Source organism: Bradyrhizobium lablabi (assembly GCF_018129385.1).
GTDB lineage: Bacteria > Pseudomonadota > Alphaproteobacteria > Rhizobiales > Xanthobacteraceae > Bradyrhizobium > Bradyrhizobium lablabi_C.
Window position 1 is genome coordinate 1 of sequence record NZ_JAFCLN010000011.1, and the last position, 111,723, is coordinate 111,723.

105 protein-coding genes and 1 riboswitch (1 of these 106 only partly in view) are annotated in these 111,723 nt (G+C 63.8%); of the genes, 53 read left to right on the plus strand and 52 right to left on the minus strand.

All coding sequences use genetic code 11. The features are described 5' to 3' along the window. Positions 1-104 precede the first annotated feature (104 nt). Both ubiG and JQ628_RS20335 read right to left on the minus strand, forming a co-directional pair. Positions 105-860 (minus strand): bifunctional 2-polyprenyl-6-hydroxyphenol methylase/3-demethylubiquinol 3-O-methyltransferase UbiG, encoded by a 756-nt coding sequence (gene ubiG / locus JQ628_RS20330; protein WP_212224843.1) that lies wholly within the window; start codon positions 858-860, stop codon positions 105-107. 14 nt (positions 861-874) lie between these two features. Then, positions 875-1,342, minus strand: coding sequence for a PH domain-containing protein (locus JQ628_RS20335; RefSeq protein WP_212224844.1), 468 nt, complete (start codon positions 1,340-1,342; stop codon positions 875-877). A 197-nt stretch (positions 1,343-1,539) separates the two neighbouring features. Between JQ628_RS20335 and JQ628_RS20340 the strand changes: the two genes are divergently transcribed. From JQ628_RS20340 to JQ628_RS20360, 5 genes are all read left to right on the plus strand, one after another. Next, positions 1,540-2,793, plus strand: a complete 1,254-nt coding sequence (locus JQ628_RS20340; protein WP_212224845.1) for an aspartate kinase — start codon at positions 1,540-1,542, stop codon at positions 2,791-2,793. 498 nt (positions 2,794-3,291) lie between these two features. Next, a complete protein-coding gene (gene ptsP, locus JQ628_RS20345) occupies positions 3,292-5,559 on the plus strand; it encodes a phosphoenolpyruvate--protein phosphotransferase (protein ID WP_212224846.1) in 2,268 nt (755 codons plus the stop codon). Between the two features lie 56 nt (positions 5,560-5,615). Then, complete coding sequence (gene prfA, locus JQ628_RS20350) at positions 5,616-6,695, plus strand: peptide chain release factor 1 (RefSeq protein ID WP_212224848.1); 1,080 nt, start codon at positions 5,616-5,618, stop codon at positions 6,693-6,695. A 175-nt stretch (positions 6,696-6,870) separates the two neighbouring features. After that, on the plus strand, positions 6,871-7,755 hold the full coding sequence (prmC, locus tag JQ628_RS20355) for a peptide chain release factor N(5)-glutamine methyltransferase (protein ID WP_212224850.1): 885 nt from the start codon (positions 6,871-6,873) through the stop codon (positions 7,753-7,755). Positions 7,756-8,253: 498 nt separating this feature from the next. Beyond that, complete coding sequence (locus JQ628_RS20360; protein WP_212224852.1) at positions 8,254-9,021, plus strand: DUF4167 domain-containing protein; 768 nt, start codon at positions 8,254-8,256, stop codon at positions 9,019-9,021. Between the two features lie 219 nt (positions 9,022-9,240). Here the strand turns inward: JQ628_RS20360 and JQ628_RS20365 are convergent, their stop codons facing one another. Next, on the minus strand, positions 9,241-10,164 hold the full coding sequence (locus tag JQ628_RS20365) for a peptidylprolyl isomerase (RefSeq protein WP_212224854.1): 924 nt from the start codon (positions 10,162-10,164) through the stop codon (positions 9,241-9,243). Positions 10,165-10,600: 436 nt separating this feature from the next. Here JQ628_RS20365 and secA point away from each other — a divergent pair, with 436 nt between their 5' ends. From secA to JQ628_RS20390, 5 genes are all read left to right on the plus strand, one after another. Beyond that, complete coding sequence (secA, locus tag JQ628_RS20370; protein ID WP_212224856.1) at positions 10,601-13,444, plus strand: preprotein translocase subunit SecA; 2,844 nt, start codon at positions 10,601-10,603, stop codon at positions 13,442-13,444. A gap of 379 nt (positions 13,445-13,823) precedes the next feature. Further along, a complete protein-coding gene (locus tag JQ628_RS20375; protein ID WP_212224857.1) occupies positions 13,824-14,876 on the plus strand; it encodes an efflux RND transporter periplasmic adaptor subunit in 1,053 nt (350 codons plus the stop codon). A 49-nt stretch (positions 14,877-14,925) separates the two neighbouring features. Continuing rightward, the gene (locus tag JQ628_RS20380; protein ID WP_249128196.1) at positions 14,926-15,606 is read left to right on the plus strand and encodes an ABC transporter ATP-binding protein; all 681 of its coding nucleotides are present in this window, start codon (positions 14,926-14,928) and stop codon (positions 15,604-15,606) included. After that, positions 15,603-16,763: an ABC transporter permease gene (locus JQ628_RS20385; RefSeq protein ID WP_212224859.1), complete on the plus strand. Its 1,161-nt coding sequence runs from the start codon at positions 15,603-15,605 to the stop codon at positions 16,761-16,763. Before JQ628_RS20380 ends, JQ628_RS20385 begins: the two co-directional genes overlap by 4 nt. 2 nt (positions 16,764-16,765) lie before the next feature. Beyond that, on the plus strand, positions 16,766-17,956 hold the full coding sequence (locus JQ628_RS20390; protein ID WP_212224860.1) for an ABC transporter permease: 1,191 nt from the start codon (positions 16,766-16,768) through the stop codon (positions 17,954-17,956). Positions 17,957-18,036: 80 nt separating this feature from the next. On the opposite strand, the gene JQ628_RS20395 is transcribed toward JQ628_RS20390, so the two are convergent. From JQ628_RS20395 to JQ628_RS20405, 3 genes are all read right to left on the minus strand, one after another. After that, positions 18,037-19,512 carry a L,D-transpeptidase family protein gene (locus JQ628_RS20395; protein ID WP_212225094.1) on the minus strand — a complete coding sequence of 492 codons (1,476 nt, stop codon included), beginning with the start codon at positions 19,510-19,512 and terminating at the stop codon, positions 18,037-18,039. 264 nt (positions 19,513-19,776) lie between these two features. Further along, on the minus strand, positions 19,777-20,739 hold the full coding sequence (locus JQ628_RS20400; protein WP_212224861.1) for an acetyl-CoA carboxylase carboxyltransferase subunit alpha: 963 nt from the start codon (positions 20,737-20,739) through the stop codon (positions 19,777-19,779). Positions 20,740-20,940: 201 nt separating this feature from the next. Next, on the minus strand, positions 20,941-22,683 hold the full coding sequence (locus tag JQ628_RS20405) for a hypothetical protein (protein WP_212224862.1): 1,743 nt from the start codon (positions 22,681-22,683) through the stop codon (positions 20,941-20,943). A gap of 361 nt (positions 22,684-23,044) precedes the next feature. Here JQ628_RS20405 and JQ628_RS20410 point away from each other — a divergent pair, with 361 nt between their 5' ends. After that, on the plus strand, positions 23,045-23,881 hold the full coding sequence (locus tag JQ628_RS20410; RefSeq protein WP_212224864.1) for a caspase family protein: 837 nt from the start codon (positions 23,045-23,047) through the stop codon (positions 23,879-23,881). 247 nt (positions 23,882-24,128) lie between these two features. Here JQ628_RS20410 and JQ628_RS20415 read toward each other — a convergent pair whose 3' ends face one another. Further along, on the minus strand, positions 24,129-25,001 hold the full coding sequence (locus JQ628_RS20415) for an efflux RND transporter periplasmic adaptor subunit (protein WP_212224866.1): 873 nt from the start codon (positions 24,999-25,001) through the stop codon (positions 24,129-24,131). Between the two features lie 139 nt (positions 25,002-25,140). Here JQ628_RS20415 and JQ628_RS20420 point away from each other — a divergent pair, with 139 nt between their 5' ends. From JQ628_RS20420 to JQ628_RS20440, 5 genes are all read left to right on the plus strand, one after another. After that, positions 25,141-26,685, plus strand: coding sequence for a type I restriction-modification system subunit M (locus JQ628_RS20420; protein ID WP_212224868.1), 1,545 nt, complete (start codon positions 25,141-25,143; stop codon positions 26,683-26,685). Further along, the gene (locus tag JQ628_RS20425) at positions 26,682-27,917 is read left to right on the plus strand and encodes a restriction endonuclease subunit S (RefSeq protein ID WP_212224870.1); all 1,236 of its coding nucleotides are present in this window, start codon (positions 26,682-26,684) and stop codon (positions 27,915-27,917) included. The genes JQ628_RS20420 and JQ628_RS20425 overlap by 4 nt, the downstream gene beginning before the upstream one ends. Positions 27,918-28,001: 84 nt before the next feature. Next, positions 28,002-28,211, plus strand: a complete 210-nt coding sequence (locus tag JQ628_RS20430) for a BrnT family toxin (RefSeq protein WP_212224871.1) — start codon at positions 28,002-28,004, stop codon at positions 28,209-28,211. A gap of 4 nt (positions 28,212-28,215) precedes the next feature. Next, positions 28,216-28,416 (plus strand): hypothetical protein, encoded by a 201-nt coding sequence (locus JQ628_RS20435; RefSeq protein ID WP_212224872.1) that lies wholly within the window; start codon positions 28,216-28,218, stop codon positions 28,414-28,416. A gap of 8 nt (positions 28,417-28,424) precedes the next feature. Continuing rightward, positions 28,425-31,841 (plus strand): DEAD/DEAH box helicase family protein, encoded by a 3,417-nt coding sequence (locus JQ628_RS20440; RefSeq protein ID WP_212224873.1) that lies wholly within the window; start codon positions 28,425-28,427, stop codon positions 31,839-31,841. A 731-nt stretch (positions 31,842-32,572) separates the two neighbouring features. On the opposite strand, the gene JQ628_RS20445 is transcribed toward JQ628_RS20440, so the two are convergent. The 3 genes from JQ628_RS20445 to JQ628_RS20455 all read right to left on the minus strand — a co-directional run bounded on the left by JQ628_RS20445 (position 32,573) and on the right by JQ628_RS20455 (position 37,852). Next, positions 32,573-32,797: a hypothetical protein gene (locus JQ628_RS20445; protein WP_212224874.1), complete on the minus strand. Its 225-nt coding sequence runs from the start codon at positions 32,795-32,797 to the stop codon at positions 32,573-32,575. Positions 32,798-32,993: 196 nt separating this feature from the next. Beyond that, positions 32,994-35,468 (minus strand): adenylate/guanylate cyclase domain-containing protein, encoded by a 2,475-nt coding sequence (locus JQ628_RS20450; protein WP_212224875.1) that lies wholly within the window; start codon positions 35,466-35,468, stop codon positions 32,994-32,996. Between the two features lie 281 nt (positions 35,469-35,749). Further along, entirely contained in the window at positions 35,750-37,852 is a 2,103-nt protein-coding gene (locus JQ628_RS20455) for an AsmA family protein (protein ID WP_212224876.1), read from the minus strand. Between the two features lie 175 nt (positions 37,853-38,027). Here JQ628_RS20455 and JQ628_RS20460 point away from each other — a divergent pair, with 175 nt between their 5' ends. Then, positions 38,028-38,702 carry a Crp/Fnr family transcriptional regulator gene (locus tag JQ628_RS20460; protein WP_212224877.1) on the plus strand — a complete coding sequence of 225 codons (675 nt, stop codon included), beginning with the start codon at positions 38,028-38,030 and terminating at the stop codon, positions 38,700-38,702. Between the two features lie 7 nt (positions 38,703-38,709). Here JQ628_RS20460 and JQ628_RS34965 read toward each other — a convergent pair whose 3' ends face one another. From JQ628_RS34965 to JQ628_RS20485, 6 genes are all read right to left on the minus strand, one after another. After that, positions 38,710-38,928 (minus strand): DUF4926 domain-containing protein, encoded by a 219-nt coding sequence (locus tag JQ628_RS34965; protein ID WP_433996151.1) that lies wholly within the window; start codon positions 38,926-38,928, stop codon positions 38,710-38,712. Next, positions 38,928-39,266 carry a DUF6883 domain-containing protein gene (locus JQ628_RS34970; protein WP_433996152.1) on the minus strand — a complete coding sequence of 113 codons (339 nt, stop codon included), beginning with the start codon at positions 39,264-39,266 and terminating at the stop codon, positions 38,928-38,930. The genes JQ628_RS34965 and JQ628_RS34970 overlap by 1 nt, the downstream gene beginning before the upstream one ends. 21 nt (positions 39,267-39,287) lie before the next feature. After that, positions 39,288-42,452: an efflux RND transporter permease subunit gene (locus tag JQ628_RS20470; protein WP_212224881.1), complete on the minus strand. Its 3,165-nt coding sequence runs from the start codon at positions 42,450-42,452 to the stop codon at positions 39,288-39,290. After that, positions 42,452-43,390: an efflux RND transporter periplasmic adaptor subunit gene (locus JQ628_RS20475; protein WP_212224884.1), complete on the minus strand. Its 939-nt coding sequence runs from the start codon at positions 43,388-43,390 to the stop codon at positions 42,452-42,454. Before JQ628_RS20475 ends, JQ628_RS20470 begins: the two co-directional genes overlap by 1 nt. Positions 43,391-43,527: 137 nt before the next feature. Continuing rightward, the gene (locus JQ628_RS20480) at positions 43,528-44,181 is read right to left on the minus strand and encodes an OmpA family protein (protein ID WP_212224886.1); all 654 of its coding nucleotides are present in this window, start codon (positions 44,179-44,181) and stop codon (positions 43,528-43,530) included. Positions 44,182-44,326: 145 nt separating this feature from the next. Continuing rightward, on the minus strand, positions 44,327-45,787 hold the full coding sequence (locus tag JQ628_RS20485; protein WP_212224888.1) for a caspase family protein: 1,461 nt from the start codon (positions 45,785-45,787) through the stop codon (positions 44,327-44,329). Between the two features lie 383 nt (positions 45,788-46,170). Between JQ628_RS20485 and JQ628_RS20490 the strand changes: the two genes are divergently transcribed. Genes JQ628_RS20490 through JQ628_RS20500 form a run of 3 tightly spaced genes read left to right on the plus strand, consistent with a single transcriptional unit; the run spans position 46,171 to position 48,216 of the window. Continuing rightward, positions 46,171-46,977, plus strand: a complete 807-nt coding sequence (locus tag JQ628_RS20490; RefSeq protein ID WP_212224889.1) for an N-acyl homoserine lactonase family protein — start codon at positions 46,171-46,173, stop codon at positions 46,975-46,977. A gap of 10 nt (positions 46,978-46,987) precedes the next feature. Continuing rightward, the gene (locus JQ628_RS20495; protein WP_212224890.1) at positions 46,988-47,869 is read left to right on the plus strand and encodes an NAD(P)-dependent oxidoreductase; all 882 of its coding nucleotides are present in this window, start codon (positions 46,988-46,990) and stop codon (positions 47,867-47,869) included. A gap of 2 nt (positions 47,870-47,871) precedes the next feature. Then, positions 47,872-48,216, plus strand: a complete 345-nt coding sequence (locus tag JQ628_RS20500; RefSeq protein ID WP_212224891.1) for a RidA family protein — start codon at positions 47,872-47,874, stop codon at positions 48,214-48,216. Between the two features lie 156 nt (positions 48,217-48,372). Here the strand turns inward: JQ628_RS20500 and JQ628_RS20505 are convergent, their stop codons facing one another. Further along, positions 48,373-48,846: a MarR family winged helix-turn-helix transcriptional regulator gene (locus JQ628_RS20505; protein ID WP_433996153.1), complete on the minus strand. Its 474-nt coding sequence runs from the start codon at positions 48,844-48,846 to the stop codon at positions 48,373-48,375. Positions 48,847-48,958: 112 nt separating this feature from the next. Between JQ628_RS20505 and JQ628_RS20510 the strand changes: the two genes are divergently transcribed. The 6 genes from JQ628_RS20510 (at position 48,959) to fahA (ending at position 54,944) form a co-directional block, all read left to right on the plus strand. Next, on the plus strand, positions 48,959-50,644 hold the full coding sequence (locus JQ628_RS20510) for an FAD-dependent oxidoreductase (protein ID WP_349628100.1): 1,686 nt from the start codon (positions 48,959-48,961) through the stop codon (positions 50,642-50,644). Between the two features lie 11 nt (positions 50,645-50,655). Next, positions 50,656-50,892 carry a DUF2783 domain-containing protein gene (locus JQ628_RS20515; RefSeq protein ID WP_212224893.1) on the plus strand — a complete coding sequence of 79 codons (237 nt, stop codon included), beginning with the start codon at positions 50,656-50,658 and terminating at the stop codon, positions 50,890-50,892. Beyond that, positions 50,849-51,112 carry a hypothetical protein gene (locus tag JQ628_RS20520; protein ID WP_212224894.1) on the plus strand — a complete coding sequence of 88 codons (264 nt, stop codon included), beginning with the start codon at positions 50,849-50,851 and terminating at the stop codon, positions 51,110-51,112. Before JQ628_RS20515 ends, JQ628_RS20520 begins: the two co-directional genes overlap by 44 nt. Further along, entirely contained in the window at positions 51,112-52,077 is a 966-nt protein-coding gene (locus JQ628_RS20525) for an MBL fold metallo-hydrolase (protein WP_212224895.1), read from the plus strand. Before JQ628_RS20520 ends, JQ628_RS20525 begins: the two co-directional genes overlap by 1 nt. Before the next feature lie 81 nt (positions 52,078-52,158). Beyond that, entirely contained in the window at positions 52,159-53,505 is a 1,347-nt protein-coding gene (hmgA, locus tag JQ628_RS20530) for a homogentisate 1,2-dioxygenase (protein WP_212224896.1), read from the plus strand. A 167-nt stretch (positions 53,506-53,672) separates the two neighbouring features. Then, positions 53,673-54,944: a fumarylacetoacetase gene (gene fahA, locus JQ628_RS20535; protein ID WP_212224897.1), complete on the plus strand. Its 1,272-nt coding sequence runs from the start codon at positions 53,673-53,675 to the stop codon at positions 54,942-54,944. A 101-nt stretch (positions 54,945-55,045) separates the two neighbouring features. On the opposite strand, the gene JQ628_RS20540 is transcribed toward fahA, so the two are convergent. Both JQ628_RS20540 and JQ628_RS20545 read right to left on the minus strand, forming a co-directional pair. Next, complete coding sequence (locus JQ628_RS20540) at positions 55,046-55,357, minus strand: DUF1272 domain-containing protein (RefSeq protein ID WP_212224898.1); 312 nt, start codon at positions 55,355-55,357, stop codon at positions 55,046-55,048. 192 nt (positions 55,358-55,549) lie between these two features. Beyond that, complete coding sequence (locus JQ628_RS20545) at positions 55,550-56,026, minus strand: Lrp/AsnC family transcriptional regulator (protein WP_212224899.1); 477 nt, start codon at positions 56,024-56,026, stop codon at positions 55,550-55,552. Between the two features lie 121 nt (positions 56,027-56,147). Here JQ628_RS20545 and hppD point away from each other — a divergent pair, with 121 nt between their 5' ends. Further along, on the plus strand, positions 56,148-57,272 hold the full coding sequence (hppD, locus tag JQ628_RS20550) for a 4-hydroxyphenylpyruvate dioxygenase (RefSeq protein WP_212224900.1): 1,125 nt from the start codon (positions 56,148-56,150) through the stop codon (positions 57,270-57,272). Positions 57,273-57,328: 56 nt separating this feature from the next. Here hppD and JQ628_RS20555 read toward each other — a convergent pair whose 3' ends face one another. The 4 genes from JQ628_RS20555 to JQ628_RS20570 all read right to left on the minus strand — a co-directional run bounded on the left by JQ628_RS20555 (position 57,329) and on the right by JQ628_RS20570 (position 62,311). Then, positions 57,329-58,435, minus strand: a complete 1,107-nt coding sequence (locus JQ628_RS20555; protein ID WP_212224902.1) for a CaiB/BaiF CoA transferase family protein — start codon at positions 58,433-58,435, stop codon at positions 57,329-57,331. 148 nt (positions 58,436-58,583) lie between these two features. Next, positions 58,584-59,384: an FAD binding domain-containing protein gene (locus JQ628_RS20560; protein WP_212224904.1), complete on the minus strand. Its 801-nt coding sequence runs from the start codon at positions 59,382-59,384 to the stop codon at positions 58,584-58,586. A gap of 13 nt (positions 59,385-59,397) precedes the next feature. After that, the gene (locus JQ628_RS20565) at positions 59,398-61,737 is read right to left on the minus strand and encodes a xanthine dehydrogenase family protein molybdopterin-binding subunit (protein WP_212224905.1); all 2,340 of its coding nucleotides are present in this window, start codon (positions 61,735-61,737) and stop codon (positions 59,398-59,400) included. Between the two features lie 88 nt (positions 61,738-61,825). Then, a complete protein-coding gene (locus tag JQ628_RS20570) occupies positions 61,826-62,311 on the minus strand; it encodes a (2Fe-2S)-binding protein (RefSeq protein WP_212224906.1) in 486 nt (161 codons plus the stop codon). 376 nt (positions 62,312-62,687) lie between these two features. On the opposite strand from JQ628_RS20570, the gene JQ628_RS20575 reads away from it, so the two are divergent. Beyond that, a complete protein-coding gene (locus tag JQ628_RS20575; RefSeq protein ID WP_212224907.1) occupies positions 62,688-64,721 on the plus strand; it encodes a methyl-accepting chemotaxis protein in 2,034 nt (677 codons plus the stop codon). 393 nt (positions 64,722-65,114) lie between these two features. On the opposite strand, the gene JQ628_RS20580 is transcribed toward JQ628_RS20575, so the two are convergent. The 6 genes from JQ628_RS20580 to uvrC all read right to left on the minus strand — a co-directional run bounded on the left by JQ628_RS20580 (position 65,115) and on the right by uvrC (position 71,129). Continuing rightward, a complete protein-coding gene (locus JQ628_RS20580; protein WP_212224908.1) occupies positions 65,115-66,461 on the minus strand; it encodes an aspartate aminotransferase family protein in 1,347 nt (448 codons plus the stop codon). Between the two features lie 186 nt (positions 66,462-66,647). Next, a complete protein-coding gene (gene prmB / locus JQ628_RS20585; RefSeq protein ID WP_212224909.1) occupies positions 66,648-67,610 on the minus strand; it encodes a 50S ribosomal protein L3 N(5)-glutamine methyltransferase in 963 nt (320 codons plus the stop codon). Then, positions 67,610-68,077 carry a molybdenum cofactor biosynthesis protein MoaE gene (locus tag JQ628_RS20590; RefSeq protein ID WP_212224910.1) on the minus strand — a complete coding sequence of 156 codons (468 nt, stop codon included), beginning with the start codon at positions 68,075-68,077 and terminating at the stop codon, positions 67,610-67,612. Before JQ628_RS20590 ends, prmB begins: the two co-directional genes overlap by 1 nt. A 15-nt stretch (positions 68,078-68,092) precedes the next feature. Beyond that, a complete protein-coding gene (gene moaD / locus JQ628_RS20595) occupies positions 68,093-68,344 on the minus strand; it encodes a molybdopterin converting factor subunit 1 (RefSeq protein WP_212224911.1) in 252 nt (83 codons plus the stop codon). After that, the gene (gene pgsA, locus JQ628_RS20600) at positions 68,341-68,955 is read right to left on the minus strand and encodes a CDP-diacylglycerol--glycerol-3-phosphate 3-phosphatidyltransferase (RefSeq protein ID WP_212224913.1); all 615 of its coding nucleotides are present in this window, start codon (positions 68,953-68,955) and stop codon (positions 68,341-68,343) included. The genes moaD and pgsA overlap by 4 nt, the downstream gene beginning before the upstream one ends. Positions 68,956-69,047: 92 nt before the next feature. Then, on the minus strand, positions 69,048-71,129 hold the full coding sequence (uvrC, locus tag JQ628_RS20605) for an excinuclease ABC subunit UvrC (protein ID WP_212224915.1): 2,082 nt from the start codon (positions 71,127-71,129) through the stop codon (positions 69,048-69,050). A 226-nt stretch (positions 71,130-71,355) separates the two neighbouring features. On the opposite strand from uvrC, the gene JQ628_RS20610 reads away from it, so the two are divergent. Next, positions 71,356-71,991: an outer membrane protein gene (locus JQ628_RS20610; protein ID WP_212224917.1), complete on the plus strand. Its 636-nt coding sequence runs from the start codon at positions 71,356-71,358 to the stop codon at positions 71,989-71,991. Between the two features lie 97 nt (positions 71,992-72,088). Here the strand turns inward: JQ628_RS20610 and JQ628_RS20615 are convergent, their stop codons facing one another. From JQ628_RS20615 to JQ628_RS20630, 4 genes are all read right to left on the minus strand, one after another. Next, positions 72,089-72,304: a cold-shock protein gene (locus JQ628_RS20615; RefSeq protein ID WP_212224919.1), complete on the minus strand. Its 216-nt coding sequence runs from the start codon at positions 72,302-72,304 to the stop codon at positions 72,089-72,091. Between the two features lie 261 nt (positions 72,305-72,565). Beyond that, the gene (locus JQ628_RS20620; RefSeq protein ID WP_212224921.1) at positions 72,566-73,426 is read right to left on the minus strand and encodes a 23S rRNA (adenine(2030)-N(6))-methyltransferase RlmJ; all 861 of its coding nucleotides are present in this window, start codon (positions 73,424-73,426) and stop codon (positions 72,566-72,568) included. A gap of 117 nt (positions 73,427-73,543) precedes the next feature. Then, a complete protein-coding gene (locus JQ628_RS20625; protein ID WP_212224923.1) occupies positions 73,544-74,233 on the minus strand; it encodes a ribonuclease T2 family protein in 690 nt (229 codons plus the stop codon). Positions 74,234-74,335: 102 nt separating this feature from the next. Further along, complete coding sequence (locus JQ628_RS20630) at positions 74,336-74,803, minus strand: hypothetical protein (protein WP_212224925.1); 468 nt, start codon at positions 74,801-74,803, stop codon at positions 74,336-74,338. Between the two features lie 166 nt (positions 74,804-74,969). Between JQ628_RS20630 and JQ628_RS20635 the strand changes: the two genes are divergently transcribed. Together JQ628_RS20635 and JQ628_RS20640 are read left to right on the plus strand one after the other, a co-directional pair. Continuing rightward, complete coding sequence (locus JQ628_RS20635) at positions 74,970-75,263, plus strand: hypothetical protein (protein WP_212224926.1); 294 nt, start codon at positions 74,970-74,972, stop codon at positions 75,261-75,263. 42 nt (positions 75,264-75,305) lie between these two features. After that, positions 75,306-75,848 carry a DUF3617 domain-containing protein gene (locus JQ628_RS20640; RefSeq protein WP_212224927.1) on the plus strand — a complete coding sequence of 181 codons (543 nt, stop codon included), beginning with the start codon at positions 75,306-75,308 and terminating at the stop codon, positions 75,846-75,848. A 273-nt stretch (positions 75,849-76,121) separates the two neighbouring features. Here the strand turns inward: JQ628_RS20640 and JQ628_RS20645 are convergent, their stop codons facing one another. The 3 genes from JQ628_RS20645 to JQ628_RS20655 form a co-directional block, all read right to left on the minus strand. Continuing rightward, complete coding sequence (locus tag JQ628_RS20645) at positions 76,122-77,510, minus strand: ATP-binding protein (RefSeq protein ID WP_212224928.1); 1,389 nt, start codon at positions 77,508-77,510, stop codon at positions 76,122-76,124. Between the two features lie 12 nt (positions 77,511-77,522). Beyond that, positions 77,523-78,269, minus strand: coding sequence for a response regulator transcription factor (locus JQ628_RS20650; RefSeq protein WP_212224929.1), 747 nt, complete (start codon positions 78,267-78,269; stop codon positions 77,523-77,525). A 104-nt stretch (positions 78,270-78,373) separates the two neighbouring features. Beyond that, positions 78,374-78,928, minus strand: a complete 555-nt coding sequence (locus JQ628_RS20655; protein ID WP_212224930.1) for a MarR family winged helix-turn-helix transcriptional regulator — start codon at positions 78,926-78,928, stop codon at positions 78,374-78,376. A gap of 379 nt (positions 78,929-79,307) precedes the next feature. Between JQ628_RS20655 and JQ628_RS20660 the strand changes: the two genes are divergently transcribed. Both JQ628_RS20660 and JQ628_RS20665 read left to right on the plus strand, forming a co-directional pair. Further along, entirely contained in the window at positions 79,308-80,381 is a 1,074-nt protein-coding gene (locus tag JQ628_RS20660; RefSeq protein WP_249128201.1) for a branched-chain amino acid aminotransferase, read from the plus strand. Between the two features lie 453 nt (positions 80,382-80,834). Beyond that, on the plus strand, positions 80,835-81,347 hold the full coding sequence (locus JQ628_RS20665; protein WP_212224932.1) for a DUF2314 domain-containing protein: 513 nt from the start codon (positions 80,835-80,837) through the stop codon (positions 81,345-81,347). 34 nt (positions 81,348-81,381) lie between these two features. Here JQ628_RS20665 and JQ628_RS20670 read toward each other — a convergent pair whose 3' ends face one another. Further along, entirely contained in the window at positions 81,382-81,660 is a 279-nt protein-coding gene (locus tag JQ628_RS20670; RefSeq protein WP_212224933.1) for a HigA family addiction module antitoxin, read from the minus strand. Between the two features lie 10 nt (positions 81,661-81,670). Continuing rightward, positions 81,671-81,949 carry a type II toxin-antitoxin system RelE/ParE family toxin gene (locus tag JQ628_RS20675; RefSeq protein WP_212224934.1) on the minus strand — a complete coding sequence of 93 codons (279 nt, stop codon included), beginning with the start codon at positions 81,947-81,949 and terminating at the stop codon, positions 81,671-81,673. Positions 81,950-82,088: 139 nt separating this feature from the next. Here JQ628_RS20675 and hisS point away from each other — a divergent pair, with 139 nt between their 5' ends. From hisS to JQ628_RS20690, 3 genes are all read left to right on the plus strand, one after another. Then, positions 82,089-83,681 (plus strand): histidine--tRNA ligase, encoded by a 1,593-nt coding sequence (gene hisS, locus JQ628_RS20680; RefSeq protein ID WP_212224935.1) that lies wholly within the window; start codon positions 82,089-82,091, stop codon positions 83,679-83,681. Positions 83,682-83,866: 185 nt separating this feature from the next. Then, positions 83,867-84,070, plus strand: a complete 204-nt coding sequence (locus JQ628_RS20685; protein ID WP_008144861.1) for a tautomerase family protein — start codon at positions 83,867-83,869, stop codon at positions 84,068-84,070. Positions 84,071-84,223: 153 nt separating this feature from the next. Next, the gene (locus JQ628_RS20690; protein ID WP_212224936.1) at positions 84,224-84,619 is read left to right on the plus strand and encodes a thioesterase family protein; all 396 of its coding nucleotides are present in this window, start codon (positions 84,224-84,226) and stop codon (positions 84,617-84,619) included. 209 nt (positions 84,620-84,828) lie between these two features. Here the strand turns inward: JQ628_RS20690 and proC are convergent, their stop codons facing one another. Together proC and JQ628_RS20700 are read right to left on the minus strand one after the other, a co-directional pair. Beyond that, positions 84,829-85,587 (minus strand): pyrroline-5-carboxylate reductase, encoded by a 759-nt coding sequence (proC, locus tag JQ628_RS20695; RefSeq protein WP_249128205.1) that lies wholly within the window; start codon positions 85,585-85,587, stop codon positions 84,829-84,831. 248 nt (positions 85,588-85,835) lie between these two features. Next, on the minus strand, positions 85,836-86,336 hold the full coding sequence (locus JQ628_RS20700) for a YbjN domain-containing protein (RefSeq protein WP_212224940.1): 501 nt from the start codon (positions 86,334-86,336) through the stop codon (positions 85,836-85,838). A 429-nt stretch (positions 86,337-86,765) separates the two neighbouring features. Further along, positions 86,766-86,932: riboswitch (FMN riboswitch) on the plus strand. Between the two features lie 78 nt (positions 86,933-87,010). On the opposite strand from JQ628_RS20700, the gene JQ628_RS20705 reads away from it, so the two are divergent. The 10 genes from JQ628_RS20705 to JQ628_RS20750 all read left to right on the plus strand — a co-directional run bounded on the left by JQ628_RS20705 (position 87,011) and on the right by JQ628_RS20750 (position 97,753). Next, entirely contained in the window at positions 87,011-87,595 is a 585-nt protein-coding gene (locus tag JQ628_RS20705; protein WP_212224943.1) for a 6,7-dimethyl-8-ribityllumazine synthase, read from the plus strand. A gap of 181 nt (positions 87,596-87,776) precedes the next feature. Then, positions 87,777-88,952 (plus strand): MHYT domain-containing protein, encoded by a 1,176-nt coding sequence (locus JQ628_RS20710; protein ID WP_212224945.1) that lies wholly within the window; start codon positions 87,777-87,779, stop codon positions 88,950-88,952. Between the two features lie 382 nt (positions 88,953-89,334). After that, the gene (locus JQ628_RS20715; protein ID WP_212224947.1) at positions 89,335-90,195 is read left to right on the plus strand and encodes an FAD binding domain-containing protein; all 861 of its coding nucleotides are present in this window, start codon (positions 89,335-89,337) and stop codon (positions 90,193-90,195) included. 204 nt (positions 90,196-90,399) lie between these two features. Continuing rightward, entirely contained in the window at positions 90,400-90,900 is a 501-nt protein-coding gene (locus JQ628_RS20720; protein ID WP_212224948.1) for a (2Fe-2S)-binding protein, read from the plus strand. Continuing rightward, on the plus strand, positions 90,897-93,317 hold the full coding sequence (locus JQ628_RS20725; RefSeq protein WP_212224949.1) for an aerobic carbon-monoxide dehydrogenase large subunit: 2,421 nt from the start codon (positions 90,897-90,899) through the stop codon (positions 93,315-93,317). Before JQ628_RS20720 ends, JQ628_RS20725 begins: the two co-directional genes overlap by 4 nt. Positions 93,318-93,424: 107 nt before the next feature. Then, positions 93,425-94,297: an AAA family ATPase gene (locus JQ628_RS20730; RefSeq protein WP_212224950.1), complete on the plus strand. Its 873-nt coding sequence runs from the start codon at positions 93,425-93,427 to the stop codon at positions 94,295-94,297. Next, a complete protein-coding gene (locus tag JQ628_RS20735; RefSeq protein ID WP_212224951.1) occupies positions 94,294-95,502 on the plus strand; it encodes a vWA domain-containing protein in 1,209 nt (402 codons plus the stop codon). Before JQ628_RS20730 ends, JQ628_RS20735 begins: the two co-directional genes overlap by 4 nt. Beyond that, positions 95,502-96,329, plus strand: a complete 828-nt coding sequence (locus JQ628_RS20740; RefSeq protein ID WP_212224952.1) for an XdhC family protein — start codon at positions 95,502-95,504, stop codon at positions 96,327-96,329. Before JQ628_RS20735 ends, JQ628_RS20740 begins: the two co-directional genes overlap by 1 nt. Before the next feature lie 21 nt (positions 96,330-96,350). After that, on the plus strand, positions 96,351-96,806 hold the full coding sequence (locus tag JQ628_RS20745; RefSeq protein WP_212224953.1) for an SRPBCC family protein: 456 nt from the start codon (positions 96,351-96,353) through the stop codon (positions 96,804-96,806). Positions 96,807-96,934: 128 nt separating this feature from the next. Continuing rightward, positions 96,935-97,753, plus strand: coding sequence for an SDR family NAD(P)-dependent oxidoreductase (locus JQ628_RS20750; protein WP_212224955.1), 819 nt, complete (start codon positions 96,935-96,937; stop codon positions 97,751-97,753). 190 nt (positions 97,754-97,943) lie between these two features. Here the strand turns inward: JQ628_RS20750 and JQ628_RS20755 are convergent, their stop codons facing one another. From JQ628_RS20755 to JQ628_RS20790, 8 genes are all read right to left on the minus strand, one after another. Continuing rightward, positions 97,944-98,897, minus strand: a complete 954-nt coding sequence (locus tag JQ628_RS20755) for a ribose-phosphate pyrophosphokinase (protein WP_212224957.1) — start codon at positions 98,895-98,897, stop codon at positions 97,944-97,946. A gap of 168 nt (positions 98,898-99,065) precedes the next feature. Then, the gene (locus JQ628_RS20760) at positions 99,066-99,671 is read right to left on the minus strand and encodes a hypothetical protein (RefSeq protein WP_212224958.1); all 606 of its coding nucleotides are present in this window, start codon (positions 99,669-99,671) and stop codon (positions 99,066-99,068) included. 127 nt (positions 99,672-99,798) lie between these two features. Beyond that, the gene (locus JQ628_RS20765; protein WP_212224959.1) at positions 99,799-100,731 is read right to left on the minus strand and encodes a MerR family transcriptional regulator; all 933 of its coding nucleotides are present in this window, start codon (positions 100,729-100,731) and stop codon (positions 99,799-99,801) included. 276 nt (positions 100,732-101,007) lie between these two features. Further along, complete coding sequence (locus JQ628_RS20770) at positions 101,008-101,166, minus strand: hypothetical protein (protein ID WP_249128184.1); 159 nt, start codon at positions 101,164-101,166, stop codon at positions 101,008-101,010. A 169-nt stretch (positions 101,167-101,335) separates the two neighbouring features. Then, positions 101,336-102,103 carry a peptidoglycan editing factor PgeF gene (gene pgeF / locus JQ628_RS20775; protein ID WP_212224961.1) on the minus strand — a complete coding sequence of 256 codons (768 nt, stop codon included), beginning with the start codon at positions 102,101-102,103 and terminating at the stop codon, positions 101,336-101,338. Further along, entirely contained in the window at positions 102,100-103,164 is a 1,065-nt protein-coding gene (locus JQ628_RS20780; protein WP_249128208.1) for a class I SAM-dependent methyltransferase, read from the minus strand. Before JQ628_RS20780 ends, pgeF begins: the two co-directional genes overlap by 4 nt. Before the next feature lie 59 nt (positions 103,165-103,223). Next, the gene (gene lgt, locus JQ628_RS20785) at positions 103,224-104,066 is read right to left on the minus strand and encodes a prolipoprotein diacylglyceryl transferase (RefSeq protein WP_212224962.1); all 843 of its coding nucleotides are present in this window, start codon (positions 104,064-104,066) and stop codon (positions 103,224-103,226) included. A 12-nt stretch (positions 104,067-104,078) separates the two neighbouring features. After that, positions 104,079-104,810: a dienelactone hydrolase family protein gene (locus JQ628_RS20790; RefSeq protein ID WP_212224963.1), complete on the minus strand. Its 732-nt coding sequence runs from the start codon at positions 104,808-104,810 to the stop codon at positions 104,079-104,081. A gap of 178 nt (positions 104,811-104,988) precedes the next feature. On the opposite strand from JQ628_RS20790, the gene JQ628_RS20795 reads away from it, so the two are divergent. The 4 genes from JQ628_RS20795 to ychF all read left to right on the plus strand — a co-directional run bounded on the left by JQ628_RS20795 (position 104,989) and on the right by ychF (position 108,070). After that, positions 104,989-105,267, plus strand: a complete 279-nt coding sequence (locus JQ628_RS20795; protein ID WP_212224964.1) for an accessory factor UbiK family protein — start codon at positions 104,989-104,991, stop codon at positions 105,265-105,267. A gap of 260 nt (positions 105,268-105,527) precedes the next feature. Then, complete coding sequence (locus JQ628_RS20800) at positions 105,528-106,271, plus strand: 50S ribosomal protein L25/general stress protein Ctc (RefSeq protein WP_212224965.1); 744 nt, start codon at positions 105,528-105,530, stop codon at positions 106,269-106,271. A 26-nt stretch (positions 106,272-106,297) separates the two neighbouring features. After that, positions 106,298-106,909 carry an aminoacyl-tRNA hydrolase gene (pth, locus tag JQ628_RS20805; protein WP_212224966.1) on the plus strand — a complete coding sequence of 204 codons (612 nt, stop codon included), beginning with the start codon at positions 106,298-106,300 and terminating at the stop codon, positions 106,907-106,909. A gap of 63 nt (positions 106,910-106,972) precedes the next feature. Then, positions 106,973-108,070, plus strand: a complete 1,098-nt coding sequence (gene ychF / locus JQ628_RS20810) for a redox-regulated ATPase YchF (protein ID WP_212225097.1) — start codon at positions 106,973-106,975, stop codon at positions 108,068-108,070. 205 nt (positions 108,071-108,275) lie between these two features. On the opposite strand, the gene JQ628_RS20815 is transcribed toward ychF, so the two are convergent. Further along, positions 108,276-108,569: a DUF4282 domain-containing protein gene (locus tag JQ628_RS20815; RefSeq protein ID WP_212224967.1), complete on the minus strand. Its 294-nt coding sequence runs from the start codon at positions 108,567-108,569 to the stop codon at positions 108,276-108,278. 195 nt (positions 108,570-108,764) lie between these two features. On the opposite strand from JQ628_RS20815, the gene JQ628_RS20820 reads away from it, so the two are divergent. The 3 genes from JQ628_RS20820 to JQ628_RS20830 all read left to right on the plus strand — a co-directional run bounded on the left by JQ628_RS20820 (position 108,765) and on the right by JQ628_RS20830 (position 110,050). Beyond that, entirely contained in the window at positions 108,765-109,223 is a 459-nt protein-coding gene (locus tag JQ628_RS20820; protein WP_212224968.1) for a MaoC family dehydratase, read from the plus strand. Continuing rightward, positions 109,223-109,702, plus strand: a complete 480-nt coding sequence (locus tag JQ628_RS20825) for a MaoC family dehydratase (protein WP_212224969.1) — start codon at positions 109,223-109,225, stop codon at positions 109,700-109,702. Before JQ628_RS20820 ends, JQ628_RS20825 begins: the two co-directional genes overlap by 1 nt. A gap of 189 nt (positions 109,703-109,891) precedes the next feature. Then, positions 109,892-110,050, plus strand: a complete 159-nt coding sequence (locus JQ628_RS20830) for a hypothetical protein (protein ID WP_212224971.1) — start codon at positions 109,892-109,894, stop codon at positions 110,048-110,050. 39 nt (positions 110,051-110,089) lie between these two features. Here the strand turns inward: JQ628_RS20830 and JQ628_RS20835 are convergent, their stop codons facing one another. The 3 genes from JQ628_RS20835 to JQ628_RS20845 form a co-directional block, all read right to left on the minus strand. Further along, positions 110,090-110,227, minus strand: a complete 138-nt coding sequence (locus JQ628_RS20835) for a hypothetical protein (RefSeq protein WP_212224973.1) — start codon at positions 110,225-110,227, stop codon at positions 110,090-110,092. Positions 110,228-110,463: 236 nt separating this feature from the next. Continuing rightward, positions 110,464-110,898 carry a hypothetical protein gene (locus JQ628_RS20840; RefSeq protein ID WP_212224975.1) on the minus strand — a complete coding sequence of 145 codons (435 nt, stop codon included), beginning with the start codon at positions 110,896-110,898 and terminating at the stop codon, positions 110,464-110,466. Between the two features lie 220 nt (positions 110,899-111,118). After that, positions 111,119-111,723, minus strand: the 3' portion of a protein-coding gene (locus JQ628_RS20845) for a hypothetical protein (RefSeq protein WP_212224977.1). Its footprint extends 295 nt past the window's final position; the window shows 605 of its 900 coding nt (coding positions 296-900); its start codon lies off the right edge, out of view; the stop codon is at positions 111,119-111,121.

Below are 111,723 nucleotides of genomic sequence, written 5' to 3' on the forward strand. Positions count from 1 at the left end.
CGCCTCAAATGCCTCGGCTACCAAGCTCCCATCCAGGCTCTTGCCAATCCCACGGGACCGAACACGTTCGCAGGGACGACATCCGTTGTGGGGAAGCAGCCCGGCTACATCTCCTCCGCCACCACCATATAGTTCACGTCCATGTCGGACGAGATGCTCCATTTGTCGGCGAACGGGCTGTAGACCACGCCGGCTTCTTCGGTGACCGCGAGCTTGTTGTCGGCAAGGTGACGCGCGAGCTCGTCCGGGGTGACGAACTTGTCCCATTGATGCGTGCCGCGCGGCAGCCAGCGCAGCACATATTCGGCGCCGACGATGGCGAGCGCAAAGCTCTTCCAGTTGCGGTTGATGGTGGAGACCACCATCATGCCGCCGGGCTTGAGCATCGCCGCGCATCGCGCCAGGAACGCGCCGACGTCGGTGACATGCTCGACCACTTCCATCGCCAGCACGATGTCGAAGCGTTCGCGGTGATCCATCTGCTCCACCGTGGTGCAGCGGTAGTCGATCGACAGATGCCCCTTGTCGGCATGCAGTTTTGCCGCCGCGATGTTGCTCTCGGACGGGTCGACGCCGATCACCTGCGCGCCCAGCCGCGTCAGCGGCTCGCACAATAGCCCCGCGCCGCAGCCGATATCGAGCAGCCGCAGGCCGGAAAGGCAATTGAGGCTCTTGGCGTTGCGGGAGAATTTCCGGCAGGCGGTGTCGCGGATATAGGTCAGCCGCAGCGGGTTGATCTTGTGCAGCGGCGCCATCTTGCCGTTGGGGTCCCACCACTCGGCCGACAGCTTTGAGAATTTTGCGACCTCGGCCGGATCGACCGTGCTGCCACTGGCGGAAGGATTTCGTTGCATGGCCATGATTGGCGCGCGTCCTATCGCGCGATGATAGCGTTGCGGAACGCGAGCGGCGAGGCGATGGTCTTGATTTCCTTGTCGCCCTCGCCGATCCCGCGCACCATCACGTCGCCATAATCGAGAAGGCGACCAAGGACAGTCTGGGTGACGTCGACGCTCTCGACTTTGTCGACGTTCATTTCAAAGGTCTTCCTGGAGATGAAACCCTCCTTGTGCACCACGCGTAGCGTCGTCACGTCGGTTTCAGTGGTCCAGCGGTGGAACCAGGCGGTGATGGTCTTGTACAGGGCGAAGGCGGCCACGATGGCCGCCAGCGCCCAGCACAGCATCACGGCGGGGCCCTGCGGGATCAGCCCGGAGAGCACAAACAGCGCGACCGCGACGATCCAGCCCCCGATCGCCGGCAGGAAGAAGATCCAGTGCGCGTTGTTGGAATACAGCACCTTTTCTTCGGGCTGCAGGATATCGTCGATGTAACGCCCCATACCAACTGCCTCAGTTACGTGCCTCGAATACCTGACAAGTCACCCCTGCGCCACACCGTTCCGGCGCGGTCCCAGGCGCACAGGAACCGGCTTGCCCCCGGCCGCATGGCTATGTATACGCGCGTTTCAATGCCTGCGCTTCGGTTTTCGGCGCGGTCATCCCGATTTATCCTCCTTCAGGGAATGCACGCAGCGTCATGAGCCGCCTCGTGATGAAATTCGGCGGCACGTCCGTCGCGAACATCGATCGTATCCGTAACGTCGCGCGCCATGTGAAGCGCGAGGTCGACGCCGGCCATGACGTGGCCGTGGTGGTCTCCGCAATGGCCGGCAAGACCAACGAGCTGGTGGCCTGGAGCAGCGAAGCTTCACCCATGCACGATGCACGCGAATATGACGCGGTAGTGGCCTCCGGCGAGCAGGTCACCTCCGGGCTGCTGGCGATCGTGCTCCAGGGCATGGGCATTCAGGCGCGCTCCTGGCAGGGCTGGCAGATCCCGATCAAGACCTCCGACGCGCATGCCTCGGCGCGCATCCTGGAGATCGACGGCAAGGAGATCATCAGCCGCTTCAAGGATCGCAAGGAAGTCGCCGTCATCGCCGGTTTCCAGGGCATCAATGTGCAGACGGGGCGCATCACCACGCTCGGCCGCGGCGGCTCGGACACCTCGGCGGTGGCGGTTGCGGCCGCCATCCACGCCGACCGCTGCGACATCTACACCGACGTGGATGGCGTCTATACGACAGACCCGCGCGTGGTGCCGAAGGCGCGCCGGCTCGACAAGATCGCGTTCGAGGACATGCTGGAACTGGCCTCCCAGGGCGCCAAGGTCTTGCAGGTGCGCTCGGTGGAACTGGGCATGGTGCACAATGTGCGTGTGTTCGTGCGCTCCAGCTTCGACAAACCCGAGGATATCGACCCGCACGGCACGCCGCCGGGCACGCTGATCTGTAGCGAGGAGGAAATCATGGAAAGCCACGTCGTCACCGGCATCGCCTTCTCCAAGGATGAGGCGCAGATTTCCGTGCGCCAGATCGAGGACAAGCCCGGGGTTGCCGCCGCGATCTTCGGCCCGCTGGCGGACGCCAATATCAACGTCGACATGATCGTCCAGAACGTCTCCGAGGACGGCAAGACCACCGATCTCACCTTCACCGTGCCGGCCGCGGACTACAACCGCGCCAAGGAGACCATCACCGCGTCCAAGAGCAAGATCGGCTATGCGCGGCTCGACAGCGCCACCGACGTTGCGAAGGTGTCAGTAATTGGCAGCGGCATGCGCAGCCATGCCGGCGTCGCGGCCCAGGCGTTCTCGGCGCTGGCCGGGCGCAACATCAACATCCGCGCCATCACCACCTCCGAGATCAAATTCTCGGTGCTGATCGACGCCGCCTACACCGAGCTCGCGGTGCGCACCCTGCACACGCTGTACGGTCTGGATCAGGTCTAGCCCGACTCTGCCTCCAACGTCCGGACCTCATCCTGAGGAGCCGCGCATTGCGCGGCGTCTCGAAGGATGGCCGCAGGCGAGGTAGGGGGCCGTCATGGTTCGAGACGCGCGGCGTTGCCGCGCTCCTCACCATGAGGGTCTGACGTCTTGCGCGGTTCTCGGACCTCATCCTGAGGAGCGGCGCAGGCCGCGTCTCGAAGGATGAAGGCCGCTGACCCCGGAAGCGATCTAGAATGATTTTCTGTTAGCTACCGCAGCATTGGGCTGACAGAGACGTTATTACCTCTGGCAGGCGTTTTGCTTGGCAAAACCAGCCTCGATTGGCTATACGGCCCGATAGGTGCTGCCGCAAACTGTGCCACAGTTTTGGCGATCCGATTCGGCCGGTCTTTGGGGCTTGCGGCGGCGTCGATTGAATAAAATTGTTGGTTTGTCCGAGTAACACGCCGGCGCCGGGCCACCCGGCTGGCTGGCTCTTTGGGGGAGGATCGTTTGCAAATGCGGAGCGCGTCGGGAGGTCCCCGCGTCTTGTTGCGACGGCTCCGCGAAACCATGGCGGAGCAGGTCTCTGCACAGGAGCGCCTCGACAAGATCGTGGTGCTGATCGCCGCCAATATGGTGGCCGAGGTCTGCTCGACCTATGTGCTGCGCGTCGACAACACGCTCGAACTCTACGCCACCGAGGGTCTCAACCGCGACGCTGTCCACCGGACGGTGCTGAGTGCGCATGAGGGCCTGGTCGGCCTCGTCGCGAGCGAAGCAACCCCGCTGAACCTTTCGGACGCGCAAAGCCACCCGGCCTACTCCTACCGCCCGGAGACCGGCGAAGAGATCTACCACTCCTTCCTCGGCGTCCCGATCCTGCGCGCCGGCAACACGCTCGGCGTGCTGGTGGTGCAGAACCGCGCCAAGCGCAACTATGTCGAGGAAGAGGTCGAGGCGCTCCAGACCACCGCCATGGTGCTGGCGGAGATGATCGCCTCCGGCGAATTGTCCGCGCTGGCGCAGCCCGGCGCCGAGCCGGCGGCGCGGCGTTCCCTGCACCAGACCGGCGCGGTCCTGTCCGACGGCATCGCGCTTGGGCACGTGGTGCTGCACGAGCCGCGCGTCGTGATCAAGGATTACATCGCCGAAGACCTGCCGAAGGAAATCAAGCGGCTCGATGCGGCGCTGGCGAAACTGCGTGCCGATCTCGACCGCATGCTGGAGCGCGGCGATTTGGGCGAAGGCGGCGAGCACCGCGAGGTGCTGGAAGCCTACCGCATGTTCGCCAATGACCAGGGCTGGTCGCACAAGCTGCATGAAGCCGTCAGCACCGGCCTGACGGCGGAAGCCGCCGTCGAGCGCGTGCAGTCCGATACCCGCGCGCGCATGCTGCGTTCCACCGATCCCTATTTGCGCGATCGCCTGCACGATCTGGAAGACCTCGGCCACCGCCTGATGCGGCAACTGGTCGGGCGCGACCACGCCCCGACCCGCGAGCAACTGCCCGACAACGCCATCCTGATCGCGCGCGCGATGGGACCGGCGGCGCTGCTCGATTACGACCGCAAGCGGCTGCGCGGCCTCGTGCTGGAAGAGGGCACCGCCAATTCGCACGTCTCGATCGTGGCGCGCGCGCTCGGCATTCCCGCGGTCGGCGAGGTGCCGAACGCGCCCGGCATCGCCGATCCCGGCGATGCCATCATCGTCGACGGCACCTCCGGCTCGATCTATGTACGGCCATCGAGCGAGATTGAATCCGCCTATGCCGAGCGCGTCCGTTTTCGCGCGCGCCGGCAGGCGCAATATTCGGCGCTGCGCGACCTGCCTTGCAAAACCAGGGACGGCCAGCCGGTCGAGCTCTTGATCAACGCCGGCCTTGCCATCGACCTGCCGCATATCGACGACACCGGCTCGGCCGGCATCGGCCTGTTCCGCACCGAGCTGCAATTCATGGTCTCACCGAGCCTGCCACGCTCGAGCGACCAGCTCGCGCTCTACCGTACGGTGCTGGATGCCGCCGGCTCCAAGCCGGTGACGTTCCGCACCCTCGACATTGGCGGCGACAAGGCGCTGCCCTACATGGAAACCGTGGTCGAGGAAAACCCCGCGCTCGGCTGGCGCGCGATCCGGCTTGGGCTGGACCGCCCGGGCCTCTTGCGCGGGCAGATCCGCGCACTGCTGCGCGCCGGTGGCGGCCGCTCGCTGAAGATCATGTTCCCGATGATCTCGGAGGTCTCCGAATTCGACGCCGCCAAGGCCATCGTCGAGCGCGAGCTGACTTATCTGCGCCAGCACGGCCATTCGCTGCCCGAGCGCATCGACATCGGCACCATGGTGGAGGTGCCTGCGCTGCTCTACCAGATGGACGAACTGTTGAAGAAGGTCGATTTCGTCTCGGTCGGCTCGAACGATCTGTTCCAGTTCATGTTCGCGGTCGACCGCGGCAACGCAAAGGTGTCGGAGCGGTTCGACACCATGTCGGCGCCGATCATGCGCGCGCTGCGCGAGATCGTGCAGAAGGCGCAAGCGGCCAAAAAGGGCGTCTCACTGTGCGGCGAGATGGCCTCGAAACCGCTCGGCGCGCTGGCGCTGATCGCGCTCGGCTACCGTTCGCTGTCGCTGTCGGCAACCGCGCACGGCCCGGTCAAGGCGCTGATTCTCGATCTCGACGCGAAAAAGGCCGAGGCCGCCATCATGCCGCTGCTGGATGCGCCCGCCGGCAGCGTGTCGATCCGGCAGAAGCTGACCGAATTCGCGGAAGCCGAGGGCTTGGCGTTGTAGCGGGCCTTTGTCCCGCGCAACCCACCTTTCGTTTCTTCCGCCGATGAGATCGCTCCATGTTACCCGAAGCCAAACTCGATATCCTGCTCGCACACCATGCCTCGCTCGAGAACGAGCTGCTTGGCCAGGTGAATTCCGAACGCTATGTGCAGATCACGCGCGAGCTCGCCGAGCTCAATCCGCTGATCGACGCGGTCAAGGCCTATCGCGCCGCGCAGGCTGAACTCACCGGCGCCGAGCAGCTCATCGCCGATCCCGCAACCGATGCGGAAATGCGCGCCATGGCGGAAGCCGAGCGCGACGATTTGCAGGCCAAGCGCGCCGAGCTCGAGCAAAAGATCCGCATCGCGCTGCTGCCGAAGGATGCGATGGACGACCGCAACGTCATGCTGGAAATCCGCGCCGGCACCGGCGGCGACGAGGCCTCGCTGTTCGCCGGCCACCTGTTCCGGATGTACGAGCGGTTCGCCAGCCTCCAGGGCTGGAAGGTCGAGGTGATCTCGGCCAGCGAAGGCACGGTCGGCGGCTTCAAGGAAATCATCGCCGAAGTTCAGGGCCGCGGCGCTTTTGCAAAGCTGAAATTCGAATCCGGCGTGCACCGCGTGCAGCGCGTGCCCGACACCGAGACCCAAGGGCGTATCCATACCTCGGCGGCGACGGTCGCGGTGCTGCCCGAGGTCGAGGATGTCGATGTCGACATCAAGAACGAGGATCTGAAGATCGAGACCATGCGCGCGCAGGGCGCGGGCGGCCAGCACGTCAACAAGACGGAATCGGCGATCCGCATCACCCACATCCCGACCGGCATCGTCGTGATGATGCAGGACAGCCGCTCGCAGCACAAGAACCGGGCGTCCGCCATGAACATCCTGCGTTCGCGCATCTACGACGCCGAGCGTCAGCGCCAGGACGCCGCACGCTCGGCCGACCGCAAGGAAAAGGTCGGCTCCGGCGACCGCTCTGAGCGCATCCGCACCTACAACTTTCCGCAGGGGCGCGTCACCGACCACCGCATCAACCTGACGCTCTACAAGCTGCCGCAGGTGATCTCGGGCGAAGCGCTCGGCGAACTGATCGACGCGCTGACCACCGAGCACCAGGCCGCGCTGCTCGCCGCACAGGGCGCGGCGGCGTAAGTTTTTCCCGTCGTCCCTGCGAAAGCAGGGACCCCAGCGTGAGCGCATTTGCGCTCATCGCGGCGCCGCGGCCTACCGGTAAGAGGCAGTCGGAGTTGATACCGAGCGTAACAACACAATCCTGTGGTTATGGGTCCCTGCTTTCGCAGGGACGACATCATTATTGTTGCAGCATATGAGTGCTCCTCCGGCAGGCCAATCCATCGACGTCGCGCGCCGCGCGCTCGCGGCGCGCTTCAAATCATCAGGGATCGATTCCGCTGAACTCGACGCTCGCCTCCTGATCGGCGCGGCGCTAAACCTCGACCTCACCGGCATGATCACCGAAGCGGCACGCACGCTGACATCGGAGGAAGCAATCCGCCTCGAAGCATTCGCAAGCCGCCGCCTCGCAGGCGAGCCGGTCGCGCGCATTCTCGGAATGAAAGAATTTTGGGGGCTGCCGTTAAATCTCTCGCCCGCGACGCTGGTGCCGCGGCCCGACACTGAAACGGTGGTCGAACTGGCACTGGAAATGCTGCGCGCCGGCGGCGCGAGCGATCGCCCGCTCCGCATCGCCGATCTCGGTACCGGCACCGGCGCGATCCTGCTGGCGCTGTTGTCCGAATTATCAGGCGCCAGCGGCATCGGCACCGACATCAACGCTGAGGCGCTGCGAACCGCCGCGCACAACGCCGCACGCCTCGGCCTTTCCGGTCGCGCCACTTTCATCCAGTGCGATTACGCCTCGGCGCTGTCGGGCCCGTTCGATCTGATCGTCTCCAACCCGCCCTATATTCGCTCTGCCGACATCGCGGATCTTGCGTCCGAAGTCCGCGACCACGACCCGCATCTCGCGCTCGATGGCGGAACCGACGGGCTCGATGCCTACCGCGCCCTGATCGCGCAAGGAGCGTGTCTTCTGGGCCCTGGCGCCGCTCTGGTTGTGGAGGCCGGGCAGGGCCAGGCGGGCGAGATTGAAGCTTTGATGACGGCCGCCGGGCTAACGCTGGCCGGCCCGCCCAGGGCCGATCTGGCGGGTATCGCCCGGGCCGTCGGAGCCCGCAAAACGCCCCGATAATGTCCGATTGGAACGCAAAAAAACCCCTTGGAATATTCGTCCGGAGAGACTACGTTCCGCCCAAGAAATCGGTGCAGGGGTTGCTGGACCCGCTGACGGAAGCGGGTAGGGCCCAGAAATGGTGAGCCCACCGATTGAACGGTTCCAAAACGCTGGTCTATTCGAGCGCAATCGTTTTGCCGCTCTCGACCGCAACGTGAACGAAAGCCTGAATTGCGCTTGAAGAGTTACGTAACAGAAGCCTTACGCAGCGGATGTCTTGCGCAAGAGAGTACGGCTTGTTTCGGCACGGTGAAATGATTTGATCCGCTGGCGGCGAGCGCTGGCGGTTGGGGAACGCGTCTTTTGTCGAACGCGATGGTCGGCAACTTCGGAATGGATTCGGATGACATCGTGACCCGGTGTGCATGAGCGCGCCGCGTCCGTGCGAGGCCGTACAGGGTGGTCCAAGAGTAACGATCCAAGAGTAACAATTCAGGGCTGGAATAAAGGCAAGACATGAGAAACGGTCAGAACAACAAGCGGATGCGCAACCGCAACAACAATAATAACAACAACAATAACAACCGGCGCGGCCAGAACCCGATGACGCGGGTCTATGAATCGAACGGGCCGGACATCAAGATTCGCGGTACCGCCTCCCACGTCGCCGAGAAATATGTCCAGCTTGCACGCGACGCGCGCTCCTCCGGCGATCCGGTCGCCGCCGAAAACTATTATCAGCACGCCGAGCATTATTTCCGCCTGATCGCCGCGGCCCAGGAGCAATTCCGACAGAACCAGCCGCAGCCGCGCAGCGATGGTCCTGTCGAGATCTCGACCAGCGAGGATGGCGAGGACGATGCGGACAATTTTTCGCATTTCGGCCAGGAGCCGGGCTTCGTGCCGCAACCGCAGCAGCAGCCCTACATGCGCGACAATCAGCGCGACCAGCCGCAGCCCTATCAGCGCGATCAGCAGCAGCCGCGCGAACACCGCGAGCATCGGGGGGATCGTGATCGCGACCGCGACCACCGTCCGCAGCCGCAATATCAGCCGCAGCAACCGCAGCCGCAGCCGGCGATAGCGGACAACGGCGGCGTCGATCGCCTGCCGTCGTTCATCACCGGACCGCAGCCGCAGATCAATGGCGGTCCCAGTGGCTTTGAAGGCGGTGGCGGCGAGCGCTATCCGCGCCGGCGCCGCCGTCCGCACGGCCCGCGTCCCGATAACGCGGCCGCAGCGCCCGCCGCACAGGGCGAGGATTTCAATCCCGGCAACGAATAAGCGAACTCAAGGCACAAAAGAAAACGTCCCGGCTCACCACCGGGACGTTTTTATTTTCGTCATTGCGAGCGAAGCGAAGCAATCCAGCTTTGCCGCACGAAGAAAGCTGGATTGCTTCGTCGCTTGCGCTCCTCGCAATGACGGCAGGTGCCAGACCTCATCCTGAGGAGCACGCGTCAGCGTGCGTCTCGAAGGATGAAGGCTCCCGTCGCGTCCCGCTTACTTTTTCTTCGCATCCGCCGGAGCCGGCTGCTTGGCCGCGTCCGGTTTTGCTGCTGCATCGGGCTTGGCCGCCGCATCCGCGGGCTTGTCCAGCCGCTCGACCTTGGCGGTCTCGCGCAGCTTGGCGACGTAATCGGCCTGCGCCTTGCGGGTCACGTAGGTCTCGATCTGGCCCTTGACCTGATCGAAGCCCGGCGCCTGGCGATTGCGCTTTTCCTCGACCTTGATGATGTGCCAGCCGAATTGCGATTTCACCGGATCGGAAATCTTGCCCGGCTCGAGCGCGAAGGCGACCGCGGAAAATTCCGGCACCATCTGCTCCTTGGTGAAGAAGCCGAGATCGCCGCCGTCGGCTGCTCCCGGATCCTTTGATTTCTTCTTGGCGAGCTCGGCGAAATCGGCGCCCTTCTCGAGCTCGGCCTTCACCGCCTTGGCCTCGTCCTCGGTCTCGACCAGGATGTGCCGGGCGCGCACTTCCTGCTCGCCGGTGATCTGCTTGGCGGCCTCCTCATAGACCTTCTTCATGGCGTCGTCAGTGGTCGCCGCCTTGCCCTCGGTGGCGAGCAGATTGTCCATCAACAGGCGGCTGCGGGTGAAGGCGAGGCGCTTCTTGAAGTCATCGGTGTTCTCGATCTTCTTGTCTTCGGCCGCCTTGGAGACGATCTTGAGGTCGATCAGGAACGACAGCACATTGTCCTTGCGGCTCGCCGGGTCCATCTGCTGTAGACTCGGCGCCAGTTCCTCCTCGGCCAGCGCGACGTCGCTCTGGCGGATCTCCGACCCGTTAACCTTGGCGAGCACCGGATCGTCGACGGCGCGCGCCGGCAAGCCGGCCAGCAGGACCAGGGCGAGGCATCCGGTCGCAGCCGTGGCAAGGCCGAAACGCAGGCCGGTTTTCGTTTCCGGGAACGGGAAGGTCATGCAAAATCCTTATCGAGACGGGAGGTTGTCGGGCGGCGGGACACTCGCCCAATCATGGGGGCTTGGCAACGCGAAAAGTCTGTCAAAATCATGAATTCCCGGTCATGGGCGCTACGTTGACAACCCCCGGGCCCGGCCATATCTCTGGCCCATCGTGTCAATGGCGATAGCGTTTATTTTGCTGGCGTTTTTGGCCGTTGAACCTTGGATTGCCTAATTCCCACTCAATTGGCGGATGACCCACTCCGGGCCTGGCACCGCGATGCGTCACGGTGAGTTGATGGCAATCCGGGCACGATCTGGAAGAGGGGAAACCGGTTTTCCGAATGGTCGTGCTCAAACAAGGATAAAAGAGCATGTTGCGGCTGGCTCCAATCGCAACATGATCTGACAAAATAGCGGCTGCAACGCAGGACCGCAGGAACAGGAATTTCGCATGCTCGGCGCGCTCGCCCGCAAGTTTTTCGGCTCTTCGAACGACCGTCGCGTCAAGGGCTATCAGTCCCGCGTCGACGCCATCAATGCGCTGGAGCCGGAAGTCGCCGCACTCTCGGACGAGGCGCTGAAGGCCCGCACGGAGGAATTCAAGAAGCAGCTCGCCGAGGGCAAGACGCTCGACGACATCTTGGTGCCCGCCTTCGCCACCGTCCGCGAGGCGGCCAAGCGCACGCTCGGCCAGCGCCATTTCGACGTCCAGCTCATCGGCGGCATGGTGCTGCACGAAGGCGACATCGCCGAGATGAAGACCGGCGAAGGCAAGACGCTGGTGGCGACCCTCGCCGTCTATCTGAACGCGCTTGCCGGGCGCGGCGTCCATGTCGTCACCGTCAACGACTACCTCGCTCGCCGCGACGCCGGCTGGATGGGCCAGATCTATTCCTTCCTCGGTCTGACCACCGGCGTGATCGTGCACGGCCTCGACGATGCCGAGCGCAAGGCGGCCTATGGCTGCGACATCACCTACGGCACCAACAACGAATACGGCTTCGACTATCTGCGCGACAACATGAAGTATCGCCTGGAGGACATGGTCCAGCGCGGGCACTACTTCGCCATCGTCGACGAAGTCGACTCGATCCTGATCGACGAGGCGCGCACGCCGCTGATCATCTCCGGCCCGCTCGACGACCGTTCCGAGTTCTACAACACCATCGACACCTTCATGCCGAACCTTCAGAAGGTCACGGACTTCGAGGTCGACGAGAAGCAGCGCACGGTGACGCTGACCGAAGCCGGCATGGAGAAGATCGAGGTGCTGCTGCGCGACGCCGGCCAGCTCAAGGGCGATTCGCTCTACGACGTCGAGAACGTCTCCGTCGTGCACCACATCAACCAGGCGCTGCGCGCGCACTCGCTGTTCACCCGCGACAAGGACTACATCGTCCGCGACGGCGAGGTCGTGATCATCGACGAGTTCACCGGCCGCATGATGCCGGGCCGCCGCTATTCCGAAGGCCTGCACCAGGCGCTGGAGGCCAAGGAGCACGTCCAGGTCCAGCCGGAGAACCAGACGCTCGCCTCCATCACCTTCCAGAACTATTTCCGGATGTACGAAAAACTCGCGGGCATGACCGGCACGGCCGCGACCGAAGCCGACGAATTGTTCGACATCTACCAGCTCGAGGTCGTGGAGATCCCGACCAACCTGCCGGTGGCCCGCCTCGACGAGGACGACGAGGTCTACCGCACCCAGACCGAGAAATATGCCGCGATCCTCGCCGAGATCGAACGCGCCAACAAACGGTTTCAGCCGGTGCTGGTCGGCACCGCCTCGATCGAAAAATCCGAGGTGCTGGCCGAATACCTCAAGAAGCACGGCTACAAGCAGATCGATTTCGGCAACGAAAGCGCGATGGAGAAATTGTACGCCGCCGCGCGCGCCGGAAAACCCTCAAAACTGTTTGCGGTGCTGAATGCGCGCTTCCACGAGCAGGAAGCCTATATCGTGGCGGAAGCGGGCGTGCCCGGCGCGATCACCATCGCGACCAACATGGCCGGCCGCGGCACCGACATCAAGCTCGGCGGCTCGCTCGACATGCGCATCCAGCAGGAGACGGCCGGGATCACCGACGAGGCCGAGAAGGCGAAGAAGATCGAGCAGATCAAGGCCGACATCGAGCGCTTCCGCGAGATCGTGCTGAAGGCGGAAGAGGATTTCGAGATCGAGCCCGCCAAGGGCTCGAAGGCCGCCAAGACCGAGCGGAAGCCCGGCGGCCTCTACATCATCGGCTCCGAGCGGCATGAATCCCGCCGCATCGACAACCAGCTCCGCGGCCGTTCCGGCCGTCAGGGCGACCCCGGCCGCTCAAAGTTCTTCCTGTCGCTGGAAGACGATCTGATGCGGATTTTCGGCTCCGACCGGCTCGATTCCATGTTGCAGCGGCTCGGCCTGAAAGAGGGCGAAGCCATCATCCATCCCTGGATCAACAAGGCGCTGGAAAAGGCGCAGCAGAAGGTCGAGGCCCGCAACTTCGACATCCGCAAGAACCTGCTCAAGTTCGACAACGTCCAGAACGACCAGCGCAAGGTGATCTTCGACCAGCGCGTCGACCTGATGAAGGACGAGAGCGTTCAGGAAACCGTCGCCGACATGCGCCACGCCTTCGTCGACGACGTCGTGACCAAGCACGTGCCGGAGCATGCCTATGCCGAGCAGTGGGACGTCGCCGGCCTGAAGGAAGAGCTCAACCGCGTGCTCGGCATCGACCTGCCGGTCGACGAATGGGCCAAGGAAGAAGGCATCGCCGACGAGGAGTTGCTGGCGCGGATCGAAAAGGCCGTCGATGAGCACATGGCCGCCAAGGTGGCGCAATGGGGCCCCGACGTGATGCGCTACGTCGAGAAGACCATTCTGCTACAGACGCTCGACCATCTCTGGCGCGAGCATCTGGTCATGCTCGACCATCTGCGCCAGGTCATCGGTCTGCGCGGCTACGGCCAGCGCGATCCCTTGCAGGAATACAAGTCGGAAGCCTTCAACCTGTTCGAGACCATGATCGCGCATTTGCGCGAAGCGGTCACCGCGCAGTTGATGCGGGTCGAGATCGTGCCGCCGGAGCAGCCGCCCGAGCCGCTGCCGATGATGGAGGCGCACAAGTTCGATCCGAACACCGGCGAGGACGAATTGGCCTTTGCCAATGTTTCGCTGGCGCCCGCCGACACCAACGGCGCCGCGCGCGACCCGAACAACCCGGCGAGCTGGGGCAAGGTCGGCCGGAACGAGGATTGCCCCTGCGGTAGTGGCAAGAAGTACAAGCACTGCCACGGGAAGTACGCTTAGGCGTTGCTGCGCGGCGCGTGATCTTGCTCTGACGTCATCATCCGCCAACGGGTCGCGCGAATGCGCGCCCGATGACAGGCTCCGGCGGATGATCCAGTACGCCGCAGCGTCTCGGTTATCCCTCGAATTTACGGAATACTGGATGCCCCGCTGGAGCCTGTCATCGGGCGCGCCGAAGGCGAGACCCGGTGGCGGGGCATGACGCGTCGGCCGTCCGCTACCTCTTGACCGAAGCACCACCTGGACGTCATCTGTCGCGCGCATGAGGGTCCTGCGTCAGACGAGCCAATGAGTCGCAAGAGTTGCGACAGGGAACCCATCTTCCCACGCTATCAACTTCGGCGCGAACATACTATGTAGCGGTCGGTGGAGCCGCGCGATGACCAAAGACAAGAGCGAGTTGCTGAGGTCGCTTGCGATTGATCGCAGCCCGGAGAAGGTGAGCCGATCGGGCCGCCGCTGGGGGCTGATCTCGGGAATCGTCGCCGGCTGTGCCGTGGCCGCGTTTGCCGGGTTTGGCGTTGCCGAATTTCGCAAGCAAGAAGCTCCCAGGGAGCCTGCACCGCAGACAGCCGCACAACCGCAGACGCCGCCTCCACAGGCCGCGCAAACCAGTAAAGAGGGTGGCAGTCTCGCGGCCTCGGGATACGTCGTTGCGCGCCGCAAGGCGACGGTAGCGGCCGAGATCACCGGCAAGGTGGTCGAGATATTCATCGACGAGGGCATGACGGTGACGGAGGGGCAGGTCGTCGCGCGGCTCGACAGCGTGCTTGCCGAAAAGGACTATGAACTGGCGCGCTCGCGCGTCGAGACGGCCGATGCTGCGGTGGCCGCCATATCAGCCGATCTTGATGACGCGACCCGGATCATGTCGCGTGTGCAAACACTCTCGCAGAAGAATTTTGCGACGGAGGCCGATCTGACCAAGGCGCAAGCCCGCGTTGGTGTGCTCAGTGCACAATTGCGCCAGGCGCGCTCGCAACTGGAGACCGCCAAGATCGACGCCAAGCGCAGCGGTTCGATGCTCGACAAGCACCAGATCCGGGCGCCGTTTGGCGGCGTCGTCATCGACCGCAGCGCGCAGCCCGGCGAGATGATTTCGCCGATGTCGGTCGGCGGCTTCACGCGCACCGGCATCTGCACCATCGTCGACATGGATTCGATTGAAATCGAGGTCGACGTCAACGAAGCCTTCATCGGCCGGGTCGTCCCCGGCGGCGCCGTGAATGCGATGCTCGATGCCTATCCGGACTGGACCATTCCCGCCTCGGTGATCGCCATCGTTCCGACCGCGAACCGGGAGAAAGCCACCGTGAAGGTGCGTATCCGTTTCGACAAGAAGGACCCGCGCATCCTGCCGGACATGGCGGTAAAGGTGAATTTCCTGCGCGAGGCCAGGGCAAATGGGGCCACCGAGGCCGCCGCAAACTAGCTTCCAGCCAGAATCCCCGGAGGAAACAAGCGTGACAGCCGAACATCCGATGGTTCGCCTTACCGGCGTGAGCAAGCGTTTCACCAAGGGAAAGGAAACGATCTCGATCTTTGACCATCTCGATCTTGCAATTCCTCGTGGCGATTTCGTCGCAGTCATGGGGCCGTCCGGTTCGGGCAAGACGACGCTGCTCAACCTGCTCGGGGGCATCGATCACGTCGACGCGGGCGAGATCGCGGTCGCGGACCATCGCATCGACGGCCTCTCCGAGGGCGAACTTGCGGCCTGGCGCGCCGCCAATATCGGCTTCATCTTCCAGTTCTACAATCTGATGCCGATGCTGACCGCGGCGCAGAACGTGGAATTGCCGCTGCTGCTCACCAGGCTGGGCCGCAAGGAGCGCGCGGCGCGCGTTCACACCGCGCTTTCCGTGGTTGGTCTCGCCGACCGCGTCAAGCACCGCCCGCGCGAAATGTCGGGCGGCCAGCAGCAGCGGGTTGCGATTGCGCGCGCCATCGTCTCGGACCCCAACCTGCTCTTGTGCGACGAGCCGACCGGCGACCTCGACCGTCAATCAGCCGACGAGATTCTTTCGATCCTGCAACTGCTCAATGGCGAGCTCGGCAAAACCATCGTGATGGTTACGCATGACCCGGCGGCAGCCAGTTACGCCAAACGCGTTCTGCACCTCGACAAGGGCAGTTTCGTCGAACGGGAGCTTGCCGCGTGAACGACTTCGATCTGGTGCGGAAAAACCTGTTCCGCCGCAAGCTCCGCGCGATCCTGATGATCGTGTCGATCCTGATCGCTTTCATGATCTTCGGCGTGCTCGCCGGATTTTATCGCGCCTTCACCTTGGGGGAGGATCGCGCCGCCGCTGACAGGATGATCACCGTCAACAAGATCAATTTCACCCAACCGCTGCCGATCGCCTACTACAACCGCGTGCGTGCGGTGGAGGGGGTGCGGCAGGTGACCTTCGCCAACTGGTTCGGCGGCTACTATCAGGACCCGAAGAACATCGTCATGGCGCTCGCGATCGAGCCGAACAGCTATTTCGACGTCTATCGCAGCGAATTCGATGTTCCGCCCGAGCAGCTTCAGGCCTTCACCCGCGATCGCGGCAGCGCACTGGTCGGTGAAAAGCTGGCGCAAAAATGGGGCTGGAAGATCGGCGATCGCATTCCCGTTCAGAGCAACATCTTCAGCCAGAAGAGCGGCGGCCACACCTGGGACCTCTCCATCGCCGGCATCGTCAAGGGCAAAGTCGAGCACGTCGACACCAACTTCCTCTTGTTCCAGTATGCCTATTTCGATGAGACCCGCAGTTTCGGCAAGGACACCATCGGCTGGATGATCCTGCAAACGACTTCGCCCGACAACAACGATCGTGTGGCGAAAGCGATCGACGCGATGTTCGCCAATTCCACCGCCGAGACCTCGACCGACACCGAAAAGGCGTTCGGCAAGGCGTTCATAGCGCAGTTCGGCAATATCGCGCTGATCGTGTTCCTGGTGGTGGGTGCCGCCTTCGTCACCATTCTGATGATCGTCGGTAATACCATGGCGTTGTCGATCCGCGAGCGCACCCGCGAGATCGGTGTGCTGAAAACGCTCGGATTTTCAGGCCCGCGCATCCTGGCTATGGTGCTTGGCGAGTCCGTGCTGCTGGCGCTACTCGGCGGCGTACCGGGACTTGCGATTGCAGCTCTGATCGCCATGGCCCTGCGCGCGAGCCTCACCAACGTCGCGCCGGCTTTTGCGGTATCGCCATCCATAATGCTGCAAGGGTTGGCGCTGATGATCGCGCTTGGACTGATCACCGGGATCATTCCGGCGCTCAACGCCATGCGGCTCAAGATCGCAACCGCGCTCGGACGGGGATAGCAATGCGTTCGCTCTGGCTTCAGGTGGCGGCCGTCACCTCCATCAATCTCAGGAGCATCGCGCAGCGGCGCTGGCTGTCGCTCTCGACGGTGATTGCGATCGCGCTGGTGGTGATCGTGCTGCTGGCGTTTCTGGCGATGGCCAACGGATTCCAGCGCACCATCGCGGGGTCCGGGGCTGACGACATCGCCATCGTGCTCCGCGCCGGCTCGCAGGCCGAAATCAACAGCACGGTGAGTCGCGATCAGGTGCGGCTGGTCGAGGACGGGCCGGGCATCGCCCGCGGCGGCGACGGCAAGCCGCTGATCTCTCCCGAACTCTATCTCGTGGTCGACGGCATCAAGCGCTCCACCGGCACCAAGGCCAACCTGCCGCTGCGCGGGATCGGCGAGCAGGGCGCCGCGTTGCGCAAGGACATCACCATCATCGCGGGCCGCATGTTCAACCGCGGCAGCAACGAGGTCGTGGTCGGCAAGGCCTTGCAGCGGGAGTTCTCAGGGTTCGACGTCGGCAGCATTGTATCGTTCGGCGCGACGCGCTGGACGGTGGTCGGCGTATTCGAGGCCGGCGGCAGCGTGTTCGAGTCGGAGATCTGGGCCGATCTGAACGTGGTGCAGAGCCTGTTCAACCGCAACAACATCGTTCAGACCGTGCGCGCGCGCCTCACCGGTCCGGCGGCACTGAATGAGCTCAAGAGCTATAGCGACAACGATCCGCGGCTGAAGCTCGACGTCAAATCCGAAGCGGGGTATTTCGCCGAACAGGCGTCGCAAACCTCCGATCTCATCCAGAAGCTCGGCTGGCCGCTCGCAATCGCAATGGCGCTCGGTGCGCTCGCCGGCGCGCTCAACACGATGTATTCGTCGGTGGCAGCACGCGCGACCGAGATTGCGACATTGCGGGCCATCGGCTTTGGCGGCTTTCCCGCGTTCGTCGGCACGCTGGCCGAGTCATTGTTGCTCGCCGCCATTGGCGGCCTGCTCGGGGCGGCCGCCACCTGGCTGATCTTCGATGGCGTCTCGGCCTCGACCCTGGGCGGCAACTTCACGCAGGTGGTGTTTGACTTCAGGCTGAGCCCCCGGCTCATCGCCGAAGGCGTTGCGCTCGCGCTGATCGTCGGGCTGATCGGTGGGTTGTTTCCGGCGCTGCGTGCCGCGCGGATGCCGATCGTGGCGGGGCTGTATCCGAACTGAGCTTGGCATACTCCGCGAAGCCCGCTTGGCGGGACAAACGGGTCTGAATCTTCGGTGTAGTTCGGCGGATGGGCGATGAACTACTTCATCGCGCCAAAGCGGCTTTCGAACGAGTTCGACTGCACGATCGGCGCGGAGCCGGCGACCTGGGCGGCTGGCGCCGGAGCGGGCGCGGCGGCGGGAGTATCAGTGACCGAAGGTTTCAGCGCCGGCTTTGCGGCAGCAGCGGCCTGCTTCGTCTCGGTCTGTTTCGGCGCCGCCGCGGTGGCGCGGGCGATCGAGGGCCCCACGGGCTTGCTCTCGGCCTTCGGCTTCGCCGGTGCGGGCGAAGCGCTCGCGGTCGTATCGGAGCCGCCGATGCCGACCTTGCGGGCGAGGCTGGAGAACCATCCTTCCGACTTCTCCTCGCGCGCCGGCGTTGCGGCGGCAACGCGCGTCGCCGGCGCCGAGGTCGAACTCGACACCGCCACGACCGGCTCTTCCTCCGGCGTCAGCCTCGGCATTTTCGGCGGATTGACATGCGAGGGAATCGTGCCCGGCGCCTTCGACAGCGCCAGCAGCGACAGGCCCTGGCCGTCGCCGCCTTCGGACAGGCCGGTGCTGCCGTCCTGCACCTTGGCGGCGAACACCTTGTTCATGCCGCCGTCGATGCCCTGGTTGAGCTTCGCCATCGGCGTGCCGCGCGCAATCAACTTCGCGGTCTCGGCCGCTTCCCGATCCTGCTTCGCGCGCACCGCGTCTGCGATGTCGTCGGGGATCGCGTAGGGCGGGCACTTGGCCGACGCATTGAAGACGGGATCGCGGGTGGCGTTGGGGCTGCGGATCGGATCGAACACGTAGCGCTTCTCGCAGAACTCGACCTTTGGCTCCTGCTTCGTCACCTCGAAATGATCATAGCCTTCCTTGATCATCTTCCAGAACGGCATGTTCGGGTTGTTGCGATGTTTCGCCATGTTGACCGGCGTCATCTTGAACGGGAACGCCTGTAGCTGGAACGAGCGCTGGCCGCCGAAGAAGGATTCGCGACCCAGCGAATAGATCTCCGCGATCTGCTCGTCCGTCATCGCGTAGCAGCCGCGCGAGGAACAGTCGCCATGCACCATCAGCTGCGAGCCGGTGCGGCCCAGCGCCTGGTCGAACGCGTTCGGATAGCCGGTGTTGAACGACAGATAGAACTGCGATTGCGGGTTCATCTGCGCCGGCGTGATCGAGTAGAAACCTTCCGGCGCCTGGCGGTCGCCTTCCTTCACTTTCGGACCGAGGTCGCCCGACCAGCGGCAGATCGGATAGGTCTTCAATAGCGCGAACTGGCCGGAGCGGTTCTGCTTCCACACCTCGAGCTCGGCCTCGGTCTTGAAGATGCGGACCAGGATCGGCGAGTTCAGGTCCATGTCCTTTTCGACCATGGCCTGGATCAGTTTCGGCGGGACCGGCTGGTTGGCCTTGGCGTTGTTGGCAAGGGAAATGTCGTCGGTGTTGCAGCCGGCCAGCAGCGCAGCCCCGGCCGTAAGCACGGCCGCGGTCAGAAGCGCGCGTAGCGGCGAGCGAGAAATCAGCAGCCTTGAGCGAGAAATCAAAGATAGAGCTCCACACCCACCGGGACGAATGAGGCAACCCCAACCATGCCGCATTGCCCTGAAGCCATTGACTAAAACATTACCAATCGGGCTTCTGCGTCGCAACCTGAACGGAGCCGCCCGGGCCGTTCCAAATCAACCATGGTCAACATCAGCTTAAATATCGGCCTCGGGGCCTAATTGCGGCCAAATCCGGGTCAGGGGAACAATTTTGGCCGCGAATAGCGGGGAATTCCCGGCTTTTCAGCCCAGTTTCCGGCCGATATCGAGGAATTTCTGCCGGCGCTGCTTGCGGACCGCATCGGCATCGAGGCCCTGTAGTTCGGCAAACGCCTGCGCGATGGCCTCGCCGGTGGTGGCGATCATGGCGGCGGCATCGCGGTGGGCGCCGCCCGGCGGCTCATGCAGGATGCGGTCGATCACGCCGAATCGCAGCATGTCCTGTGCGGTGATCTTCATGCTGTTGGCGGCTTCCTGCGCCTTGGTGCCGTCGCGCCAGAGGATCGAGGAGGCGGCTTCCGGCGAGATCACGCTGTAGATCGCGTGCTCGAACATCAAGACGCGGTTGGCGGTCGTGATCGCGATCGCGCCGCCCGACATGCCCTCGCCCGTGACGATCGCGACATTTGGAACACCGAGAGAGAGACACGCATCGGTCGAGCGGGCGATCGCCTCGGCCTGCCCGCGCTCCTCTGCGCCGATACCGGGATAGGCGCCGGCGGAATCCACGATCGACAGCACGGGAATGCCGAAGCGGTCGGCCATCTCCATCAGCCGAACGGCCTTGCGATAGCCCTCCGGCCGCGCCATGCCGAAATTGTGCTTGATGCGGGAATCGGTGCTGTCGCCCTTTTCCTGGCCCATCACGCAGATCGGCTCGCCCTGGAAGCGGCCGAACCCGCCCATCAGCGCTTCGTCCTCGCCGAACTTGCGGTCGCCGGCAAACGGCGTGAAGTCGGTGATCAGGCCTTTGATGAAATCGGTGAAATGCGGCCGCTGCGGATGGCGCGCGACCAGCGTCTTCTGCCACGGCGTCAGGTTGGCATAGAGCTCCGCCAGCGCCTGCGCCGATTTCTCCTCGATCTTGGCGACCTCGTCGCCGATGTCGCTGCCGGAAGCCGCGAGCGTGCGCAACTCGTTGATCTTGGCCTCGAGTTCGGCGACGGCCTTTTCGAATTCGAGGTAGATGATCATCGGGTCCGGCATCAAGGCAATATAGGGAGGTCTGCGCTCTCCCGCGAAGCGGATCTGGCCGCATCGGAGAAAGCACTATTCTTCAATGATTTAGCGCGTGGTTCGATCCGCTTCTGCGGACCGTCCGAACCCGCAACCGGTAAGGCGTAGTCGAGGCGAGGTCGAGACTTGCGCTGTTTCGGGGCAGACGGGCGCGAAGTCAAGCCGCCCCTTTCACGAAGAATGGCGCGCGCCCTGCTTCATGGTCCGCCGCGCCAGCGCCAGCGCCATCAGCACGAAGGCCGAGGTGACCTCCGGCCCGCCGACCAGAATGCGGGTCGGGGTCTTCATCTTGTTCCATTCATAGGCCTTGTACGGCCCGTGCCGCCCGCCCTCGCCGAGATTTGTGACGATGCAGGCCAGTGCCGGCGTGAAGGTCGCGGCATCGGCGCCGAGATGGGCGAGCGCCATCAAAGCGAGGGCCGCATCGAACGGGTTCATCTCGTGCGCCATCAGTTCGGTTTGCACATAGGCCAGCACATGGCCGCGGATGATGTCGAAAACCCCGTCCGGATCGATCACGGCTTGCGCTGATAGCGGCAGCGCCAGGAAGGCGGCATAGCAGCGGCCGAAATAGGCGCAGTAAAGCTCCGGCAGGTAATAGATGTGCGAGCGGGGATGGGCGAACGCGCCGCTCTCCACCAGCTTCTTCTGGAACGCGATGATGCGGTGGACGGTGGCGAGCCGCGACGGCGTCTCCAAAATCTTCCAGCGAGACAGGTTGCGGAACGAGACTTCCAGGATATCGAGATTGAGCGTCGGATCGAGGTCGTTGCCGAACGGGCGCTCGCCGGCAAGGCTGTCGATCCAGGTGACGACGCCGCCCTCGTAATCGACGTTATCGTTGAGCGGCACGGTGACGCGAGGTTCGTTGGCGCCTTCGCGTACCTGAAGGCCGCTATAAAAGTCGAGCAGCGGCTGGTCCAGCATCGGATCGCTGGAACCGGCCTGCGTCGCCGCCGAGAACGAGCACGCGGTGGTGTCGCAGTCCGGCACATAGACGCCAAAGCCGAGGTCCTGCTTGATCTGTTGGAAGAAGCGCGAAAAGCGCGGATGCGGCAGCGGCGCCAGCGCGGTGACGACGTTCACCGTGGAACCGTTCAGCGAGGCCACCTCCTCGCGGCTGATGCGCAGGCAAAAATCCACCATGTCGTCGATCGCCCGCCGCGAGGCGCTGCTCTCTTCAGCGGACGCCAGCCCGGTCTCGATGAACGACAGCAGCGCCTCCGTGAAGAACGCATCGTAATAGGCCGAGCGATGCCGGATCTGCATCGGCTGCCACATCGGCTCGGCAATGCCTTTCCATGGCGGGTTGATCAGCGCGCGCGCCGGCGAATGCGCGATGAAGATGCGGGCGAGCGAGAACAGCAGCGTCGAGTTCTTGTAGCCGCGCGAATTCAGCCCGGTCAGCGCCATCAGCATTTCCCGCCCGCCCATATCGGGGTCGCCGAGCAGGTTGAACGCCGCATAGGTCGGGATGAAACCGTTCCTGGAATACGACCGCAGCAGGTGCCTGGCGCAGGTCCGGATCGCGTTCTCGATCTCCGCCATGCCGGGAGCGCGGGCGGGGGCGGTCGCCGCCGGCGGCTGCGGATGGCGCACGCCGATACCCTCCATCAGCTCGGCCACCGGCGCCCCCACCGCCGTCCAGTCCGGATCATTGTCGTCGCGCGCATGCACCAGCGCCGCGCGCAACGCGGCCAGCCGCGTCTCGTCGCGCAGCGCCGGTAGTCCCGTCCGCCGCAGCAGCGGGCGCAGCGCCGGGTTGCCGAGCGCGGTCCGATAGAACTGGCCGAGATGCTGGTCGCCGCCGGAATATTTCAGCAGCAGCGGGTCGCAGACGTCATAGAGCGACGGCCCGTCCTTGTGGGCGGTGAGCGCACGAAACGCCGCGCCGGCAAAATAGTGAAACCCCATGCAGGCTCTTTTCTCGCGCCGGCGCTCTGCCCCAAACTCAAGTCTTTGAAAAATTGCACGATTAAATGCCAAATACCAGATGTGACCCCTGTCACGGAAAAGGCCCGCCGTTTACCTTCTTATGGCAAGCAGGACGGCCGAAGGGGTCAATAAAATTCATCTATCGGAACAATGGCTTAAGCCGGAACGATTGCATCGCCTTGCGGTTAGCCACCGGGCGGGTTAAGGGTTGCTTGGGTGCGCTGCCGCAAATTGAGCGCAATTGAACGGCACCACCCCGGCCAATCCCTCAAACCTAAGCCTTGATGGCGCGACTAAACGTTCGTTCGCGCGCGCCTTTGATGACGACAGGAATGAACCGATGAATGTTAGGCAGCTTGGCATCTCCCGTCGCTCCATCGCGCTGGTCGCCGGCCTTCTGGGCGCGGTGTCGCTGGCGATCGGCGCCCATGCCGCGCTGAACAAGCGCGCGCTGGATGCGGCCAAGGCGATCGGCACCGAGCAGACCGCCGATCTCGGCAAGCCCGCCCGCGTCGCGCTCGTCATCGGCAACGGCAATTATCCCGATGCCGCCGCGCCCCTGGCGCAGCCGATCAACGACGCCCGCGCGCTGACCGGTACGCTCCGTCGCAATGGTTTCGACGTCGAGGTGGTGGAAGACGCCAGCAAGGACGACATGGAACGCGCGATCGCGCGGCTGAAGGGCAAGATCAACAAGGACGCCGTGGTGATGCTGTTCTTCGGTGGCTACGCTGTGGAGGCGGGTCGCGAGAATTTCATGGTTCCGGTCGACGCTCGCATCTGGAAGGAAAAGGACGTCAAGCGCGAAGGCATCTCGGTCGAATCCGTGCTGGAGGAGATCAAGGAGAGCGGCGCCCGCGCCAAGCTGGTCGTGATCGACGCCTCCCGCCGCAACCCCTATGAGCGCCGTTTCCGCTCCTATTCCCACGGTCTCGCCCCGATCGCCGCGCCCGACAACGCCCTGATCCTGACCTCGGCGACGCCCGGCAAGGTGGTCGACGATTCCAAGGGCCAGAACAGCGTGCTGGTCTCCGAGCTCCTGAACAATTTCAGCGCCAAGACCGGCCTCGAGAGCGTCTTCAACAAGACCCGCATCTCGATCACCCGCGCCTCCGACGGCGAGCAGGTCCCGACGGTGAGTTCGACGCTGGTAGAAGAAGTCAGCCTCGGCGGCTGAGCTCCGCGCCTCGTCATGCCCGGGCTTGACCCGGGCATCCATCCTCTTCGCAGGAATCCCTTTTTGTTGATGATGGCCGGGTCAAGCCCGGCCATGACGAGATCGTTTGCAGCTGGTTATTGCTTGCTTGCGACGCTCTCTCTCCTTCTCCCCTTGTGGGAGAAGGTGGCGCGAAGCGCCGGATGAGGGGTTCTCTCCGCGACCACCGCTCCGGGTGAGGGGATCAGCTCTATCGAAAATGCGGACCCTACTTCGCCTCCGCGCTCGCCACCGGCCGCACCGGATCGCCCTCGCGCAGCAGGGCGCCCGCGCGCGCCACCACGGTGTCGCCCTCGACCAGCCCTTCCTTGATCTCGACCTGTCCGGCCGACATCAGCCCGACCTCGACGCGCTTGGTCTCCACCCGCCCGCGGCGGATTACCTGCACCACGGTGCCGGCGCTGCCGTAGAGCACCGCAGTGAGCGGCACCGAGATGTTGCAGCTCTGCCCGGTGCGGATCAGCGCGCGCCCGGACGAGTTCACCAGAAACCGCCGCGCCGGCGTGATGCCGATGATCACCTGGCCGAGCTGGCTGTTCGGCTCGACGGTCGGCGCCACCCGCCGCACGCGCCCGTCGACCTCGCCGGCGCCGGGGATCTTGATCCGCGCCTGCTGGCCGACCTGGAGCCGGCCGAGATCCTTCACCGGCACCATGCCGACGATGTCGAATTCGCTGCGCGCGATGATCGAGAACAGCGCCTCGCCCTTGGCCCCGGCCACCGCCCCGATCGCCGCCGAGGACTGCGAGATCAGCCCCGCCACCGGCGCGGTGACGTTGACGACGCCGCCCTCGGGCGGGGTGAGGCGGGCAAGCTGCTGGCCGGCCGTGACGGTCTCGCCGGCATCGGCCAGGATTTCCGAAACCTTCAGCCCGAACCGCTCCGGCCGCACCGCCGTCTCCTCCCGCGCCAGCACGATGCCGGAGACCTCGACATTGTTGTTGAAGCAGGCCTTTGCAGCCTTCAGCACGGTGACCGCCGGGCCGCGCGCGGGAGGCTCGCCGGCGGGGTCATCCGCGGCGAGGGCGGGGGTGGCGAGGAGGAGGGCGGCGAGAAGCGGACGAAGGGCGAAATGGCGCATGGTGAGGGCGTTTTCCGTTGTCGGAACTACCGATAGCAGAAGGGGGAATGTGGGCAAAGCGGATAAGCCCCTGGGATCGCTTCGCCCTGCCGGCAACTTTTGCTAATCAACCCGCCGGATATCTGCGCCGGGGTAGGAAATGCTGACGGGTGAACTACGCTCCAAGATCGACAACGTCTGGAATGCCTTCTGGGCCGGCGGCATCGCCAATCCACTCGAGGTGATCGAGCAGATCACCTACCTCCTGTTCATGCGCGGGCTGGACGAAGCCCATACCCGCGAGGAGAACCGTGCCAACCGGCTGGGTAAGCCGATGGAGCGGCGCATCTTCCCGACTGGCAAGGACGGTATCGGTAAGGGCGGCGGCCTCGCCTACGAGGACATGCGCTGGTCGCGACTGAAGAACCGCGACCCCAAGACGATGTTCGAGATCGTCTCTGAGCATGTCTTTCCCTTCCTGCGCAACATGGCGGAAAAGGACACTGCGCACGCCACCCACATGAAGGGCGCGCGCTTCACCATACCGACGCCTGCGCTGCTGTCGAAAGTGGTCGATCTGCTCGCGGATATCCCGATGGAGGACCGCGACACCAAGGGCGACCTCTACGAATACATGCTCTCGAAGATCGCGACCGCCGGCCAGAACGGCCAGTTCCGCACCCCACGTCACATCATCGCGCTGATGGTTGAGATGATGGCGCCGAATCCGAAGGACGTGATCTGCGATCCCGCCTGCGGCACCTGCGGCTTCCTGGTCGCGGTCGGCGAATATCTGCGCGAGAATCATCCGAAACTGTTTCACGAGAAGGAAAGCCGTGATCATTTCAACGAGGAGATGTTCCACGGCTTCGACTTCGACGGCACGATGCTGCGCATCGGCTCGATGAACATGACGCTGCACGGCGTCGAGGACCCCGACATCCGCTATAAGGACTCGCTGTCGCAGGAACATGCGGGGGACGAGGGCCGCTATAGCTTGGTGCTTGCCAATCCACCGTTTGCAGGAGCGTTGGACTATGAAACGATCGCTAAGGATTTGCAGGCCATCGTCAAGACCAAGAAGACCGAATTGCTGTTCATGGCGCTGTTTCTGAAGCTGCTGAAGCCCGGCGGGCGAGCGGCGGTGATCGTGCCTGATGGTGTGCTGTTCGGTTCGTCCACTGCACACAAGGCGATCCGTAGGATGTTGGTGGAGGATCACAAGCTCGAAGGCATAGTGAAGTTGCCGTCTGGCGTATTCCGGCCCTATGCTGGCGTTTCCACTGCGATCGTGCTGTTCACCAAGACCAATTCTGGCGGCACGGATCATGTCTGGTTTTACGATTGCCAAGCTGATGGCTTCTCGCTGGACGACAAGCGCAACGCGCTACTGCCGCAGGATGAGAAGATCGGACCGTGCGCGAAGCTCCAAGATGACGAGCACGACAGAAACAATCTTCCCGATATAGCGGCGCGCTGGAAAGAGCGCGACGGTTCGGAGCGCAGCCGTTCGCGTACGGCGCAGAGCTTTTGTGTACCGAAGACGAACATAACCGCGGCCGACTACGACCTCTCGATCAGCCGCTACAAAGAAGTCGTGCACGAGACGGCGGAGCATCGGCCGGCGAAGGAGCTCATCGCGGAACTGAAGGTTCTGGAAAAAGAGATTGCTGATGGGCTCGCGGAGCTGGAGGCGATGCTATGAACGTCAACGCAGCTCCAATGATCAAAGACTGCGTGGAATTTCATCGCACGACTATTGGCGCAATCTGCGATCAGTTTGATGGGGAGGTGCAGACAGGACCTTTTGGAAGTCAGTTGCATGCGTCTGACTACTCTGATGAAGGCATTCCTGTTGTCATGCCGCAGGACATGCTCGATGGAGAGATCTCGTGCGCGAATATTGCGCGTGTCGATGCAAGTCATGCTCGAAGGCTAAGCCAGCACCGACTTCGCGTTGGTGACGTGGTCTTTAGTCGTCGAGGTGACGTGAGCCGATTCGCGGTAGTTACGGAGCAAGAGGAAGGATGGCTCTGCGGAACGGGGAGTATTCGCATTCGTTTGAACTTCCCGAACCTCGATATGGGCTATTTGCGTCACTTTCTAAAGCGCGATGAGGTCGGCAGTTGGCTTCTCTATCACGCTAAAGGCGTGACAATGCCTAATCTCAATACAAGTATTATTCGCGCGATTCCATTTTTTTATCCGCCGCTCAACCAGCAGCGGCGGATCGCGACGATCCTAGATAAAGCGGATAGGCTGCGCCGTAAGGGCAAGCGTGAGCTTGAACTACTCGGCAGCCTTAATCAGGCGACTTTTCTCGATATGTTTGGAGATACGGTAAGGAATACGAAGGGTTGGATAGAGAAGCCGCTAGCAGCTTACGAATCATTTCTCACTAGTGGGTCACGTGGTTGGGCAAAATACTATTCAGCCGCGGGTAAGGCGTTCATTCGAATCCAGAATTTGAGAAATGGCGACCTCTCGACCAATGATATGGTTTTCGTCGATCCTCCACAAAGTGCTGAAGCGGAAAGAACGACTGTGCGTGGAGGAGATGTTTTGATTAGCATTACGGCTGATCTCGGAAGAACTGCTGTGGTTCCGGACACTTTGGACGGCCAAGCTCACATCAATCAACACATCGCCCTTGTACGGGTCACCGGCATAAATCCAATTTACCTGTCAATGTATCTCGCCAGTGCAGGAGGAGAGGTTCAGTTTAGAGCGTTGAATCGACAAGGCGTGAAGGCGGGGTTGAACTTTGACGACATCCGGAGTCTGCGGATCTTGGAGCCTCCCATCCATCTACAAGCGACCTACGCGGCTAGGACGACCCACATCCGAAAGATCATTGATAAGGCAGCTCTAGCGGCAATGAAATTTTCGGCATTGTTTTCCTCCCTTCAATCCCGCGCCTTCTCCGGGCAGCTCTGACCATGCGCTTCGAGTTCGATTGGGACCCGGCCAAGGCGGAGAGCAATCGGCGCAAGCATGGGTCACCTTCGAGGAGGCCATGGGGTGTTCGCCGATGCCCTGGCCCTGTCGCGGCTCGATGAAGAGTCTGGCCAGGGGGAGGAGCGCTGGGTTACCATAGGGCGAATTCCCACGAGCAAAATACTGCTGGTGGTGCATACTTATATCGAGATATCGGCGGACCGGACTGCCATCCGCATCATTGCGGCCCGCCGGCCGACTCGCCGCGAGGTCAGTCATTACGAGGAAGGGTGACCAGATGAGGGATGAATACGACTTCTCGAACGCCGAGCGTGGCAAGTTCTTCCGCGAGGGCGCGCGCCTTGTGCCGCCGGTCCATCTGGAGCCGGAGGTGCTGGACTATCTGGTCGAACGTGCTTCGGCGCGGGGAGTGTCGCTGAGCTCGCTGGTCAACACGCTGCTCAAGAAGGACATCGAACTGATCGACGCCGGTAAATAGCATCGACGATGTCGAACTTCGCCTTCCTCGCCTCCGAATTTCCTGCCGTGCACGAGGCGGCAGTAGAGGCGGAGCGTCAGGCAGCGGTGTCGCCGACCGCGGCGGCGTTCTTTGCGGGAAAGACGGTAGAGGTTGCCGTCAAGTGGGCGTTCCGGAACGACCCCGGTCTCAAGCTCCCCTATCAGGACAATATCGCGGCGCTCCTGCACGAGCCGAGCTTTCGCCGGGTAGCCGGCGAGGCGGTGTTTGCGAAGGCGAAGTATATCAACTCGCTGCGCAACCGGGCTGTCCACGAGGAGCGGCAGATCAAGCCGGGTGACGCGACGGGCGCGGTGAAGGAGCTGTTCCACGTCTGCTTCTGGTTCGCGCGCACCTACGCCCGCAAGGGCAAGCCGGCCGACGGACTTGCTTTCGATCCCGCGGTACTGTCGCGTCGCGACGAGGCGCTCAAGAAAGCGTTCGTCCATATCAAGCAGCAGCAGGAAGCGCTCGACGCCAGGAATGGCGAACTTACGAAGCTGCTTGCCGACAATCAGAACCTTGACGAAGAACTGAAAAAGCTGCGGGCCGAGGTCGCCGCTGCGCGCAAGGCGGCCGAGGCAAAGCCGGACAAGCACGACTACAACGAAGCCGAAACCCGCGACCGCTATATCGACCTGCTGTTGCGCGAGGCCGGCTGGACGCTCGACGGACCCGACGACCTCGAATTTCGCGTCGAGGGCATGCCCAACAACGAGGGCGTCGGTTACGTCGACTATGTGCTGTGGGGCGCCGACGGCAAGCCGCTTGGTCTCGTCGAGGCCAAACGCACGCGCAAGGACGCTCGGGTCGGGCAGCAACAGGCCAAGCTCTATGCCGACCTGTTAGAGGCCCGCTTCGGCCAACGGCCGGTGATCTTCTATTCCAACGGCTACGAGCACTGGATCTGGGACGATACACGCTATCCGCCGCGCCAGATCGGCGGCTTCTACAAGCGCGATGAACTTGAATTGCTGGTGCAGCGCCGCACCGGCCGCAAGCGGCTGGCTGCGGAGGCGATCAGCCGCAAGATCGTCGAGCGGCCCTACCAGCAACGCGCCATCAGGGCGATCGCGCGGCATTTCGAGCAGGATGGCGAGCGCAAGGCGCTGCTGGTGATGGCCACCGGCTCCGGCAAGACGCGCACCGTGATCGCGCTGGTCGATCTTCTGATGCGTGCCAGCTGGGTCAAGCGCGTCCTGTTCCTCGCCGACCGTATTGCCCTAGTCAATCAGGCGGCCGGCGCATTCAAGATGCACCTGCCGGATTCTGCCCCTGTCAACCTCATCACCGAACGCACCAGCGATGGCCGCGTGTTCCTGTCGACCTATCCGACGATGATGAACCTGATCGACGGCAGACAGGAGGGCAGGGTCAAGTTCGGCCCCGGCCATTTCGATCTCATCGTTATTGATGAAGCGCACCGCTCCGTCTACCAGCGCTTTCGCGCCATCTTCGAGTATTTCGATTCCTTCCTCGTCGGCCTGACGGCGACGCCAAAGGACCAGATCGACAAGAACACCTATTCGCTGTTCGATCTGGAGGATGGCGTTCCGACCGACGCCTATTCACTCGATGAAGCGGTTGCCGATGGCTATCTCGTCCCGGCAAAGCCTATCTCGGTTCCGCTAAAGATCGTCCGCGCCGGTCTGCGCTACGACGAACTTACCGACGAAGAAAAAGACCATTGGGATATACTCGAATGGGGCGAGGAGGAGGTCCCCGATAGTATTGAGGCAGCCGAGATCAACAAACGCCTTTTCAACGAGGACACGGTCGATCTCGTGCTTGAGCATCTGATGCAGAATGGCCTCAAGGTTGAGGGCGGTGACCGGATCGGCAAGACCATCATATTCGCCAAGAACCAGGACCACGCCAAATACATCGAGGCGCGCTTCAATGTGGCCTATCCCAATCTGGCCGGTCATTTCGCGCGCGTGATCACCTATGAGACCGGTCCTTACGCCCAGACTCTGATCGACGATTTTTCCAAGAAGAGTTCGGTTCCACACATCGCGATCTCTGTCGACATGCTGGATACCGGCATCGACGTCCCCGAAGTCGTCAACCTCGTCTTCTTCAAGCCGGTTCGCTCGAAGACCAAGTTCTGGCAGATGATGGGCCGCGGCACGCGCCTCTGCCCCGACCTGTTCGGTCCCGGTCAGGACAAGGAATATTTCCGCGTCTTTGACTACTGCCAGAACCTCGAATTCTTTGGCGCAAATCCTGAGATCAAGGAGGCCGGCGCCGCGAAGTCGCTGTCTGAAAGACTCTTCACCGCGCGTCTCGATCTCGTCCGCGCTCTCAGCGAGAAGCACGAAAAGGCGGATGGCTTTGCCGAACAGGGTGGCGGTACGTATCAGGCAAGCCCGGATACGCCGCCAAGCGAAGAAGAGGTCCGTACCAGCGCGTTGAAAACCCTTCAGGATACCGTTGGCGGCATGAATCTCGACAACTTCATCGTCCGCCGCCACCGCCGGTCAGTAGAGAAGTATCGCAAGCCCGAGTCATGGCAGGCCTTGAACGACGAAGCGCGCAAGGAACTGGTCGACGAAGTCGCGCCGCTGCCGTCAGCAAACAACCTCGGTATCGAGGAAGCCAAGCGGTTCGACCTTCTGATGTTCTCGCTCGAACTGGCCCTGCTCAAGGGATCGAAGCGGTTCGACACCCTGAAGAAGCAGCTCATCGAAATCGCCTCCGCACTGGAAGATCAGGTCGGCATTCCCGCCATCGCGCATCAGGCGGCCTTGATCGAGGAAATCCAGACCCAGCAATGGTGGGAAGGCGTCACCGTTCCCTTGTTTGAGCTGGTGCGCCTGCGACTGCGCGACCTCGTGCAGCATATCGAGAAGACCCGAAAGGCCATCGTCTACTCCAACTTCATCGACGAAATCGGCGAAGGCGTCGAGCACGTAATGCCGCAATTCGCCGCCACGGACTTCGCGCGTTTCAAGCAGAAGGCCCGTCATTTTCTCAAAGCACACGAAGACCACATCGTGCTTCACAAGGTTCGGCATGGCCGGCCACTGACTTCATCTGACTTGAACGAGCTCGAAAAGTTGCTGCTGGATGCCGGCGTTGGTGAAGCCGGCGACATTACAAAGGCCAAGGAAACGAGTCAGGGCTTTGGCCGCTTCGTTCGTTCGCTGGTCGGCCTCGACCGCGCCGCGGTGAGCGAGGCCTTCGGTGAATTTCTCGCTGCCGGTACGGCAACCGCGGCCCAAATTGAATTCATCAACATGGTGATCGAGCACCTGACCGACCAAGGTGTGATGGACCCCGAGCTGCTCTATGAGCCGCCGTTTACCGGCGTCGCTCCGACGGGGCCGGAGCATCTGTTCGACGAAGCCAAGGTCGTGCGTCTGGTGGGCAAGATTCGCGAGATCAATGACAGCGCGGTGGCCTGATCAGGCTTGGCGGTATGCAGTGCGGCAAGGTGACCCGTCGGGCAAATCAGTCTGAATCGTGTCAAGTCCTAGATACCAAAATATTCCGCTTGCATGTTTCTGAAAATCAGAAGTATAACTCCCGCACACCATCCCGACGAGGGGCGTTTCGCGATCGTCACGATTTGTAGGGGTGGAATGCGATGGACGCCTTGGCGTGGCGCGGTTTCGTGCCGGACGAAAACGCTGGGGCGTACGACGAAGCCGTGTGGTCCTGACGCCGCTATGCAGGCATCAAGTTCGCGGGAAGCTCATGCTTTTCACGGGCGACAGTGACAACCAAGCGCTCTCACTGGGGAGAGCACGGTATAAGTCGTAAAGCCATTGCGCAGGGGATGTCGGACTGCCTCCGCTTCACCTGTATGCTCGTGTGCATTTTCCTTTGCGCAAGCAAGCACACGAGACCGCGGGTGCAGCGTGCACCCGGCATTCCCTGCGCCCTCACTCTCTCGAGGGTCAAGGTATCGGCCAAAAACCCGGGCGTGTCGCGCCGCGGGATCGCGAGCGGCTGTTTGAAAACTTACACGCGGCGTCATCGCCCGCGCAGGCGGGCGATCCAGTATTCCAGAGACGTCAGTGGTTCATCCGAGAGGCCGCGGTGTACTGGATACCCGCAGGAGCCTGTCATCGGGCTCGCCGCAGGCGAGACCCGGTGGCGGGTATGACGGTCATAGGGTGCGGCAATGACCGAGCTAGTGGCAATACCTTCGCTCCACCCACGCGCCGCTCTCGTTGCGCTCGCGCCGGAAAGTGCAATGGAGCTGGATCTTCGCGTCGATCATCCGCGGCCGCACATCGATCGGCCTCGGCAGGCTCGGCGTGTTGAGGTTGAGATTGTTCATGCCGGCCTGTGCCGCGGAAACGGAGACGAGGGCCGCTACAGCGGCGAGGGCGAGAGAGGCGGTTCTGGCTGACATGGCGGCGCTCCGGGCTGGTCGCGAGCTGACCCCGCTTTGTCGCAGGCTGGAGGAGGCGGGTTCACGCCCTCACTCGTCGCCACCCGCGAAGGCGGGTGGCCCAGTATTCCAGAGGCTTCAGTGATTGAGTCGAGGGGCCGCGGCGTACTGGATACCCGCCTTCGCGGGTATGACGGTCACTGGATGGGATAGAGCGCTACCCCTTCTTCTGCCGCTTCGCCGCAGCAGCCGCGTCCACCACGTTGTCCACCTCCTCGCGCCAGGCGGTGATCTCCGCGGCGAGGATCGGGTGGTTAAAGCCCTTCAAATTCAGATCGTCGATCGGGCGGCCGTCGACCCACGGCTCGACCATGCCATAGACCCTTCGGCTCACCACGATCTGGCCGGCCTTCGCCTCGTCGCACAGGCGCGAGGCGAGGTTGGTGACGCTGCCGATCGCGGCGTATTCCAGCCGCTGCTCGAAGCCGATCTGGCCGAGCGTGGCATAGCCGAGCGCAATGCCGATGCCAAAACCGAGATTGTGGCCTCGATTGCGCCAGCGGTCGCACAGCTTGCCGATGGTGTCGCGCATCTCGACGCTCATCTTCACCGCGCGCTTGACGTGGTCCTCGAACTGGATCGGCGCGTTGAACAGGATCATCACGCCGTCGCCGGCATAGCGGTCGAGCGTGCCCTCGTAGCGGAAGATCAGTTCGCCGAGCGCGGCGTGATATTCGCGCAGCACGTTCATCGCCTCTTCCGGCTCGGTCTGCTCGGTGAAGGCGGTAAAGCCGCGCATGTCGCAGAACACCACGGTGACCTCGCGGCGATGGCTGTCGAGCAGCGACTCCTGCCCATCGGAGGAAGCGATCAGCTGCGCCACCTGCGGGGCGAGGAAGCGCTCGAGCTTGCGGATGCGCTCGATTTCGCCGAGCTGCGTCTCGACGCGGTCCTCCAGCGACTTGTTCCAGTCCTTGAGCTGATCCGTCTGCTCCTGCAATTGTGCCGCCTGCTGCTGCACCGTGGAATGCGCCGCCGCCAGCTCGCGGCTGGTCTGGTTCACCTCGGTGAACAGCCGCGCATTGCGCATCGCCAGCACCGACTGGTGCGCAAAGGTCTTCATCAGCCCGATCAGATTCTGCGAGAACTCGCCGGCATTTTTCCGCAGCACCACCAGCGAGCCGAGCACGCCCTTCTGATCGACCAGCGGCACGACCAGCACGGAAAGATAGCCGGCGGCAATGGTGATATCGCGCAGCGGATTCTCCGCGATCGCAACCACATTGGGGATCGCGATCGGCTCGCCGCGGACGGCGGCATCGCCGAGCACGTTGCCTTCCTCTGCGATCGAGACGTGCTCGCCCTTGGCATCCCTGTCGATGCCGATCGATTCGGTGAGGTTGAAGGTGCGGTGCTCCGCGTCATAGCCGTAGATCAGCACGGCGTCGGCATGGGTGATCTCCAGCGCGCGCGCCGCCACCGTCGGCAGCACGGCGTCGAGATCGAGCGAGGACGACACCGCGCGACCGACCTCTTCCAGCACCTTCAGCTCGTTGATCGACTGCGCCAGATCCCGCGTGCGCTCGTTCACCTTCGCTTCGAGGTCGGCGTAGGTGTTCTGGAGCTGCCCGGCCATGCTGTTGAACTGCGTGGCGAGCTCCTGCAACTCGTCATGGGTGCGCACGTCGATGCGGTGATCGAACTCGCCGTCGCCGAGCCGCCGCGCGCCGGAGGACAGCGCTGTGATCGGGATCAGCATGCGCCGCGCCAGCACGACGCCGGCGAGGATCGCGACCACGAGGCCGAGCGCCATCAACAGCGCGATACGCACGAGCTGGTCGCGGATCGGCGCGAGCGCCTGGGCCGTCGGCTGCTCGAAGAACACGAACCAGCCGAATTTCGGCACCGCGCTCTCGGTCGTCAGCACGTCGTGGCCCGCCGTATCCCTGCCGGACGAGACCGGCGTGCCGCCATGCGCCAGCACCGCGGCGACCTGCGGCAGGCTCGCAAGCTCCTTGCCGATGTCGGGGCCCTTGGTCGAGCTCGCCAGCACCTGCCCGCGCGGATCGACCACATAGGCAAAGGCCGAGCGGCCGACCTGGGCGTCGCTGAGATAATCGGAGAGGAAGCGCAGATCGATCTCGGCGACGGTGACGCCGGCGTTGTAGCCGGAATGCGACAGCGCGATCGAAATATACGGGTGCTGGTCGCGGAAATAGGCCGGCGAAAAACTAGTGCCGCGCGCCAGCGTCTCGGTGAAACGGACGTCGCGGGAGAAGTCGACATTGCTGCCGTAATTGACGGTCAGCCGCGACAGCCGCAGCTGCTCGCGGCCCTGGCCGGAGATGAAGGAGAGCTGGTTGACCGCCGGCACCTGGTTCAGGAGCTGCGAATAGTCCGCGCGGCGCTGGGCCAGCGTGTCGGCGTCATTGCTCTTGGTGGAGCTGGCGCGGGTCACCCAGCTGATCTGGCGCTCCAGCTCGGCCATCGACTGGTCGATGCGCTTGGCGGTCGCCTCGGCCTTCTCGCCCATCGCGTCGGTCAGCGAGGTCTTGGTGCCGGAATAGCCGATCCAGGTCTCGATCGCGCCGTTGACGGCGAGAACGAACACCACGAGGCCCACCAGCGCAAAGACGTATTTGGCGAACAGGCCTCCACGCAGGAACCAGATCTTGCCGCTGCCCTCGTTCATCCAGACCCTCGTGCGCCGCCAATGTTCAGGTCGCGCGCATCCGCAATGATGGTCATGGCCGCCGCCGCAGCGCGGCAGCCGCCTCAGCCGAGTCCGAATTTAGCACAGATTGAAGAGCCGGACCGTCCATCGGACGGCATGGTTAGCCCGGATTCTGGGCAACTCCCCCGTCAAATTCTCCCGTCATGGCCGGGCTTGACCCGGCCATCCACGCCTTATTGGGCGGGGCGGGCAAAGACGTGGATGCCCGGGACAAGCCCGGGCATGACGATGGGAGCGAGTTAACGGTTGAAAAGCTGCCGCAAGACCTCGTTCATCGCGTGGCTGTCCTGCGGCGGGTCGTTCTGGGCAGGAGCGGCCGGCGCCGCCTGCTGGGGCGCAGCCTGCGCGGGAGCGGGTGCGGGAACCGGCTCTTGCGCCGCGTCGCCCGGCGGCATGCTGCGGCCGCGGATTTCGCGGGTGCTGCTGGTCCGGGGCGCGGGCGATTGCGACGGGGCAGGCGAGGGCGAGGTGTTCAGCCCGCCGAGGCCCTGCTGGATCAGGTTGCCGAGCGTCGCACCGAGATCGCCGCCGAGCTGGCCTCCGCCTTGCCCGCCTTGGCCGGGCTGGCCGCCGGCGCCACCACCCTGCGCGCCGCCGAGCAATCCGCTGATCGCGGCACCAAGATTTGCAGCATTGAGCCCGGCGCCGTCCTTGCCGAACAGGCCCTGGCCCATCTGCTTCAGCTTGGCATAGGCCTGATCGGGATTCTCCAGAATGCCGCTCATCTCCGGATAGATCCGCGGCTGCGCCCACGGCCCGTCGACGATCACGGGGATGCCGAAGCCGACCGGGTCATTGGTGCGGCCCTGGCCTTCGGTGGTCAGCACGAGTTTCGGCTCGACCCGAAAGCCCATCTGCTTGGTGCCGAGATCGATCGTGCCGACGCCGGTCATCTTGACCAGCGGGCCGACCAGGTTGAGGTCGTAGGTCGTGGCCTGGCCCTTGTCGATCTTGAATGACACCGAGAGCTGCGAGAGGTCGGTCGCCTGCTCCTTGTTTTCATTCCAGCCCGACTGCGTGCTTGTCGTGAGCGAGCGGATCATCTGCGCGACATTGAGGCCGCGGATGGCGCCGTCCTGGAACACGACGAACGCGGTGCCGCTCGTGCCGGACATGATCGCGCGCTGGCTGTTGCCGGTCGACTTCACGTCGATCTTCGCCTGCATCTTGCCGTCGAGCTTGTCGAAATCGGCAACGCCCTGGAGCAGCGGCAGCGCGCGAACACCGGTCAGGTCGAGCTGTAGTGCGTAGGACGGATTGGCCGCCGACGCATCGATGGTGATGCCGGCGCTGGCCGTGCCTCCGTAAGCGCCGAGGTTTGAGATGCGCGTCTTCAGCACGCCGCTCGCAAGCGTCGCATCGATCGCGGCGGGCGAGAATTTGGCGGTGCCGAAATCGAGCTCGGCGGCAGAGATGCGCGCCTGCGCATCGACATAGTTCAGGCCGTTGACGTCGATCGTCGCGTTGCTCCAGGGCGCCATCGCCGAGCCGCCCTGGTTCACCGGCGCATTCGCGAGCTTCAGCCGCTGGAAATCGAGGTCGAGCTTGACCAGCGGCTTGCTGGCAAGGTCAACCGAGGCCCAGCCGTTGAATGCGCCCTCGCCGAGCAGGCCGGTCAGCCCGTTGATCATCACGACATTGCCGTTGAGCCGCACCTCGGCCTTGCCCGATACCGGCCCCGGGAGCAGGCCGGCGGCGTCGATGTTGAATTCGGTCGGAATGTTCTGCCGCTCCACCGGCGCCGGAGGCGCGGTCGCCTTGATGTCGAACTTGAGCGGATGTTCGCCGGTTCGGGCGCTGCCGGTGATCCTGACCTTGCGATCTGCCGACATGGTGAAGTCCGCGTTCATGCCCTCGATGCGGCTCTCGACACGGTCGCGCAGATTGGAAAACACCATCGTGCCGCCGGTGACGATGACATGCTCGATGTTGAAAGGTTCACTGCCGCCGACGGTTTTGGCGGGCGCCGTCTCGCGCACCCGCTCGCGCTGCAACGGCAGGTTCACGACCGGCCGCACGATCACCAGCTCGGTGATCTGCGGCTTGCCGGACCAGAGGCTTCCCAGCGCGACATCCGCCTCGATGCTGCCCGCAGTCAGGCGGTTGTTGATGTCGCGGTCCTTCGGATCGCTGAGCGTGACGTCCTTCATCGTCACATTGAGCGACGGCCACAGCGCGATCTTGGCCCCGCCGTTGATCGCGAGCTTGTAGCCGGTCTCGCGCTCGACCCGCTCCTGGATGGTGGAGGTCAGGAAGCCGGAGGGGACGCCGACAATCAAGAGCAGCACCGCCACAACGACCAAGGCGGCGACGGCGGCGCCGGCTATTTTGAGCAGCTTCATGTCGACATTCCCGAACGGCGAGCAAGTTTACCCCGCAAAACGCGCGGGGTGGCTCCAAGGGAGCCAAAAATAATCCATGGGGACTGCAAAGTTATGTGACTTATGGCACACTTCCAATGCGGCGAATTATGCGAACGGTCCGGAACTGGACTGGTCAGGGTTGGAAGGCATTGCAATGAGCAAACAGGCCGAATTTGCGGTCATTTTGAAGATGAATCCGATGTTCGCGGACCTGGGCGCCGACGAACTCCAGCGAATCTCGAGCCTCTGCCATACCCAGCAGCTCGGCGTGGGCGAGGTCCTGTTCCAGAAGGGCGATCCCGGGGATGCCCTGTTCGGGGTCCGGCGCGGCCAGATCCGGATCGAAACCGGCGCCTCCGACGGTAGCCGGCTGACGCTGAATTTCATGGGGCCCGGCGATCTGTTCGGCGAAGTCGCCGTGCTCGACAGCCAGAGCCGCACGGCGGATGCCACCGCGGGCGAGCCCAGCGAACTGTTTGTCCTGCGGCGCGAGGATTTCCTCGCCTTCCTCGAGCGCGAGCCCAAGGTCGCGATCAAGATCATCATGCTGCTGTGCCAGCGCATCCGCTGGCAGAGCGAGCGGATGGAGGAATCGATGCTACAGCCGCTGCCGGTGCGCCTTGCGCGGCGGCTGTGCGCGCTGGCGTCGGATTTCGGTTCCGAAGTTCACATCTCGCAGGAGCAGCTCGGCATCTTCGTCGGCGCCGCCCGCGAAAGCGTCAACCGCCAGCTCCAGCTCTGGCGCAAAGACGGCATCCTGGACCTTCAGCGCGGCCGCATCCTGCTCCAGAATATGACCAAGCTGACGGCGGTGGCGAGGAACGAGTAGGGCCAGATCAAGCCGCTTCGGGAACGTAATGCAGAGTCAACAGCTCTGTCCGCCGACACGGTACGAGGGCATAGGCACGGCCTTGTTCGTCGCTGAATTCGACGAGCAGAGTCTCGTTGTCGAGCTGCTCCACCACGGTTCCTACCTGCCCGCGCGCCAGCCGCCGCTCCGGAACGCCGGAAAGCAGCGCGACTACGCTCAACTGCGACGGCTCGCTTTCAGCCATTACAACACCCAACAGGTAACGAAAGTTGGCATCAACTCGCCAACCCGCACGATCCAGATCGTTCTTACCACAGCGGTCCTGTTTTGTCGCGCAATCGTGGCGTCGATGCGCCAGTAGGCGCCCCATTCGTCGGCACCGGTTTGGGAGGCTTCGGCAGATCGTGCCGCCCCCAACAAGGCCCCTTTCAACCAAACGGCATCGCCCCGATTAAGCCCAAGGGCATCGCGAAACACTCTAGCCTTATGGCGCCCGCGAGGGTGAGAAGGATTGAGACAGTAGTCTTCAAGCTTGCGGATATCGACGACAGCTTGCGCCCCATTGGGCAAATACGTCGGCATCCGACATTGGCTCCGGTAACACTACTCCGCCGCGGGCGACAGGCTGCCTGGCACCGGGGGCGAGCCCTTGGCGGGCGGCGGCTCGCTGTGATGTCCATGGCCGGATGCCGGAGGCTCCTCGTCGCCGTGGGAGACGATCAGCCGCTTGGCGAAGCGCCAGATCAGCGCGCCGATATCGTCCATCACCAGGAACATCGCGGGCACGAACACCAGCGACAGGATGGTCGAGAACAACAGGCCGCCGATCACGGCGAGCGCCATCGGCGAGCGGAATTCGCCGCCGGCGCCGAATGCCAGCGCTGACGGCATCATGCCGGCGACCATCGCGATCGTCGTCATCACGATCGGTCGCGCGCGCTTCATGCCGGCATCGATCATCGCCTCCTCGCGCGGCTTGCCGTCGCGGATCGCTTCGATCGCAAACTCCACCAGCATGATGGCGTTCTTGGTAACGATGCCCATCAACATCAGGATGCCGATCCATACCGGGGTGGTGAGCTGCTTGCCGGTGATCAGCAGCGCGCCGACCGCGCCGCCGATTGAGAGCGGCAGCGAGAACAGGATGGTGAGCGGTTGCAGGAACGTGCCGAACAGCAGCACCAGCACGGCATAGACCATCATCAGGCCGGCGGTGATCGCGGTCGCAAAGCCCTCCGACAGCTCGTTGAGGCTTTCGGCGTCACCGGACGGGCTCACCCTCACGCCCTTCGGCAAGCTCTTCATGACCGGCAGGTCGTAGATCATCCTGGTGGCGTCGCCGAGCGCGGCGGTGCCGACGAGGTCGGCCGCCACCGTCGCCTGCCGTTCGCGGTCGTAGCGGTTGATGCTGGTCGGGCCCTGGTCGAGCTGGATGTCGGCGACGACCGACAGCGGCACGCCGCCGCGTTCGCCGCGCTGGCCGAGTGGTACGCGCAACTGTTGTAGCATCGAGAGGTCGCCGCGCGCGGAATCCTCGAGCTGCACGCGGATCGGCACCTGGCGATCGCCGGCGTCGAATTTTGCCAGCGCCGGGCCGACGTCGCCGATGGTGGCGACGCGGATGGTCTGCGACAGGCTCTCGGTGGAGACGCCGAGCCGTGCGGCGAGCTCCGCGCGCGGGCGGATGCGCAGTTCTGGCCGGTCGAGCGAAGTTTCCGAGATCACGTTGGCGATGATCGGAATGCGCTTCATCTGGGTCGCTAGCTCGCTCGCGACGTTACTGACGATGTTGCTGTCGGTGCCGGTGACGACCAGCGAGATCGCGCGCAGGCCGTTTTCGTCGAGGAACCAGAAGCGGATGTCCGGTACGTTCTCCAGCTCCTGGCTGATCGCCAGCTCGAGCTCGCGCTGGGTGATCGTGCGCTCGGTCTTGGGGGTGTAGTTGATGATCAGCGCGGCGCGGCGCACTTCCTGCGTGCCCGGCGGCACCCGGCCGCCGTCGACGAACACGCTCTTGACCTCCGGTCGCTTGCGCAAGCGCGCGACGATCTCTTCCGTGACCTTTTCGGTATAGGCAAGCTGCGAGCCGGGCGGCAGCTCCATCGCCAGCAGCGAGCGCGCGGTGTCCTGCGCCGGCAGGAAGCCTTGCGGCAGCAGGGTAATGCTCCAGATCGAGGCAGCGAAGACACCAAAGCCGATCAGGACGGTGATGTAATGATGCTTCACCGACCATGCCACGATGTGATGATAGGCGTTCAGCACGCGGCCGGGCGGCGGCTCGTCGTGCTTGGTGTCCTTCATGAAATACGCCGCCAGCACCGGCGTGACGAAGCGTGCAGCCAGCAGCGAGAAGAACACCTGCACCGATACGGTGATGCCGAACTGCTTGAAAAACTGCCCGGCAATGCCGGACATGAAACTTGCCGGTGCGAAGATCGCGATGATGGTCAGCGAGATCGCGATCACGGCGAGGCCGATTTCGTCGGCGGCCTCGAGCGCGGCACGATAGGGCGATTTGCCCATCCGCATGTGCCGCACGATGTTCTCGATCTCGACGATGGCGTCGTCGACCAGAATGCCCGTCGACAGCGTGATGGCGAGGAACGAGACGAGGTTGAGCGAGAAGCCGAGCAGGTCCATCACCCAGAACGCCGGGAAGATCGACAGCGGCAGCGAGATGGCGGCGATGATGGTGGCGCGAATGTCGCGCAGGAACAGCAGCACGATGATGACGGCGAGAATGGCGCCTTCGAACAGCGTCGAGATCGCCGCCTCGTAATTGCCCTTGGTGAAGTCGACCGAGGTATCGATCAGCTTCAGATCGACGTCGGGATAGGCGATCTTGAGCGCGTCGATGCGCTTTTGCACGGCAGCGGCCACCACCACGTCGGAAGCGCCCTTGGAGCGCTTGATGCCGAGCGCGACCACAGGCTCGCCGTTGAAGCGCGCGAAAGTGCGGCGGTCGGCAATGGTGTCGGTGACGGTGCCGAGATCGTCGAGCCGCACCTCGCCGCCGGAGAACAGCGGGATCATGGTGCCGGCGAGTTCGTTCAGCGTCTTGGCGCCGGCCAGGGTGCGGATCGCCTGGTCGTTCTTGCCGATTTCGGCCCGGCCGCCGGCGAGGTCGACATTGGTGCCGCGCAGGATCTGGCTGACATTGACGGCGGTGAGACCCGCGGCCTGTAGCCGGTCCGGATCGAGCGAGACCAGAATTTCACGCTCGACACCGCCGATGCGCTCGACCTGGGCGACGTTGCGCACGCCTTGGAGCGCACGCTTGACGACGTCGTCGACGAAATAGGAGAGCTGCTCCGGCGTCTTGCCCGGCGAGATCGCGGCATAGGTGACGATCGGCAGGCCGATCACGTCGACGCGCTGGATCAAAGGCTCGTTGACGTTTTGCGGCAGGTTGGCACGCACGCGCGTGACGGCGTCCTTGACGTCGTTGAGCGCGCGGTCGGTATTGGTCTCCAGCGCGAACTGGATGGTGGTCACCGACAGGCCGTCGGTGATCGACGAGGAGATGTGACGCACGCCCTCGACGCCGGACACGCCGTCTTCGATGGTCTTGGTGACCTGCGCTTCAAGTTCGGCGGGTGCTGCGCCGAACTGCGCTACCGCCACCGAGATGACGGGAATGTCGGCTGACGGCAGCCGCGTGATCGCGAGCTTGGTAAAGCTCACCCAGCCGAGCACCAGCAGGATGATCGAAAAGACGATGGAAGGAAGCGGATTACGGATCGACCATGCCGAGATATTGAGAGCCATCAGCGTACCCGCGTGCGATCGAGTTCTTCGGCGAACATGGTCTTGACCTGGTCACCGTCATGCAGCGAGGTGCCGGCGTCCGCCACGACGATTTCGCCCACGTCGAGGCCTTCAAGGATCTCGGTAGACGTCTCCGACGACAGCCCGACCTTCACCTTGCGCGTCTCGATCGTGTTTCCTTTGACCACCTGAACCGTCAGGCGGTCAATGGCGGTATGGGGAACTGCGACACCGCAGCTGCGCTTGGCGTCGATATTGGCGCGGGCGAACATGCCGACCTTGAGCGAGGGGTTGTTGGTCAGGGCGATCCGGACGTGGCCGAGCTGGCTCTGCCGGTCGATCTGCGGCGATACCAGGCGGACCCGCCCCACCAGATCGGGCGCGTTGTCCCGGCTGATGCGGGCGGTGGCGCCGGGATTGAGTTTCAGCATGTGGACGCTCGGCACTTCGGCGTCGAGCTCGATCTCGTTATTGACCGCGATCCGGAACATCGGTCCGGCCTGCGGCGAGGCCGGCGCGCCGACAATGGTCCTGACCTCGGTGACGAGGCCCGCGGCCGGCGCGCGCAGCGAGATCGGCCCGGTGCGGCCGCCGCCACCTCCTTGGCCCTGTTGGCCCGGCTGCTGCGGCGGCGCGGAGAGCCGCGCCAGTTCCTGGTTGTCGGTGACCATGTCGCCTTCCTTGACGAAGAGATCGGTGACCTTCGATCCTTCCTGGTCGGCGCCCACCACCGCCTCGCGTTTCGGCACCACGAAACCGGTCACGCGAACCATGTCGGAGAAGCAGGCGTTGGCGGTCTTGGCGACGATGACCAGCGCCTGCCCGGTGGTTTCCTTGGGCTCGGGCCGCTTGCGGTGTTCGAACGAATAGTACCCGACGGCCAGAGCGACCACGATTACCGTTCCGATCGCGGGCTTCAAATATTCGGAAAGCTTCATCGCCGGATCAATCCAGATGCAAAGTCGAGAAATGCGGGGACGCTGGCAGGAGTCCCAAAAACAATGCGTCCCGCAGGGTGTGCGGGACGCATTTTAGCCGGAAAACCTCTGGTAATGCCACGCCGTTTACGCCGGCATTACTTGGAGGCGGTAGTAGTCTTGTTTTCCATGTTCACGACCTGCACGCGGCGGTTGATCTCCGCCATCGGCTGGCCCGGATCCTTCAGCTTGCTCTTGCCATACCCGACGGTGACGAGGTCGGTGCCGTTGATGCCGTATTTGTCGACCAGATATTTCTTGATCGACTCGGCGCGGCGCTCGGACAGATTCTGATTATACTCTTCGCCGCCCGCCGCATCGGTGTGGCCGGCGACCACGAAGGTCGAACCCTTCAATTCGGCATTGCTGAGCGCGCGGCCGAGCGCCTGCACCGACGGCAGCGACTTGGTGCTGATGTCGGCCGAGTTGTAGTCGAAATTGATCTCCAGATCGATCTTCGGCTTGTCCTGCACGATGGCGGCGATTTCCTCGCGCTCGGACTTGGACAGCGAGCGGGTGGTGCGGCCGCGGATGGTGGAGACGAATTTGGCCTCGGCCGGGTTGGCCGCGGGCTCGGCCGGCTGGGAGCCGATCGACAGGCCGCGGGTCAGCGGCTTCTTGGCCGGCGACAGCGCTTTGAGGATTTGATCCTCGGTGACGTCGTCGGCGGCAAACGCCGCGCCGATACCGAACGACAGTGCGGCGCCAAGGGCCACCATCGCGGTCACATGTTTCCGAGACATTTTTGTCATTTGCCAGTCCCTCCTGCGCTGCCCGCGCGGTTCCAAATCAAGATACCCAATAGGCCGCCGCATCAATGGCTCGCGGCGCTGATTACCCGCTGGTTAGTCTATGACGCCGGCTGAAGGGTTCGACGCGGCGCCGCCTCAAATTACGTCACTGGACCCCGTAATCGGCGAATTCCTTCACAATGTTCGGGTCCATGGCCTTGGCGTTAGCTATATCAAGATCGCCTTCCGAAATCGAGCCGTTGCGCTTCTTGGCGATCCCTCGTCCATAAAGCGAGGAGGTCAGGCGCGGATTGATTTTCAGGGCGGCGTCGAAATCGGCGATGGCGTTTTTGGTCTGGCCGCTCTTGAGGTTGACGAGGCCACGGCTATCCAGCGCGTCGACGAAATTCGGGCGCAGCCGCAGCGCCTCGTTGCAATCTTTCAGCGCGGCCTGGAGGTCGCCGATCACGGTGCGGGCCCAGCAACGGTTGTTGTAGGCTTCGACATCCTTCGGGTTGAGCCGCAGCGAATTGTTGAAATCCTTGATCGCAAGGTCATAGGCGCCCTTGCTGGCATAGACCTGCCCGCGGCGGTAAAGCGCTGCGGCATCATCGGGATTGTCGACCAGCCGGGCGGTCAGGCTCTTGATGGTGGGATCGTCGGCCAGGTTAACCGGCGTCGGCTTTTCCGGCGGAGGCGGCGACGGCGGAGCCACGGTCTGCTGCACCGGTGGGGGCGGTGGCGGCGGAGGCGGAGCGACGGTCTGCTGCTGGACCGGAGGGGGAGGCGGAGGAGTAACCGTCTGCTGCGGCGGCGGAGGAGGTGGCGGCGGAAGCACCGCTGGCTGTGGCTGCGGTGCCGGCCGCGAGCCGGCGCCGCCCGGGATGAAGGAAAAATCCTCCGCCAGCGACGAGGAAATCCACGGCACCTGCTCGCCGCGCGAGGCGCGGGTGACGCCGACGCGGGTCTTGTTCAGCGTTTCCTCGGCCATCAGGTCCGGGACGCGGATTTCCTTGAGCAATTCGCGCACGAACAGGCTGCGATCGTTGCCGTTGTCCGCGACCACCGACGACAGCGCGGCGGAATACATCACCAGGGTGCCGTTCGGCGCGATCACGGGGGCAAGTCCGGCCGAAAAGCTGCGGAATCGCCGCTCGAAGGGATTGCGCCTTGAGGCATCGATCAGGGCGATCTTGACCCCGGCGCCGCGGCTGTTGATCTCGCCGAGCACGTTCTCGAGGCTGAAGCCGTCGCGGCGCACATCGGATTCGGTCCAGATCTGGGCGTCGACCGGAATCATGTAGCTCTGGCGGCTGGATTGCACGCCGAAGCCGGAGAAGAAGATCAGCGCGACCGAGCCCGGCTTGATCTTGCCGTAGAAGCGCTCGAACGCGCGGCGCATCTGCTCGCCGGTCAGGTTCTCGCCGGTCTCGACACTAAAGCCGTCGCGCTTGAGTTCTTCCGCCACGTCGCGCGCATCGTTGATCGGTTCCCGCAGAGGTGCCTCGGCGTCGGGATATTTTGCGTTGCCGATGACGAGCGCATAGCGGTCGCCCGCGGCATGGCCGGGGATGACAGGCGCGATGGAAAGGACCAGGGTCAGGAGCAATGCAAGGCGGATGTTCATATCAGCGGCAAATCCAGCAAAAATAGCGCCGATCCAGCTTGCGCCGCGGCGACCTTACCCCACGCAAACCCCATTATCAAACCGCTGTCGCACACCGTCAACCGCTCGCCGCATCGCAGTTTATTGCGACAATTGACCGCGACGGGCCGCCGGATCGGAAGGGAATGGAGCCGCCTTCGGTATCGCAGCCGCCAATGGCAAGGCGATGACATTGTCAGTTCCGCGGCCGGCGATGGTTGCGCGCCTCGGCAGCCGACAATGTGATTTGGCCTCACATTAAAGTTCGCTCATGTCGCCATGCGCCGGGGCCGGTTTGACCTTTCCTGAAGACGATGGCTTGTTGCGGCGCTCCGCCATCTCCAATCAATCAAGAAGAGAAACCGATGGGAAACGCCTACGAAATCTATGCGCTGCGTTATGCGACGATGTCGCCGCGCACCCCCCACATGAACTTTCTGGCGCCCGACCCGCATGAGACCGCCGCGCAGGATCTCGACTATTTCGTCTGGCTGGTCCGCGGGCAGGGCCGCGACATCCTGGTCGACACCGGCTTCAACGCCGAAGAAGCCAAGGCGCGTGCGCGAAAACTCACGCTCAATCCGGTGGACGCACTCGAGGCGTTCGGCGTCAAGGCCGAGTCGATCCGGGATGTCGTGGTCACGCATCTGCATTACGACCACGCCGGCAATCTCGACCGCTTCCCCAGCGCGCGCTTCCATTTGCAGGATCGCGAGATGAGCTACGCCACCGGGCGCTGCATGTGCAACGGCATGTTGCGGCATCCGTTTTCGGTCGAGCACGTCACGACCATGGTGCGGCATGTCTATGGCGAGCGCGTCACCTTCCATTCCGGCGAGGGTGAGGTTGCGCCCAGCGTGACAGTCCACCGTGTCGGCGGCCACTCCGATGGTCTTCAGGTGGTGCGGGTCGAGACCGCGCGCGGGCCCGTGGTGCTGGCGTCGGACGCGGCGCATTACTACGCCAACCTGCAAAAGCGCAGTCCGTTTCCGATCGTCTACAATGTCGGCGATATGGCGACCGGCTGGGAAACCGTCGAGCGGCTCGCCGGCCATCCGGACCGCTTCATTCCGGGGCATGATCCGATCGTGAGCGAAATCTATCCGCGCGCCAGCGACAAGGTCGATGCGTATGCGCTGCATCTGGCGCCGTCGCGCTCGTTTGTGAAATAGGTTTCCAGAAATGGCGGACTACAGGACCATCGGCTTCATCGGCCTCGGCGTCATGGGCGAGCCGATCTGCCGCAACCTCGTGAAGAAGAGCGGCAAGCGCGTGCTGGCCTTCGATCTCTCGGCAGAGCCGCTGGCGCGGCTGCGCGACGAGGGCGCCGGGATTGCCGCTTCGGTGGCGGAGGCGATCAAGCAAAGCGAGCTGCTCTTCCTCTGTCTGCCCAGCGCCAAGCATGTGCGCGCCGTGTTCGAGGGTGACGGCATCCTGAAGAACATCCGGACCGGCCAGGTGGTGGTCGATCTCGGCACATCCTCGGTGAGCCAGACGCGCGACTTTGCCAGGCAGTTGCAGGCAAAGGGTGCGGCCTGGGCGGATGCACCGATCGCCCGGACGCGGCAGGCGGCACAGGATGGCACGCTCAGCGTGATGGTTGGCACGACGCCTGAACTTTATGCCGCGATCGAGCCGCTGATCCGCTGCTTTGCCACCGACGTCACCCATTGCGGCGATGTCGGCGCAGGGCAGGTGACAAAGATCCTCAACAACATGGTGCTGTTCGAGACGGTGAATGCGCTGTCGGAAGCGGTGGCGCTCGCAAAGCACAATGGTGTCGATCCAAAACTGCTGCTGGATACGTTATCGAAAGGCTCCGCCGACAGCTTTGCGCTACGCAATCACGGCATGAAGGCGATCGTGCCCGGCGCGTTTCCGGAGCGCGCGTTCTCGACCGAATATGCGCTGAAGGATCTGTCCTACGCGCTGGAGCTTGCCGGCGATGCCGGGATCAGAATTCGCGGCGCGGAGCTCGTCGGCACGATCTTGCAGGAAGCGATAAATGCAGGATCGGGCGATAATTATTTCCCCGTGATCGCGAAGCATATTGGTGGAGGTTAGTCATGATCGAGCGCTTTCCAGGCCTTACGCCGACACGCAGCCGCGCCGTCGTTCACGATGACCTCGTGCTGACCGTGGCGGTGGCGCCCGATCCGGTGACGCCCTCGATGTACGAGCAGAGCGTGAAGACGCTGGCCCGCATCGATGAGAGTCTTGCCCTCTGCGGCTCGGACAAGAGCAAGATCCTTTCGGCGATCGTCTACATCGCCGACATCAAGCAAAAGGGCGAGATGAACCGCGCCTGGGACGAATGGGTGGACAGGAAAAATCCGCCGATGCGGGCCTGCCTCGGCGTCGATCTCGAGCCGCCGCATATCGTGGAGATCGTGGTGACGGCGGTGAAGTGAGTCTCGTCATTCCGGGGCGCGCGGAGCGCGAGCCCGGAATCCATAACCACAGGCCACCGTTGGTTTAAAGGAAAGGCGTCTACGAGTCGTCGCAAAGCCAGCGCTGCGGCGTATGGATTCCGGGCTCGCGCTTCGCGCGCCCCGGAATGACGATTCTCAATACGCTTCCTTCGCGTCCGCTTCCCTGCTGGTCTGCACCAGGTCAAGACTCTTCTCGATCTTGCCGAGCAGCGCAGCAAAATCCTTGCGCTCCTGCGGAGAGAGGCACGACAGGATCTCCTGCTCCCGGCGAAGCAATTGGGGGATCAGTTCCTCGTACAGCGTCTTTCCCTTCGGCGTCATCTGGAGGCGGAATTCGCGGCGGTCGTCGGCGTTCTCCGCGCGCTCGATCAGCTTGCGCTGCATCAGCGAGGTGACGGCGCGGCTGATGGTGGATTTATGGGTGCGCGTGCAGTGCGCGATGTATTGTGCGCTACAGGCGTCCTTGCGAAAGCCCAGCGTCGCCAGCACGCGCCATTCCGGAATGTCGAGCCCATAACGCTCCTGGTATTCGACCGAGAGTGCACTGCTGACCTCGGCTGCCAGCCGGTTCAGGCGGAACGGCACGAATTTGAGCAGATCGAGCCGCAAGCCCTTGCGCGCCGCGCTGTCCTCGCGCGGTTCGACCGGTACTTCGCTGAGCGACGCTTTCGCCAAAATTGCTCCAATTTGAGTTGACGCCGGAGCCCGGACGGGGTTTAAGATAGTTGCAGATGCGACTAATTTACCAGAGTCGCGCGCCCTTGGCCAGAGCAAACGTATCGCGAGCGATTGTATGGCGCAGACCAAAACCCAGTTCGGCTACCGCCGCCATCCCGACCAGGATCGGGCGAGCTCTGATATTGCCGAACATCCGGTCGTGGTGGTCGGCGCCGGTCCGGTGGGGCTGTCGCTCGCGATCGACCTGGCGCAGCGCGGCCACAAGGTGGTGCTGCTGGATGATGCCGACCGGATCGGCGAGGGTTCGCGCGCGATCTGTTTTTCAAAACGCTCGCTGGAATTCTGGGACCGGCTCGGCATCGGCCAGCGCATGGTCGACAAGGGCGTGGTGTGGAGCGTCGGAAAAATCTTTCACGGCGCCTCGCAGCTCTATCAGTTCAACCTGTTGCCGGAGGAGGGTCACAAGCGGCCCGCCTTCATCAACCTCCAGCAATTCTACGCCGAGGCCTATCTGGTCGATCGCGTCGAAGAGCTCGATGCGATCGATCTGCGCTGGCGCAACAAGGTGACGGGGCTCTCGAGGCGCAACGATTATGTCGCGCTGACGGTCGATACGCCCGACGGGCCCTATCAAATGCATGCGCAATATGTCGTCGCCTGCGACGGGGCGCGCTCGTCGCTGCGGCAGATGGTCGGCGCGGACTTTTCCGGCCAGGTGTTCGAGGATCAATTCCTGATCGCCGACGTCAGGATGACGGCGGCGTTTCCGACCGAGCGCTGGTTCTGGTTCGATCCGCCGTTCCATGCCGGGCGCTCGGCGCTGCTGCACAAGCAGCCGGACGACATCTGGCGCATCGATTTGCAGCTCAGTCCGGATGCCGATTCCGTCGCCGAGAAGCGCCCCGAAAATGTCCGGCCGCGGATTGCGCGCATGCTCGGCCATGACAAGTTCGAGTTCGAATGGATCTCGCTCTACAAGTTCCAGTGCCGGCGCATGGAGCGCTTTGTCCACGGCCGCGTGATCTTCGCCGGCGACGCCGCGCATCAGGTCTCGCCGTTCGGCGCGCGCGGCGCCAATTCGGGGCTGGAGGACGCCGAGAACATTTCATGGAAGCTCGACCGCGTGCTGCGCGGCACCTCGCCGGAAGGCCTGCTGGAGAGCTATCACACCGAACGCAGCGCCGCCGCCGACGAGAACATCCGCGAATCTACCCGCTCGACCGATTTCATGGCTCCGGCCACGCGGCAGGAAGCGCGGCTGCGCAAGGCGGTGCTGGCGCTGGCCAAGGAAACCGAATTCGGCAAGCGCATGGTCAATGGCGGGCGGCTGTCGGTGCCGTCGGTCTACGACACGCCGCTGTCGACTGCGGATACCGACGATTGGCGCGGCGGTCCGCGGCCGGGAACTTCGATGCCCGATGCGCCGGTGGCGGATCGCAATGGCAATCCGATGTTCCTGACCGAAGCCTTCATCCGAAAGGGAACGCGCTTCACGTTGCTGACGTTTGGCAATGGTACGGCGGTCGATGCGCCGGAAGGCGTCGGTACGATCCGCGTTGGCGGCGAGGAAGGATTGATCGACGCGGCGGGATTGGCCGGCCAGCGTTACGATGCCGAGACTGGCGCCAGCTATCTGCTGCGGCCCGACGGTTATGTCGCCGCGCGCTTCCGCCAGCCGGCAAGATCCGCGATCGATGCGGCGCTGGCGCGCGCCTGCGGACTCAATTGAGGTTTTTGGCGATGCCGCTCTCGACCAGCTCGAACTTTGCCAAGCCGGACGACGCTTTTCGCGCCATCGTCGAGGCGCATCGCGGCTTGAGTGAAGCCGAGAGCGCCGACCTCGATGCGGCGCTGGTGCTGGTGCTCGCCAACCACATCGGCGATCTCGACGTGCTGCGCGAGGCGATCGTGCTGGCGAAGCGGCGGGTGCTGGATGCCGATCAGCAGCAACAACAGCAACAACAGCAACAACAATAGGGTGATCGTGCCAAAGCCGTCATTGCGAGCGAAGCGAAGCAATCCAGCTTTCTTGCTCGCGAAAGAAAAAGGAAGCTGGATTGCTTCCGCCTTCGCGCGAAAGCGCTTCGGCGGACTTGAGCCCTGCGAAGCTTGCGCAGCAAGCGAAGAAGGGTCGTCGCAAGGGCTCCTCGCAATGACGGGGATGGACCTGGATTTGTCAGACAGGGAATGGAATTGATGGCCAAGAGCGCTGCCAAAGGTTTTGCGTCCACCACCGATCTGGCGGAGAAGAAGATCACCTTCTCCGAGATCGGCACCGATCTCTACGCTTTCACCGCCGAAGGTGACCCCAACACCGCCATCATCGTCGGCGAGGACGGCTGCCTCGTGTTCGACGCGCAGGCAACGCCTGCGATGGCGAACAAGGTGATCGAGCGGGTTCGCGCCGTCACCGACAAGCCGATCAAATATGTCGTGCTGTCGCATTATCACGCGGTGCGCGTGCTCGGGGCTTCCGCCTACAAGGCGCAGGGCATCGTCGCCTCGCAGGAAACCTACCGGCTGATCGAGGAGCGCGGCCAGCAGGACTGGGATTCCGAATACGGCCGCTTTCCGCGCCTGTTCCAGGACGCGCAGAGCATTCCCGGCCTGACCTGGCCGACGCTGACCTTCGAAGGCGAGATGTCGATCTATCTCGGCAAGCGCGAGGTGCGGTTGATGCAGCTCGGCGCGGGGCACACCTCCGGCGACATCGTCGCCTGGGTGCCGGATGCCGAGGTGATGTTTTCCGGCGATCTGATCGAATATCACTCGGCCTGCTATTGCGGCGATGCGCATTTGCGCGAATGGCCGATGACGCTGAATGAAATCCGCGCCTTCAATCCGAAGGCAATCGCGCCCGGCCGTGGCGATGCGCTGAAGGGGCTTTCGACGGCGCGCGATGCGATCGCGATGACGCGCGACTTCGTCACCACGCTCTATGGCGCCGCCGAGTCATCCATCGCCAAGGGACGCACGCTGAAGGAGACGATGGCGGCGACGCGCGAGGTGATGGATCCGAAATTCTCGACCTTCGCCATCTATGAGCACTGCCTGCCGTTCAACGTTTCGCGCGCGTTCGACGAGGCTTCGGGGATCGACGATCCCGTGATCTGGACCGACAAGCGCGACCAGGAAATGTGGGCCGCCCTGCAAGGCGCATGATCCCGAAAAAGCCTGCCCCGCACTTGATGCGGGGTGGGAACCGGTTTTCGGAAAAGATCATGCAAAGAATGGAGGATGACCATGAATATCAATACCTCGCCTGAAACGATCTCCCGCAGCTCGGTGCAGATCACGCCGGGCTACATGTCCGGCTTCCGCAACAGCTTTGAGACCGAGGCGCTGCCGGGCGCGCTGCCGGTCGGGCGCAACTCGCCGCAGCGCTGCGCCTATGGGCTCTACGCCGAGCAGCTTTCCGGCTCGCCCTTCACCGCACCGCGCGGCAGCAACGAGCGCTCCTGGCTCTATCGTATCCGTCCGTCGGTGAAGCATTCCGGCCGTTTCGAAAAGGTCGATGCCGGGCTGTGGCGCACCGCGCCATGCCATGAATACGATTTTCCGATCGCGCAACTGCGCTGGGATCCCGCGCCGATCCCGAAGGAAGACCAGACGTTCCTCGCCGGCGTGCAGACCATGACGACCGCGGGCGATGCCAACACGCAAGCAGGCATGGCCGCGCATGTCTATCTGATCACCAAATCGATGGTCGATCAGAACTTTTACAATGCCGACGGCGAGATGATGTTCGTGGCGCAGCAGGGCAATCTGCGCCTCGTCACGGAGTTCGGCCGCATCGATATCGAGCCCGGCGAGATCGCCGTGATTCCGCGTGGCGTGAAGTTTCGCGTGGAAGTGCCTGGCGGTCCCGCACGCGGCTATATCTGCGAAAACTATGGCGGCGCCTTCACGCTGCCGGAGCGCGGGCCGATCGGCGCCAACTGCCTCGCCAATTCGCGGGATTTCCTGACGCCGGTTGCGGCTTACGAGGACAAGGACACGCCGACCGAACTGTTCGTGAAGTGGGGCGGCTCGCTATTCAAGACGGCGCTGCCGCATTCGCCGATCGACGTCGTCGCCTGGCACGGCAACTACGCGCCCTACAAATACGACCTGCGCACCTTCTCGCCTGTCGGCGCCATCAGCTTCGACCACCCCGATCCCTCGATCTTCACCGTGCTGACCTCGCCCTCGGAGACGCCGGGCACCGCGAACATCGATTTTGTGATCTTCCCGGAGCGCTGGGCAGTCGCGGAAAATACCTTCCGCCCGCCCTGGTATCACATGAACATCATGTCGGAGTTCATGGGGCTGATCTACGGCGTCTATGACGCCAAGCCGCAAGGCTTTACGCCGGGAGGCATCTCCCTGCACAACCAGATGCTGCCGCACGGCCCGGACCGCGAGGCGTTCGACCACGCCAGCAACGGCGAACAGAAGCCGGTAAAGCTGACCGGCACCATGGCCTTCATGTTCGAGACACGCTTTCCGCAGCGCGTGACGAAACACGCGGCAACATCGGCGACGCTCCAGGACGATTACGCCGATTGCTGGAAGGGACTGGAGAAGCGGTTCGATCCGAACCGGCCGTAGCTTCTTCCCCTCTCCCCTTGTGGGAGAGGGTGGACGCGATGCCTTGGCATCGCGGACGGGTGAGGGGTTCTCTCCGCAACGGCGGTGTCTGAGGAGACAACCCCTCATCCGGCGCTTTGCGCCACCTTCTCCCACAAGGGGAGAAGGAAGAAAGGACCAATTCCACAATGCCCCATCCCAACGACCCAAAACTCCGCTCCTTCATCGACGTTGCACCTAGCTCCGACTTCCCGATTCAGAACCTCCCCTACGGCGTGTTCTCCACGAAGGACGGCCTCGCCCCGCGCATCGGCGTTGCCATCGGCGACTACGTGCTCGATCTCTGGCAGCTCGCGCAGGATTGCCGGATCGATGTGGTCGAGCCCGCCGTGTTCGCCGCGTCGGCACTGAACCCCTTCATGGCGCTGGGTCCAAAAGTGTGGTCGCGCACGCGGGCGCGGATCAGCGAACTGTTGCGCCACGACTTTCCGGAGCTGCGCGACAATCCCGGGCTGCGCAAGCGCGCGCTGGTGCCGATGGCGGATGTCACGCTGCACTTGCCGTTCACAGTCGCCGGCTACACCGATTTCTATTCCTCGAAGGAGCACGCCACCAATGTCGGCGTCATGTTCCGCGGCAAGGACAACGCGCTGCAACCGAACTGGCTGCACATGCCGATCGGCTACAACGGCCGCGCTTCGACTGTGGTGGTCAGCGGCACAAAAGTGCGGCGGCCGCGCGGGCAGCTAAAACCGCCGACAGCCGATGTGCCGTCGTTCGGTCCGTGCAAGCGGCTCGATTTCGAGCTCGAAATGGGCGTGGTGGTCGGGCAGTCCTCGCCGATGGGCGAGATGCTGAGCGAAGCGCAGGCCGAAGAGATGATCTTCGGCTTCGTGATCCTCAACGACTGGAGCGCGCGCGATATCCAGCAATGGGAATATGTGCCGCTCGGGCCGTTCCAGGCCAAGGCGTTCGGCACCTCGATCAGCCCGTGGGTGGTGACGCGTGACGCGCTGGAGCCGTTTCGCCTGCATGGGCCGAAGCAGGAGCCGGAACCGCTGGCCTATCTGAAGCAGACAAGGCCGAACAATTTTGACATGGAGCTTGATGTGGCGCTGCGCGCGTCCGGCATGAACGAAGCGCAAAGCATCTGCCGCACCAATTTCAAGTACATGTACTGGTCCTCGGTGCAGCAGCTCGTGCACCACGCCTCCTCAGGCTGCGCCATGAATGTCGGCGATCTCTTGGGGAGTGGCACAATCTCCGGTCCCGAGAAGAATCAGCGCGGCAGCCTGCTGGAGATTAGCTGGAACGGCAGCGAGCCGGTCGAGCTGGCCGCCGGCGTCAAGCGATCGTTCCTCGAAGACGGCGACTCGCTCGTCATGCGCGGCTGGTGCCAAGGTGAGGGCTACCGCGTCGGATTCGGCGAGGTCGAGGGGACGATTCTGGCGGCGGAATGACGTTCTCCACCGTCATTGCGAGCGAAGCGAAGCAATCCAGAGCCGTGGGCGAGACTCTGGATTGCTTCGTCGCTTCGCTCCCCGCAATGACGGGGATAGAGCTAGCGCTCCTCAGGCCGAACATCCCGTAGCCGCGCACAATGCGCGGCGATGTCCTCAAGGCTGTATTTCAAATGCACACGCTTGTCTGACGGCACCTGCTTGGCGCTGCAAACACCCGGCCGCCATTCCTTCGAAGGCCGGATCGGCCGCGGCTGAAAGCCGCCACCGCAATTCGGGCAGACGTTGCCCAGCTTGTTATCGGCGCAATCGGCGCAGAACGTGCACTCGTAGGAACAGATGCGCGCTTCCACCGAATTCGGCGGCAGGTCCTTGTCGCAATATTCGCAGTTCGGCCGAAGTTGCAGCGCCATGGATGTCTCGCGGGTTGAGTGAGGCTGATGATCGCAAATCGAATATTCGAAACGAATGACGAATATCCCTCGATTTCGGACGCCGTCATTCCGGGATGCGCCGTAAGGAGCAGGCCCGGAATCCATAACCACCATCGTGAGTATGGATTCCGGGCTCGCGCTACGCGCGCCGCGGAATGACATCAGTTGTGGCTAGCGCTCCAGCGCTCGCAGCGGCAGTTTCATGCTCTCCTTCAGCCTATCCAGCACGATCGACGAGCGCACATGCGCGACGCTCTGGTGCGGCATCAGCACGTCGTTGACGATCGCGGACAGGCTCTTGAGGTCGCGCAGCATCACCTTGAGCAGATAGTCCGCATCGCCGGTCAGCGAATAGGCCTCCTGGATGTCGTCGACGCGGTTCACCAGCTCGCGGAATTTTTTTGCGTTGTCGGGCGAATGGGTGGCGAGCGTGATGTGGATGAAGGCGATCAGCTCAAAGCCGAGCGCTTCGCCGGCGAGGTCGGCATGATAGCCCGCGATCACCTTCTCCTCCTCCAGCCGCATCCGCCGCCGCGAGCATTGCGAGGCCGACAGGCCGACGAGATCGGCTAGCTGCTGGTTGGTCAGGCGGCCGTCGTCCTGGAGGGCGGCCAGCATTTTGAGGTCGAAGGTGTCTACCTGGATCATGCGTAAATTCGAGCTTTGATGCACGGATTGTGCGTCACCCTAGCAAAACGCAGGCGTATTTGCATGCACTTTGCACACCATCTGACGGAAATTGATCCAAATCAATTTGGGAGATTCCGCCATGGGTCCATTCCCGCATGACGGGCCGCCCGCCACCATCAGCTCCGATAATCCGATGGGAACGGACGGCTTTGAGTTCGTCGAATACGCGCACCCCAATCCGGAAGAGCTGCACGGGCTGCTCAAGCTGATGGGCTTTGCGCCGGTCGCTCGCCACCGCTCGAAAAAGATCACGGTCTACCGCCAGGGCGACGTCAATTATCTCGTCAACGAACAGCCCGGCACTCACGGCACCAACTTTGTCGCGGAGCACGGGCCGTGCGCGCCGTCGATGGCGTTCCGCGTGGTGGATGCGAAGCAGGCCTATGAGCGCGCGATTTCGCTCGGCGCCGAGCCGGCTCGCGTCCCGTCCGCGCAGAAGACGCTCGACGTTCCCGCCATCAAGGGCATCGGCGGCAGCCTCCTGTATTTCGTCGATCGCTATGGCGCAAAGGGCTCGGCCTATGATGCCGAGTTCGAGTGGGTCGGCACAAGGGATCCGCGCCCGGCGGGGGCGGGACTTTTTTATATCGATCACCTCACCCACAACGTTCATCGCGGCCGCATGGATGTGTGGACCGGCTTCTACGCAAAACTGTTCAACTTCCGCCAGATCCGCTTCTTCGACATCGAGGGCCGTGCGTCGGGCCTGTTCTCGCGCGCGCTGACCAGTCCGGACGGCAAGATCAGGATTCCGATCAACGAGGACGCCGGCGATTCCGGCCAGATCGAGGAATATCTCAACATCTATCGCGGCGAGGGCATCCAGCACATCGCCTGCGGCGTGCGCGACATCCATCGCACGATCGAGTCCTTGCGCGAAGCCGGCCTGCCGTTCATGCCGTCACCGCCGGATACCTATTTCGAGAAAATCGATACCCGCCTGCCGAAGCATGGCGAGGACGTCGCGCGCTTGCAGAAGAACGGCATTCTGATCGACGGCGAAGGCGTCGTCGACGGCGGCCAGACAAAGGTGCTGCTACAGATCTTTTCGGCGAATGCGATCGGCCCGATCTTCTTCGAATTCATCCAGCGCAAGGGCGACGACGGATTCGGCGAGGGCAATTTCAAGGCACTGTTCGAATCGATCGAGGAAGATCAGATCAGGCGCGGCGTGCTGAAGGTCGATCACGATCACGCGGCGTAGCTCTCTCTTATCCCGCCCCCTTGTGGGGCGGGATAAGCACCGCGGGTGTCGCTACCTCACCGCTTCCACGCACTCGCAATCGCGCCGAGTTCTGCGACCTCCGGCTCGCGGATCGCTGACGGCGTGCGCGAGAAGCGCGGCGCCGGCGCCGGCTGGGTCACACCGTGGCGCTCCACAAATACCCCGCGCGCGGCCATGTGCGGATGCTTTGGCGCCTCTTTCATGGTCAGGATCGGCGCAAAGCAGATGTCAGTGCCCTCCATGATCTTGCACCAGTCCTCGCGCGTCTTGCTCTTGAACACGTTTGTAAGTTTCTCCTTCAGCGCCGGCCAGGCCTTGCGGTCCATCTGCGCGTCGAAATCGGCATCGGTCAGGCCCGCATGCTGGCGCAGCAGCGCGTAAAACTGCGGCTCGATCGAACCGATCGAGATGAAATTGCCGCAGGAGCATTCATAGACGCCGTAAAAATGCGCGCCGCCGTCGAGGAAATTCTGGTCGCGTCCTTCGCTCCAGCGGCCCATCGCGCTCATGTCGAAGAACATCGACATCAGCGAGGCCGCGCCGTCGCACATCGCGGCATCCACCACCTGTCCCTTGCCGGATTTTTGCGCTTCCAGCAGCGCTGCGAGCACGCCGACCACCAGATAAAGCGCGCCGCCGCCGAAATCGCCGACGAGGTTGAGCGGCGGTACAGGCTTCTCCTTGGTGCCGATCGCGGCCAGCGCGCCTGTTATGGAGATGTAGTTGATGTCGTGACCGGCGGCGTTGGCCAGCGGGCCTTCCTGGCCCCAGCCGGTCATGCGGCCGTAGACCAGTTTTGGGTTGCGTGCCAGCACGACATCAGGACCAAGGCCGAGCCGCTCCATCACGCCGGGGCGAAAACCCTCGATCAGCGCGTCGGCATTCGCAAGCAGGTCCAGCACCTGCGCGGCGGCCGCCTTGTCCTTCAAATCGAGCTCGACGACCTTGCGGCCACGCACGGCCACCGCCTTCAAATTCTTGCCCGCCCCGACGCGGTCGAGCGTGACGACTTCCGCGCCCATATCGGCCAGCATCATGCAGGCGAACGGGCCGGGGCCGATGCCGGCGAATTCGACGATGCGGAAACCCGCGAGCGGGCCGGAGGTGCGGGTTGCAGATTGGGCAGCGGGTTTGTCGAGCACGTCGTTTCCACCGAGTTTTGTTAATTGGCTGATTAAATTGTCTCGCCTCCGGCGACGGGTGGCAAGCGGCATTTCCCGGGAATGCGCCCCAAAAGCAGAACGGCGCGCATCGCCGCGCGCCGTTTGCATGACTTATTGCGTTGAGGCGCTAGCCGGCGGCGGTAACTGCCCGTTGCGCCATTACCTTGATCAGGTTGGCGCGATAGTCCGCGGAACCGTGGATGTCGCTGAGCAGGCCATCGGCAGAAATGCTCACGCCATCGAGCGCGCCCGCCGACCAGTTCGCCTTCAAGGCCGCTTCGATCGCCGGTATCCGCATGACGCCGTTTTGCGATGCGCCAGTAGCGGCGACGCGGACGTCACCCGACGGGGTCTTTGCGACGAACACCCCGGTCAGCGCAAAACGCGAGGCCGGATGCGGAAATTTCGCGTAGCCCGCCTTGGCCTGCACCGGGAACGAGACGGCTGTGATGATCTCGCCATCTTCCAGTGCGGTCGAGAACAAGCCCTTGAAGAATTCGTCCGCGGCAATCGTGCGCTTGTTGGTCTTGACCGTCGCGCCGGTTGCCAGCACGGCTGCGGGATAGTCGGCCGCAGGATCGTTGTTGGCGAGCGAGCCGCCGATGGTGCCGCGATGCCGCACGGCGGGATCGCCGATCAGCGATGCGAGGTAAGCCAGCGCCGGAAGCGCCTTCTTCACGGTGTCGCTCGTCGCCACGTCGTAATGGGTGGTCGCCGCCTTCACCACGATCCCGTCGCCCGACGGCTCGACGCCGATCAGTTCCTTGATCTTGCCGAGATCGATCACGTCGGAGGGCGAAGCAAGGCGCTGCTTCATCACCGGGATCAGCGTGTGGCCGCCGGCGAGATATTTTGCCTCCTTGCCCTTGGAGAACAGCGCGGCGGCTTCGTCGATGGAGGAGGGGCGATGATAAGTGGTCTCGTACATGCTAGCTCTCCTCTCAACCGTGAATGGCATGCCAGACGCGGTCGGGCGTCGCCGGCATTTCCAGCTTGTTGTTGCCGATCGCATCCGTGATGGCGTTGATGACGGCGGCCGAAGCGCCGATCGCGCCGGCCTCGCCGCAGCCCTTGACGCCGAGCGGATTGCCCGGGCACAGCGTCGTGGTGTGCGACACCTTGAACGACGGCAAATCGTCGGCGCGCGGCATGGTGTAATCCATGAACGACGCCGTCACCGGCTGGCCGTTGCCGTCATAGACGGCGTGCTCGAGCAGCGCCTGGCCGATGCCCTGGGCGAGGCCGCCATGGACCTGGCCTTCCACGACCATCGGATTGATGAGGCGCCCGAAGTCGTCGGCGGCGACAAAATTCACGAACGAGGTCTTGCCGGTGGCGGCATCGACCTCGACCTCGCAAATGTAGGCGCCGGCCGGGAAGGTGAAGTTGGTCGGATCGTAGAAGGCGGTTTCCTTCAGGCCCGGCTCCATCCCGTCGGGCAGATTGTGGGCGGTATAAGCCGCGAGCGCGACCATCGGCAGCGCGATCGACTTGTCGGTGCCGGTCACCTTGAACTCGCCGTTCTCGATGACGATGTCGTTCTCGCTCGCTTCCAGCGCGTGGGCCGCGATCTTCTTGGCCTTGGCTTCGACCTTCTCCATCGCCTTGACGATGGCGGTGCCGCCGACCGCGATCGAGCGCGAGCCGTAGGTGCCCATGCCGAACTGCACCTTGTCAGTATCGCCGTGCACGATCGAAACTTGGCTGATGGGAACGCCGAGTCGCTCAGCGATGATCTGGCAGAAGGTAGTCTCGTGGCTCTGGCCATGGCTGTGCGTACCCGTGAGCACCTCGATGGTGCCGACCGGGTTGACGCGGATTTCCGCCGACTCCCACAGGCCGACGCCGGCCCCCAGGCTGCCGACCGCCTTCGACGGCGCGATGCCGCAGGCCTCGATGTAGCAGGAGACGCCGATGCCGCGCAGCTTGCCTTCCGACTTGGCCTTGGCCTTGCGGGCTGCGAAGCCGGCATAATCGATGGCCTTCATCGCGGCGTCGATCGAGGCGTGGAAGTCGCCGGCGTCATAGGCCATGATGACAGGCGTCTGATAGGGGAAGCTGGTGATGAAGTTCTTCTTGCGCAGTTCGGCGGGATCGACCTTCAACTGCCGCGCCGCGGTCTCCATCATGCGTTCGAGCAGATAGCTCGCCTCGGGCCGGCCGGCGCCGCGATAGGCATCAACCGGCGTGGTGTTGGTGTAGACGGCGATCACCTCGGCATAGATCGCCGGGATGAGGTACTGGCCCGACAGCAGCGTCGCGTAGAGATAGGTCGGCACGGCCGAGGAGAACAGCGACATATAGGCGCCGAAATTGGCGTGGGTCTTCACCCGCAGGCCAAGGATCTTGTTGTCCTTGTCGAACGCCATCTCGGCATGGCTGACATGGTCGCGGCCATGCGCGTCGGTCAGGAAGGCTTCGGTGCGGTCGCCGGTCCATTTCACGGGACGGCCGACCTTCTTCGACGCCCACAGCGCCACCATCTCTTCCGGATAGATGTAGATCTTCGACCCGAACCCGCCGCCGACATCGGGCGCGATCACGCGCAGCTTGTGCTCGGGCGCGACGTTATAGAATGCCGACAGCACGAGGCGGGCGACGTGCGGATTCTGCGACGTCGTGTAGAGCGTAAAATGCTCTTCCGCCGCATCGTAGTCGGCGATCGCCGCGCGCGGCTCCATCGCGTTCGGCGCCAGGCGGTTGTTGGTGAGGTCGAGGCTCACCACGTTCGCGGCCTTGGAGAAGGCGGCGTTGACGGCGGCTTCGTCGCCGAGGTGCCAGTCATAAATGATGTTGCCCGGTGCTTCCGGGTGGAGCTGCGGCGCGCCTGATTTGATCGCGGCGCGGACGTCGGCGACCGCCGGCAGCTCTTCGTAATTGACGACAACAGCCTCGGCCGCGTCCTTGGCCTGGTTCTTGGTCTCGGCGATCACGACCGCGACCGCCTGGCCGACAAAGCGCACGGTCTCCGGCGCCATCGCCGGCCATGCGCCCATCTTCATGGGCGAGCCGTCCTTGGAGGTGATGGCCCAGCCGCAGATCAGATTGCCGATCTTGTCGTCGACGAGCTGCTGGCCGGTCAGCACCGCAATCACGCCCGGCATCTTCATCGCTTCCGTGGAATCGATGCCCTTTACCTTGGCATGTGCATGCGGGCTTCGGATGAAATGGGCGTGGGTACACCCCACCAGCTTGATATCGTCGACATAGCGGCCCTTGCCGGTAATGAATCGCTTGTCTTCCTTGCGCACGACGCTTGCGCCAATGCCTTCAACGCCCATGGTCCTGTCCTCCCGACCGGAGATTTTTGATTTCCCGCCGTCTCCATCGAAGCGGCGGTGTTGAATTCGAGTATTCTGCTGCGGGCCGCTACTCGGCGGCCTGCGCGACCTTCATGCGGCCGGCGGCGTCCAGCACCGATTTGACGATGTTGTGGTAGCCGGTGCAGCGGCAGATGTTGCCTTCGAGCTCGTGTCGGACCGTGGCCTCGTCCAGCTTGCCGCCATAGCGATGCACGATGTCGATCGACGCCATGATCATGCCGGGCGTGCAGAAGCCGCATTGCAGGCCGTGATTGTCGCGGAACGCGGCCTGCATCGGATGCAGCTCGTCGCCCCTGGCGATGCCCTCGATGGTGGTGACGTTGCTGCCGGCCGCCTGCGCCGCCAGTACGGTGCAGGATTTGACCGCGCGCCCGTCGATATGGACGGTGCAGGCGCCGCACTGGCTGGTGTCGCAACCGATATGGGTGCCGGTCAGGTTGAGATTTTCGCGCAGCAGATGGACCAGAAGCGTCCGGTCCTCGACATCGGCCGAGACAGCCTTGCCGTTCACTGTCAGTTTGACTGTAGACACGCCTCACTCCTCCCGGTGTTTTTGAATTATTCCAATTAGAAACAGGGTGGAGGAACTTGGCAACAAGGATTTTGGTCTGGTGCCGGCGGATTGGTCGATGACGCTTTTATGAGGCGCGGTTCGCATGCGGACTTGTGGTGGCCGCCGAATGCCATCCGGGGGCGCGTTTTGCGCGGCCGATGCGAGGTGGCCCTCAGCGCTGGTTCATTGACCGAGTTGGTCTTGCAATCCCAAATCTTGTAACCCGAAGTCTTGCAACCTTGGGGGACCCAGCCCGGATTTACTCACCCTTATCCATTCTGCCGTAGTTTTACGTAGGGGGCTGGCAGCACGTGCTTCCGGCGTGGGTAGGTATTGAGAAACGACGGGGGTTGGGATGGGGATGTCCAGGCGTGCCGGGATCGTAGGGATCCCGACCTTGCGGTTCCGCGCCAAGATCATGCTCGGCTTTGCCGCGGTGTTGGCGATCTCCGCAGCCAGCATGGGATTTGCCTATTTCGGGTTTGAGCGCGTTTCCGACGGCGTAGCCGCTTACCGCAAGAGCGTGACGGAGGCGGATCTCGCGCGCAACATCGACCGCGAGTTGATCTCCTACCGCGCGCTGGCGCGCTATTACGTCGTCACCGCCAAGGAAGAGGACGCCAAGGCGGCACTGGCCGCCGAGGCCGGCCTGAGGGATGCGATCGACCAGTCGATGAAGGGCACCGCCAGCCCGGCGGCACTCGAGCAGGTGACGAAGCTGGCGCGTGAATTCCGCGCCTTCACGAAAATCTTCGCCGAGATCGTCAAGGTAAAGGAAGAGAGCGAGTATCTCACCAAGAACGCGCTCACCCGCAGCGAGATGTCGCTGGAATACAAGTTCGACGATCTTTCCAGCACCGCGAAAGAGGCCGACCTCCAGGCCGTCGAATTCCAGGCCAAGAACATCATGGGCCAGTTTCAGTCGATCAAGATCGCGACCAACAATTTCGTCGCCAGCGGCAACCAGGCGGCGGCAACCAGCACCCTCAGCCGCCTGAGCTTCCTCGACAACGCGTTGAAGACCATTCCCGCGGCCGACGAGAAGGTCGGCCCGATCGTCAAGGAGATCGGTGCGCTGCTGACGACCTACCGCGACGCGCTGACCAAGCTGATGGAAAGCAAGAAGCAGATCGACGGGCTGGTCACCGAGATGGGCGAATCGGCGGATGAGATCATCAAGGGCGCCGGCGCCATGAAGGCCGCCCTGGTCGCCGACCAGCAGCGGCTTGAATCCGAATCGAACGCATCGATATCAGATACCGAACGGCTGATCCTGGTGCTGGCTATCGGCGGCTTCCTGCTCGGCGCCGTGCTCGCCCTGCTGCTCGGCCGCGGCATTTCGCGGCCGATGATCGCGATGTGCAAGGCAATGCGCGAACTCGCCGGCGGCAATTTCGACGTCGTGCTGCCGGGCCTTGGCCGCAAGGACGAGCTCGGCGAGATGGCCGGCGCGGTGGAAGAGTTCAAGGTGCAGGCGATCGCCAAGGCCGAACGCGATGCGGCGACGCAGGAAGCGCAGAACAAGGCCGCCAGCGCCGTACGCCGCGCCGAGCTGATCCGCTTCGCGGACGAATTCGAGGCGGCAGTCGGCTCGATCGTGTCCAATGTCTCCGCCTCCGCGGTGCAGCTTGAATCGGCGGCGGGCACGCTGACCCGCACGGCGGAAAGCACGCAAGGCTTGTCGAGCCAGGTTGCCGGTGCTTCGGAACAGGCCTCCAGCGACATGCAGTCGGTGGCGGCCGCAACCGAAGAGCTTTCCGCCTCCGTCGACGAGATCGGCCGGCGCGTGCGCGAATCGGCCGAGATCGCCGATGACGCCGTGCGTCAGGCCGAACAGACCGACGGCCGGATCGGAAAATTGTCGCGCGCGGCGCAGGAGATCGGCGACGTCGTGAAGCTGATCACCGCGATTGCCGAACAGACCAACCTGCTGGCGCTCAATGCCACCATCGAGGCCGCGCGCGCCGGCGATGCCGGGCGCGGCTTTGCTGTGGTCGCCTCCGAAGTGAAGTCGCTCGCCGGCCAGACCGCGCGGGCGACCGACGAAATCTCCAACCACATTTCGGGCATGCAGGGCGCGACCCAGGAATCGGTCGCAGCCATCAAGGAGATCGGCGGCACCATCGGCAAGATTTCCGAAATCTCCGCGACCATCGCCAGCGCCGTGGAGGAGCAGGGTTCGGCAACGCAGGAAATCGCCCGCAGCGTTCAGAAGGTCGCGCAGGGCACGGAAGCGTCTGCTTCGGATATCCTGCAGGTCAACCGCGGCGCCACCGAAACGGGGTCGGCTTCGGAAGAGGTGCTGAACTCCGCGCGCACGCTCTCGAGCGAAAGCGCGCGGCTGCGCGAAGAGCTCGACCGCTTCATGGCGAATATTCGCGCGGCGTGAGACGCGTTACTCGCATCGATCTGCGGCGGCGCCCGCCGGCCTCATCCTGAGGCCCGGCGCGACCGCGGCTCGAGGATGGGCACATGCGTTTCCCCAGGACGAGCTGGGCTATCGCATATGATCCATTTGAGTGTGTGAGCGAACCCGGCCTTCATGGTTCGAGACGCGCCGCAAGCGGCGCTCCTCACCATGAGGGTCCAGGATTTCACCGCGAAACAAGACCTCATCCTGAGGAGCCCGCCAAAGGCGGGCGTCTCGAAGGATGGCCACACGGAAGCCGCCTCAGCAATCCTCGCTCATATGCGATGGCCCGCGCAGAGCCGGGGCCCATGCATCAGTTAGAAATGTAGAGAGATGGGTCCCCGCTCGGAGGCCGGGACACGAGAGGTGGTGTTACGCGACCGCGCGGATCACCTTGCCGATCTTGTCGACGATTTCGCCGACCTGATCCTCGCTGATGATCAATGGCGGGGTCAGCACCAGCGTATCGCCGGCGACGCGCAGCATCAGGTCGTGGTCGTTGAAGGCGCTGACGAGGCCGTTATAGCCGCGCTTGCCGGCCGCGTCCGGCAGCGAGCTCAGATCGATGCCGGCGGTGAGGCCCACGGTGCGGATATCGACCACGTTCGGCTGGCCCTTCAGCGACATCACGGCGTCGGCGAATTTCGACTCGAGCTTGTTGGCACGCTCGAACAGTTTTTCGTCGCGGTAGATGTCGAGCGTGGCAAGGCCCGCCGCGCAGGCGAGCGGATGGGCCGAGTAGGTGTAGCCATGGGTCAGTTCGACCATATGCTCGGGACCGGTCATGAACGCGTCATGGATGGTGTCGCGCACAAGCACGCCGCCCATGGGAGCCGCACCATTGGTAACGCCTTTGGCGAAGGTGAGCAGGTCGGGCAGCACGCCGTAGCGCTCGGCGGCGAAGGCATAGCCGAGCCGGCCGAAGCCGGTGATGACCTCGTCGAAGATCAGCAGGATGCCGTGCTTCTGGGTGATCTCGCGCAAGCGCTTGAGATAGCCCTTCGGCGCCGGCAGCACGCCGGTCGATCCCGCCATCGGCTCGACGATGACGGCGGCGATGGTGTTGGCGCCGTGCAGGTTGACGAGATTTTCCAGTTCATCGGCGAAATGTGCGCCGTATTCCGGCTCGCCCTTGGAGAAGGCCTGCTTCTCGCGGTCATAGGTGTGCGGCAGGTGATCGACGCCGGCCAAAAGCGAGCCGAAGATCTTGCGGTTGCCGACGATGCCGCCGACGGCGGTGCCGCCAAAACCGACGCCGTGATAACCGCGCACGCGGCCGATCAGGCGGGTGCGGCTGCCCTGGCCGTTGATCTGGTGATAGGCGATTGCGATCTTCAGCGCAGTGTCGGCTGCTTCCGAACCGGAGTTGCAGAAGAAGACATGGTCGAGCCCGTCGGGCGCGAGCTCGGCGATGCGGCTGGCAAGCTCGAAGGCCTGCGGAATGCCGAACTGGAACGGCGGCGCGTAGTCGAGCGTCGCGGCCATCTTGCCGATGGCCTCGGAAATCTGCGTGCGCCCATGGCCGGCATTGGTGCACCACATGCCGGAGGCGCCGTCGATCAGCTTGCGGCCGTCGACGGTGATGTAGTGCATGTCCTTGGCGCCGGCGAGCAGGCGCGGGTTCTTCTTGAACGCCCGGTTGGCGGTGAACGGCATCCAGTGCGCGGCAAGGTCGTTGGGAACATTGACGGCTGACGCGTTCGGGCTCTTGTCCAGCATGGCGGCCTCTTCAAGGGGGTGTGGGGGCGTGGTGAATTTGTGTGCAGGCTATCAGCTTCGCCGCGCAACGGGAACGTCGGGGGCCGCGTTATTTCCGCCCAATCCGGCGGACTGCGCGAATACCTGCCCCCTGATTTTGAGCATGATCCCTTCCGGAAACCGGTGCCCACTTTCCGGGATCATGCTTCACAGATCAGACGCGGCGATCCAGAACACTTCGCCCTCGGAATCCTCGGTATCGAGCCAGAGCAGCGGCAATTGCGGGTAGGCTTCCGTCAGTGCCGGCTGGCAGCGGCCGACCTCGCACAACAATCCGGCCTGCGGGTTCAGATGCGCCTTGGCCTCGTCGAGGATGCGCCGGACGATGTCGATCCCGTCGGCGCCGCCGTCAAAGGCGATCTTCGGCTCGGCCCGGCATTCCAGCGGGAGTGCGGCCATGCCCTCGGCATCGACATAAGGCGGGTTGGAGATGATGAGGTCGTAACGCTTGCCGCCGAGCGGCGCGAACAGATCGCCGCGGTGCAGCGTGATGCGATCTTCGAGGCCGTGATCGGACACGTTGCGCGCGGCGACCGCGAGCGCGTGCTTTGAAATATCCACCGCATCGATCGCGGCGTGGGGGAAATGCCGCGCGGCGAGAACCGCAAGGCAGCCGGAGCCGGTGCAGAGGTCGAGCACGCTTTCGACCTCGGCGGGATCGCCGATCAGCGAAGTGGCTTCGTGATCGGCATCACCGCCGAAATGCGAATCCAGCAATTCGCCGATGAAGGAGCGCGGCACGATCGTGCGCTCGTCGACATAGAACGGCAGGCCGCGCATGTATATCTTGTTGACCAGATAGGCCGCGGGTTTGCGCGTGGCGACGCGGCGCTCGATCAGGTCGAGGATCTTCCTGCCTTCCGCCGCGGTGACGCGGGCGGTGGCAAAGCTTTCGAACTGGTCGGGATGCAGGTGAAGACTTTCGCAGACCAGGAACGCGGCTTCCGTGACCGGATCGGTGGTGCCGTGCGCAAATACGAGCCTTGCTTCTGCAAAGCGGCTGACGGCGTAGCGAACGTAATCGAGCAGCGTCAGCAACTCGCCCGCGGCGACCTTAGGCGATTTTGCGACGATGCGGCGCTTCGCGGCCGGCTTTGCGCGCTTGGCCATCAGGATTTTTTCCAGCGCGCGGCCGCGTCGTCATCGTGGCTGCGCGCTTCGATCCAGCTCTTGCCGCGCGCGCTCTCTTCCTGCTTCCAGAACGGCGCGTTGGTCTTGAGGTAGTCCATCAGGAATTCGGCGGCCTCGAACGCGGCCTGGCGGTGCGAAGATGCGGTGACGACCAGCACGATGTTTTCGCCGGGCGCGATGCGGCCAAAGCGATGGATGATGGTCAGGCCCTGTAGCGGCCAGCGCGCAATCGCTTCATCGGCATGGCGCTTGATCTCGGCTTCCGCCATGCCCGGATAATGTTCGAGCGTCAGCGCCGCGATCGGCTCGGAATCTTCGGTGCCGCGGCAGATGCCGGAAAAGCTGACGACGGCGCCGATATCGGTGCGGCCCTTGCTTAAGCGTGCGATCTCCTGCGCGACGTCGAAATCGCCTTGCTGGATTCGGATGGTCGCGGCGATCGTCATCGGAAAGCTTTGTCTTCAGCCGCCGGTCATCGGCGGAAAGAACGCGATCTCACGGGCGCCGGCGATCACTGCATCGGATTTGACATGGGCCTGATCGATCGCGGCGCGGATCACCTTCGGCTTCTCGAAGGCATAGGCATAATCCTCGCCGCGTCGGGAAAGCCAGGCGATGAGATCGTCAATCGTGCGCACATCCGCCGGCGGCTCGACGGTCTCTTCCGCCTTGCCGACGCGTTCGCGCACCCAGGCGAAATATTTGACCTTCATCCCTCATCCTCCTTGATGAGGTGATGGATGCCGGCGCGGAAATAATCCCAGCCGGTGTAGATGGTGAAGATCGCGGACAGCCACAGCAGGATGATGCCGATCAGCGTGATCGCCGGAAAGACCTGCTCGCCGGCTTCGCCCGCGATCAGGAAGCCGATCGCGACGAGCTGGATGGTGGTCTTCCATTTCGCCAGTTTTGTCACGGGCACGCTGACGCGGAGTGCGGCGAGATATTCGCGCAGGCCAGAGACCAGAATCTCGCGGCACAGGATCACGATGGCCGCCCACAGCGTCCAGCCATGAATGCTGTTGTCGGCCGCCAGCATCAGCAGGCACGAGGCGACCAAGAGCTTGTCCGCAATCGGATCCAGCATGCGGCCGAAGGCGGATTGCTGATCCCAGATTCGCGCATAGTAGCCATCCAGATAATCGGTGACTCCGGCGGCAATGAACACGGCCAACGCCACCCAGCGCAGCCAGAGCGGCCCGTCCAGGATGGACTGCACATAGACGCAGCCGACCACGACCGGGATGGCGGCGATGCGCCCCACGGTCAGGATGTTCGGAATCGAAAAGCTCTTGGACTGAGGCCTGGTGGTCGCGATGTTCATCCGTCTTACCAATACCGGCGGGGCAGCTAGGTCAACACCGGAGCGTACATGATCGGGGGGACATGACGTAAATATAACGTCCTGTGCCGGATTTAACCGGGCTGGGCGTGGAAAAATTCGAAGATCTTGCGCGCGCTTTCGGCGCTGACCCCAGGAACCTTGCCGAGGTCGGCAATCGAGGCCCGTTCGATCTCCTTCAGCGTGCCGAAGTGGTGCAGCAGGGCGCGTTTGCGCGACGGACCGATGCCGGGAATTTCCTGTAGCCCGGCCTCGCGGATGTCCTTCTTGCGCAGTTTTCTGTGCGAGCCGATCACGAATCGATGCGCCTCGTCGCGCAGCCGCTGGATGAAATACAGCACGGGGTCGCGCGGTTCGAGTTTGATGGCCTCGCGGTCCGGCATGAACAGCGTCTCGCGGCCGGCGTCGCGGTCCGGGCCCTTGGCGACCGCAAGCAGCGAGACCTGCGTCAGGCCGAGCGTGTTGAAGATCTCTCTGACCGCATTGAGCTGGCCGCGTCCGCCATCGATGATGACGAGGTCGGGCCATTGCGGAAATGAATCGTCGTCCGCCTTTACATTTCCTTTGGCCTTCGCCGCATCATCGTCGGCCGGCTTGAGCAGGCGCTTGAAGCGCCGTTCCAGCACCTCGCGCATCATCGCATAGTCGTCGCCGGGCGTGAGGTTCTCGGACTTGATGTTGAACTTGCGATACTGGTTCTTGATGAAGCCATCCGGCCCCGCGACGATCATGGCGCCGACCGCGTTGGTGCCCTGGATGTGGCTGTTGTCGTAGACCTCGATCCGCTTCGGCGCGTGCGGCAGAGCGAGTGTGGTGGCCATGCCTTCCAGCAGGCGGCTTTGGGTCGCGGTGTCGGCGAGCCTGCGGCCTAATGCCTCGCGCGCATTGGTCAGCGCATGCGCGACCAATTCCTTTTTCTCGCCGCGTTTGGGCACGGAGACTTCGACCTTGTATCCGGCCTTGACCGACAGCGCCTCAGTGAGCAGGGCGGTCTCCTCGACCTCATGCGAGAGCAGCACGAGCTTTGGCGGCGGCTTGTCGTCGTAGAACTGCGTGAGGAAGGCGCCCAGCACCTCTTCCGGCGTGAACGACTTTTCCGCTCGCGGGAAGTAGGCGCGGTTGCCCCAGTTCTGTCCGGTGCGGAAGAAGAACACCTCGACGCAGGAATAGCCGCCCTCCTGATGGATCGCGAAAACATCCGCTTCCTCCACGGTGCGCGGATTGATGCCCTGCTGCGACTGGATCGCCGACAAGGCGGCGAGGCGGTCGCGATACAGCGCCGCGGTCTCGAATTCGAGTTCGCCGGATGCCTTTTCCATCTCGGCGGCAAGCTCCTGCTTCACCGCATGGCTGCGGCCGGACAGGAAGTCGGTCGCCTCGCGCACCAGTTCGGTATAGCCGGGAAAATCGATCTCACGCGTGCACGGACCCGAGCAGCGCCGGATCTGGTAGAGCAGGCAGGGACGTGTGCGGCTCTCGAAGAACGAGTCGGTGCAGGAGCGGATCAGGAACGCGCGCTGCAGCGCCGTGATGGTGCGGTTGACGGCGCCGGCGGAAGCGAACGGTCCGAAATAGCGGCCGGGCCGCGTCTGCGCGCCCCGGTGTTTCAGGATCTGCGGCGCCCAGTGATCGCCCGTGATCAGGATATAGGGGAACGACTTGTCGTCGCGGAGCTGCACGTTGAAGCGCGGCCGGAGCTGCTTGATGAGGTTCGCTTCCAGCAGCAGCGCCTCGGTCTCCGTCCTGGTCGAGACGATCTCGACATTCACGGTGGCGGCGATCATGCGCAGGATGCGCGCCGGCTGCGGCGCGTTGGCGCGCGCGTAGGAGGTCAGCCGCTTTTTGACGTTCTTGGCCTTGCCTACATAAAGCACGTCGTTCGCCGCGTTGAGCATGCGATAGACGCCGGGGGATTGGGGAGCGAGCCGCACCGCGTTCTCGATCGCGGCATGGCCGACCGCCAGCGGGCCTTCGGCGACGGCCTCGGTGGGTTCCTCCTGCAACTCGGGCAGGCGGGCCTCGTCGTCCTCCTCGGCGGCGGTCGTTGCGGGATCGACATCGGGAGCGGCAAGTTCCGGCGGCAGATCGGGCCCGGAACCGCGGCGCGGCTTCCGCGCGCCTGCCGGCTTCGGATGTTCGGTGGAATCGTCAGTCATGGCGGCAATTTAAGATTTCGAAGCTTGCCTCGCCAGCGCGAGGGACGGTCGTGCACACCCCCGCCGGTAACACATCCTTAAGAATGATGAGCGGACGGTAAACCGGGCTTAACAAGCCTTTAACTTAAAACTCTCGATAAATCCTACGCGAAAAAAATGGAATTCCGTAACCATGCCGGGGCTTCCGAACCGGCGGGCACGGCAGTTGCGTGAGTGGAGAGTACCGATGACCAGGTTCGGGGCCAGATGTGTCGGCGCGGCAGTCGCGCTGCTGTCGGCGGGGTGGACGATGGAGGCCGCGGCGGCGGATTTCAATTACGGTCAGCGCGGGGGCTATACCGCCGTCAATCAGCCGCTCACCTATAGCTGGATGGGCCCGTATCTCGGCATCAACGTCGGCTACGCCTGGGGCTCGGTCGACAACAACTGGACCAAGCCGAGCGGCGTCGCCGGCGGCGCGCAGCTTGGCTACAATTTCCAGCAGGGGCCGTGGGTGTTCGGTCTCGAAGGCGACATCCAGGCCACCGGCGCCGACGACACCTTTGCGCCCTGGAAATTTTCCAATCCCTGGTTCGGCACGGTGCGCGGCCGCGGCGGTTATTCCTTCAACAACATCCTGGTCTACGGCACCTTTGGTCTCGCCTTCGGCGAACTGCGCGCCAACACCTTTGGCCTGACGGAATCCCACACCAATGTCGGCTGGACCGCGGGTCTGGGCGCCGAGGTCGGCTTGACCCGCAACTGGAGCGCCAAGGTCGAATATCTCTATGTCGATCTGGCCAATAGCAACTTTGCCATCACCGGCATGTCGAACGGATACAGCTTCGGCACGTTCCGCGCCGGCGTGAACTACCGCTTCTGACGACAGGAAACACGCCAACAAGAACACTTGGACGTCTTCACTCCCGGCCGCCGCGTGCGGCCGGGATTTTTTTGTGCTTGCCGGTGAGCGGGCGTTGCTACGAGCCAACCACGAGGTTCACCGCCTTGGGCCCCTTGCCCTTCTTGTCCGGTTCGACCTCGAAGGTGATGCGCTGTCCCTCGATGAGATCCTTCAATCCCGCGCGCTCCACCGCCGTGATGTGAACGAACACGTCGCGGCCGCCATCATCCGGCTTGATGAAGCCATAGCCGCGCTCACCGTTGAAAAACTTGACTGTCCCTGTCATGGCCATCGGGAAATCCTCCCCCGTACTGCTTCGCCGTGACGCGCAAATCGCGCGTTCGACCCGACCGGACATTCACTGCCGGAAAGCATGGCCACCTTGGCGGGCCGCCCGCAATTTGCGGCGCGCCTGGTTCCTTGTTAGGCCTTGTCACTCCGCCGCAACCATTCGCGGAAGCGGAACGTAAAGCCAGTCCGCCCTGAGCATAATACGGTTCCCGGCGAATTGACCATGGCAGAAAACGGATTTTCGGCGTACGCGCCGTCCCGCTCAGGGTTTGGGCGTTTCGAGCCGGAAGCGGCCGGCGCCGCCCTGGCCGAGCGGCTTTTCTAATTCAGGTAGAATTGTCCTCAACTCCGCAGCCAGCTTCCAGGGCGGGTTGACCATCAGCAATCCGGTCGAGACCAGGGGGCCGCCGGCCTCTTGCGGGGCGACGGAAAATTCGAGGCGCAGGCATTTTCCGGCGGGTTTTGCCCTTTCCGCGACCTCGGCGACATAGCGGGCGAGGGTGTCGCTGGCGCGCCGACTCTTCACGGGATACCAGAGCAAATAGCCGCCGGTGGGCCATTTGGCGAAGGCCGCCGCAAAACCGTCGGCCATCCGCTCGAACTCGTCCTTTGCCTCGAACGGCGGATCGATCAGCACAAGGCCGCGCCGTTCGTTCGGCGGCACGAAAGCCGGCAGCGCGGTCCAGCCGTCGAGATCGACGACGCGGGCCTGGGCATCGCGGCGCAGTGCGTCGATCAGGCGTTTGCGCGCGCCGGGCTCGATCTCGCAGGCCGTCAGGCGGTCCTGCGGCCGCAGCATCGCACGCGCGATCAGCGGCGAGCCCGGATAGGCGGCAAGCTCGGCTTTCTGATTGAAGGCCCTGACGATATCCAGGTAAGGCCCGACCAGCGGCTGGGCGCTTTCCGAAAAGCGCGTCTGCATCAGCCGTGCGATGCCGGTCAGCCACTCGCCGCTGCGGCGCGCCTCCTCGCCGGAGAGATCATAGATTCCGGCGCCGGCATGGGTGTCGATGACGCGGAAGGCGGCCGGCTTTTCCTGTAGATGCGTGAGGATGCGCACCAGCACGATGTGCTTGATGACGTCGGCAAAGCCGCCGGCGTGGAAGGCGTGACGGTAGTTCATGGGAGAGGGGTTACCACGTCATTGCGAGCGTAGCGAAGCAATCCATTGAGTGTCAAAACGGCGGTATGGATTGCTTCGTCGCTTCGCTCCTCGCAATGACGGCGGAAAGAGCAGTTCTTACCCGCCGCGCACCGGCGGCATCAGCACCTGGTCGCGGCGACAGGTGCGGCGGTCGATTTCCTCGCAGGCACGGAATTGCAGGTCCTTGTTCATGCAGATGCGCACTTCGCTGAGGCGCTTGCTGTCGCAGGTAGTGGAGATGGCGGAGGCGCTCAGGCCCGGATTGACCTTGATGAAGGCGGCCTCCAGCTCTTCCGGCGCGATCAGCTTCGGCTTCGACAGTTCGAGAAATTCGTCGGGAATTTTGACCGCCGCGCGCGCCTTGCGGATCATTTCGAAATAGGCGCGGGTGCCGAGCCCCGAGCAGGTCCCGTGCTTGTCCCACTCGTTGTAGATCAGCCCCGGCGCCGGCATCAGGTCGAGCATCGAGATCATGATGCCGCGCTCCAGCCGCGGCGAGGGCCGCCTGCAATATTCGGGAAAGCCGCGATCGTATTGCGGCCACAGGCCGTGCACCACGAAGGAGAACGGCCGCTCGCTGCATTGGGCCTGCGAGCGATGGGCGTTGCCGCGCTCCTCAGCGGCGGCACAGAAGGACGGCGACCAGGACAGCGCCAGCACGTAGAAGTCGAACTCGCCGGGCGCGTTTTGCCGCCGGTCCTGTGCCCCGGCCGTGCCAAGCAGGCCGAGCAGCACCGCCAGCGAAACCAGGACCCGCGAAATCAGCACCGACAGGGAATGAAACATGACGCCGCCCCTCTCACCAGACGGCCGGGAGCCTAGCAGGGAAAAGGAACATTTCAAGAACAAAATGGCGGGAGCTGTCAGCCGCCCCTAGGGCACGGCAGATCAGGGCCGGGCGGCTTTGCAGTTGGGATTGTAGGCCCAGTTGCGGTCCAGGCCGGTGACGCACCATTCGACGCCCTGGCCGAAGCCGGCAAAGCCGCCATCCTCGATGATCGAGTAGTGCACCTGGCGCATCTTGCCGTCGCTCAGCATCACGTCGCCCGAGCAGAAGCGGCGCGGGATGTTGTCCGACTGCCACGGCCGGAAGGCCGTTTCATGAATCCGGCCATAGCCGGTGATCACCAGCGGCGAATTCCAGAATTTGCTTTCCTTTTCCTGGAACTGCGAGGCGATGGTCGGCAGCGCGCGCTCGCATTCGGCAACCGCGCCGTCATAACGCGGGCCGGACAGCCAGAAATTCAGCTCCAGCGGATTGGCAGCCTGCGCCCCGCCGGATGCAGACAGCACAAAAACGAGGCCCAGCGCCGCGCCGAGGCCGGCTTTTCTGACGTTCTTGAACAGGTCGCGCATGGGAATCCGCCGCATCATTCAGAGTGTGGAACGGTGCCGCGAAGGGCTGACAAGGTCAAGTGCAGCGCGGCAACACTTGCCGAGAATTCAGCGGCTTAGGGCCCGCGCGCGCTTTTCACTTCCGGCGATGCCCTCTAAGGTGCGGGAGCGTGAAATGGAGTCGGCGATGCGGAAAATTTTGGCGGCGAGCCTCTTGATGGGCGGAATGCTGGCGGCAATGCCGGCGCAGGCCTTCTTCGATTGGGTGCCGCCGTTCAAGGGCAATGATACCGGCGGCATCATTGCCTTCAGCCTGGCGCAGCAGGCCGACGCCCGCCAGCTCGCGGTCGACCACTGCGCCCGCTACGGCAAGGTGGTGAAATTCCTCGGCGTCGATGCGCAGCCGGGCGGCTACATTTCCTTTGCCTGCCGCTGGGTGCCTTATGGCGCCGCAGAGCGGCCGCTGTCCGTTCGCTACTAGGCCGCGGTTTCTCCTCATCTGATGTCCAGACTGGAGCGCAGCATGACGCGGCAGCTTGGTTGCATTCGGTCTCTGGTCTGTCTTTTCGCGCTGTGGCCCGTCGTGGCGGCCGCCGCGGTGGAATTGCCGATCCGCAAAGCCGGCCTGTGGGAAATGAAGGTGCAGCGCGCCGGCTCGTCCGGGCCGGAGATGACGATGCAGCAATGCACCGACGCCACCACCGATCGGCAGATGAGCACTTCGCTGTCGCCGTCGAAGGACATCTGCTCGAAGCAGGACGTGCAGAAAACCGCGACCGGCTATGTCACCGATTCCGTTTGCGGGGTTGCCGGCATGACCATCACCTCGCACGCCGAGATCACCGGCGATTTCAATTCCGCCTACACCGTGAAATCGACCTCGCACAGCGAACGCGGCCCAAGCGGCGCGCCGCGCGATGCCGCCACCACGATCGAGGCGAAATGGCTGGGCGCCTGCAAGGCCGACCAGAAGCCCGGCGACATCGTGATGCCCGGCGGCATGAAGATGAACATCCTGGACCTCGAAAAGATGAAGTCCATGCTGCCGAAGCCGCCGGCGAAGTAGCGCTCGTTTTTTGAGGTTGCATTCTGGGCCTCGTGGTTCGAGATCCGTGGCATTGCCGCGCTCCTCACCATGAGAGACCTCGTCATTGCGAGCGAAGCGAAGCAATCCAGCTTCCTTTGCCGCAGCAAGCTGGATTGCTTCGTCGCTTTGCTCCTCGCAATGACGGCTTGGGACGAGCATCGCCACAACCTCCAGACCTCATCCTGAGGAGCACGCGCAAGCGTGCGTCTCGAAGGATGGGCCACATACTCAGTCGCAGTGCCGTTGGATGCTCTACACCGGCACCCTTACACTCGCCCGCAATCCCCCCATCGGGCTGTCGCTGAGCGTGATGTCGCCGCCGTGGGAGCGGGCGATGTCGCGGGCGATGGCAAGGCCGAGGCCGGTGCCGCCTTCGTCCTGGTTGCGGGCGTCATCAAGTCGCAGGAACGGCTTGAACACTTCTTCGCGCATCCCGGGCGGAATGCCGGGGCCGTCGTCGTCGACCGTCACGGTGAGGTAGCGGTGGTCGCGATGGCCCGTGATGGCAATTGCGTTGGCGTGCCGCGCGGCATTGGAGACGAGGTTGGCAAGGCAGCGCTTGAACGAGGCCGGCTTTACCGTGACCACGGGCAGTCCGTGGAAAGCGACGGTTGCCTTGTGGCCGTGACGTTCGGCATCGCCACGCAATTCCTCCAGCGCCGCCGACATGTCGGTGGGCTGCGCGTTCTCGCCGGAATCGCCGCGCGCAAAAGCCAGATAAGCCTCCAGCATCGCCGACATCTCGTCGACGTCCTTGCGCATGGCGTCGACTTCCGGGCTGTCGCCGATCAGCGCGAGCTCGAGCTTGAAGCGGGTGAGGATGGTGCGCAGATCGTGCGAGACGCCGGCCAGCATCGCAGTGCGCTGCTCGATCGAACGCTCGATACGCGCTTTCATCTCGAGGAACGCATGCGCGGCGCGGCGGACCTCGCGCGCGCCGCGCGGCCGGAAGTTCGGCACCTCGCGGCCCTTGCCAAAGCTTTCTGCGGCATCCGCCAGCCGCAGGATCGGCCGGATCTGGTTGCGCAAAAACAGCACCGCGACGATCAGCAGGATCGACGACGTGCCGAGCATCCAGAACAGAAAGATTTCCGAGTTGGAGGCGTAGGCCGAACTGCGCTCCGCGAACACACGCATCACGGCGTCATCGAGCTGGATGCGGATTTCGACGAGGTTGGAGCGGCCGACCGTGTCGATCCAGAAGGGACGCGCGATCTGCCGGCCGAGCTGCACCGACAGCGTCTGGTCGAGCAGCGAGAAGAACGGCTTTGGGCCCGGCTGCGGCATGTCGCCGGGCGGCAGGAAATCCACCACGAGGCCAAGCCGCTGCTGCGCGATGCGGCGGAGCAAGGCGCGGTCCTTGTCCTGCGGATAGCCCTTGTAGACGTCGATCAGGCCGGCGATGTCGCGCACCACGGCGGTGGAGAGGCGCCGCGTCACCGTGTTCCAGTGCCGCTCCATGAACACGAACGCCACCACCGACTGGAGGATCACCATCGGCACGATCATGATCAGCAGCGCGCGGGCATAGAGGCCGGTCGGCATCCAGCTCTTGAACGTGTTGTTCATCCGGCCGTTGACTCGCGAGACGCGCTGCGAGGCGTTGCGGATCAGCGTGAGGCCGGTGTCGAGCGTGCTCATGAAAAGCCGGCCTTAGGGAGCTGCGACCAGGCGGTAGCCGATGCCGCGCACCGCCTGGAGGAACAGCGGATTGGCGGGATCCTTTTCGATCTTGCGCCGCAGGCGGTTGATCTGCACGTCGACGGCGCGCTCGTTGACGGTGCCGCCGCCGGTCAGCGCGCCGCGCGGCACGGTCTCGCCGGGACTTGCAGCCAGAATGCGCAGCATCTCGCGCTCGCGGTCGGTGAGATGGATGATCTCCTCGCCCTCGCGCAATTCGCCGCGCTCGATGTGGAAGATGTAAGGCCCGAACGCGATCTGCTCCATCACCTCCACCGGCGGCGGCGCGGTGCGCTTGAGAATGTTGCCGATGCGCAGCACGAGCTCGCGCGGCTCGAACGGTTTTGCGACGTAGTCGTCGGCGCCGATCTGGAGGCCCTCGATGCGGGCCTCCGCCTCATGGCGCGCCGTCAGCATGATGATCGGCACATTGGAGGATTTGCGGATGAAGCGCGCGAGGTCGAAGCCGGTCTCGCCGGGCATCATGACGTCGAGGATCAGCAGATCGAAATGCAGTCCCAGCAGTTTGGCGCGTGCATCGCTGGCGCTCATCGCAGTGGTGACGCGATAGCCTTCCCCGGTCAGGAAGCGCTGGAGAAGATCGCGGATGCGGCGGTCGTCGTCGACCAAAAGGATATGCGGTGCGTCGTCGGCCGGCTGCGCCGGCGCGCGGGAGATCGTGGCCGCGCTGGTTGCTGCGCCAGGAGTTCCTTGGGTCACTCGTTCGTCCCTTCCTGGAGCATGATCCGGAAAAGTGGGTCCCGGTTTTCCGAAAAGATCATGCTCAAACAAAACGATAGAGCGGGATGACGATTCGAAGAAAGTCATCCCGCCCGTGCGCCCGTGCCGGCCGCAAAGATCGTCTCCAGCACCTTGTCGGGATCGTCGCGGTCGATCATCGCGCGCAGGAACTGGCGCACGGTTTCGGTGCCGGCCGGGCCGATATCGGCGATGGCGCGATTGATGCGGTCGGTCTGGAGCCCGGCGAGTTTTGCCACCAGCGCCTCACCCTTGGGCGTGGCATAAAGCAGGCGCTGCCGCCGGTCGTTGTTGCCGGTCTTCTGCACGATGTAGCCTTCGTCGAGCAATTGCTTGAGCACGCGCCCGAGCGACTGCTTGGTGATGCGCAGGACGTCGAGCAAATCCGCGACCTTCAGGCCGGGATAGCGGTGGACGAAATGCAGCACCCGGTGATGCGCGCGGCCGAACCCGAAGGCCTCCAGCTCATGATCGGCATCGCCGACAAAGTCCCGGTAGGCAAAGAACAGCAGCTCGATGATGTCCCAGCGCAAATCGCCGCCGCGCGGCGTCGCGGGCGCAGCCTCGGTTGCCCTCGAATCACCTTCTGCTGAAGGCCTTGAGAAATTTATGTCAGCCATATTGACATATCTTGGGTTCAATGTTACAAAACTGCCAGCCACGGCGAAACATTAGATCGTTTTGCCTGCGGCAAAGCATGAAACGGCCTGAGACAGCCAGCGATGGCGATAAGGGCCGCCAATGGTCTACCGTGAGATTGTCGAGCGGCATTTCGGCAAACATACTGGACTTCGCCATCCCGCAAAAGCATGTCCTCGTGACTTGCCACTGTGGTAACCCGCCGCAAGACGGGCGGGGCGAGGCCCCAGGCCAACCAACAAGCGCCGCGGCGCGGGCGCGTTTTTCGCGCCGATCCGGGAGAGAGCCATGGCAGTTTCTACATCCGCCCTGAACCGGGCCAGCACGGGCGCGGAAGCCGCGCCGGCTCCGGCAGCGAGCCTGAAATTCGATATCCGCCCCACAGCCAATCCGGTGTCCGAGAAGGATCGCGCCGCCAGGCTGGTGGATCCCGGTTTTGGCCGGGTCTTCACCGACCACATGGCGATCGTCCGCTACACCCAGGGCAAGGGCTGGCACGACGCGCGCGTCGAATCGCGCGCCAACTTTCCGCTCGATCCGGCGATGGCCGTGCTGCACTACGCGCAGGAGATTTTTGAAGGCCTCAAGGCCTACAGGCGCGACGACGGCGGCGTGAACCTGTTTCGTCCTGACGCCAACGCAAGACGCTTCCGGCAATCGGCCGACCGCATGGCGATGGCGCAGTTGCCGGAGTCCGTGTTCATCGATGCGGTCGAGCAGGTCGTGCGCATCGATCGCGCCTGGATTCCGGGCGGCGAGGGCAGTCTCTATCTGCGGCCCTTCATGATCGCGAGCGAGGTGTTTCTCGGCGTCAAGCCTTCTTCGGAATACATCTTCGCGGTGATCGCCTCGTCGGTCGGCTCCTATTTCAAGGGCGGACCGGCGCCGGTCTCGATCTGGGTGTCGGAGAATTACACGCGCGCCGCGATCGGCGGCACCGGTGCGGTCAAATGCGGCGGCAACTACGCCGCCAGCCTGCGCGCGCAGGCCGAGGCGATCGAGCACGGCTGCGACCAGGTCGTGTTCCTCGATGCGGTCGAGCGCCGCTATATCGAGGAACTCGGCGGCATGAACGTGTTCTTCGCGTTCGACGACGGCTCGTTGCTGACGCCGCCGCTCGGCACCATTTTGCCCGGCATCACCCGCGACTCCATCATCGCGCTCGCCAGGGACGCCGGCACGCGCGTGCGCGAGGAGCCCTACACGATCGACCAGTGGCGCGCCGATGCGGCCAGCGGCAGGCTGAAGGAAGCCTTTGCCTGCGGCACCGCCGCCGTCATCTCGCCGATCGGCAAGGTGCGCTCGACCAGCGGCGATTTCCTCATCAACGGCGGCGCCGCCGGCCCGGTCGCCATGGGCCTGCGCAAGCAACTGGTCGACATCCAGTACGGCCGCGCGGCGGATCCGCACAACTGGATCGTGAAGGTTTTCTGAGGGGCTGGGCAGCGTAAGGCGAGCACGCTCTCTCACTCCCTCGCCCCGCTCTTCGCGGGGAGAGGGTGGGGTGAGGGGCTGCTTCGGCATCGGGACTCGCGGAGAGTCCCCCTCACCCGGAATTCGGGCCTTGCCCGAATTCCGACCTCTCCCGCAAGCGGCAGGGCTATCGCATATGGCCCATTGAGCGTGTGAGCGAGCCCGGCCTTCATGGTTCGAGACGCGCCGCAGGCGGCGCTCCTCACCATGAGGGTTCTAGGATTTTGCCACGAAACAAGACCTCATCCTGAGGAGCCCGCCAAAGGCGGGCGTCTCGAAGGATGGCCACAACGAAGTCGCCTCATCGAGTCCTCGCTCATATGCGATAGCCCTGCCGCAAGCGGGGCGAGGTGAACGCGTCGCCGCGTCGAGACGACAAAATCGCTGAATCCTTTTAGCGGGCAGGTGACAACGATGTCGGTTCTCTCAGCACGTCTCAAGATGATTGCGCTCGCGGCCTTCGTTGCCGCGCTCGGCTCGGCCATTCTTTTCATGGATGCCGCAGCGGAGCAGCGTTCGACCATCGTCGACGTTGCCACCGGCGATCCCGAGATGGCCGCCGCCATCGCAAAGGCGCGCGCCACGCTGCCGGCTTTCTGGGCGTCCTGGGAGGCGCCCAAATCCAACGAGGATGGTCATTCCCTGAAGGTGCGCTTTCCGACCCACGGTACCAACGGCGAGCACATCTGGATGGCGGAGGTGAAGAAGCTTCCCGGCGGCCGCTATTCCGGCCGCTTCGCCAACCAGCCGCGCGATCTGCCCGGCAGGCGGGCCGGCGACCTCGTCGAATTCAGGGAAGCCGCAATCTCGGACTGGATGTACCTGCGGAACGGCAAGATCGTCGGCGGCGAAACCATCAGGCCGATGCTGAGGCGCATGCCGAAGGCCGAAGCCGAGGCGCTGCGAGCGCGGCTGGAAACGCCGTAAAAATAATTGCCGCCACGTTCCCGGCGCGGGCGTCTCAGGCCGGCGCGAGACGTTTGACGTTGATCGGGCGCTTGCGGACTTTCGCCAGGTCGTAATTCATTTGCATCCTGAGCCACGTGTCGGCGGTGCTGCCGATCGCCTTCTCGAGCTTCACGGCCATCTCCGGCGTTATGCCGCTGCGGCCGGCAATCACGTTATGAAGCTGTTGCCGTGTGATCCCGAGTGCGCGCGCCGCCTCGGAAACCGAAACCTTCAGCTCATTGAGCGTATCGCCGATCAGTTCGCCCGGATGCGGCGGGTTCTTCATCTCCATGCGTTCTTCCTCAATGATAGTCCACAAGGTCTACGTCGGAGGCCTTGCCGTCGTCGAACCGGAAGATGACTCGCCAGTTCGCGCGAACTGTGACCGCCCAGAAACCTTTCAGATCGCCTTTGAGCGGATGCAGGCCAAACGTCGGAAGCCGCATCGCTTCAATCGCTTCTGCGGCCTGCAGCGCCGCCAGAATCTGCTTCAGTTTGCGAACGTGCTCAGCATTGACGCCCCTGGCGTTGTCGTCCTCGAAGAGCTGCCGCAGTCCCTTGTGCCTGAAACTCTCGATCATGGCTTTGTGGTCACCATTTCAGGACTGTAAAGCATGGCTTTACATATGTAAAGTGTAACTTTACATATGCCGCTCTTGGCGAGGTTGCCGCCGTGCGCCTCGGCTGGTACCAACGCCGCCCACAGCGTTGCGAACCAAAATGGCCGAAAAACCCAAGAAACCGCAGAAATTGAAGGCGCGCCTGCCGCGCGGACTGGAAGACCGTGGCCCTGCCGCGATCGCGGCCACGCGGGCGATGGTCGAGAAGATCCGCGAGGTCTTTGAGCGCTACGGCTTCGAGCCGGTCGAGACGCCGGCCTTCGAATACACCGACGCGCTCGGAAAATTTTTGCCGGACCAGGACCGGCCCAACGAGGGCGTGTTCTCGTTCCAGGACGACGACGAGCAGTGGATTTCGCTGCGCTACGATCTGACCGCGCCGCTGGCGCGCTATGTCGCGGAAAATTTCGATACGCTGCCAAAGCCGTATCGCTCCTATCGGTTTGGCTATGTGTTCCGCAACGAGAAGCCGGGCCCCGGCCGCTTCCGTCAGTTCATGCAGTTCGATGCCGATACGGTCGGCTCCGGCTCTCCGGCCGCGGACGCCGAGATGTGCATGATGGCGGCGGATACGATGGAAGCGCTGGGCATTCCGCGCGGCTCCTATGTAGTGAAGGTGAATAACCGCAAGGTGCTCGATGGCGTGATGGAGTCGATCGGCATCGGCGGCGATGAGAACGCGGGCAAGCGCCTCACCGTGCTCCGCGCGATCGACAAGCTCGACCGTTTGGGCGAGCAGGGCGTGCGCGAATTGCTCGGGCCTGGCCGCAAGGATGAAAGCGGCGACTTCACCAAGGGCGCGGGACTGGAGCAGGGGCAGATCGCCAAGCTCGAAACTTTCGTCAATGCGCGCACCGCCGTGCAGCCGCCGTTGCTCGCCTATGCAGGCGATCCTGACATTGCAAAGCGGCTCGCCGGCGATCCCGACCGCAAGGAAAACGAATACGACGTCGCGCGCCGGATTTCGGACACGCTGCGCGCAACATTCAGCGATTCCAAAATTGCGCTCGAAGGTCTGGACGAACTGGTCGAGATCGCGCGGCTCGTCGATGCCGCAGGCTACGACAATCAAGTGATCGTCGATCCTTCCGTCGTGCGCGGCCTCGAATACTACACCGGCCCCGTCTACGAGACCGAATTGCTGCTGGAGACCAAGGACGAAAAAGGCCGCCCGGTGCGCTTCGGCTCGGTCGGCGGCGGCGGCCGCTACGACGGCCTCGTCTCGCGCTTTCGCGGTGAGCCGGTGCCGGCGACGGGATTTTCCATCGGCGTGTCACGGCTACAGGCCGCGCTCACCATGCTCGGCAAGCTCGACACGGGAAGAGAGTTCGGGCCTGTTGTCGTCACCGTGTTCGATCGCGACCGCGTCGCGGATTACCAGAAGATGGTCGCACAGTTGCGCAGCGCGAACATCCGTGCCGAGCTCTATCTCGGCAACCCCAAGAACATGGGCAACCAGCTCAAATATGCCGACCGCCGCAACTCGCCTTGCGTCATCATTCAGGGCAGCGATGAAAAGGCGCGCGGCGAGGTGCAGATCAAGGATCTGATCGAGGGCGCCAAGGCGGCGGCTGCGATCGCCTCCAACCAGGAATGGCGCGAGACGCGGCCGGCACAGTTTTCATGTCCCGAGAGCGAGATCGTCGCCAAGGTGCGCGAAGTGCTGGCGCGTCATGACGTGAGGTGGGGATAGTTGGATTAGCGTCGTCATGCCCGCGAAGGCGGGCATCCAGTACGCCGTGACGCCAGTGATGAACGCAACCGGCGCGGAATACTGGATATCCGCTTTCGCGGATGATGACGGCGGTGCAAGATGCGCGGTGCCTCGGTACGAGGCTCGTGTGTAACGAGTAGAAAAACAAAGAGAGGAAATAAGAAATGCCCGAGATCACCGTGAGCATGGCGGAAGGCCGCACCGACGAACAGAAGGCCGGCATGATGCGCGACATCACCCAGGCGCTGGTGAAGAATCTCGGCGTCGATGCCGACGCGGTCGTGATCCAGATCAACGAAGCGCCGCTCCGCCACAAGATGAAGGGCGGCAAGACTTTTGTCGAGCGCGCAGCCGCGGCGAAGAAATAGTGGGGTTCTTCCTTCTCCCCTTGTGGGAGAAGGTGGCGCGGACGAAGTCCGCGACGGATGAGGGGTCTGCATCCGCGGAGACAGACCCCTCACCCGTCTTCGCTTCGCGAAGCCACCCTCTCCCACAAGGGGAGAGGGGAAGAAAGTGATTTCATGGACGCACGCGACTTCATCAAGATCGGCATGAGCGCCGAGCGCACCCTTGTGGTGCCGCCGGAACGCACGGTCGGGCATTTCGTGCCGGGCATGCCGATGGTCTATGCGACGCCGATGATGATCCTGGAAATGGAGATGGCCTCGGGCGATGCGATCCGCGGCCACTTGCAGCCGGGCTGGGTCACGGTCGGCACCGAGGTCGACATCAAGCATCTGGCGGCCGCGCTGGTCGGCTCCACCGTGCGCACCACGGCAAGGGTGATCGAGGTCGGCCGGCGCGTCATCCGCTTCGAGGTCGAGGCGTTCGAGGGGATGCGCAAGATCGGCGAGGGCCGCCACGCGCGCGGGCTGATCAATGTCGCGAAGTTCGAGGAACGGCTGGGGGCGCGGTAGCTCGATACCGAAATTTCGGTCCGGTCCTACTGTGCATGGGGTTGTTTTCGACATTTTGAGTCGAGACCCATGCGGCTGCTGCGATTTCACCCATGACCTCATCCTGAGGAGCACGCGTCAGCGTGCGTCTCGAAGGATGGGCCACGGGGTTCGTCCATCCTTCGAGACGCCGCGCAAGGCGCGGCTCCTCAGGATGAGGTCAGAGCAAGCTATTTCGCCAGTTCCTTCGACCGCTTCGTCGCAGCAGCAATCGCCTTGATCATCAACGGCTGCATGCCGTCACCAGCCATCAGCACCGACAGCGCCGCCGCCGTGGTGCCGCCCGGCGAGGTGACGTTCTGGCGTAGCGTTGCGGACGGCAGATCGGAGCGGTGCAGCAACTCGCCGGAGCCGGCGACGGTCTCGCGTGCGAGCCTTGTCGCAAGCGCCTCCGGCAGTCCGGCCTCGACGCCGGCGCGCGCCAGTTCTTCGGCGAGCAGGAACACGTAAGCCGGGCCCGAGCCGGAGACGGCGGTCACCGCGTCCATCAGGCTTTCGTCCTCGACCCACTCGACCGAGCCGGTGGCGCGCAGCAGCGCATCGGCGGTGGCGCGTTGCGCCGCGCTGACATTCTTCGCCGGCACCGCAACGGTGATGCCGCGGCCGATCGCGGCCGGCGTGTTCGGCATCGCGCGCACCACCATGCCGCCGCACACTTCCTCCAGCGCCGCGATGGGGGTGCCGGCCATGATCGAGACGACGAGGGTGGTAGGGGCGAGGAAGGATCGCAGCACAGGCCCGGCCTCGCGAAAGGTCTGCGGCTTGACCGCGACCACCAGCGTGTCTGCGGCCGTGGTATCTTTCGGATTGAGCCTGACGCCTTTGGCTGCGAGCGCCTTGATCTCGTCGGACGGAGAGGGCTCGATCACGACGACGCGCGTGGCGTCGAGGCCGCCGGCCAGCCAGCCCGTCAGCATCGCGCCGCCCATCTTGCCCGCGCCGGCAAGCGCGATGGTGCCGGTGATGTTTTTCAATGTGTCTGTGTTGCCCACGCTGTCACCACAAATTCGGTGTCGTCCCTGCGAAAGCAGGGACCCATAACCACAGGCGGTTCTAGTGGAGGAAGGTGGTTGCAACAAGCGGCCCGCAACATAATTGCGGCCGCGGCGTATGGGTCCCTGCGTTCGCAGGGACGACGGGGAGTGAGTGAGCGCCGCAGCGCGATCGCGAGAAGAAACTACGCCTCGCCCGCGGTATCGAACATCGACGCGTCCATCGCTTCCTGCGCCGACTTGCCGGCCCACACGACATACTGGAACGCGGGGAAATAGCGCTCGCAGGCGTGAACCGCGCCGACCAGCATGGCCTCGCATTGCGCGGTCGTGGCGGAAAGCCCGTTCGGCAGCACCAATGCCTGGCGGTACATGATCATGCCGGTGTGGGTCCACAGATCGAAATGGCCGATCCACAATTGCTCGTTGACGGCCGCGATCAGCCGCTGCACTTCGGGCCGGCGCGCGGGCGGAATCTTCATGTCGAAGGCGCAGGCCAGATGCAGCGCCTCGATCTCGCCCATCCAGGTGAAGGAGAGCTGATAGTCGGTCCAGTCGCCCTTGGAGACGATCGTCACCTCGTCTTCACCCGAACGTTCGAACGCCCAGTTGTTGTCGGCCGCAATGTCCTCGACAACCGCGAGCGGATTGTTCCGGGAGTCGATGATGCCTTCGAGGAGGGACATTTCCGTCTCGACCTTCGTTTTCTTGATCTGTTGATACGCACGTGGAGACGGCTTGCACGACGCGCCCGCGTCGCCGCCGACTGCAATCCCCCGATCGGCTCGCGGCATCGTTGGGGCCTGCGCGGATCAAGTGATGTGATTTGCGGAATCCGCGCAACTGCGGGCGGAGTCAGTCCACAGGGTTGGACTCGATATTCCACAGGTCATGTGAGTCACCCACGTTAACTTTTAGAACAAACCGGAATCGGAATGGCCCGTTAGCGGTTCGTTAACTTTTGGCCGGCGCGGGATTTGGCCCAAATCACCCCGGGAGATTCGATTTTGGGGCATGGGGACATGCGGTTTCGGCGTGCCACGGCCTCTCTTGGGCCCTTGCCCGGCAGAAAGCGCGGCTTATAGTTCCGGACAGGCCGTTCAATCCCGGACGGCCGATGTTCTCAGGGCGGGGTGAAAGTCCCCACCGGCGGTAAGGGTGGCGACATCCAAGCCCGCGAGCGCCTTCTTCCCGCAGCCTTTTCTCGAGGCGGGAAAAAGGGTCAGCAGATTCGGTGCAATTCCGAAGCCGACGGTCACAGTCCGGATGAAAGAGAACGGCTAGCGGCGCTTCACGCGGCTTTCGCGTGGGCTCCGATATTCCGTGTGCCCTGATTCTGGTCCTTAGAAAGAGGAAAGCCATGAATCAGACCTTGCTTGAAGACAAACCCCAACAATCCGAAACCCAACAAGTCGAATCTGGAGGCACGCCCGATATCCCCGAGCGGCCGCCAGCGCCTTCGCATCCGCGCTTCGTCAAGCCGCAGCGCATCGCCTTCGTGCAGGCGTGCTGGCATCGCGAGGTGGTGCAGGAGGCGCGCATCGCCTTCCTCGACGAGATGGAGGCGCGCCACGTTCCGCGCACCGCCATCGACCTGTTCGAGGTGCCGGGCTCGTTCGAGATCCCGCTGCATGCGCAGATCCTTGCGAAGACGCGGCGCTATACCGCGATCGTTGCGGCGGGCCTCGTGGTCGACGGCGGGATTTACCGGCACGAGTTCGTCGCCGATACCGTGATCAAGGCGCTGATGGATGTGCAGCTCCGCACCGAGGTGCCGGTATTCTCGGCGGTGCTGACGCCGCAGCAATTCCACGAGAGCGCAGTGCATTACGAATTCTTCCGTAAACATTTCGCGATCAAGGGTGTCGAAGTCGCGGAAGCCTGCGCCGAGACGCTGCATGGTCTCGAAAGGCTGCGCGGTCAGGTCGCGGCGGGGATTGTGTAAGGCATAGCGTTTTCAAGCGAAGTGGGTACCGGTTCGCGTGAAGAAAACGCGTCAAACAAAAATCCCGGTCTGCCTTGCCAGGCCGGGGGCGGCAATCGGCTGATTGTCTTTCCCGCCGCCGCGTTGATAAACTCGACGGCGGGAGGAGGCCATCCCGTGGAGACGGGAGGCCGAGACGATCATGTTCGAAGGACACGATCCCTATCTCGTCGCGCTCTCGGTGGTGATCGCGATCCTGGGAGGTTACACCGGCTTCGGCCTCGCCGCGCGCATCCGCGGCACGCCGGACGCCAGCCATCGCGTGCTGCTGGCGGGCGCGGCGTTCTTCCTCGCGATCGGCATCTGGACCATGCATTTCGTCGGCATGCTGGCCGCGCCGTTGCCGCCGGGGACGACCTATCTGGTGCTGCCGACGATCATCTCGTTCCTGATCTGCGCGCTGGTGGTCGGCATCTCGCTGTTCTTCGTCAGCACCGGCGAGCCGACACTGCTGCGCGTGATGTCTTCCGCGGTGCTGCTCGGGGTTGGCATCGTCAGCATGCATTATGTCGGCATGCACGGCCTGGCCGGCCCTTTTGCGATGAGGCATGACGCCGGGTTTGTCGCGCTGTCTGTGCTGATCGCGATCGCTGCGGCCTATGGCGGCTTGCGCGCGTTCCTGGCGCGGCAGGGTGGCGTGCAGTTGATGCTGAGCGCGATCGCGTTCGGCATTGCGGTCTCCGGCATGCACTACACCGCGATGGCCGGCATGCATCTGGTTGCGCCGGGTGAAGGCCACCGGCATGGCGAAGGGCTTGCCGCGTCGCCGCAAATCCTCGCGCTGGTAGTGGCGCTACTCTGCTTCGTGATCGCCGCCGGTTTCCTGCTGTCGCTGGTTCCGGATGGACGGAAGAAGGCCGCCGCCGATGCGCCGCTGGTGCCGGAGGAGGTCGCCCCCAAGGCGGAAGCGATACCCGCGCCCCGGCTGCGCGCGATGCCGCTCGGCGGTGTCGGCCAGCCGCGTCCGGTGCCCGCGCCGCGGCTGCCGGTGGAGGGGGCCGACGGCACCCATTTCATCGATGCGGCCGATATCCGCTCGGTCCGGGCCGATGCCCACTACACAAAAGTCCATGACGGCACGCGCGAGCGGATGTGCCCGTGGTCGATCTCGGAGGCCGAGGCCCAGCTCGACCCCAGCCTGTTCGTCCGGGTGCACCGCAGCCATATCGTCGCGATCCCCCATGTCTCCTTCGTCCGCAAGGAGGGCGATGGCGCGGTGATCGAACTCGACGGCCCGTCGCCGCACCGGGTGCCGGTTAGCCGCGCCAAGATCGCCGAGGTGAAGGCGCGGCTGGGGCTCAACCGGCGGCACGCCTAGTCTAGTCAAGGCACGCGAGCGATCTGCACCTCGCCCCGCTCCTGTCCGCCGAAGCCCGCCTTCGAAGGCGGATGCGGGGAGAGGTCGAAATCCGCGTCGCGGATTTCGGGTGAGGGGGACTCTGCGACGGCTGGCAGTTGGACTCGCGGAGACAGCCCCTCACCCCGACCCTCTCCCCGCGAAAGGGCGGGGAGAGGGGGCGATGCGCCGTCCGCACCTAGGTAGGTCGCGCGCGCTGACGCAGTTCGTGCGCGGCAATCCGCATTTCGTGCGAAATCCCCGACCCCGTGCCGTTGTTATTGCGGGCGAATTTTCTCGGAGCCAGCGTGCCTCCAACGTCCGTGGTCCGTAAGACCGAACAGGACGAGATGGAGGAAGCGCGATGATCCCTGGCCCATTCAATTACCATCGGCCGGCGAGTCTGGCCGATGCCGTAAATCTGCTCGCGACGCTGGGTGATGAGGCCCGTCCGCTCGCCGGCGGCCACAGCCTGGTTCCCATGATGAAGCTCCGGCTGGCGACGCCCGAGCACCTCGTCGATCTGCATGGCATTGCCGGGCTGAAAGGCATCCGCCGCGACGGCAACAGGCTGGTGATCGGGGCGATGACCACCCAGCATGAACTTTTGGCCTCCGACGAGGTCGCCAAATCCGTGCCGATCCTGCACGAGGCCGCGCTGCTGATCGCCGATCCCCAGGTGCGCTACCGCGGCACCATCGGCGGCAATGTCGCCAATGGCGATCCCGGCAACGACATGCCGGCGCTGATGATGACGCTGGGCGCCAGCTACCGCCTCGAAGGCAAGTCCGGCGCGCGCGATGTCGCGGCGGCCGAGTTCTATCAGGGCGCCTATTTCACCGCGCTCGAGCCCGGCGAGCTCCTCACCGCGGTCTCCATCCCCGTGCCGCCGGCCGGCCACGGCTCGGCCTACGAAAAACTCAAGCGCAAGGTCGGCGATTACGCGACCGCCGCAGCCGCGGTCGTGCTGACCATGTCCGGTGGCAAGGTCGCGACTTGCGCGATCGGTCTTACCAATCTCGCCGAGACACCGCTGCTCGCCACCGACGCGGCCAACGCCGTGATCGGCACCAGCCTCGATGAAGCCTCGTTGAAGAAGGCCGCGGCAGCGGCACAGGCGATCATGTCGCCGGCCGCGGATGCGCGCGGCCCGGTCGAATACCGAAAACATGTCGGCGGCATCATGGTGATGCGGGCGTTACAGCGCGCCGCGCGCGGAAACTAGGGGAAGTTGAATGTCGGCAGCAGCAATCACTGACCTCATCCTGAGGAGCGTGCGCCCTTCGCGCGCGCGTCTCGAAGGATGGCGGCAGGGCGCTGTCATCACCCGGGGCCATCCTTCGAGACGCATCGCGTCGCGATGCTCCTCAGGATGAGGTTCGGGAAACGTTGCGAATTTCGGACAAGCGGTACCAGGGAGAGGAAGCAAATGGCAAAAACCCACATCACCATGAAGGTGAACGGCACCGAGGTCGAAGGCCTCGTCGAGCCGCGTACGCTGCTGGTGCATTTCATCCGCGAAAATCTGCAGATGACCGGCACCCATATCGGCTGCGAGACCACCCATTGCGGCGCCTGCACGGTCGACATCGACGGCATGTCGATAAAGTCCTGCACGATGTTCGCGGTGCAGGCGGAAGGCAGCGACGTCACCACCATCGAAGGCATGGCCAATGCCGACGGCTCGCTGTCGGCGTTGCAGGAAGGTTTTCGCATGATGCACGGCCTGCAATGCGGCTTCTGCACCCCCGGCATGATCCTTCGCGCGCATCGTCTGCTGAAGGAGAATCCGTCGCCGACGGAAGCCGAAATCCGCATGGGCATCTCGGGCAATATCTGCCGCTGCACCGGCTACCAGAACATCGTGAAAGCGATCCAGTACGCCGCCGCAAAAATCAACGGTACGCAATTCCAGGAGGCCGCGGAATGAACGACATGACTCCCACGCGGGAACAACGCAGCGCCGCCCTCGAAGGCATGGGCTGCAAGCGCAAGCGGGTCGAGGATATCCGTTTCACGCAAGGCAAGGGCAACTATGTCGATGACGTGAAGCTGCCGGGCATGCTGCATGGCGATTTCGTGCGCTCGCCGCATGCGCATGCACGGGTCAAGAAGATCGACGACACCGAAGCATTGAAGGTGCCGGGCGTGCTCGCGGTGATCACCGCCGAGACGCTGAAAACCGTCAACCTCGCCTGGATGCCGACGCTCGCGGGCGACGTGCAGATGGTGCTGGCCGACGGCAAGGTGCTGTTCCAGAATCAGGAAGTCGCCTTCGTGGTCGCGACCGACCGCTACGCGGCCGACGACGGCATCAACAAGGTGGTGGTCGAATATGAGCAGCTCACCCCGCTGATCGATCCGTTCAAGGCGATGGATGCGGATGCGCCCGTGCTGCGCGAGGACCTCGCCGGCAAGACGTCAGGCGCGCACGGTCCGCGCAAGCATCACAACCACATCTTTGAGTGGACCGTCGGTGACAAGGAACTGACCGATGCGGCCTTCAACAAGGCCGAGGTGACGATCAAGGAGATGATCTCCTATCACCGCACCCATCCCTCGCCGCTGGAAACCTGCCAGTGCGTCTGCTCCTTTGACAAGATCAAGGGCGAGCTGACGATCTACGGCACCTTCCAGGCGCCGCATGTGATCCGCACGGTCGTTTCGCTGATCGCAAAATTGCCGGAGCAGAAGATCCATGTGATCGCGCCAGACATCGGTGGCGGGTTCGGCAACAAGGTCGGCGCCTATCCCGGCTACATCTGCGCGGCGGTTGCCTCCATCGTCACCGGCAAGCCAGTGAAGTGGGTCGAGGACCGCATCGAGAACCTGACCGCGACCTCGTTTGCGCGCGACTATCACATGACGACCGAGATTGCCGCGACCAGGGAAGGCAAGGTCACAGGGCTGCGCGTCCATGTGCTGGCCGATCACGGTGCGTTTGACGCCTGCGCCGATCCGTCGAAATGGCCGGCGGGATTCTTCAACATCGTCACGGGTTCGTACGACTTCCCGACCGCGCACCTTTCGGTGGACGGCATCTACACCAACAAGGCGCCCGGTGGCGTTGCCTATCGCTGCTCGTTCCGCGTCACCGAGGCCGCCTATTGCATCGAGCGCGCGATGGATATCCTGGCGCAAAAACTCGATATGGATCCGGCGGAGCTGCGGCTGAAGAATTTCATCAAGCCGGAGCAGTTCCCATATCACTCGGCGCTCGGCTGGGAATACGATTCCGGCGACTACGCCACCGCCATGAAGAAGGCGATGGAGAGCACGAAATACGCCGAGTTGCGTAAGGAGCAGGCGGTCAAGCGCGCGGCGTTCAAGCGCGGCGAAACGCGCGAGATCATGGGCATCGGCGTGTCGTTCTTCACCGAGATTGTCGGCGCCGGCCCGTCGAAGAACTGCGACATCCTCGGCATTGCGATGTTCGATTCCTGCGAAATTCGCATGCACCCCACAGGAGCGGGCATCGCGCGCATGGGCACCAAGAGCCAGGGTCAGGGTCATGAGACCACCTGGGCGCAGATCATCGCCACCGAGATCGGCATTCCCGCCGACAACATCATGGTGGAGGAAGGCAACACCGACACGGCGCCCTACGGGCTCGGTACTTACGGTTCGCGCTCGACGCCCGTCGCCGGTGCGGCGATCGCGATGGCCGCGCGCAAGATCAAGGCCAAGGCGCAGATGATCGCGGCCTACAAGCTCGAGGTACACGAGGACGATCTCGAGTTCGACATCGACGGCTTCCGCGTCAAAGGCCTGCCGGAAAAATTCATGTCGATGAAGGATATTTGCTGGGTGGCGTATAACTCGGTGCCGCCGGGCATGGAGCCGGGACTGGAGGCGGTGAGCTACTACGATCCGCCCAACATGACCTATCCGTTCGGCGCCTATATCTGCGTGATGGACATCGATGTCGATACCGGCGTTTACAAGGTCAGGCGCTTCCACGCGCTCGACGATTGCGGCACCCGCATCAACCCGATGATCATCGAGGGCCAGGTGCATGGCGGCCTCACCGAAGCCTTCGCGATCGCGATGGGCCAGGAAATCCGCTACGATGCCGAAGGCAATGTGGTGACCGGCTCGTTCATGGACTTCTTCATGCCGACCGCGGTCGAGACGCCGCATTGGGAGACCGACTTCACCGTCACCCCATCGCCGCATCACCCCATAGGCGCCAAGGGCGTCGGCGAAAGCCCGAATGTCGGCGGCGTGCCGGCGTTCTCCAACGCGGTGAACGACGCCTTTTCGTTCCTGGGCTCGACGCATATCCAGATGCCGCACGACTACTGGCGCAACTGGAAGGCGGCGAAGGAGTTGGGGGCGGTGGCTTAAAGGTCGTCATTGCGAGGAGCGAAGCGACGAAACAATCCAGCTTTGTTGCGGCGGATAGAAAGCTGGATTGCTTCGCTTCGCTGGCAATGACGTGGAGAGACTAGAGCATGAAAAATCGCGAGGAGATCGCGGAACGTCTGGCCGCTTCGGGTTACATCGCCGATGCGGAGCTGGCGACCGCGATTTCATTGATGAACCTGCTGAAGCGCCCGCTGCTGCTGGAAGGCGAGGCGGGCGTCGGCAAGACCGAAGTCGCCAAGGCGCTAGCCTCCGTGTATGCGACCGAATTGATCCGCCTGCAATGCTATGAGGGGCTCGATCAGTCGGCGGCGCTGTACGAGTGGAACTACCAGCGGCAGCTGCTGTCGATCCAGGCGCATCGCGGCGAGGACGCGGACCGGGTCGAAGATCATATCTTCTCGGAAAAATATCTTCTGGAGCGGCCGCTGCTGGCGGCGATCCGGCGCGAACAGCCGCCGGTGCTGCTGATCGACGAGATCGACCGCGCCGACGACGAGTTCGAAGCGTTCCTGCTGGAGCTGCTGTCGGATTTTCAGGTCTCGATCCCCGAACTCGGTACGGTGAAAGCCACGGCCATTCCGCATGTGGTGCTGACCTCGAACGGCACTCGCGAACTCTCCGACGCGCTGCGCCGGCGCTGCCTCTACCATTATGTCGACTATCCCGATGTCGACCGCGAGGCGCGCATCATCATGGCGCGCGTGAACGGCGCCGGCGCTTCGCTGGCGCTCCAGGTCGCGCGCATGGTGGAAAGCATCCGGAAGGAAGAGCTGCGCAAGGTGCCGGGCGTCGCCGAGACGCTGGACTGGGCCGCCGCGCTGGTCGGACTCGACATCGGCAATCTGCACGATGCGTCGGAACAAGTGTTCGAGACGATGATGTGCCTGTTGAAAACCCAGGAAGACAAGGTGCGCATGACCCGCGAGGTCACCGCGCGCCTGCTCGGGAAGGTCGCATGAGCTGCTGTGGACCAGTGCCGACGCGCGACGAGATGGATGAGGTCTCGCGCCTTGTCACGGCAAAGCTGGCCGCGTTCCTGCGCACGCTGCGCGACAACGGCTTTGCCGTGGGCCTCGCCGAAGGGCAGGACGCGGCAGCGTTGATGACAGCCGGCTATGCGAAACGGCCCGGCCTTCTGCGTTCGGCGCTGAAGCATCTTTTTTCCGCGCGCAAATCCGATTGGGAAAAGTTCGACGGATTGTTCGACGCCTTCTGGCTGGGCAAGCGCGTGCGCTCGCGCTCGATCGCGACGGGATCGGCCAAGGCCGCCAACAATCCCTCGCTCAAGAGTTTTCAGAACGCGGCGGAGCGTCAGGCCGGCAGCGATGCGGCGACTGATCAGATTCCCTCCGCTGATGGCAGCGACAGCGAGCGCAGCGGCGAGGGCCGCATGGAAGGTGCCTCGCGCGCCGACAATATGGCCGAAGTGGATTTCCGCAAACTGGCCGATCCGGAGCAGGTCGAGCAAGCCCATCAGGCCGCCGCCGACCTCGCGCGGATCATGCGCGCGCGGCTGACGCGGCGCGATCTGGCGCGGCGGCGCGGCTACCGGCTCGACCTGCGCCGTACCATTCATCGCAATATCAGCCATGGCGGCGTGCCGATCAGCCTCGTCAACCGCCGGCGCAAGGATAAGCCGTTGCGCCTCGTGGTGCTGCTCGACGCCTCCGGCTCGATGAGCATGTATACCGGCGTGTTCCTGCGCTTCATCCACGGCGTGCTCGACGAGTTCCGCGAGGCCGAGGCGTTCCTGTTCCATACGCGGCTGGCGCATGTTTCCGACGCGATGAAGGAAAGGGACGCCTCCCGCGCGCTCGATCGCCTCTCCGTCATGGCGCAGGGCGCGGGCGGCGGCACGAAAATCGGCGAGAGCCTACAGACCTTCAACCGCTGGCACGCCGCGCGCGTGATCCATTCGCGCACCTGCGTGATTGTTGTCTCCGACGGCTATGAGACCGGCGATGCCGCGCTGCTCGGCCGCGAGATAGCCGCGCTGGCGCGGCGCTGCCGCCGCATCGTCTGGCTCAACCCGATGGCGGGATGGCAGGGTTATGCGCCGGAGGCGGCCGGCATCAAGGCGGCGCTGCCGCATGTCGATCTCTATGCGCCGGCCAATACGCTGCAAAGCCTGACCGCGCTCGAACCCTATCTGGCGAGGCTGTAATGGGCGCGCATGTCGAAGTGATGGATCTCGTTGCGCAGATGAAGGCCGCCGAGCAGGCCTTTGTGCTTGCGACCGTCGTGCGTACGGTGTCGGTGACCGCGGCCAAGGCCGGCGCGAAGGCGATCATCCGTCCCGACGGCACCATCGTGGCGGGCTGGATCGGTGGCGGCTGTGCGAAGGGCGCCGTGCTGAAGGCCGCGCGCGAGGCGCTGGCCGATGGCGAGCCGCGCATGGTGTCGGTGCAACCGGAGAATCTTTTGGCCGAACTCGGCGTCAAGCCCGGCGAACTGCGCGAGGGCGTACGCTTCGCCTCCAACATGTGCCCGAGCAAGGGCACGATGGATATTTTTGTGGAGCCGGTCTTGCCGCATCCCTCGCTGGTGATTTTTGGCGCAAGCCCCGTCGCGATGTCGCTGGCCACGCAGGCGCGGCAGCTCGGCTATCACGTCACGCTCGCCGCGCCTTCGGCGGATGTGGCGGCCGTGCCGGACGCGGATACGATGGTCGACGGTTTTGTGCTGGACGAACTCAACCAGGCGCGCCGCTTTGTCGTGGTCTCGACCCAGGGTAAGGGCGACGAGGCGGCCTTGCGTGCGGCGATCGCCACCGAGGCCGAATATCACGCGTTCGTCGGCTCTCGTCGCAAGATGAAAGCGTTGCGCGAAAAACTGGTTGCGCAAGGCGTCGACGCCGCCGCGATCGATCGCGTCAAGGCGCCGGCCGGCCTCGATCTCGGCGCGATCACGCCGGAGGAGATCGCGATGTCGATCCTCGCCGAGATCACCGCCCTGCGCCGGCGGGGACAACGCGCCGCGCCTTCCGTCTGAAGAAAATCAGGAAACAAGAAAATGCAGATGAACGACAGTCAGCGTATCCCTGCGTCGCGGGAAAAGGTGTGGGCCGCGCTGAACGATCCCGATGTGTTGAGGCGATGCATTCCCGGCTGCGAGTCGCTGGAAAAGACCGCACCGCATGAGATGACCGCGACCGTCATCTTCAAGGTCGGCCCGATCAAGGCGACGTTCGGCGGCAAGGTCACGCTCTCCGATCTCGATCCGCCGAACGGCTATCGCATCTCCGGCGAAGGCGCCGGCGGGGTTGCCGGCTACGCCAAGGGCGGCGCGACCGTGACGTTGACGGCGGAAGGCCCCGACGTGACGATCCTTACGTACGAAGTCGATGCCCAGATCGGCGGCAAGCTGGCGCAGCTCGGCGGCCGCCTGATCGATTCCACCGCGAAGAAACTGGCAGGCCAGTTCTTTGAATCGTTCGGTGAAGTTGTCGGCAGCGCCGCGGTGGCCTGAAGCGCCGGGCGCGATCGATCGCACGTCTCCGGATTTGCCGGGTGGTCCAGCCCCAACTGCATATGGCGGCGGTTGGCGCGGCGTCTATAGTACTCCCAACAACAAGTCATTGAATGGGGAGAACGCCGATGGCCGGGCCTGCGCAGGATGCTTCCGATTGGCTTGGCCTGGCTGGCCGTGTTGCCGTGGTCACCGGCGGGGGCGGCGGCATCGGCCGCGCCACGGCCATCAGCTTTGCGCGCGCCGGCGCAAACGTCGCGGTGATCGATCGCGACGAGAAGGGCCTGGAAACGACGCGGGGCGAACTGCGCGCGCTGGGCGCCGATCCCGTCGTGGCGCCTTGCGATACGACGGACGAGGCGAGCGTCGCCGCTGCGGCGGAGACCATCGAAAGGTCGCTCGGTCCGTGCGGCATCCTCGTCAATACCGCCGCGATCCTGCGCCCGGGCGGACTGGATACGCTGACGCTGGCCGAATGGAATGCGACGCTCTCCGTCAACCTGACCGGCTACTTCCTTTGCGCGCAGATATTTGCCCGGCAGATGCGAAAGCTCGGGCGCGGCAGCCTGGTCCATGTGGCTTCCGTCGCCGGCTCCAACGCGCAGGGCTTTTCCGGCGCCTACAGCGTCAGCAAGGCCGGAGTCGTCATGCTGTCGCGCCAGCTTGCCAGCGAATGGGGCCCAGGCGGCATCCGCAGCAATGTCGTCAGTCCCGGCCTCGTGGTCACGCCGATGAGCCAGGCTTTTTACGACACGCCGGGTGTTACCGAGCGGCGGACGGCGGTGGTGCCGATGCGCCGGATCGGCGCGCCGCAGGACATGGCCGATGCGATCCTGTTCCTGGCCAGCGACCGCGCGTCCTACGTCAACGGCGACGAGATCATCGTCGACGGCGGCTTTACGCGAACGATCATGAATCTGGTGCCGCGGCCGGGGCATGGGGAGTAAAAGGACTATCCCCCTCGTCATTGCGAGCGAAGCGAAGCAATCCAGCTTTCTTCGCCGCGACAAGAAAGCTGGATTGCTTCGTCGCTGGCGCTCCTCGCAATGACGCGGATGGGCCTCAGAAATCTAACAAACAGCAATGGTGGGCACGCTGCGCTTTGCCCACCCTACGGCTCAAGGCCGGGACGACGGTCTACTCGAACAGGCTCGAGACCGACTCTTCCGCGGCGGTACGGGCAATCGCCTCGGAGATCAGGCTGGCGACCGAGAGCGAACGGATGTTCGGCGCCTTCTTCACTGCGTCGGTCGGCTGGATCGAGTTGGTGATGACGAGCTCTTTCAGCCGCGAGGAGGTGATGCGCGTGGTGGCGCCGCCGGACAGCACGCCGTGGGTGATGTAGGCGTAGACTTCCTTGGCACCGTGGTTGATCAGCGCGTCGGCCGCGTTCACCAGCGTGCCGCCGGAGTCCACGATGTCGTCGACCAGGATGCAGGTGTAGCCGGCGACTTCGCCGATCACGTTCATCACTTCGGATTCGCCGGCGCGCTCGCGGCGCTTGTCGACGATCGCGAGCGGGGTGTTGATGCGCTTGGCAAGCCCGCGGGCGCGCGCCACGCCGCCGACGTCGGGCGAGACCACCATGACGTTGGAGAGGTCGAAGCGTTCCTTGATGTCGCGCACCATCAGCGGCGAGGCGTAGAGATTGTCGGTCGGGATGTCGAAGAAGCCCTGGATCTGCCCGGCATGCAGGTCGAGCGTCATGACGCGGTCGACGCCGGCCTGGGTGATCAGGTTCGCGACCAGTTTTGCCGAGATCGGCGTGCGCGAGCCGGATTTGCGATCCTGCCGGGCGTAGCCGAAATAGGGGATCACCGCCGTGATGCGGTGCGCCGAGGAGCGGCGCAGCGCGTCGGTGATGATCAGAAGCTCCATCAGATGGTCGTTGGTCGGAAACGACGTCGACTGGATGATGAACGCGTCGGAGCCGCGCACGTTCTCCTGGATCTCGACAAAGATCTCCATGTCGGCGAAGCGCCGGACCACCGCCTTGGCGAGCGGCACGCCGAGCCCGTCGGCGATCTCCTGCGCCAGCGGCGGATTGGAGTTGCCGGCGACCAGCTTGATTGAGCCGTTCTTGGCCGACATCGACGTTCCCCCCCGTGCCTTGCTGGATACGACGTTGAGCATCTCGGGTACCTACAGAGCCGGCCGGGTTTCGATGGGCGAGGAAATATCAGGCGTGTGACAGTGCGGCAACCCGCCACGCCGGTTTTCCCGGTCAAAATGGTAAGTAAAATGCGGATTTTACCCGCTTTATTGGGCGCTATAGGCGAGGGCGCCGGTAGCCGCTTCCGTGCTCGCCACGGCGGGCCCGCGGCGGCCGGGGGCCGGGGCGGGCGGCGTCGCATCGACCGGGCCGCCGTTGATCATGCCGGAAAGTCCGCTCAAGCCCGCCTGCGCGATCTTGCGCAGCACCATGTCGTCGGCGGCGGCCCAGGCGTCGCGGCCGGCCTTGCCCGCGGGCTCTTCGCCGGACAGGCGCAGTGCGCGCTGTTGGTTGGAATCGTAGACGTCCCAGACCCAGGCAATCACGGTGCGGCCGCGGACCACCTGCGCGGAGAGATAGCTGCGGACGCGATAGGACGCCGTGCCTTCGCGCGAGACGATGGCAAGGTTACGCAGCTTGGATTCGCTGTCGAGCACGCCGACCATGCGGTCGAACACCGGCGGCGGTGGCCCATCGATCGATTCGAAGGCAACCGTGGCGCCGCCGCCACTTGCCATCGCGAAGGAATTGCTGCCGGCGCCGCCACCCGCGGCGCAACCGCCGAGCGCGCATGCCAAGAGCAGCGCGCCGGCAAATGCCGCGCGCGCAAAAATCCGGCTCGCTCCGAGCAGGTTGGCTGACGCTTCCCTCATTGCCCCTGCGATAGCGTTAATGGCTGTTAACGTCTAGGGCGGGCAGGACACAGGAAGGGAAGGAATCGGTTGCGAACAGGCCGGTTTGTTCACCTCGGGGACAAATTTTTCCCGTCGGGCGCTTCGCTCAACCCGCAAGGTGATGCTTCATGGCCGCCAGCACCCACTTCCATTCGCGGTTGGGGCTCGCTTGTGGAGACTGGCCCTTCATGATCGCAACGAGCTCCCAGTAGCGGCTCGCACGGTCATCGTGCTCTGTGTATTTTCCGAGCAGCCACACCTTGAACGTGGCATCGGGCTGACGACCCAGCGTTCGCGCCAGTGTTTCCATCCAGTCCTGGACCAGGGCGGCGCCTTCTTCGGATGCCGGCTCCAGACCGCGATCGATCGCCTCCTTTGCCTTGAGCCGCATTTCGTCGCTGGCCTGGCGGTAGGCGGCCGGATCGAATCCGTCGCGATTCCAGAACTCGCTTGCGTTGGATCGCATCTGGGCGATGAAATTGGGATCGTTGAGGATTTCGGAAAGCTCGATCCAGGCGTCGCATTGCTCGGGCGTCGGTTCATCCGGCAACTCGGGAATACTCGAATCGATCATCTGATGGATCCATTTGGGATCGATTCTCACGCCGTCGGAGACCTCCTGGTAGAATCGCTCGACGACGCTGCGGCGCTCTGCTTGCGATAGTCGGGTCATGGTCCAGTATCTCCTCAGGTCGGCTTCGGTAGGGTCGGAAGAACGAAGCGCCGCGCGCAGGGCAGAAGCGACCCGTCGCTGCGCGGCGATTTCTGCTTCGAGCGCTTCAAGGCGCAGTTTGAGGGCTTCCGCCAGCGACAGATCGTGCGACAGCACCTCGCGGATGGTACCGAGGTCGAGGCCGGCGTCTCGCAAGCAGCAAATAAGGTTGAGGCGGACGAGCTCGCTGTCGGTGAACACGCGATAGCCGCTCTCGGTGCGGCCGGCGGGAGGCAGCAGTCCCTCGTCCGCATAGAACCGGAGCCGCCGCACGGAAACTCCGCTCAGGCGCGATGCTTCGCCGATGCTGTAGGTGCGTTGTGTCATGGACGCCCTTGTGCGGTCTCCACCGGGTGGAGAGTCAAGGGCTTCAGTGCGTGGGATCGCAGCACGAATCGGCCGCGGCGCGATCAGCCAGTGATCGACCGCGAATTCGCCTTCGCGCACTCACCCGGGGCGCCAGGCTGTCTCAAGCCGGGCGCGGGCAAGGCAAGGCCGTGCTGAGGGTGCGCTGGCGCACGCCGCTACGCCCGGACAAGCCGGGCGGTCCAGTACTGCCGATCGCGGATCGTCGGGTAGACCGGGTCCCGCGCGCGCGGAACCTCAGTGCTGGGTCTTCAGATCACCTTCGGCAACGGCAATCGAATATGCCGCATAGAGCTGATGAAGCTCGGCCTCAAGATGCTCGTTGACCAGTAGAAGCGCCTCGATTGCCGAGCGCTCGCTGCCGTTACATGATGCTATGATCTTCTCGATTGCCATTTCCGTACGCCTGGAAGCCACTTGTATTCCCCTGCACTCACACGCCCGAATATGGGATTATCGGAAGTAGAATGGGGCGGAATTCTGCACCGAACCGGATGATTTGGTGGCGTTGCAACGTTTTCCCCGGGGTAGAGAAAGGCGCCCGCAAACCGGTGCCTGGCCTCGTCTATTCCGGCTCCAGCGCGATGGCATGGACGTGCCGGCCGTAATCGGCCTCCTTGCGGTGCACCGAGCGGCGATAGCTGAAGCAGCGCGGGTCGGAATAGGTGTCGACGCCGAGGTCGTCGATCATCAGCACGCCGGCACTTTCCAGCCGCATGCGGATGAAGCCGGCCAGATCGAACATCGCGTGGCCGTCGCGCTCGCCGGGCAGGAAGAAGCGCGCGTTCTCTGCGTCGGCGTCGAGAAACCGCTCGACGAATTCGCTGCCGACTTCATAGGAGCGCTGCCGGATCATGGGGCCCATGGCGGCGACGATGCCGCCTCGCTGGGCGCCAAGTTTTTCCATCGCCTCGATGGTGGATTCCAGCACGCCGGTCAGCGCCCCCTTCCAGCCGGCATGCGCGCTGCCGATCACCCGCGCGGCGGGATCGGCGAACAGCACCGGCCCGCAATCGGCGGCGGTGATCCCGATCGCAAGTCCCTCGGTGCGGGTGACGATGGCATCGGCCTTTGGCCGCGAACCGTTCCACGGCCCCTCCGCGACCACGACGTCGGGCGAATGGATTTGATGCGCGTTCAGGAAATATTCCGGCGAAACGCCAAGCTGCTCCGCCATGCGCCGCCGGTTCTCGGCGATCTTCGCCTGGTCGTCGTTCGAGCCCAGCCCGCCGTTGAGGCTGGTGTAAACCCCTTCCGACACGCCGCCTTCGCAGGTGAAGAACGCATGGCGCAGGCCGGGAACGGCCGAGAGCAGTGACGAAGCCATGATCATGATGGGGTCCTCCTGTCCGGCTCTTCGTCGCTCAGGCCCGCGAGTGCGACAATGTCCGGCTGCGAGACGCCGAGCACCTTGAACATCGATCCCATGCCGCCGCGGCCGGGTTCGGTCAATCGCTTCAGCGCATCGGAAATGTCGGCGGAAACCTCGTGGGTGGCCTTTGCCATCAAATTCGCCGCGCGCGACTCGATGCCGAGACGCTTGAGGAAATCGCCCTGCGTCACCGGGCCGTGCACACGCGCGCCGAGATCCTGCGCCGCGCGTGCCAGCGCCTGGAAATCGACATGCGCGGTCACGTCGGCCTGTCCCGGGTTTTGCAGGGGATCGGCAAAGCTGTGGCGGGCGATCGCCTGAAACGTGTCACCGGCGTCGCTGCGCAGATGGCCGTAATCGATGATCAGCGCGGCGCCATCCTGGTCGCGCACGCGCCTGGCGATCTTCATGATCTCGGTATCGGGCCGCCATTCGAATACCGCGCCGGGAGGCGCGGCGCGCACCAGCGGCGGCAGCAGCACCTCGAAGCGCGGCGTGGGCTCGGCGGAGGCGCCGAACACCAGCCTGCCGTTCGCGTCGAGATCGACCACGCGCTCGTGCCAGCCGGTCTCGCGCTTTATCATCTGGTGGATCGGCAGCACGTCGAAATATTCGTTGGCAAGGATCACGGCGGGGCCGTCGACAATGTCGTCAAGCGTGTCATGCCAGGTGATGTTGCGTACGCCCGACAGCGTTGCACGCTGTTTTTCGCGCAGCACCGGGTTGATCTCGACCATGTGGATGGTGAGCGACTGATAGAGCGGCGGCAGCACCCGCAGCGCGCGCAGCGCGTCCGCCATCAGGGTGCCGCGTCCTGGCCCGAGCTCGACCAGCCGCAGGATCGGCGGCTGGCCGATTGCCTTCCATACCGAAGCCGCCCACAGGCCGAGCAGCTCGCCGAACATCTGGCTGACTTCCGGCGAGGTGGTGAAATCGCCCTCGCGCCCGAGCGGATCGCGTGAAACGTAATAGCCGTACTGCGGATGCAGCAGGCACAGTTCCATGTAGCGCCAGACCGGCATCGGGCCGGCTGACTTGATCAGCTTGTTGATCTCGTTCTGTAGCGGAGAAAATTCGATCACTAGTTTCCCTGAGCGGGCCTCGATTGGGGCGACGGCGTCTTGCGCCATGCCCGCACAATAAGGATCAGCCCGGCAATAATCATCGGTATCGATAATAGCATGCCCATGGTCAGCCCGCGCCACAAGAAACCGAGCTGCGGGTCCGGCTCGCGGAACAGCTCGCCGGTGATGCGGGCCAGCGCATAGATCAGGATAAAGCTGCCGAGGATCAGGCCGGGCCGCTTCAAGGCGCCCATCCGGATCATCACGGCCAGCACGGCGAACAGCAAAACGCCTTCGAGCGCCGCTTCATAGAGCTGGCTCGGATGGCGCGGCAGCGGCCCGCCATTGGGAAACACGATTCCCCACGCGACGTCCGTCGTGCGGCCCCACAATTCGCTGTTGATGAAATTGGCGAGCCGCCCGAGGAACAGGCCGATCGGTCCGACTGCGGTGGTGATGTCGCCGAGCGACAGGATCGAGACGTTGTTACGGCGTGCGAACCACATCACCGCCGCGACGCAGCCGAGGAAGCCGCCGTGGAACGACATGCCGCCGTTCCACAACTGAAAGATCTCGGCGGGATGCTGCGCGAAGAACGCGGGATTATAGAACAGCACATAGCCGGTGCGGCCGCCGACGATGATGCCGAGGGTGACCCAGAGGATGAAGTCGTCGAGTTGCGGCAGCGAGATCGGCGCCGGTCCGCCCCACAGCCGCTCCTTCTTGATCAGCGAGCGGGCATAAATCCAGCCGAGCACGATGCCGCCGATATAGGCCAGCGCATACCAGCGGATCGCGATCGGCCCGAGCTGGATGGCGACGGGATCGAACACCGGAAAGGCGATGGCAAGGAAGGGCATCGTGTTCGTGCGTTACACGAGATTGCGGCGATAGAGCGAAAGCAGCCGCTCCCAATGCCGCTCGGCCGCATCGCGGTCGTAGACCGGACGCTTCGGGAAAGCAAAGCCGTGATGCGTGCCGGGATAGATCTCGACCTCGTTGCTGGTGCCCTTCATTCCCACGGACACCTTGTCGATCACTTCCTGCGGCGCATAGACGTCGGTCTCGGCACAGGCGAAGTAGAGCTCGGCCTTGGTCTTGCTTGCCGCAAGATGCGGCGAGTCCGGCTGATCGGTCGCCAATTGCACGCCATAGACCGAGGCGGCGGCTTTGACGCGATCCGGGAAATGCGTCGCGGCGTTGATGGCGTAGCGGCCGCTCATGCAGTAGCCGACGGTGCCGATGATCTTTGTGTTGGCGGCCTTCTGCATTTCGGCATAGGCGAGCAGCGCCTTGGTGTCTTCCATCACAAGGGGAATGCTGAGCGAGCTCATCAGCTCGAACATCCGCTTGCGCTCGGGCGAATTCGGGTCCGGATTGATCGGCCCGATCTCCATCACGCCGGCGCGGTAATACATGTTCGGCAGCATCACATAGTAGCCGGAGGTGCCGAGCCGCCGCGCCATGTCGCGCAGCTCCTCGCGGATCGCGGGTGCGTCCATGTAGAAGATGATGACGGGAAACGGCCCGCCGCGCTCAGGATGGGTGATGAAGGTGGTGGTCTTGCCGTCCCTGGTCGGAATATCGATCTGCTGGTCGATCATGGGGCGCTCGCTGCCTTCGCTGATTCTGTTTTTGGTTTGCGCGTTCAATACGATTGCAAGGAAACCGCAGCATGACAAGAACAGGGCCCGCATGCCGGACTTGAACGATGCGGCCGGCATCGCCATTTTGCAGGGACGCTTTCTAGCGTGCCATTCGCATCGAGGGGAGTTTCTTGCGATGACCCAGACCAGCAACCGTTTTTTTGACGAGATCGGCCGCCTGATGAACGACGCCGCCGGCGCTGCTCAGGGCGTCAAGCGCGAGGTCGATTCCGTCATGCGCAACCAGGCCGAGCGCATCCTGCGCGACCTCGACGTGGTTCAGCGCGAGGAGTTCGAGGCCGTCAAGGAGATGGCGCGGCTGGCGCGCGAGGAGAACGAGGCGCTGAAGGCGCGGATCGCTGCGCTGGAGGCGAAGCTGGGCGGAGGAGCGGCACCTCCGACGGCGGCGGCATAGGCACGTACGGCAACACGTCGCGTTGTCGTCATGGCCGGGCTTGACCCGGCCATCCATCCTCTACCGAAAGCGCTCTTTTCGTGATGGATGCCCGGGTCAAGCCCGGGCATCACGAGCAGGGCATTTTCCTTGTCATTTCCGGACTTTGGAGCTAAAAGCCCGCCACGTCCGCGGCCCCCGCACCCCTGGAGGCTTGCTGTGGACCAGGCAATAGGCCGCGTTGCGGCCTATATTCTTTTACAAAACAAGGACTTAACGCTATGGCGACCGTCATGGAATTGAAGGCGACTGCGCGTCCGAAGAGCGGCAAGGGGGCCGCCCGGGCAGAGCGTCGCGCCGGGAGAGTTCCCGGAGTGATCTACGGCAACAACCAGCCCCCGGTGACCATCTCGGTCAACGACCGCGAACTGCGCCAGCGCATCCTCGCCGGCCGCTTCCTCACCACGATTTACGACATCGATCTCGAGGGCAAGAAGCACCGCGTGATTCCGCGCGACTTCCATCTCGATCCTGTCAGAGACTTCCCGCTGCATGTCGATTTCATGCGGCTCGGCGAAGGCGCGACCATCCGCATCAGCGTGCCGCTGCATGTGGTCAACTCGGAAACCGCTCCGGGCGTCAAGCGCGGCGGTACCGTCAACGTCGTCGCCCACGCGCTCGATCTGGAGTGCTCGGTCGACAACATCCCGCAATATATCGAGGCCGACGCCAGCGGGCTCGAGATCGGCTACTCGCTGCATCTGACCGACATCAAGCTTCCCGCGGGCGTGAAGTCGCTGACGCGCGAGGACGCGACGCTGGTCACCATCGTGCCGCCCTCCGGTTACGCCGAAGAACAGCGCGCTGCTGCGGCGGCTGCGGCTGGCGGTACGGCTGCTCCCGCGGCGGGTGCTGCTGCGGCGGCTCCGGCGGCGGGTGCTGCTCCGGCTGCGCCTGCGGCGGGTGCTGCGGCTCCGGCGGCAGGTGCGAAGGCACCGGCCGGTGGCGGCGACAAGAAGAAATAAGCTGACTCGGCAGGAGATGCCGCGTCATGCGCCTGTTTGTCGGCCTCGGTAATCCCGGCACGAAATACGCCGAGAACCGGCACAACATCGGGTTCATGGCGGTCGACGAGATCGCGCGGCGTCATGGTTTTGCACCATGGCGCCGCCGCTTTCAGGGCGAGACCTCGGAAGGCACGCTCGACCGCGAGCGCGTCGTGCTGCTCAAGCCCACTACCTACATGAACGAATCCGGCCGCGCCGTGCAGGAAGCCGCCAACTTCTACAAGGTCGCGGCAGGCGACATCACCGTGTTCCAGGACGAGCTCGAGCTGCCGGCGGCGAAGGTGCGCGTCAAGATCGGCGGCGGTATCGCCGGCCACAACGGCCTGCGCTCGATCTCTTCGCATATCGGCAACGACTATCGCCGCGTGCGGCTCGGTATCGGTCATCCCGGTATCAAGGAACTGGTGCATCACCACGTGCTGTCAGATTTCTCCAAAGCCGACCGGCCGTGGGTGGAGGCGCTGTGCCAGGCGGTGGCGGACAATGCCGGGCTGCTGGCGGCGGGGCACGACTCCTCGTTCCAGAACAAGGTGCACCTGACGCTACAGGCCAAGGGATTTTTGGACAAAGGCGAAGGCGGAGAGAAGCAGAATTAGCTCTCCGCCGTCATGCCCGGCACGAGCCCGGCCATGACGACGAATGGGAATACAGAGGACGAAATGGGATTCAAATGCGGGATTGTCGGGTTGCCCAATGTTGGCAAGTCGACGCTGTTCAACGCGCTGACCGAGACGGCGGCGGCGCAGGCGGCGAATTATCCGTTCTGCACCATCGAGCCGAATGTCGGCGAGGTGGCGGTGCCCGACCCGCGGCTCGACAAGCTGTCGGAAATCGCAAAATCCGCGCAGATCATTCCGACCCGCCTGACCTTCGTCGATATCGCCGGCCTCGTGCGCGGCGCATCGAAGGGGGAAGGTCTCGGCAACCAGTTTCTTGCCACCATCCGTGAGGTCGACGCGGTTGCGCATGTCGTGCGCTGCTTCGAGGACTCCGACATCACCCATGTCGAGGGCAAGATCGCGCCGCTCGCCGATATCGAGACCATCGAAACCGAACTGATGCTGGCCGATCTCGACTCGCTGGAGAAGCGTGTCGACAATCTTTCCAAGAAAGCCAAGGGCAACGACAAGGACGCCAAGGAACAGCTCGAACTCGTCAACCGCGCGCTGGTACTGCTGCGCGAAGGTAAGCCGGCGCGGTTTCTCGAACGCAAGCCGGAGGAAGAGCGCGCGTTCCGCATGCTGGGCCTGTTGACGTCGAAGCCGGTACTTTACGTCTGCAATGTCGAGGAAGGTTCGGCGAAGGACGGCAACAGCTTTTCGAAGCAGGTGTTCGAACACGCCAAGAAAGAGGGCGCCGTCGCCGTCGTTATCTCCGCAAAGATCGAATCCGAGATCGCGACCCTGTCGCGCGAGGAGCGTGCCGAGTTTCTCGAGACACTGGGGCTCGAAGAGGCCGGGCTCGATCGCCTGATCCGCGCGGGCTACGAACTGTTGCACCTCATCACCTATTTCACGGTGGGCCCGAAAGAGGCGCGCGCCTGGACCATCGACCGCGGCACCAAGGCGCCGGCAGCGGCCGGCGTCATCCATACCGATTTCGAGAAGGGTTTTATCCGCGCCGAGACGATCGCCTTTTCCGACTATGTCGCGCTCAACGGCGAAGCCGGCGCGCGCGATGCCGGCAAGCTGCGGCTGGAAGGCAAGGAATACGTCGTCGCCGACGGCGACGTGATGCATTTCCGGTTCAATACGTAAAGGGATGCTGCTCCGCGCCTAACTCGTCATGCCCCGCCACCCGGTCCGGCCTCTGGCCGGCCGGATGACAGGCTCCGGCGGGGCATCCAGTCGCCGCGGCTTCTCGGTTTGATCGCTGACGTCTCTGGAATACTGGATCATCCGCCGGAGCCTGTCATCGGGCGGCCATTCGGCCGACCCGGTGGCGGATGATGACGGACGAGGACTAATGCATCCCGCCCTGATCGCGGATGGCGCCGAGGTGCTCGTTGATGCGGAACACGATCAGGATGAATTCGGCGGCGATGCGCGAGAACACGATGCCGACGATCACGCCGGCAATCGATGACAGCAGCACGATGAACCCGCCGAACGGGCTGATCGCCATGGCGGCGAGACCGGAAAAGATGCCGGAAATGCCGAACAGCACGATCAGGCCGATCACCAGCCAGTAGAACGTCTTGATGATCGTGGGCGTGATGAAGCGGTCCCACTGAAACAGATCCTGAAAATCGAACATCGTCGTTCCCCCAGCTATTCGAAGATAGGTCGTGTCCAACGCGGCTGCTGCCTAGCCCTGAAAACGATCCCGGACAAGGCGCAAAACGGTACCGGCGGGTGATGCTCGCCGGGGCGTAAGCCATGCAGACAGCCGGGTTGAGATTGCCGCAAATAACGGCCACAATCGGGCTTCCTCACCTCATTTTCCCCAATCATGACAACACTGACATTCGAAGATTTTCCGCCGGGCCGTTTCGGGACCTTCGGGCCGCGCCGCGTGACGCGCGACGAAATCATCGCTTTCGCCTCGGAATTCGATCCGCAGCCGATGCATCTCGACGAGGAGGCGGCGAAACGGTCGATGCTGAACGGCCTTTCCGGCTCCGGTTGGCATCTCTGCTCGCTGATGATGCGCATGCTGTTCGACGGCTTTATCGGCCGCACCGCCTCGCTCGGTTCGCCCGGCGTCAACGAGATGCGCTGGCTGGCGCCGCTGCGGCCCGATGACGAATTGACGCTGGAGGTGGATGTGACGGAGGCGCGGGTCTCGAACAGCCGTCCCGAAACCGGCATCGTCACGTTCAAGGGCACGGTCCGCAACGCCAGCGGGCAGGCGCTCGGCGAGATGGTGTCGCCGATCATCGTCAGGCGGCGTGACGGCGGAGCGGCCTGATGCGCTTCTTCGAGGACATGGAGATCGGCGCTCATCGCGAGATCGGCTCGTTCACCTTCACGGCCGAGAACATCAAGACATTCGCCGGGCAATTCGATCCGCAGCGCTTTCACCTCGACGCGGAGGAGGGGCGCAACTCGCTGTTCGGCGGGCTCGCGGCCTCGGGCTGGCATGTCGGCTGCGTCTGCATGAAGCTTTTGGTCGCCGACGGGCAGCGCGCGATCAGGGAAGCGATGGCGCGCGGCGAGCAGGTCGCGGTATGGGGGCCGTCGCCCGGCTTTCGCGAATTGCGCTGGATCCGGCCGGTGCTGGCGGGCGACACGATCAGCTTTTCGAGCAGGGTCGAGAGCAAGCGCGTTTCGGACTCGCGGCCGGGCTGGGGCATCTTGCAGGCCCGCAACACCGGCACCAACCAGCGCGGCGAGGACGTGTATTCCATGCTGGCGACCGCCTTCGTGCCGCGGCGGTCGGCGGATTAACGCGCGTCCCATTCTCTCGTCGTCATGCCCGGGTCGAGCCCGGCAATGACGGACTGGATTTGGTTAGCGGCCCGCGCCGGGATTCCATCGATGTTTACCAAGCCGCGAAGCGATCCAGTTCCGCTAACGCATTTTGAACTTTCTGCCTGCGATAACCGACACAGGGGAAGAACTCGGCTGGGGAACACCATGGCGGATCGCAGCGCATTGCAATTGGTCGGCTTTATCTTCGCAACCGTCACGCTTTCGGTGATGCTGGTCACCGGCATGGTCGTGAAGGGGTATGCCGATGGCGCCTATACGCTGGAAAACGCGGCCGTCGCCAGCCGCACGCTTACGGTTCGCTAACCGTAGCGATCGGCGCGCCAGGATGCTGCGCGCACAGGGTTAATTGCTGTAGATCAGCGTCATCACCGCGATCGCGGCAATCAGCAGCCCGACAAACCGGATAATCAGCGTCTTCATGCTGCGGTGAGACATCCGCATCGGGAGCGGATTGGCATTGTCCGAACGAGTGCTATCCATCGAAACAATATCCCCCGAGAACACGACGCCCGCATGAACAGCCCGTCATTGGTCGCGGCGTGCGGCAATAAAGTTCAAATCAAAATCCGGCGTTTTATTTTTTTGAGCATGATCTCCGCGCAAACGCCTCGCGTCTGTCGCAGGGAAAACCGGGCCCACTTCCGGATCATGCTTCAGTGAGCAAAGCCGCCGCTCTTCCCTGACGGAAGGGCGGCGGCCATTGCATTCTTTTCCCGTCAGCTGTTGCGTAGCCCGTCGGCGGCGCGCTTCCACTGCGTGACGTTGTCGGCGATCATGCGGGTGGATTTCATCGCGGCTTGGCTGAGCTGGGCGTAGCCGGAAATCTCGCGCTGGACACGCTGGCCTTCGGCATGCAGCAGGTCGCGCAGGCTTTCCAGTTCCGAAATCAGTTTTTCGATTTCCGCGAGCGAGGTGCCGGCGACGCGCTGGATCAGCGAATTGACGCTGTTGACGGTGGCTTCGCTGGAATCCTGCGCCGGCGCATGATGCGGCGCGGTTTCCTGGCTGACGACCTGCGGCCGGCGCAGATAGGCGATGTCGTTGCGAACGAACTCGCGGATCCCGGCCTCGACCTCGGAGGCGGCGTCGATGTTGTTGTCGCTGTCGGCCTCGTTGGAGTCCATCTGTTCGGAGCGAATGGTGGCGTTCATCGGCTATTTCCTTGTGTTCGCGTTGGCGCGAGCGCGGACGTCCCCCGCACGACGAAAGTCAAAGCTATTGCATCTGTGCTGCCGATTTTGACCGCATCTGGGCCGATCTGCGGCAATGGTGGTGCATTAGTGAGGGTAGGGGTTGTTGCCTGAAAAGGGTGCTTTCTCAGTCATGGCCGGGCTTGTCCCGGCCATGACGACCAGCAATCCGAGTGAGCCGCTACCAGCTCTTCTTGAAGCCTGCGGAAATGCTCTTGTTGGTGGCGCCGGAGGAGGTCTCGCCGATCGAGCCGGACACCGTCACGCCGTCGAACAGTTTCTGCTCCGCGCCGAATTTGCGCAGCCATCTGTCGTCGGTAGTCGAGAGGGTCTGGCCGGCGATGAAGCTGGTGCCGGTGTCGGTGATGCTGAGCCTTGCCGACTGGTCGGTCTCGTACGTGCGCGAGGGATGGCCGATGGTGCCGGGCACGGGAATGCCCTGCTGGATCACGTTGTAGCCGTTCTGAAGGGTCAGCGAATATTGCTCGGTCAGCGGCACCGCCTTGGTCAGCGACGTGCCGATCCTGCCCTGGTCCGATCCGGGATCGACGCGGGCCTCGATCGAGGTCCTGTCCCAGATCGAGCCGACGCCGGGCGCGGTCGCCGCCGCCCAGGCGCTGCCGGACGATTGCGAGGGCGCGGCGTCCGGCGCAAATTTTTGCCGCAGCACGTCCGCGCTGGTGGCGTTTTGCGGCTGGTTGACCACCGTCATATCGGCGCCGATGCGGGTATCCCAGAACGGGGTCAGCGACTGTTTCACCGTCACCGCCGAGGTGCCGTTGGCTT

Excerpts from the sequence above, each read along its gene's own strand:
- JQ628_RS20540 (WP_212224898.1), bottom strand. The coding sequence starts at position 55,357 with ATGGCGCTGCAACTTCGGCCGAACTGCGAATATTGCGACAAGGACCTG.
- JQ628_RS20800 (WP_212224965.1), top strand. The coding sequence starts at position 105,528 with ATGGCGACCGTCATGGAATTGAAGGCGACTGCGCGTCCGAAGAGCGGC.
- JQ628_RS20840 (WP_212224975.1), bottom strand. The coding sequence starts at position 110,898 with ATGAACGCCACCATTCGCTCCGAACAGATGGACTCCAACGAGGCCGAC.
- JQ628_RS20375 (WP_212224857.1), top strand. The coding sequence starts at position 13,824 with ATGACCAAAGACAAGAGCGAGTTGCTGAGGTCGCTTGCGATTGATCGC.
- moaD (WP_212224911.1), bottom strand. The coding sequence starts at position 68,344 with ATGAAGGTCAAATATTTCGCCTGGGTGCGCGAACGCGTCGGCAAGGCG.
- hisS (WP_212224935.1), top strand. The coding sequence starts at position 82,089 with ATGGCCGAAAAACCCAAGAAACCGCAGAAATTGAAGGCGCGCCTGCCG.
- JQ628_RS20485 (WP_212224888.1), bottom strand. The coding sequence starts at position 45,787 with ATGAACATCCGCCTTGCATTGCTCCTGACCCTGGTCCTTTCCATCGCG.
- JQ628_RS20725 (WP_212224949.1), top strand. The coding sequence starts at position 90,897 with ATGAACGACATGACTCCCACGCGGGAACAACGCAGCGCCGCCCTCGAA.
- JQ628_RS20615 (WP_212224919.1), bottom strand. The coding sequence starts at position 72,304 with ATGGCCATGACAGGGACAGTCAAGTTTTTCAACGGTGAGCGCGGCTAT.
- JQ628_RS20665 (WP_212224932.1), top strand. The coding sequence starts at position 80,835 with ATGTCGGTTCTCTCAGCACGTCTCAAGATGATTGCGCTCGCGGCCTTC.
- JQ628_RS20515 (WP_212224893.1), top strand. The coding sequence starts at position 50,656 with ATGCCGCTCTCGACCAGCTCGAACTTTGCCAAGCCGGACGACGCTTTT.
- JQ628_RS20450 (WP_212224875.1), bottom strand. The coding sequence starts at position 35,468 with ATGAACGAGGGCAGCGGCAAGATCTGGTTCCTGCGTGGAGGCCTGTTC.
- ptsP (WP_212224846.1), top strand. The coding sequence starts at position 3,292 with ATGCGGAGCGCGTCGGGAGGTCCCCGCGTCTTGTTGCGACGGCTCCGC.
- JQ628_RS20710 (WP_212224945.1), top strand. The coding sequence starts at position 87,777 with ATGTTCGAAGGACACGATCCCTATCTCGTCGCGCTCTCGGTGGTGATC.
- JQ628_RS20470 (WP_212224881.1), bottom strand. The coding sequence starts at position 42,452 with ATGGCTCTCAATATCTCGGCATGGTCGATCCGTAATCCGCTTCCTTCC.
- JQ628_RS20830 (WP_212224971.1), top strand. The coding sequence starts at position 109,892 with ATGGCGGATCGCAGCGCATTGCAATTGGTCGGCTTTATCTTCGCAACC.
- JQ628_RS20630 (WP_212224925.1), bottom strand. The coding sequence starts at position 74,803 with ATGCGCGACCTGTTCAAGAACGTCAGAAAAGCCGGCCTCGGCGCGGCG.
- JQ628_RS20655 (WP_212224930.1), bottom strand. The coding sequence starts at position 78,928 with ATGGCTGACATAAATTTCTCAAGGCCTTCAGCAGAAGGTGATTCGAGG.
- pth (WP_212224966.1), top strand. The coding sequence starts at position 106,298 with ATGCGCCTGTTTGTCGGCCTCGGTAATCCCGGCACGAAATACGCCGAG.
- proC (WP_249128205.1), bottom strand. The coding sequence starts at position 85,587 with ATGGGCGGCGCGATGCTGACGGGCTGGCTGGCCGGCGGCCTCGACGCC.
- JQ628_RS20670 (WP_212224933.1), bottom strand. The coding sequence starts at position 81,660 with ATGGAGATGAAGAACCCGCCGCATCCGGGCGAACTGATCGGCGATACG.
- JQ628_RS20690 (WP_212224936.1), top strand. The coding sequence starts at position 84,224 with ATGGACGCACGCGACTTCATCAAGATCGGCATGAGCGCCGAGCGCACC.
- JQ628_RS20765 (WP_212224959.1), bottom strand. The coding sequence starts at position 100,731 with ATGACACAACGCACCTACAGCATCGGCGAAGCATCGCGCCTGAGCGGA.
- JQ628_RS20795 (WP_212224964.1), top strand. The coding sequence starts at position 104,989 with ATGACCCAGACCAGCAACCGTTTTTTTGACGAGATCGGCCGCCTGATG.
- JQ628_RS20610 (WP_212224917.1), top strand. The coding sequence starts at position 71,356 with ATGACCAGGTTCGGGGCCAGATGTGTCGGCGCGGCAGTCGCGCTGCTG.
- pgsA (WP_212224913.1), bottom strand. The coding sequence starts at position 68,955 with ATGAACATCGCGACCACCAGGCCTCAGTCCAAGAGCTTTTCGATTCCG.
- JQ628_RS20445 (WP_212224874.1), bottom strand. The coding sequence starts at position 32,797 with ATGTCAGCCAGAACCGCCTCTCTCGCCCTCGCCGCTGTAGCGGCCCTC.
- JQ628_RS20575 (WP_212224907.1), top strand. The coding sequence starts at position 62,688 with ATGGGGATGTCCAGGCGTGCCGGGATCGTAGGGATCCCGACCTTGCGG.
- ychF (WP_212225097.1), top strand. The coding sequence starts at position 106,973 with ATGGGATTCAAATGCGGGATTGTCGGGTTGCCCAATGTTGGCAAGTCG.
- JQ628_RS20340 (WP_212224845.1), top strand. The coding sequence starts at position 1,540 with ATGAGCCGCCTCGTGATGAAATTCGGCGGCACGTCCGTCGCGAACATC.
- JQ628_RS20335 (WP_212224844.1), bottom strand. The coding sequence starts at position 1,342 with ATGGGGCGTTACATCGACGATATCCTGCAGCCCGAAGAAAAGGTGCTG.
- JQ628_RS20365 (WP_212224854.1), bottom strand. The coding sequence starts at position 10,164 with ATGACCTTCCCGTTCCCGGAAACGAAAACCGGCCTGCGTTTCGGCCTT.
- prmC (WP_212224850.1), top strand. The coding sequence starts at position 6,871 with ATGAGTGCTCCTCCGGCAGGCCAATCCATCGACGTCGCGCGCCGCGCG.
- ubiG (WP_212224843.1), bottom strand. The coding sequence starts at position 860 with ATGGCCATGCAACGAAATCCTTCCGCCAGTGGCAGCACGGTCGATCCG.
- JQ628_RS20380 (WP_249128196.1), top strand. The coding sequence starts at position 14,926 with ATGGTTCGCCTTACCGGCGTGAGCAAGCGTTTCACCAAGGGAAAGGAA.
- JQ628_RS20770 (WP_249128184.1), bottom strand. The coding sequence starts at position 101,166 with ATGGCAATCGAGAAGATCATAGCATCATGTAACGGCAGCGAGCGCTCG.
- JQ628_RS20750 (WP_212224955.1), top strand. The coding sequence starts at position 96,935 with ATGGCCGGGCCTGCGCAGGATGCTTCCGATTGGCTTGGCCTGGCTGGC.
- JQ628_RS20525 (WP_212224895.1), top strand. The coding sequence starts at position 51,112 with ATGGCCAAGAGCGCTGCCAAAGGTTTTGCGTCCACCACCGATCTGGCG.
- JQ628_RS20590 (WP_212224910.1), bottom strand. The coding sequence starts at position 68,077 with ATGACGATCGCCGCGACCATCCGAATCCAGCAAGGCGATTTCGACGTC.
- JQ628_RS20410 (WP_212224864.1), top strand. The coding sequence starts at position 23,045 with ATGAATGTTAGGCAGCTTGGCATCTCCCGTCGCTCCATCGCGCTGGTC.
- JQ628_RS20405 (WP_212224862.1), bottom strand. The coding sequence starts at position 22,683 with ATGGGGTTTCACTATTTTGCCGGCGCGGCGTTTCGTGCGCTCACCGCC.
- prmB (WP_212224909.1), bottom strand. The coding sequence starts at position 67,610 with ATGGCCAAGCGCGCAAAGCCGGCCGCGAAGCGCCGCATCGTCGCAAAA.
- JQ628_RS34970 (WP_433996152.1), bottom strand. The coding sequence starts at position 39,266 with ATGCCGACGTATTTGCCCAATGGGGCGCAAGCTGTCGTCGATATCCGC.
- JQ628_RS20560 (WP_212224904.1), bottom strand. The coding sequence starts at position 59,384 with ATGTACGAGACCACTTATCATCGCCCCTCCTCCATCGACGAAGCCGCC.
- JQ628_RS20740 (WP_212224952.1), top strand. The coding sequence starts at position 95,502 with ATGGGCGCGCATGTCGAAGTGATGGATCTCGTTGCGCAGATGAAGGCC.
- JQ628_RS20620 (WP_212224921.1), bottom strand. The coding sequence starts at position 73,426 with ATGAACTACCGTCACGCCTTCCACGCCGGCGGCTTTGCCGACGTCATC.
- hppD (WP_212224900.1), top strand. The coding sequence starts at position 56,148 with ATGGGTCCATTCCCGCATGACGGGCCGCCCGCCACCATCAGCTCCGAT.
- JQ628_RS20440 (WP_212224873.1), top strand. The coding sequence starts at position 28,425 with ATGTCGAACTTCGCCTTCCTCGCCTCCGAATTTCCTGCCGTGCACGAG.
- JQ628_RS20760 (WP_212224958.1), bottom strand. The coding sequence starts at position 99,671 with ATGAGGGAAGCGTCAGCCAACCTGCTCGGAGCGAGCCGGATTTTTGCG.
- JQ628_RS20520 (WP_212224894.1), top strand. The coding sequence starts at position 50,849 with ATGCCGATCAGCAGCAACAACAGCAACAACAGCAACAACAATAGGGTG.
- JQ628_RS20635 (WP_212224926.1), top strand. The coding sequence starts at position 74,970 with ATGCGGAAAATTTTGGCGGCGAGCCTCTTGATGGGCGGAATGCTGGCG.
- JQ628_RS20645 (WP_212224928.1), bottom strand. The coding sequence starts at position 77,510 with ATGAGCACGCTCGACACCGGCCTCACGCTGATCCGCAACGCCTCGCAG.
- JQ628_RS20480 (WP_212224886.1), bottom strand. The coding sequence starts at position 44,181 with ATGACAAAAATGTCTCGGAAACATGTGACCGCGATGGTGGCCCTTGGC.
- JQ628_RS20460 (WP_212224877.1), top strand. The coding sequence starts at position 38,028 with ATGAGCAAACAGGCCGAATTTGCGGTCATTTTGAAGATGAATCCGATG.
- JQ628_RS20500 (WP_212224891.1), top strand. The coding sequence starts at position 47,872 with ATGATCGAGCGCTTTCCAGGCCTTACGCCGACACGCAGCCGCGCCGTC.
- JQ628_RS20420 (WP_212224868.1), top strand. The coding sequence starts at position 25,141 with ATGCTGACGGGTGAACTACGCTCCAAGATCGACAACGTCTGGAATGCC.
- JQ628_RS20815 (WP_212224967.1), bottom strand. The coding sequence starts at position 108,569 with ATGTTCGATTTTCAGGATCTGTTTCAGTGGGACCGCTTCATCACGCCC.
- JQ628_RS20565 (WP_212224905.1), bottom strand. The coding sequence starts at position 61,737 with ATGGGCGTTGAAGGCATTGGCGCAAGCGTCGTGCGCAAGGAAGACAAG.
- JQ628_RS20495 (WP_212224890.1), top strand. The coding sequence starts at position 46,988 with ATGGCGGACTACAGGACCATCGGCTTCATCGGCCTCGGCGTCATGGGC.
- JQ628_RS20435 (WP_212224872.1), top strand. The coding sequence starts at position 28,216 with ATGAGGGATGAATACGACTTCTCGAACGCCGAGCGTGGCAAGTTCTTC.
- JQ628_RS20755 (WP_212224957.1), bottom strand. The coding sequence starts at position 98,897 with ATGTCGGCCAAGAACGGCTCAATCAAGCTGGTCGCCGGCAACTCCAAT.
- JQ628_RS20390 (WP_212224860.1), top strand. The coding sequence starts at position 16,766 with ATGCGTTCGCTCTGGCTTCAGGTGGCGGCCGTCACCTCCATCAATCTC.
- pgeF (WP_212224961.1), bottom strand. The coding sequence starts at position 102,103 with ATGATCATGGCTTCGTCACTGCTCTCGGCCGTTCCCGGCCTGCGCCAT.
- JQ628_RS20730 (WP_212224950.1), top strand. The coding sequence starts at position 93,425 with ATGAAAAATCGCGAGGAGATCGCGGAACGTCTGGCCGCTTCGGGTTAC.
- JQ628_RS20705 (WP_212224943.1), top strand. The coding sequence starts at position 87,011 with ATGAATCAGACCTTGCTTGAAGACAAACCCCAACAATCCGAAACCCAA.
- hmgA (WP_212224896.1), top strand. The coding sequence starts at position 52,159 with ATGAATATCAATACCTCGCCTGAAACGATCTCCCGCAGCTCGGTGCAG.
- JQ628_RS20400 (WP_212224861.1), bottom strand. The coding sequence starts at position 20,739 with ATGCCGGACCCGATGATCATCTACCTCGAATTCGAAAAGGCCGTCGCC.
- JQ628_RS20360 (WP_212224852.1), top strand. The coding sequence starts at position 8,254 with ATGAGAAACGGTCAGAACAACAAGCGGATGCGCAACCGCAACAACAAT.
- JQ628_RS34965 (WP_433996151.1), bottom strand. The coding sequence starts at position 38,928 with ATGGCTGAAAGCGAGCCGTCGCAGTTGAGCGTAGTCGCGCTGCTTTCC.
- JQ628_RS20685 (WP_008144861.1), top strand. The coding sequence starts at position 83,867 with ATGCCCGAGATCACCGTGAGCATGGCGGAAGGCCGCACCGACGAACAG.
- JQ628_RS20820 (WP_212224968.1), top strand. The coding sequence starts at position 108,765 with ATGACAACACTGACATTCGAAGATTTTCCGCCGGGCCGTTTCGGGACC.
- JQ628_RS20825 (WP_212224969.1), top strand. The coding sequence starts at position 109,223 with ATGCGCTTCTTCGAGGACATGGAGATCGGCGCTCATCGCGAGATCGGC.
- JQ628_RS20675 (WP_212224934.1), bottom strand. The coding sequence starts at position 81,949 with ATGATCGAGAGTTTCAGGCACAAGGGACTGCGGCAGCTCTTCGAGGAC.
- JQ628_RS20545 (WP_212224899.1), bottom strand. The coding sequence starts at position 56,026 with ATGATCCAGGTAGACACCTTCGACCTCAAAATGCTGGCCGCCCTCCAG.
- JQ628_RS20475 (WP_212224884.1), bottom strand. The coding sequence starts at position 43,390 with ATGAAGCTTTCCGAATATTTGAAGCCCGCGATCGGAACGGTAATCGTG.
- JQ628_RS20640 (WP_212224927.1), top strand. The coding sequence starts at position 75,306 with ATGACGCGGCAGCTTGGTTGCATTCGGTCTCTGGTCTGTCTTTTCGCG.
- JQ628_RS20780 (WP_249128208.1), bottom strand. The coding sequence starts at position 103,164 with ATGCCGGTCTGGCGCTACATGGAACTGTGCCTGCTGCATCCGCAGTAC.
- JQ628_RS20625 (WP_212224923.1), bottom strand. The coding sequence starts at position 74,233 with ATGTTTCATTCCCTGTCGGTGCTGATTTCGCGGGTCCTGGTTTCGCTG.
- fahA (WP_212224897.1), top strand. The coding sequence starts at position 53,673 with ATGCCCCATCCCAACGACCCAAAACTCCGCTCCTTCATCGACGTTGCA.
- JQ628_RS20455 (WP_212224876.1), bottom strand. The coding sequence starts at position 37,852 with ATGAAGCTGCTCAAAATAGCCGGCGCCGCCGTCGCCGCCTTGGTCGTT.
- JQ628_RS20720 (WP_212224948.1), top strand. The coding sequence starts at position 90,400 with ATGGCAAAAACCCACATCACCATGAAGGTGAACGGCACCGAGGTCGAA.
- JQ628_RS20715 (WP_212224947.1), top strand. The coding sequence starts at position 89,335 with ATGATCCCTGGCCCATTCAATTACCATCGGCCGGCGAGTCTGGCCGAT.
- JQ628_RS20425 (WP_212224870.1), top strand. The coding sequence starts at position 26,682 with ATGAACGTCAACGCAGCTCCAATGATCAAAGACTGCGTGGAATTTCAT.
- JQ628_RS20790 (WP_212224963.1), bottom strand. The coding sequence starts at position 104,810 with ATGATCGACCAGCAGATCGATATTCCGACCAGGGACGGCAAGACCACC.
- secA (WP_212224856.1), top strand. The coding sequence starts at position 10,601 with ATGCTCGGCGCGCTCGCCCGCAAGTTTTTCGGCTCTTCGAACGACCGT.
- uvrC (WP_212224915.1), bottom strand. The coding sequence starts at position 71,129 with ATGACTGACGATTCCACCGAACATCCGAAGCCGGCAGGCGCGCGGAAG.
- JQ628_RS20835 (WP_212224973.1), bottom strand. The coding sequence starts at position 110,227 with ATGGATAGCACTCGTTCGGACAATGCCAATCCGCTCCCGATGCGGATG.
- JQ628_RS20415 (WP_212224866.1), bottom strand. The coding sequence starts at position 25,001 with ATGCGCCATTTCGCCCTTCGTCCGCTTCTCGCCGCCCTCCTCCTCGCC.
- JQ628_RS20700 (WP_212224940.1), bottom strand. The coding sequence starts at position 86,336 with ATGTCCCTCCTCGAAGGCATCATCGACTCCCGGAACAATCCGCTCGCG.
- lgt (WP_212224962.1), bottom strand. The coding sequence starts at position 104,066 with ATGCCCTTCCTTGCCATCGCCTTTCCGGTGTTCGATCCCGTCGCCATC.
- JQ628_RS20580 (WP_212224908.1), bottom strand. The coding sequence starts at position 66,461 with ATGCTGGACAAGAGCCCGAACGCGTCAGCCGTCAATGTTCCCAACGAC.
- JQ628_RS20735 (WP_212224951.1), top strand. The coding sequence starts at position 94,294 with ATGAGCTGCTGTGGACCAGTGCCGACGCGCGACGAGATGGATGAGGTC.
- JQ628_RS20745 (WP_212224953.1), top strand. The coding sequence starts at position 96,351 with ATGCAGATGAACGACAGTCAGCGTATCCCTGCGTCGCGGGAAAAGGTG.
- prfA (WP_212224848.1), top strand. The coding sequence starts at position 5,616 with ATGTTACCCGAAGCCAAACTCGATATCCTGCTCGCACACCATGCCTCG.
- JQ628_RS20490 (WP_212224889.1), top strand. The coding sequence starts at position 46,171 with ATGGGAAACGCCTACGAAATCTATGCGCTGCGTTATGCGACGATGTCG.